Annotated in this window: 105 protein-coding genes and 2 pseudogenes (2 of these 107 cut by a window edge); 40 read left to right on the top strand and 67 right to left on the bottom strand. The window is 60.2% G+C overall.

The annotated features are described in order from the left end of the window. The 5 genes in view from ACR0K1_RS02260 to ACR0K1_RS02240 are tightly spaced (at most 37 nt apart) and all read right to left on the bottom strand, a layout consistent with a single transcriptional unit that may run on beyond the window. Positions 1–592, bottom strand: partial view of a sugar kinase gene (locus ACR0K1_RS02260; protein WP_480848550.1) — the 5' portion only. Its footprint begins 350 nt before the window's first position; the window shows 592 of its 942 coding nt (coding positions 1–592); the start codon lies at positions 590–592; the stop codon falls past the left edge of the window. A gap of 37 nt (positions 593–629) precedes the next feature. Continuing rightward, positions 630–1,802 (bottom strand): mannonate dehydratase, encoded by a 1,173-nt coding sequence (gene uxuA, locus ACR0K1_RS02255; RefSeq protein ID WP_480848548.1) that lies wholly within the window; start codon positions 1,800–1,802, stop codon positions 630–632. A gap of 8 nt (positions 1,803–1,810) precedes the next feature. Then, positions 1,811–2,545: an FCD domain-containing protein gene (locus ACR0K1_RS02250; RefSeq protein WP_480848546.1), complete on the bottom strand. Its 735-nt coding sequence runs from the start codon at positions 2,543–2,545 to the stop codon at positions 1,811–1,813. Further along, positions 2,542–4,362, bottom strand: coding sequence for a glycoside hydrolase family 2 protein (locus ACR0K1_RS02245; protein ID WP_480848544.1), 1,821 nt, complete (start codon positions 4,360–4,362; stop codon positions 2,542–2,544). The genes ACR0K1_RS02250 and ACR0K1_RS02245 overlap by 4 nt, the downstream gene beginning before the upstream one ends. 17 nt (positions 4,363–4,379) lie before the next feature. After that, positions 4,380–5,360: a TRAP transporter substrate-binding protein gene (locus ACR0K1_RS02240; RefSeq protein ID WP_480611250.1), complete on the bottom strand. Its 981-nt coding sequence runs from the start codon at positions 5,358–5,360 to the stop codon at positions 4,380–4,382. Between the two features lie 217 nt (positions 5,361–5,577). Here ACR0K1_RS02240 and ACR0K1_RS02235 point away from each other — a divergent pair, with 217 nt between their 5' ends. From ACR0K1_RS02235 to uxaC, 5 genes are read left to right on the top strand one after another with little or no spacing between them, the layout of a single operon-like run. Next, positions 5,578–6,102, top strand: coding sequence for a TRAP transporter small permease (locus tag ACR0K1_RS02235; RefSeq protein WP_480848542.1), 525 nt, complete (start codon positions 5,578–5,580; stop codon positions 6,100–6,102). A 7-nt stretch (positions 6,103–6,109) separates the two neighbouring features. Continuing rightward, positions 6,110–7,411 carry a TRAP transporter large permease gene (locus ACR0K1_RS02230; protein ID WP_480611255.1) on the top strand — a complete coding sequence of 434 codons (1,302 nt, stop codon included), beginning with the start codon at positions 6,110–6,112 and terminating at the stop codon, positions 7,409–7,411. Between the two features lie 9 nt (positions 7,412–7,420). Then, positions 7,421–9,808, top strand: a complete 2,388-nt coding sequence (locus ACR0K1_RS02225; protein WP_480848539.1) for a glycoside hydrolase family 31 protein — start codon at positions 7,421–7,423, stop codon at positions 9,806–9,808. Continuing rightward, positions 9,805–11,265, top strand: a complete 1,461-nt coding sequence (locus ACR0K1_RS02220; RefSeq protein WP_480848537.1) for a mannitol dehydrogenase family protein — start codon at positions 9,805–9,807, stop codon at positions 11,263–11,265. Before ACR0K1_RS02225 ends, ACR0K1_RS02220 begins: the two co-directional genes overlap by 4 nt. Next, a complete protein-coding gene (gene uxaC / locus ACR0K1_RS02215) occupies positions 11,262–12,683 on the top strand; it encodes a glucuronate isomerase (protein ID WP_480848535.1) in 1,422 nt (473 codons plus the stop codon). Before ACR0K1_RS02220 ends, uxaC begins: the two co-directional genes overlap by 4 nt. Before the next feature lie 80 nt (positions 12,684–12,763). Here uxaC and ACR0K1_RS02210 read toward each other — a convergent pair whose 3' ends face one another. The 5 genes from ACR0K1_RS02210 to ACR0K1_RS02190 form a co-directional block, all read right to left on the bottom strand. Further along, the gene (locus tag ACR0K1_RS02210; RefSeq protein WP_480611265.1) at positions 12,764–13,414 is read right to left on the bottom strand and encodes a hypothetical protein; all 651 of its coding nucleotides are present in this window, start codon (positions 13,412–13,414) and stop codon (positions 12,764–12,766) included. Positions 13,415–13,585: 171 nt separating this feature from the next. Continuing rightward, entirely contained in the window at positions 13,586–13,912 is a 327-nt protein-coding gene (locus ACR0K1_RS02205; RefSeq protein WP_480848532.1) for a hypothetical protein, read from the bottom strand. Positions 13,913–14,076: 164 nt separating this feature from the next. Next, positions 14,077–15,039: a TAXI family TRAP transporter solute-binding subunit gene (locus ACR0K1_RS02200; protein ID WP_480611271.1), complete on the bottom strand. Its 963-nt coding sequence runs from the start codon at positions 15,037–15,039 to the stop codon at positions 14,077–14,079. A 66-nt stretch (positions 15,040–15,105) separates the two neighbouring features. Beyond that, positions 15,106–16,131: a D-cysteine desulfhydrase family protein gene (locus ACR0K1_RS02195; RefSeq protein WP_480848528.1), complete on the bottom strand. Its 1,026-nt coding sequence runs from the start codon at positions 16,129–16,131 to the stop codon at positions 15,106–15,108. Between the two features lie 3 nt (positions 16,132–16,134). Continuing rightward, entirely contained in the window at positions 16,135–16,890 is a 756-nt protein-coding gene (locus ACR0K1_RS02190) for a TSUP family transporter (protein WP_480848526.1), read from the bottom strand. A gap of 81 nt (positions 16,891–16,971) precedes the next feature. Between ACR0K1_RS02190 and ACR0K1_RS02185 the strand changes: the two genes are divergently transcribed. Continuing rightward, complete coding sequence (locus ACR0K1_RS02185; RefSeq protein WP_480848524.1) at positions 16,972–17,865, top strand: LysR family transcriptional regulator; 894 nt, start codon at positions 16,972–16,974, stop codon at positions 17,863–17,865. A 147-nt stretch (positions 17,866–18,012) separates the two neighbouring features. Here ACR0K1_RS02185 and ACR0K1_RS02180 read toward each other — a convergent pair whose 3' ends face one another. Genes ACR0K1_RS02180 through ACR0K1_RS02165 form a run of 4 tightly spaced genes read right to left on the bottom strand, consistent with a single transcriptional unit; the run spans position 18,013 to position 21,485 of the window. Continuing rightward, on the bottom strand, positions 18,013–18,501 hold the full coding sequence (locus ACR0K1_RS02180) for a universal stress protein (protein ID WP_480611282.1): 489 nt from the start codon (positions 18,499–18,501) through the stop codon (positions 18,013–18,015). A gap of 24 nt (positions 18,502–18,525) precedes the next feature. Then, complete coding sequence (locus ACR0K1_RS02175) at positions 18,526–19,866, bottom strand: TRAP transporter large permease (RefSeq protein WP_480611285.1); 1,341 nt, start codon at positions 19,864–19,866, stop codon at positions 18,526–18,528. Further along, positions 19,866–20,408 (bottom strand): TRAP transporter small permease, encoded by a 543-nt coding sequence (locus ACR0K1_RS02170; protein WP_480611288.1) that lies wholly within the window; start codon positions 20,406–20,408, stop codon positions 19,866–19,868. The genes ACR0K1_RS02175 and ACR0K1_RS02170 overlap by 1 nt, the downstream gene beginning before the upstream one ends. A 60-nt stretch (positions 20,409–20,468) precedes the next feature. Beyond that, positions 20,469–21,485 (bottom strand): TRAP transporter substrate-binding protein, encoded by a 1,017-nt coding sequence (locus ACR0K1_RS02165; protein WP_480611291.1) that lies wholly within the window; start codon positions 21,483–21,485, stop codon positions 20,469–20,471. Between the two features lie 149 nt (positions 21,486–21,634). Between ACR0K1_RS02165 and ACR0K1_RS02160 the strand changes: the two genes are divergently transcribed. Further along, a complete protein-coding gene (locus ACR0K1_RS02160; RefSeq protein WP_480611294.1) occupies positions 21,635–22,555 on the top strand; it encodes a LysR family transcriptional regulator in 921 nt (306 codons plus the stop codon). 96 nt (positions 22,556–22,651) lie between these two features. Here the strand turns inward: ACR0K1_RS02160 and ACR0K1_RS02155 are convergent, their stop codons facing one another. The 8 genes from ACR0K1_RS02155 to ACR0K1_RS02120 all read right to left on the bottom strand — a co-directional run bounded on the left by ACR0K1_RS02155 (position 22,652) and on the right by ACR0K1_RS02120 (position 29,969). Continuing rightward, on the bottom strand, positions 22,652–23,380 hold the full coding sequence (locus tag ACR0K1_RS02155) for a metallophosphoesterase family protein (protein WP_480848520.1): 729 nt from the start codon (positions 23,378–23,380) through the stop codon (positions 22,652–22,654). A gap of 15 nt (positions 23,381–23,395) precedes the next feature. Then, complete coding sequence (locus ACR0K1_RS02150) at positions 23,396–24,451, bottom strand: aldolase/citrate lyase family protein (protein ID WP_480848518.1); 1,056 nt, start codon at positions 24,449–24,451, stop codon at positions 23,396–23,398. Positions 24,452–24,462: 11 nt separating this feature from the next. Next, positions 24,463–25,263, bottom strand: a complete 801-nt coding sequence (hpaH, locus tag ACR0K1_RS02145; RefSeq protein ID WP_480848516.1) for a 2-oxo-hept-4-ene-1,7-dioate hydratase — start codon at positions 25,261–25,263, stop codon at positions 24,463–24,465. Further along, positions 25,260–26,114, bottom strand: a complete 855-nt coding sequence (locus ACR0K1_RS02140) for a fumarylacetoacetate hydrolase family protein (RefSeq protein WP_480611305.1) — start codon at positions 26,112–26,114, stop codon at positions 25,260–25,262. Before ACR0K1_RS02140 ends, hpaH begins: the two co-directional genes overlap by 4 nt. Positions 26,115–26,236: 122 nt before the next feature. Continuing rightward, positions 26,237–27,079, bottom strand: coding sequence for a 3,4-dihydroxyphenylacetate 2,3-dioxygenase (gene hpaD, locus ACR0K1_RS02135; RefSeq protein ID WP_480611308.1), 843 nt, complete (start codon positions 27,077–27,079; stop codon positions 26,237–26,239). A gap of 44 nt (positions 27,080–27,123) precedes the next feature. Next, on the bottom strand, positions 27,124–27,978 hold the full coding sequence (gene hpaD, locus ACR0K1_RS02130; RefSeq protein WP_480848514.1) for a 3,4-dihydroxyphenylacetate 2,3-dioxygenase: 855 nt from the start codon (positions 27,976–27,978) through the stop codon (positions 27,124–27,126). A gap of 83 nt (positions 27,979–28,061) precedes the next feature. Beyond that, positions 28,062–29,570 carry a 5-carboxymethyl-2-hydroxymuconate semialdehyde dehydrogenase gene (gene hpaE / locus ACR0K1_RS02125; protein WP_480611314.1) on the bottom strand — a complete coding sequence of 503 codons (1,509 nt, stop codon included), beginning with the start codon at positions 29,568–29,570 and terminating at the stop codon, positions 28,062–28,064. A 3-nt stretch (positions 29,571–29,573) separates the two neighbouring features. Next, the gene (locus ACR0K1_RS02120; RefSeq protein WP_480848511.1) at positions 29,574–29,969 is read right to left on the bottom strand and encodes a 5-carboxymethyl-2-hydroxymuconate Delta-isomerase; all 396 of its coding nucleotides are present in this window, start codon (positions 29,967–29,969) and stop codon (positions 29,574–29,576) included. A gap of 106 nt (positions 29,970–30,075) precedes the next feature. Between ACR0K1_RS02120 and hpaR the strand changes: the two genes are divergently transcribed. Beyond that, entirely contained in the window at positions 30,076–30,516 is a 441-nt protein-coding gene (hpaR, locus tag ACR0K1_RS02115) for a homoprotocatechuate degradation operon regulator HpaR (RefSeq protein WP_480611319.1), read from the top strand. Between the two features lie 52 nt (positions 30,517–30,568). Here hpaR and ACR0K1_RS02110 read toward each other — a convergent pair whose 3' ends face one another. The 3 genes from ACR0K1_RS02110 to ACR0K1_RS02100 form a co-directional block, all read right to left on the bottom strand. Further along, a complete protein-coding gene (locus ACR0K1_RS02110; protein WP_480848509.1) occupies positions 30,569–31,009 on the bottom strand; it encodes an N-acetyltransferase family protein in 441 nt (146 codons plus the stop codon). A gap of 87 nt (positions 31,010–31,096) precedes the next feature. Further along, entirely contained in the window at positions 31,097–32,449 is a 1,353-nt protein-coding gene (locus tag ACR0K1_RS02105) for an aminotransferase class III-fold pyridoxal phosphate-dependent enzyme (RefSeq protein WP_480848507.1), read from the bottom strand. Between the two features lie 36 nt (positions 32,450–32,485). Further along, positions 32,486–33,265 (bottom strand): IclR family transcriptional regulator, encoded by a 780-nt coding sequence (locus ACR0K1_RS02100; RefSeq protein ID WP_480611326.1) that lies wholly within the window; start codon positions 33,263–33,265, stop codon positions 32,486–32,488. A 109-nt stretch (positions 33,266–33,374) separates the two neighbouring features. Between ACR0K1_RS02100 and ACR0K1_RS02095 the strand changes: the two genes are divergently transcribed. From ACR0K1_RS02095 to ACR0K1_RS02075, 5 genes are read left to right on the top strand one after another with little or no spacing between them, the layout of a single operon-like run. Next, positions 33,375–34,304 (top strand): tripartite tricarboxylate transporter substrate binding protein, encoded by a 930-nt coding sequence (locus ACR0K1_RS02095; protein ID WP_480611328.1) that lies wholly within the window; start codon positions 33,375–33,377, stop codon positions 34,302–34,304. A gap of 58 nt (positions 34,305–34,362) precedes the next feature. Further along, entirely contained in the window at positions 34,363–34,899 is a 537-nt protein-coding gene (locus ACR0K1_RS02090) for a tripartite tricarboxylate transporter TctB family protein (protein ID WP_480611330.1), read from the top strand. Positions 34,900–34,909: 10 nt separating this feature from the next. After that, positions 34,910–36,442, top strand: a complete 1,533-nt coding sequence (locus ACR0K1_RS02085; RefSeq protein ID WP_480848504.1) for a tripartite tricarboxylate transporter permease — start codon at positions 34,910–34,912, stop codon at positions 36,440–36,442. A 7-nt stretch (positions 36,443–36,449) separates the two neighbouring features. Continuing rightward, a complete protein-coding gene (locus ACR0K1_RS02080; RefSeq protein WP_480848502.1) occupies positions 36,450–37,934 on the top strand; it encodes an aldehyde dehydrogenase family protein in 1,485 nt (494 codons plus the stop codon). A 24-nt stretch (positions 37,935–37,958) separates the two neighbouring features. Continuing rightward, the gene (locus tag ACR0K1_RS02075; RefSeq protein ID WP_480848500.1) at positions 37,959–39,200 is read left to right on the top strand and encodes a Tm-1-like ATP-binding domain-containing protein; all 1,242 of its coding nucleotides are present in this window, start codon (positions 37,959–37,961) and stop codon (positions 39,198–39,200) included. Between the two features lie 495 nt (positions 39,201–39,695). Here the strand turns inward: ACR0K1_RS02075 and ACR0K1_RS02070 are convergent, their stop codons facing one another. From ACR0K1_RS02070 to ACR0K1_RS02050, 5 genes are all read right to left on the bottom strand, one after another. Continuing rightward, the gene (locus ACR0K1_RS02070; protein ID WP_480848498.1) at positions 39,696–40,751 is read right to left on the bottom strand and encodes a 2Fe-2S iron-sulfur cluster-binding protein; all 1,056 of its coding nucleotides are present in this window, start codon (positions 40,749–40,751) and stop codon (positions 39,696–39,698) included. A gap of 237 nt (positions 40,752–40,988) precedes the next feature. Then, entirely contained in the window at positions 40,989–41,474 is a 486-nt protein-coding gene (locus ACR0K1_RS02065; protein WP_480848495.1) for a hypothetical protein, read from the bottom strand. A 92-nt stretch (positions 41,475–41,566) separates the two neighbouring features. Further along, a complete protein-coding gene (locus tag ACR0K1_RS02060; protein WP_480848493.1) occupies positions 41,567–42,733 on the bottom strand; it encodes an aromatic ring-hydroxylating oxygenase subunit alpha in 1,167 nt (388 codons plus the stop codon). An 11-nt stretch (positions 42,734–42,744) separates the two neighbouring features. Next, entirely contained in the window at positions 42,745–43,008 is a 264-nt protein-coding gene (locus tag ACR0K1_RS02055) for a hypothetical protein (protein WP_480848491.1), read from the bottom strand. Beyond that, a complete protein-coding gene (locus ACR0K1_RS02050; RefSeq protein WP_480848489.1) occupies positions 43,005–43,595 on the bottom strand; it encodes a TetR/AcrR family transcriptional regulator in 591 nt (196 codons plus the stop codon). Before ACR0K1_RS02050 ends, ACR0K1_RS02055 begins: the two co-directional genes overlap by 4 nt. A gap of 245 nt (positions 43,596–43,840) precedes the next feature. Between ACR0K1_RS02050 and ACR0K1_RS02045 the strand changes: the two genes are divergently transcribed. The 4 genes and pseudogenes from ACR0K1_RS02045 (at position 43,841) to ACR0K1_RS02030 (ending at position 46,011) form a co-directional block, all read left to right on the top strand. Beyond that, positions 43,841–44,029, top strand: a complete 189-nt coding sequence (locus ACR0K1_RS02045) for a hypothetical protein (protein ID WP_480848487.1) — start codon at positions 43,841–43,843, stop codon at positions 44,027–44,029. Between the two features lie 72 nt (positions 44,030–44,101). Continuing rightward, complete coding sequence (locus tag ACR0K1_RS02040; RefSeq protein ID WP_480848485.1) at positions 44,102–45,292, top strand: acetyl-CoA C-acyltransferase; 1,191 nt, start codon at positions 44,102–44,104, stop codon at positions 45,290–45,292. Continuing rightward, a pseudogene (locus ACR0K1_RS02035) lies at positions 45,289–45,369 on the top strand (electron transfer flavoprotein subunit beta/FixA family protein); the annotation flags it as partial. The gene ACR0K1_RS02040 and the pseudogene ACR0K1_RS02035, both read left to right, overlap by 4 nt. 159 nt (positions 45,370–45,528) lie before the next feature. Then, positions 45,529–46,011: a thioesterase family protein gene (locus ACR0K1_RS02030; RefSeq protein WP_480611355.1), complete on the top strand. Its 483-nt coding sequence runs from the start codon at positions 45,529–45,531 to the stop codon at positions 46,009–46,011. Positions 46,012–46,013: 2 nt separating this feature from the next. On the opposite strand, the gene ACR0K1_RS02025 is transcribed toward ACR0K1_RS02030, so the two are convergent. Next, positions 46,014–46,688 carry a GntR family transcriptional regulator gene (locus ACR0K1_RS02025; protein WP_480848482.1) on the bottom strand — a complete coding sequence of 225 codons (675 nt, stop codon included), beginning with the start codon at positions 46,686–46,688 and terminating at the stop codon, positions 46,014–46,016. A 353-nt stretch (positions 46,689–47,041) separates the two neighbouring features. On the opposite strand from ACR0K1_RS02025, the pseudogene ACR0K1_RS02020 reads away from it, so the two are divergent. Then, a pseudogene (locus ACR0K1_RS02020) lies at positions 47,042–47,371 on the top strand (aldehyde dehydrogenase family protein); the annotation flags it as partial. After that, entirely contained in the window at positions 47,361–47,573 is a 213-nt protein-coding gene (locus ACR0K1_RS02015; RefSeq protein ID WP_480848480.1) for an aldehyde dehydrogenase family protein, read from the top strand. The pseudogene ACR0K1_RS02020 and the gene ACR0K1_RS02015, both read left to right, overlap by 11 nt. A gap of 77 nt (positions 47,574–47,650) precedes the next feature. Here ACR0K1_RS02015 and ACR0K1_RS02010 read toward each other — a convergent pair whose 3' ends face one another. Both ACR0K1_RS02010 and ACR0K1_RS02005 read right to left on the bottom strand, forming a co-directional pair. Further along, a complete protein-coding gene (locus tag ACR0K1_RS02010; protein WP_480848478.1) occupies positions 47,651–50,119 on the bottom strand; it encodes a GcvT family protein in 2,469 nt (822 codons plus the stop codon). A gap of 116 nt (positions 50,120–50,235) precedes the next feature. Further along, positions 50,236–51,756, bottom strand: coding sequence for a trimethylamine methyltransferase family protein (locus ACR0K1_RS02005; protein ID WP_480848476.1), 1,521 nt, complete (start codon positions 51,754–51,756; stop codon positions 50,236–50,238). 90 nt (positions 51,757–51,846) lie between these two features. Here ACR0K1_RS02005 and ACR0K1_RS02000 point away from each other — a divergent pair, with 90 nt between their 5' ends. Next, the gene (locus ACR0K1_RS02000; protein ID WP_480848474.1) at positions 51,847–52,761 is read left to right on the top strand and encodes a LysR substrate-binding domain-containing protein; all 915 of its coding nucleotides are present in this window, start codon (positions 51,847–51,849) and stop codon (positions 52,759–52,761) included. An 87-nt stretch (positions 52,762–52,848) separates the two neighbouring features. Here ACR0K1_RS02000 and ACR0K1_RS01995 read toward each other — a convergent pair whose 3' ends face one another. From ACR0K1_RS01995 to ACR0K1_RS01940, 12 genes are all read right to left on the bottom strand, one after another. After that, positions 52,849–53,544, bottom strand: coding sequence for an RraA family protein (locus ACR0K1_RS01995; RefSeq protein WP_480848472.1), 696 nt, complete (start codon positions 53,542–53,544; stop codon positions 52,849–52,851). After that, positions 53,537–54,241 carry an alpha/beta fold hydrolase gene (locus tag ACR0K1_RS01990; RefSeq protein ID WP_480848470.1) on the bottom strand — a complete coding sequence of 235 codons (705 nt, stop codon included), beginning with the start codon at positions 54,239–54,241 and terminating at the stop codon, positions 53,537–53,539. The genes ACR0K1_RS01995 and ACR0K1_RS01990 overlap by 8 nt, the downstream gene beginning before the upstream one ends. Next, complete coding sequence (locus ACR0K1_RS01985; RefSeq protein ID WP_480848467.1) at positions 54,242–55,372, bottom strand: cobalamin-independent methionine synthase II family protein; 1,131 nt, start codon at positions 55,370–55,372, stop codon at positions 54,242–54,244. Positions 55,373–55,434: 62 nt separating this feature from the next. Next, positions 55,435–56,397 (bottom strand): cupin domain-containing protein, encoded by a 963-nt coding sequence (locus tag ACR0K1_RS01980; RefSeq protein ID WP_480848465.1) that lies wholly within the window; start codon positions 56,395–56,397, stop codon positions 55,435–55,437. 150 nt (positions 56,398–56,547) lie between these two features. Then, positions 56,548–57,519, bottom strand: a complete 972-nt coding sequence (locus ACR0K1_RS01975; RefSeq protein WP_480848463.1) for a nuclear transport factor 2 family protein — start codon at positions 57,517–57,519, stop codon at positions 56,548–56,550. Next, positions 57,516–58,544: a LacI family DNA-binding transcriptional regulator gene (locus ACR0K1_RS01970; RefSeq protein ID WP_480611375.1), complete on the bottom strand. Its 1,029-nt coding sequence runs from the start codon at positions 58,542–58,544 to the stop codon at positions 57,516–57,518. Before ACR0K1_RS01970 ends, ACR0K1_RS01975 begins: the two co-directional genes overlap by 4 nt. Beyond that, positions 58,529–59,293, bottom strand: a complete 765-nt coding sequence (locus ACR0K1_RS01965) for an SDR family NAD(P)-dependent oxidoreductase (RefSeq protein ID WP_480611377.1) — start codon at positions 59,291–59,293, stop codon at positions 58,529–58,531. The genes ACR0K1_RS01970 and ACR0K1_RS01965 overlap by 16 nt, the downstream gene beginning before the upstream one ends. Then, positions 59,293–60,348 (bottom strand): ester cyclase, encoded by a 1,056-nt coding sequence (locus ACR0K1_RS01960; RefSeq protein ID WP_480611379.1) that lies wholly within the window; start codon positions 60,346–60,348, stop codon positions 59,293–59,295. Before ACR0K1_RS01960 ends, ACR0K1_RS01965 begins: the two co-directional genes overlap by 1 nt. Before the next feature lie 48 nt (positions 60,349–60,396). After that, on the bottom strand, positions 60,397–61,728 hold the full coding sequence (gene hisD, locus ACR0K1_RS01955) for a histidinol dehydrogenase (RefSeq protein WP_480611381.1): 1,332 nt from the start codon (positions 61,726–61,728) through the stop codon (positions 60,397–60,399). A 43-nt stretch (positions 61,729–61,771) separates the two neighbouring features. Beyond that, on the bottom strand, positions 61,772–62,680 hold the full coding sequence (locus tag ACR0K1_RS01950) for an ester cyclase (RefSeq protein WP_480611383.1): 909 nt from the start codon (positions 62,678–62,680) through the stop codon (positions 61,772–61,774). Continuing rightward, positions 62,680–63,216: an ester cyclase gene (locus ACR0K1_RS01945; protein WP_480611385.1), complete on the bottom strand. Its 537-nt coding sequence runs from the start codon at positions 63,214–63,216 to the stop codon at positions 62,680–62,682. The genes ACR0K1_RS01950 and ACR0K1_RS01945 overlap by 1 nt, the downstream gene beginning before the upstream one ends. Positions 63,217–63,286: 70 nt before the next feature. After that, positions 63,287–64,333: an ABC transporter ATP-binding protein gene (locus ACR0K1_RS01940; protein WP_480611387.1), complete on the bottom strand. Its 1,047-nt coding sequence runs from the start codon at positions 64,331–64,333 to the stop codon at positions 63,287–63,289. Positions 64,334–64,620: 287 nt separating this feature from the next. Here ACR0K1_RS01940 and ACR0K1_RS01935 point away from each other — a divergent pair, with 287 nt between their 5' ends. The 4 genes from ACR0K1_RS01935 to ACR0K1_RS01920 all read left to right on the top strand — a co-directional run bounded on the left by ACR0K1_RS01935 (position 64,621) and on the right by ACR0K1_RS01920 (position 68,920). Then, positions 64,621–65,850, top strand: coding sequence for an ABC transporter substrate-binding protein (locus tag ACR0K1_RS01935; RefSeq protein ID WP_480611389.1), 1,230 nt, complete (start codon positions 64,621–64,623; stop codon positions 65,848–65,850). An 80-nt stretch (positions 65,851–65,930) separates the two neighbouring features. Next, positions 65,931–66,962: a carbohydrate ABC transporter permease gene (locus ACR0K1_RS01930; RefSeq protein WP_480611391.1), complete on the top strand. Its 1,032-nt coding sequence runs from the start codon at positions 65,931–65,933 to the stop codon at positions 66,960–66,962. 2 nt (positions 66,963–66,964) lie between these two features. Next, positions 66,965–67,849, top strand: coding sequence for a carbohydrate ABC transporter permease (locus ACR0K1_RS01925; RefSeq protein WP_480611393.1), 885 nt, complete (start codon positions 66,965–66,967; stop codon positions 67,847–67,849). A 78-nt stretch (positions 67,850–67,927) separates the two neighbouring features. Further along, entirely contained in the window at positions 67,928–68,920 is a 993-nt protein-coding gene (locus ACR0K1_RS01920; protein ID WP_480848459.1) for a nuclear transport factor 2 family protein, read from the top strand. Positions 68,921–68,970: 50 nt separating this feature from the next. Here the strand turns inward: ACR0K1_RS01920 and ACR0K1_RS01915 are convergent, their stop codons facing one another. Continuing rightward, a complete protein-coding gene (locus ACR0K1_RS01915; protein WP_480848457.1) occupies positions 68,971–70,155 on the bottom strand; it encodes a nuclear transport factor 2 family protein in 1,185 nt (394 codons plus the stop codon). Between the two features lie 344 nt (positions 70,156–70,499). On the opposite strand from ACR0K1_RS01915, the gene ACR0K1_RS01910 reads away from it, so the two are divergent. Together ACR0K1_RS01910 and ACR0K1_RS01905 are read left to right on the top strand one after the other, a co-directional pair. Further along, positions 70,500–70,775 carry a hypothetical protein gene (locus ACR0K1_RS01910; RefSeq protein WP_480611399.1) on the top strand — a complete coding sequence of 92 codons (276 nt, stop codon included), beginning with the start codon at positions 70,500–70,502 and terminating at the stop codon, positions 70,773–70,775. Continuing rightward, positions 70,775–71,113, top strand: a complete 339-nt coding sequence (locus tag ACR0K1_RS01905; RefSeq protein WP_480611401.1) for a type II toxin-antitoxin system RelE/ParE family toxin — start codon at positions 70,775–70,777, stop codon at positions 71,111–71,113. Before ACR0K1_RS01910 ends, ACR0K1_RS01905 begins: the two co-directional genes overlap by 1 nt. On the opposite strand, the gene ACR0K1_RS01900 is transcribed toward ACR0K1_RS01905, so the two are convergent. Continuing rightward, a complete protein-coding gene (locus ACR0K1_RS01900) occupies positions 71,110–72,057 on the bottom strand; it encodes a LysR family transcriptional regulator (protein WP_480611403.1) in 948 nt (315 codons plus the stop codon). The genes ACR0K1_RS01905 and ACR0K1_RS01900 overlap by 4 nt on opposite strands. Before the next feature lie 95 nt (positions 72,058–72,152). Between ACR0K1_RS01900 and ACR0K1_RS01895 the strand changes: the two genes are divergently transcribed. Then, positions 72,153–73,805 (top strand): ABC transporter substrate-binding protein, encoded by a 1,653-nt coding sequence (locus ACR0K1_RS01895; protein ID WP_480611405.1) that lies wholly within the window; start codon positions 72,153–72,155, stop codon positions 73,803–73,805. 70 nt (positions 73,806–73,875) lie between these two features. Here ACR0K1_RS01895 and ACR0K1_RS01890 read toward each other — a convergent pair whose 3' ends face one another. The 3 genes from ACR0K1_RS01890 to ACR0K1_RS01880 form a co-directional block, all read right to left on the bottom strand. Beyond that, positions 73,876–75,447: a trimethylamine methyltransferase family protein gene (locus ACR0K1_RS01890; protein ID WP_480848453.1), complete on the bottom strand. Its 1,572-nt coding sequence runs from the start codon at positions 75,445–75,447 to the stop codon at positions 73,876–73,878. Beyond that, positions 75,444–77,507: an oxidoreductase gene (locus tag ACR0K1_RS01885; protein WP_480848451.1), complete on the bottom strand. Its 2,064-nt coding sequence runs from the start codon at positions 77,505–77,507 to the stop codon at positions 75,444–75,446. Before ACR0K1_RS01885 ends, ACR0K1_RS01890 begins: the two co-directional genes overlap by 4 nt. A gap of 180 nt (positions 77,508–77,687) precedes the next feature. Next, positions 77,688–79,505, bottom strand: coding sequence for a BCCT family transporter (locus tag ACR0K1_RS01880; protein WP_480848449.1), 1,818 nt, complete (start codon positions 79,503–79,505; stop codon positions 77,688–77,690). A gap of 182 nt (positions 79,506–79,687) precedes the next feature. On the opposite strand from ACR0K1_RS01880, the gene ACR0K1_RS01875 reads away from it, so the two are divergent. The 5 genes from ACR0K1_RS01875 to ACR0K1_RS01855 all read left to right on the top strand — a co-directional run bounded on the left by ACR0K1_RS01875 (position 79,688) and on the right by ACR0K1_RS01855 (position 86,045). Further along, positions 79,688–80,101 (top strand): VOC family protein, encoded by a 414-nt coding sequence (locus ACR0K1_RS01875; RefSeq protein ID WP_480848447.1) that lies wholly within the window; start codon positions 79,688–79,690, stop codon positions 80,099–80,101. Between the two features lie 35 nt (positions 80,102–80,136). Beyond that, on the top strand, positions 80,137–80,604 hold the full coding sequence (locus ACR0K1_RS01870; protein WP_480848445.1) for a cysteine hydrolase family protein: 468 nt from the start codon (positions 80,137–80,139) through the stop codon (positions 80,602–80,604). Positions 80,605–80,952: 348 nt separating this feature from the next. After that, positions 80,953–81,462, top strand: coding sequence for a peptidoglycan-binding domain-containing protein (locus ACR0K1_RS01865; RefSeq protein WP_480848443.1), 510 nt, complete (start codon positions 80,953–80,955; stop codon positions 81,460–81,462). After that, a complete protein-coding gene (locus tag ACR0K1_RS01860) occupies positions 81,453–81,740 on the top strand; it encodes a hypothetical protein (RefSeq protein WP_480848441.1) in 288 nt (95 codons plus the stop codon). The genes ACR0K1_RS01865 and ACR0K1_RS01860 overlap by 10 nt, the downstream gene beginning before the upstream one ends. 27 nt (positions 81,741–81,767) lie before the next feature. Further along, the gene (locus ACR0K1_RS01855) at positions 81,768–86,045 is read left to right on the top strand and encodes an Ig-like domain-containing protein (protein WP_480848439.1); all 4,278 of its coding nucleotides are present in this window, start codon (positions 81,768–81,770) and stop codon (positions 86,043–86,045) included. Positions 86,046–86,158: 113 nt separating this feature from the next. Here the strand turns inward: ACR0K1_RS01855 and ACR0K1_RS01850 are convergent, their stop codons facing one another. The 5 genes from ACR0K1_RS01850 to ACR0K1_RS01830 form a co-directional block, all read right to left on the bottom strand. Beyond that, entirely contained in the window at positions 86,159–86,902 is a 744-nt protein-coding gene (locus ACR0K1_RS01850; RefSeq protein WP_480848437.1) for an outer membrane protein, read from the bottom strand. Positions 86,903–86,975: 73 nt separating this feature from the next. After that, complete coding sequence (locus ACR0K1_RS01845) at positions 86,976–88,211, bottom strand: DUF3179 domain-containing (seleno)protein (protein WP_480611422.1); 1,236 nt, start codon at positions 88,209–88,211, stop codon at positions 86,976–86,978. 46 nt (positions 88,212–88,257) lie between these two features. Continuing rightward, positions 88,258–89,925: a sulfatase-like hydrolase/transferase gene (locus ACR0K1_RS01840; protein WP_480611424.1), complete on the bottom strand. Its 1,668-nt coding sequence runs from the start codon at positions 89,923–89,925 to the stop codon at positions 88,258–88,260. Between the two features lie 82 nt (positions 89,926–90,007). Then, the gene (locus ACR0K1_RS01835) at positions 90,008–91,645 is read right to left on the bottom strand and encodes a sulfatase-like hydrolase/transferase (RefSeq protein ID WP_480848434.1); all 1,638 of its coding nucleotides are present in this window, start codon (positions 91,643–91,645) and stop codon (positions 90,008–90,010) included. Then, the gene (locus tag ACR0K1_RS01830) at positions 91,635–91,925 is read right to left on the bottom strand and encodes a hypothetical protein (RefSeq protein ID WP_480848432.1); all 291 of its coding nucleotides are present in this window, start codon (positions 91,923–91,925) and stop codon (positions 91,635–91,637) included. Before ACR0K1_RS01830 ends, ACR0K1_RS01835 begins: the two co-directional genes overlap by 11 nt. A 121-nt stretch (positions 91,926–92,046) precedes the next feature. Between ACR0K1_RS01830 and ACR0K1_RS01825 the strand changes: the two genes are divergently transcribed. Further along, a complete protein-coding gene (locus ACR0K1_RS01825) occupies positions 92,047–93,363 on the top strand; it encodes a tetratricopeptide repeat protein (protein ID WP_480848430.1) in 1,317 nt (438 codons plus the stop codon). 4 nt (positions 93,364–93,367) lie between these two features. Here ACR0K1_RS01825 and ACR0K1_RS01820 read toward each other — a convergent pair whose 3' ends face one another. Next, the gene (locus tag ACR0K1_RS01820; RefSeq protein WP_480611432.1) at positions 93,368–94,255 is read right to left on the bottom strand and encodes a LysR family transcriptional regulator; all 888 of its coding nucleotides are present in this window, start codon (positions 94,253–94,255) and stop codon (positions 93,368–93,370) included. Positions 94,256–94,372: 117 nt separating this feature from the next. Here ACR0K1_RS01820 and ACR0K1_RS01815 point away from each other — a divergent pair, with 117 nt between their 5' ends. The 3 genes from ACR0K1_RS01815 to ACR0K1_RS01805 all read left to right on the top strand — a co-directional run bounded on the left by ACR0K1_RS01815 (position 94,373) and on the right by ACR0K1_RS01805 (position 97,626). Next, a complete protein-coding gene (locus ACR0K1_RS01815) occupies positions 94,373–94,996 on the top strand; it encodes a glutathione S-transferase family protein (protein ID WP_480611434.1) in 624 nt (207 codons plus the stop codon). An 80-nt stretch (positions 94,997–95,076) separates the two neighbouring features. Beyond that, entirely contained in the window at positions 95,077–97,134 is a 2,058-nt protein-coding gene (locus ACR0K1_RS01810) for a 2Fe-2S iron-sulfur cluster-binding protein (protein ID WP_480848427.1), read from the top strand. A gap of 24 nt (positions 97,135–97,158) precedes the next feature. Further along, the gene (locus ACR0K1_RS01805; protein ID WP_480848425.1) at positions 97,159–97,626 is read left to right on the top strand and encodes a nuclear transport factor 2 family protein; all 468 of its coding nucleotides are present in this window, start codon (positions 97,159–97,161) and stop codon (positions 97,624–97,626) included. 41 nt (positions 97,627–97,667) lie between these two features. On the opposite strand, the gene ACR0K1_RS01800 is transcribed toward ACR0K1_RS01805, so the two are convergent. From ACR0K1_RS01800 to ACR0K1_RS01775, 6 genes are all read right to left on the bottom strand, one after another. Continuing rightward, positions 97,668–98,123: a hypothetical protein gene (locus tag ACR0K1_RS01800; protein WP_480611440.1), complete on the bottom strand. Its 456-nt coding sequence runs from the start codon at positions 98,121–98,123 to the stop codon at positions 97,668–97,670. Positions 98,124–98,229: 106 nt separating this feature from the next. Then, complete coding sequence (locus tag ACR0K1_RS01795) at positions 98,230–99,174, bottom strand: hypothetical protein (protein WP_480848423.1); 945 nt, start codon at positions 99,172–99,174, stop codon at positions 98,230–98,232. Between the two features lie 87 nt (positions 99,175–99,261). After that, on the bottom strand, positions 99,262–99,900 hold the full coding sequence (locus ACR0K1_RS01790) for a nucleoside/nucleotide kinase family protein (RefSeq protein ID WP_480848421.1): 639 nt from the start codon (positions 99,898–99,900) through the stop codon (positions 99,262–99,264). After that, positions 99,897–100,673 (bottom strand): ATP-binding cassette domain-containing protein, encoded by a 777-nt coding sequence (locus ACR0K1_RS01785; RefSeq protein WP_480848419.1) that lies wholly within the window; start codon positions 100,671–100,673, stop codon positions 99,897–99,899. The genes ACR0K1_RS01790 and ACR0K1_RS01785 overlap by 4 nt, the downstream gene beginning before the upstream one ends. Then, complete coding sequence (locus ACR0K1_RS01780) at positions 100,673–101,746, bottom strand: ABC transporter permease (protein WP_480848417.1); 1,074 nt, start codon at positions 101,744–101,746, stop codon at positions 100,673–100,675. The genes ACR0K1_RS01785 and ACR0K1_RS01780 overlap by 1 nt, the downstream gene beginning before the upstream one ends. A 112-nt stretch (positions 101,747–101,858) precedes the next feature. Next, positions 101,859–102,878 carry a substrate-binding domain-containing protein gene (locus tag ACR0K1_RS01775; protein WP_480848415.1) on the bottom strand — a complete coding sequence of 340 codons (1,020 nt, stop codon included), beginning with the start codon at positions 102,876–102,878 and terminating at the stop codon, positions 101,859–101,861. Between the two features lie 257 nt (positions 102,879–103,135). Between ACR0K1_RS01775 and ACR0K1_RS01770 the strand changes: the two genes are divergently transcribed. The 4 genes from ACR0K1_RS01770 to ACR0K1_RS01755 all read left to right on the top strand — a co-directional run bounded on the left by ACR0K1_RS01770 (position 103,136) and on the right by ACR0K1_RS01755 (position 109,332). Continuing rightward, positions 103,136–104,257 carry an ROK family transcriptional regulator gene (locus ACR0K1_RS01770; protein ID WP_480848587.1) on the top strand — a complete coding sequence of 374 codons (1,122 nt, stop codon included), beginning with the start codon at positions 103,136–103,138 and terminating at the stop codon, positions 104,255–104,257. 99 nt (positions 104,258–104,356) lie between these two features. Then, a complete protein-coding gene (locus ACR0K1_RS01765) occupies positions 104,357–106,534 on the top strand; it encodes a Tex family protein (RefSeq protein WP_480848413.1) in 2,178 nt (725 codons plus the stop codon). A 201-nt stretch (positions 106,535–106,735) separates the two neighbouring features. Then, complete coding sequence (locus tag ACR0K1_RS01760; RefSeq protein ID WP_480848411.1) at positions 106,736–108,133, top strand: bifunctional enoyl-CoA hydratase/phosphate acetyltransferase; 1,398 nt, start codon at positions 106,736–106,738, stop codon at positions 108,131–108,133. Then, positions 108,130–109,332, top strand: coding sequence for an acetate/propionate family kinase (locus tag ACR0K1_RS01755; protein ID WP_480848409.1), 1,203 nt, complete (start codon positions 108,130–108,132; stop codon positions 109,330–109,332). Before ACR0K1_RS01760 ends, ACR0K1_RS01755 begins: the two co-directional genes overlap by 4 nt. A 33-nt stretch (positions 109,333–109,365) precedes the next feature. On the opposite strand, the gene ACR0K1_RS01750 is transcribed toward ACR0K1_RS01755, so the two are convergent. From ACR0K1_RS01750 to ACR0K1_RS01730, 5 genes are all read right to left on the bottom strand, one after another. Next, positions 109,366–110,142, bottom strand: coding sequence for a citryl-CoA lyase (locus ACR0K1_RS01750; protein ID WP_480848407.1), 777 nt, complete (start codon positions 110,140–110,142; stop codon positions 109,366–109,368). Beyond that, positions 110,139–111,329: a CaiB/BaiF CoA transferase family protein gene (locus ACR0K1_RS01745; protein WP_480848405.1), complete on the bottom strand. Its 1,191-nt coding sequence runs from the start codon at positions 111,327–111,329 to the stop codon at positions 110,139–110,141. Before ACR0K1_RS01745 ends, ACR0K1_RS01750 begins: the two co-directional genes overlap by 4 nt. Then, positions 111,319–112,830 (bottom strand): tripartite tricarboxylate transporter permease, encoded by a 1,512-nt coding sequence (locus ACR0K1_RS01740; RefSeq protein WP_480848403.1) that lies wholly within the window; start codon positions 112,828–112,830, stop codon positions 111,319–111,321. Before ACR0K1_RS01740 ends, ACR0K1_RS01745 begins: the two co-directional genes overlap by 11 nt. A gap of 1 nt (position 112,831) precedes the next feature. After that, a complete protein-coding gene (locus tag ACR0K1_RS01735) occupies positions 112,832–113,314 on the bottom strand; it encodes a tripartite tricarboxylate transporter TctB family protein (RefSeq protein WP_480848401.1) in 483 nt (160 codons plus the stop codon). 67 nt (positions 113,315–113,381) lie between these two features. After that, positions 113,382–113,918, bottom strand: the 3' portion of a protein-coding gene (locus ACR0K1_RS01730) for a Bug family tripartite tricarboxylate transporter substrate binding protein (RefSeq protein ID WP_480611456.1). The gene runs 447 nt beyond the window's last position; the window shows 537 of its 984 coding nt (coding positions 448–984); its start codon lies beyond the right edge, outside the window; the stop codon is at positions 113,382–113,384.

The raw sequence follows: 113,918 nt of genomic DNA, 5'->3' as shown, positions 1-113,918 counted from the left end.
CCGCACGTGCCCACATCGCATCATTGATCTGGCGGGCGGTTTCGGCGGAGTCCCACAGGCGGGGGCGATGGTTGCTGTCATAGGCAAATGTGCCGCCATCTTCTCGGAAGACATCCAGCCAATCCATGATCTTGTGCCGGATGTTCTGCGGCAGGATCGCCATCGAGATGCCCGACAGATAGAGCAGATCAAACCGACTCAGGCTGTTCAACTCGACCCGGCACGGGTTTTGGAACTGGCTGCGCGCCGCGGAGGCTGAGCGCCAATAATGGAAGCCGCGCTCGCCCCGATCATCGGTCGCGATTGCATAGAGGCCAGGCATCTGACCTTCGCGCCGTTCGACAAGCCGAGTGTCCAAGCCGTGCGTCTGCATCGCGCTGACGATGCGATCCGAATAAGGATCGGTCCCCAACGCCGTTACGTATGAGAGGCCCACGCCGCTGCCCCGCAGGCTGCGCGCCAAGTAAACGGCGGTGTTGTAGGTATCGCCCGCCACGCCCAGGGTCGCGGTGTTTGCCGGCCCTGCAATCAGCTCGATCATCACCTCGCCTAGACAGGCGATGGAACGGATTGAGCGCTTGGGCTGGGGCATTCAGTGATCCTTGAAAGCAGAGGCGGCAGGGCACCGGCTAGGGGCGGGTCGAGACCTCTCGGGCCAGGGCAGTGGCGGCACCGCGCAGTTCCGCCAGGCCGCGCAACCGTCCGATGGCAGGGTAACCGGGTGTCGATGCCTGATCCTGATCATGCAGGATACGGTGGCCGTGATCCGGGCGCATCGGGATCTGAACGCCCGTTTCCGCCTCGAGCGCAAGCAACGCCCGGATGACCGCAATAAGATCGGTGTCGCCCGCCAGATGACTGTCTTCGTGGAAATTGCGCGGATCGGTTTCGCGTTTCACGGTGCGCAGATGGGCAAAGTGAATCCGCCCTGCGAAGCTGTCGATCATAGCCAGCAGATCATTGTCGGCGCGCACGCCAAGCGAGCCGGCGCAGAGGGTGAATCCGTTCGCAGGCGACGCGTTGCGCGCCACGATCCAGGCCAGATCGTCCTTGTCCGAGACGATGCGCGGCAGTCCGAACAGATCGCGGGGCGGGTCGTCGGGGTGGATTGAAAGCCGGGCGCCGACCTGTTCGGCCACCGGCAGGACGATTTCCAGAAAGGCCCCCAGCTGAGCGCGCAGATCGGTGTGATCCATGCCGTCATAGGCCGCGATCCGGGCGCGCAACGTGTCGAGCGTATAGCTTTCCTCGGACCCCGGCAGCCCGGCGACGATGGTTTTGGTCAAACGGTCGCGCTGGCCCGCGTCGGAGTGTGCAAGCCAGCGCTCGGCCAGGTTCAGATCCTCGGGCGAGTAGTCCCGGTTCGCGTTCTTGCGCTTCAGGATGAACAGGTCGAACGCGGCATAGGCGGCGTAATCGAAACGCAGGGCCAGTGCGCCGTCGGGCATGGGATAGTTCAGCTCGGTCCGGGTCCAGTCGAGCACCGGCATGAAGTTGTAACAGATGTTGCGGATGCCCTGACGGGCGAGGCGGCGCAGGTTTTCAGCCCAGATTTGCGCATAGCGCTCCCACCCGGGCGCACCGGATTTGATGTCTTCGTGAACGGGGATGCTTTCCACCACCACCCAGTCGAGACCGGCATTCCGGATCATGTCGCGCCGTTCGGCTATTGCGGGCTCGGGCCATTCCGCGCCATTGGGAATATCGTGCAGCGCCGTTACCACGCCCGTCGCCCCCGCCTGCCTGACATAGCTCAGGGGGATGGGGTCTGACGGTCCGAACCAGCGCCAGCTTTCCAGCATGCGTCCCCCTAGCCTGACAGCGCGTTTGAGTAGAGGTAGCCGTCGAAATCCGGGTCACCGACATCTGACAGATCCAACAGCGTCAGCCGGACATTTTCCAGATGTTGCCACATGGCATGACGCGCGCCGTCGGCATTGCGGTGACGCAGCGCCTCGAGAATGGCGGCGTGATCGTCAAGCCATTTGGTCCGGTAGCTGAGGTCGAATATCCGGTCATGCAATTGCGCCCACATCGGGCTGGCCTGCCGTTTGCGCCACAGATCGTCGATCTGGTCGACCAGAACCGCGTTCTGCGTCGCTTCGGCGATCTGCAAGTGGAACTGCCAGTCGGCGCTGTAGTCGTCTTCGGCGCTTTCGATCGACCGGCGCTCAAGCTCGAGCGTTTCGCGCAGCCGCAGGATATCCGCCTTGGTCACGGTGGTGGCGGCAAAGGCCGCGACGCTGCTTTCGAGCAATTGCCGCGCCTGCAACAGTTCGAACGGTCCGAAATCGGCCTGTGCGGTTGCGCCGTCGCGCGGTGCGCGCTCCATAACATAGCTGCCAGAGCCTTTGCGCACGTCCAGATAGCCCTCGATTTCCAGCACGATGAAGGCTTCGCGGACCAGTGACCGGCTGATGCCCATCTCGGCCGAGATCTGGCGTTCGGTGGGGAATTTGTCACCGGGCATATAGCCTTCGCGCGCGATCCGGTCGACCAGTTGCGCCGCGACCTGCTGATAGGGGCGTTTGCCGGTGTCGGTCATGCGGTCACCTTTGTCTTCCGGGCATCCGCCTGCATGATCTGGTGATAGTAGTCCGCCAGAATGTGAAAGGCCTGTTTCTTTGTCGTCTTGTCCGAGGCGATCAGGCCTTTGTGGTTATAGCCGTTCTGGAACTTGTTCTGCCGCCGCTCGACCCGGAAATCATAAAGAATCCAGGGCGACATGCCCTTGATGTAATCAAGCGCGCGCAGCGTTTCGATCTGGCGGCGGTATACTTCAGCCATATACTCCTCGCTGAACAGGCCGGTTTTCGGCCCCTTTGAGCCGATCACGCCATCTGCACCGGTTTCCGTGATCACCACCGGCTTGGCGGGGGCAGAGTTGGCGCCGATCCGGGCGAGGTCTTCGAAATCCTCTTCATACCAGCCATAATATTCGTTCAGGCCGATTACGTCGATATGGTCGGCCAGTCTGTCCTCGATCCGATTGCGGCTGTGATTGACCAGACAGGCGGCCGAGGTCAGTCGCGTGGGGTCCAGCGCCCGGGCGGTTTCGGCGAGCCGCCGCATGAAGTCGAGCCGGGCGTCAGTGTCGGGGTTTTCGTTGCCCACCGACCAGATGATGACCGAGGCGCGGTTGCGGTCGCGCAGGATCAGCTCTCGCAGCTGGTTTTCCGCGTCGCGATAGGTGGCCGGGTTGGCGAAATCGATGGCCCAGTAGACCGGAATTTCTTCCCACAGCAGGAACCCGAGCTCATCCGCCAGTTCGGCAGCACGTTCGTGGTGAGGGTAATGCGCGAGACGCAGAAAGTTGCAGCCCAGCTCGCGCGCATGGGCGAAGCGGCGCCGTAGGTCGGCTTCGGAGGTGACCTTGCCGAGCGTCGCGTCATCTTCGTGCACCGCGATTCCACGCAGGAAAACCGGGGTGCCATTCAGCAGGATGTCGGTGCCACGCCGTTCGATCTGGCGAAAGCCGATGCGGTCGGTGATGCGATCCGCGCCAAGGGTGACCGTCACATCATAGAGTTTCGGCGACTCGGGCGACCAGAGGTCCGGGCGCGCCTGAATCACGGCGCTGCCCTTGCCGCCCGTCAATGCAACCTCGTGTGTGATATTCAGCTCCGGGATCTCGATCACGGCGGGGCCGGTGTCCGGCCCATCGACCTCGAGTCCGGCCCGCAGGCTGTCATAATTGCCATCGGGCACCAAATGCAGTGCGAACCGGCGGATCACCGTGCGGGGGGTCTCGAACAGGGCCACCTCGCGATAGAGCCCGCCATAGTTGAACCAGTCGGTGTTGCGCATGGGCACACGGTCGCGGGTGCGGGTGTTGTTGACGCAGGCCATCAGCCAGTTACGGCCTGCGCGCAGATATTCGGTCAGTTCAACACAAAACGGCGTCGATGCGCCGTAGTGATTGCCCAGGAACTGCCCGTTCAGGAACAGTTTGCAGTCATACCCCGCCGCGCCGATCCGCAGGAAATAGCGCGTGTCGGGGTCAATATCCGGCATGTCCAGCGGGCGGGTATACCAGGCGCTGCCTTCGAAAAAATACCATTTCTCTTTCAGCATTGCCCAGTTCGATGGCACCGGAACGGTTTCGCCGTCATAGGGGTCATAATCCCAGGGTTCGGTGCGGTCTTCGGGGGCTGCGGGCTGCATGTCGAACCATTTCTGCCGCAGCCCCGTATCCAGCAAGTCGACGCAGAAATTCCAGTCGCCATCCAGAGATCGCGATGCCCGCCCGCCCGTGAACAACAGCGTATCGGCGTTCAGGTTCTGCCTGTTGAAGGGGAGGTCATACTCCTCATCATGCAGGGCCTGCAGCGCGTTTTCCGCCATGTCTGAGCGTTCGAGCATCGGATCGGGCTCCAGACTTAGTTGGCCTTGGACTTGATCCGGTCGATCAGATCGGCCACGACGGGCGATTTCGAGGCGGCCTCTTCATGCATCGGCAGGACCGCTTCGATGAACGGGCCTTTTTCGACCTCAATGAACTTGACGCCAAGCTCGCTCTTGGCCTGTTCGATTGCGGCGTCGCTCATCTCGTTCCACTGATCGCGATGGAAAATCATCGATTCCTTGGCCGCCGTGCGCAGCGCCTCTTGCTGTTCGGGGGTCAGGTCATTCCAGCTTTGGGTCGAAATCATTACCACCGAAGGGATCATGGTGTGGCCGTCGTTTGAATAAACCTTCGACACTTCGCCATGCCGCGCGCTGGTCAGGGCCATCGGGTTGTTCTCGGCCCCGTCGACGACACCTTGCTGAAGGGCGCTGTAAAGCTCGCCCCAGGCGATCGGGGTCGGATTGCCGCCCAGCAGTTCCACCATGCGGATGGCCGACGGGCTGGGCTGTACCCGGATCTTCATGCCCTTCAGGTCTTGGGGCGAATTGATTTCCTTGTTCGCATAGAAAGACCGCGCGCCTTCGACGTAATAGGTCAGGCCGATGAAACCCTTGTCTTCCGAGGCGGCTAGAATGTCGTCGCCGATATCACTGCTGAGTACGTCGAAATAGTGGTCGTCGCTGGTGAAGATATAAGGCAGGTTCAGCGCGCCATAGGATTCCTCGAACGCTTCCAGCTCGCTCGCGTTCGAACGCGCCATGTCGAGCGAACCGTTCTGCATCAGCTCCATCGACTCGCGCTGGGTGCCAAGCTGGGCATTGGCGAAGATGCGAATCTTTAGATCGCCATCGGTCAACTCTTCGACCCGGTCGGCCATGAATTCCATGGACTTGTGCAGCGGGTGATCTTCGGGGTTGTTGTGGTTCAGACGCAGGGTCTTTGCGCTCACGGCAGACGAAAGCGCCAGAACACTTACCGCCGCCGCAGCGGCCAGCACAGTGAATTTCGACATTGATACCTCCCATATGCGCGGGCGCATGGCCAGGGGCCAAAAGGTGCGACTGTGGGCCCGCCCGCAGACCCGCAACTTCGGATGTGATGGACCAATTCCGCGAATAAATCAACCAATTTTCCGATATTGGTTGACCAATTTGAGAAATTCGGGCATCAGCGGAGGCACCGGGCCAGTCTGAGCCAAAGGCCGGGGCCGGAACAAGGGAGGAGCGAAGATGAAGCAGGTGACCGCCCTGGTCGATGCCGTCTTGCGCGTGATCATCATCGCCGCGTTCGCCGTGCTGGTGGCCTGCGTGATCTGGCAGGTGTTTTCACGCTATGTGCTTGGCACGCCCAGCACTGTGACGGATGAGATGGCCCGGTTCCTTTTCATCTGGGTGGCGCTTCTGGGCGGGGCCTACACGTTGGGGCAGCGGCGGCATCTGGCCATCGACCTGCTACCCAACATCACCCACGGGCAGGTGCGGTTCATGGTCAATGCGGCGATCATTCTGGCGGTGGCGCTGTTTGCCACCGTGGTGATGATCTATGGCGGGGTCAGCTTGGTCTCGCGCACGCTGGAAACCGGTCAGGTCTCGCCGGCGCTGCGGTTGCCGATGGGTGCGGTCTATGTGGCCATTCCGGTCGCGGGGCTCGGCATCCTGTTCTACACCATCGGGTTCCTGCTGGACCTGATCCGCAAGGGGCAGGGACCGAATGAGCGCGACGGGCCGGTCACGCCCGGCGGTCCGCTGAGCTGAGGCGCGCATGGATATCCAGTCGGTCGCCACCCTGTTCGGAACCTTTGCGCTGCTGATGGTGCTGGGCGTTCCCATCGCCTTTTCCATCGGCCTGGCCGCGCTGGCCACTTTTCTGCTGTTCATGTCCTTCGACCAGTCGGTCTATATTGTGGCGCAGCAGGTCGCCTCGGGTCTGGACAGTTTCACCCTGCTGGCAATCCCGTTTTTCATTCTGGCGGGCAACATCATGAACCGGGGCGGGATCGCCCTGCGGCTGATCGAGTTCGCCAAGGTTCTGGGCGGACGGCTGCCCGGCGCGCTGGCCCATTGCAACGTCATAGCCAACATGATGTTCGGTTCGATCTCGGGCTCTGCCGTGGCCTCGGCGGCGGCGGTGGGCGGTGTCATGTCGCCGCTGCAACGGAAAGAGGGCTACGATCCGGCCTATTCGACGGCGGTCAATGTCGCCTCGTGCCCGACGGGCCTGCTGATCCCGCCCAGTTCCACATTCATCGTCTATTCGCTGATCACCAATGGCACCTCGGTCGCGGCGCTGTTTGTGGCGGGCTATATCCCCGGCATTCTGATGGGTGTCTGCCTGATGCTGGTGGCGGGCATCATCGCAAAGCGGCGCGGCTATCCCGTGGGCGAGCGGCCGTCGTTGGGCGAAGTAACCGAGAAGGCGCTGAATGCGATGTTGCCGCTGGGTCTGATCTTCATCGTGATGGGGGGCATTGTCGGTGGCGTGTTTACCGCGACCGAAGCCTCGGCGGTGGCGGTGGTCTACACGCTGTTTCTGGCGCTGATCTGGTATCGTGAGATTTCGCTGCGCGATCTGCCGGGGATCATTCTGGAAAGCGCGGTGACAACGTCGATCGTATTGCTGATGATCGGCTGCTCGATTGCGATGTCCAAGGCGATGGCCTTTGCCGATATTCCCTATTCGATCTCGGATGCATTGCTGGGACTGTCCGAGAACCCGCTGGTGCTGTTGCTGATCATCAACATCGCGCTGCTAGTGGTGGGGACCTTCATGGATATGACACCGGCCCTGCTGATCTTCACCCCGATCTTTCTGCCGGTGGTCAGCGATCTGGGCATGGACCCGGTGCATTTCGGCGTGGTGATGACGTTCAACCTGTGCATCGGCATCTGCACGCCACCGGTGGGGTCGGCGCTGTTTGTGGGCTGTTCGGTGGGCGATGTGAGGATCGGGCAGGTGATCAAGCCGATGCTGCCGTTCTATGCGGTGCTCGTCGGGTTGCTGCTGGTTGTCACCTATGTGCCGTCGCTGAGCCTGTTCCTGCCCAGGCTGTTGCTGGGATATTGAGGCGGCGCGATGAAAACCCTGCGGGACTGGCGGATCGAAGAACAGGGGCCCGGCGGGTTCACGCTGAAGGTCGAGGACCGGCACCTTTTGCGCGTCGAAGTGCTGGACCACGATTTGGTGCGGGTCCGGCTGCTGAAAGACGGTGTCTGGCGGCTGGACCGCAGCTGGAGTGTCGCGCCGGACGGAGACGTCCCATGGGAAGGCCGTGCCCGCGACGATCTGAGCGGGTTTGCCTGCCCTAGGGTCCTGGTCGATGGTGCGCTGCTGGAAACTGACCATCTGCGCCTGACAGTCTTGTCGCCTCTGGCCTTGCGGTGGGAATGCCGCGCAGAACCGGATGCGCCGTGGCAGCCTCTGGCCGAAGACCGCACCACCGGGGCCTATATGCTGGGCCGGCGGGACAATCGGGTGTCTCATTTCATGCACCGGTTTCCGGGCGAGCGCTATTTCGGGCTTGGCGAAAAGGCGGGGCCGCTGGACCGTGGCGGTCAACGCTATGAGATGCGCAATCTCGATGCGATGGGATATGATGCGCGCCGTACCGATCCGCTTTACAAACACATCCCCTTCACCCTGACCGAGCGGCCCGGGGTAGGCGCGTTGGGGGTGTTTTATGACAACCTGTCGACCTGCTGGTTCGATCTGGGCAACGAGCTTGACAACTATCACGCCCCTTTTCGAAGCTGGCGCGCCGAGGATGGGGATCTGGACCTTTACATCAGCTGGGCCCCGGATCTGCGGGGTGTGATCAAACGTCAGGCCTGGCTGACCGGCGGCACCGCCCTCATGCCGCGCTGGGGATTGGGCTATTCGGCGTCTTCGATGGCCTATACGGATGCACCGGATGCGCAGGACCAGATGCGGGGGTTTCTGGCCTGTCTGCGGACCGAGGATATCCCCTGCGACAGCTTTCAGATGTCTTCCGGCTACACCTCGATCGACGGCAAGCGCTATGTGTTCAACTGGAACACCGGCAAGTTCCCAGACATGCCGGGGCTGGCGGCGGAATTTGCCGCCCAAGGCGTCGAACTGATCGCCAATATCAAGCCGGTGATGCTGAACGATCATCCCAAATACGCGCAGGCCGCCGAGCAGGGCCTGTTCCTGCCCGACAGCGAAACCGGACGACCCGAGGTCTCGGCCTTTTGGGAAGGGCAGGGGAGTCATCTGGATTTCACCAACCCGGACACCCTGCGCTGGTGGCAGAACAACGTGACTACGGCGCTGTTGCATCAGGGCATCCACAGCACCTGGAACGACAACAACGAATACGAGGTCTGGGACGACGCCACCCCAGCCAACGGGTTCGGCGCGCCCATCGAAATCGGCCGGATCCGGCCCTTGATGAGCGTGCTGATGACCCGCGCCTCGCACGAGGCGCAACTGGCCCACGCCCCGGACAAACGCCCCTATCTGATTTCGCGCTGCGCCGCTCCGGGCACCCAGCGCTATGCGCAGACCTGGACCGGCGACAACCGCACCAACTGGGACACGCTGCGCTGGAACATCCCGATGGGTCTGGGGCTGAGCCTGTCGGGGTTCTACAATATCGGCCACGATGTCGGCGGGTTTGCCGGGCCCCGGCCCGAGCCGGAACTGTTCCTGCGCTGGGTGCAGAACGGTATTTTCCACCCCCGCTTCACCATTCATTCGTGGAACGATGACCACACCGCCAACGAGCCATGGATGTATCCCGCGATGACGCCGCTGGTCCGCGAGGCCATCCGCCTGCGTTATCGCCTGCTGCCCTATCTCTATACCCAGCTTTATCGCGCGGCGAGCGAACATGAGCCGATCCTGCGCCCGCTGTTTCTGGATTTCCCCGACGATCCCGCTTGCCGCGATGCGCAGTTCGAGTTTCTGCTGGGCCCCGATCTGCTGGTCGCTTCGGTGATCGAACCGGGTGCCGCGACCCGGCAGGTTTATCTGCCCGACTGGCCCGGCGGCTGGTGGCATTTCGAAAGTGGCATCTGGTATGCCGGGTGTCAGACGCTGGACCTGCCGGTGACGCTGGAGAGCATTCCCGTTTTCATTCGGGGCGGGGCGGTTCTGCCGCTGTCCGAGGACACGGCCCGCGCGGCGCCGGACCGGGAAGGCGCGCGTGTTTTGCTGGCCTGTCCGGCGAACGGCGCGGGTGGCATGACAACCTCGTGGATCTATGATGACGATGGCGCGGCGCGGGATGCGCTGGCGGGCAATCACTGCCTTGCCAAAGTCACCCTGACAAATGGCGATAGTCCGCCCGCGCTGGACTGGAGCCTGAGCGGCCACCACCTGCCCGGTTTTCGAGAGGTTGAAATCAGAACCATGGATGCAAAACCGCTGCTGGTCCGGGGGCAGGAAAGCGCCTCGGGGCAGATGCATGCCTACGGATTGGCGTCGGGGGCAGGCAGATGACCGCGCAGCAGCCGTTGGTGCAGGCCACATATGACCGCGCGGCCCTGAAGACCCGTATGTTGCATATCGGTTTCGGAGCTTTCGCGCGGGCGCATCCGATCCTTTATACCGAGCTGGCAAATGAAGCCTGCGGCGGCGACTGGGGCATTGCAGTGGCGCGGCTGAACTCTGGTGCGGAGCTGCTGTCCGAGCTGGATAGGGCACGGCATCTCTATACCGTTGCGGAAACTTACGATGCGGGGCTGACGGCGCGGCGTGTTGCCTGTGTCACCCAAACGATGCATCCGCTGCGCGACAGCCCTGATGCCATTCCCGATCTGATGGCGTCGCCGGACCTTTGCATCGTTTCCCTGACCATCACCGAAAAAGGCTATTGCCTGGCTGGCGAGGCGTTTGACCCGGACCACCCCCTGATACAGCAAGACCTGGCCGCGCCTGCACTGCCGCGGACCGCCATCGGCACACTTGTCGAAGGCCTGCACCGGCGCCACAACGCGGGGCAGGGCGGGCTGACGGTGCTGAGTTGCGACAACCTGCCGTCCAACGGGACCATGTGCAAAAACGCGGTGCTGGGCCTGGCGCATGCGCGTGATCCGGTGCTGGCGGACTGGGTTGCGCGGACCTGCCGGTTCCCGTCGACGATGGTGGACCGGATCGTGCCCGCCTTGGACGACGCGGCCCGCGCGACGCTGCGCGGTGTTCTGGGCCATGACGATCCCAACGGCATCCTGTGCGAACCGTTCCGGCAATGGGTGATCGAGGACGATTTCGCCTGCGGCCGCCCCGACTGGTCAGCGGTAGGGGCCGAGATGGTTTCGGATGTCGCGCCTTACGAGGACATGAAACTGCGCATGCTCAATGGGGCGCATTCGTTCCTCGCCTATCTCGGGGCGTTGCACGGGCATGCAACCATCGCCGATTGCATGGCGGATGAGGTGTTCCGCGAGGCCGCATACCGGCTGATGCTGAGCGAACAGGCCCCGACGCTGTCGATGCCGGACACGGTCGATCTGGCGGGTTATGCCGCGCAGCTGATCACGCGGTTCGGCAATTCGAGATTGCATCACAGAACCACGCAGATTGCCATGGATGGCAGCCAGAAACTGCCGCAACGGCTACTGTCGCCCTGTGCCGTCAATCTGGATCAGGGCCGGGGCTGGCCATTGACCGCTTTGGCGATTGCCGGCTGGATGCGCTACATCCGGGGTACGGATGAGGTGGGCAGGCCGGTGCCGGTTCAGGATCCGCTGGCCGGAGATTTCGAACGGCTGGCTGCAGCACAGGATGGCGCGGCCTATGTCGGCGCTCTGCTGGATCTGGATCAGATCTTCGATCCCGCGCTGGCTGCGCGCCCCGGTTTCCGTGCGGGCGTTCTGGCGGCCCATGACCGGATCGCGACCCTTGGCGCGCGCGGTGCGCTGATGGAAAACCTTGCACAGGGGGCGGGCACAGCATGACCGGATTTCTTGGCGATAACTTCCTGCTCGACACGCCACAGGCCGAGCGTCTGTATCATGAAACGGCGGCAGCGCTGCCGATCGTCGACTACCATAACCATCTTGATCCACACGCCATTCTCGAGGATCGCAATTGGGCGTCGCTGGGCGAGATCTGGCTTGAGGGCGACCACTACAAATGGCGCGCCATGCGCTGGAACGGGATTAGCGAAGACCGCATCACCGGCGCGGCGGGGTATCATGACAAGTTCCTGGCCTTCGCGGAAACGATGCCGCATTGCCTGGGCAATCCGCTGTATCACTGGAGCCATCTTGAGCTGCGCTGCTATTTCGGCTGGGCTGGTGTGTTCGGACCCGACACCGCCGACGAAGTCTGGCGGGCCGCCAATGAAAAGCTGGCCGAACCAAGCCATTCCGCACGGGGCCTGCTGCGGCAGATGAATGTGCGCTTTGTGGGCACCACGGATGATCCCTGCGACGATCTTTCTGCGCATCGGGCTTTGGCGAAAGAGGCTGATCCGGGTTTTACCGTTGCCCCCAGTTTCCGCCCGGACGCGGCTTTCAAAATCGCCAACGCGGGATTTGCGGTCTATATCGACCGGCTGTCAGAGGTCTCGGGCGTCGACATATCCGGCTTCGACACGCTGATTGAGGCGCTTGTCCGAAGATTGGACCATTTCGTCGCCAACGGCTGTCTGGCCAGCGATCACGGGTTGGACAGGCTGGTGCCGTTTGCCTCGCGCCCGGTCGCTGATCTGGACCGTGTGCTGGATGGCGCGCGCCGCGGAGACCCCGTAGGCACGCAGGACACCGCCGATTTTCAGGGCGCGGTGCTGACCCGCCTGGGCGCGGCCTATGCCAGGCGCGATCTGGTCATGCAGCTCCACATCGGGGCGCTGCGCAACAGTAACTTGCGGCTCTACAATCGGCTTGGGCCGGATATCGGGTGCGACTCGGTTTCGGATGCGCCCATCGCGGGGCCGCTGAACGCTCTGCTGGATGCCATCGAACAAACCGGCGGGCTGCCGAGGACGATCCTTTATGGTCTCGACCCCAGCCGAAACGAGGTTATCGCCACCACTGCAGGAAATTTTCAGGATGGCAGCGTGCCAGGAAAGATACAGGCGGGCACGGCCTGGTGGTTCAACGACCAGCTTGACGGGATGGAGCGGCAGATGACGCAGCTTGCCCAGATGGGGCTGCTCTCGCACTTTCTGGGCATGCTGACGGATTCCCGTTCGTTTCTCTCCTTTCCACGTCACGAGTATTTCCGGCGGCTGCTCTGTCAGATGATCGGGCGCTGGATGGTGGATGGGCATATGCCGGATGATCTTCAGATTGCAGGCGACCTTGTCCGCCGGGTCGGTCACGACAACGCGGCGAACTGGTTTTTGAAGCCTAAATTTCGGCACCAATAGCCCTTGAGAAGCGCGGCTGTTCCGTTGCGAAGTTTCTAAGGATCCAAAATTAAACCCACCCGTACAGCGAACGCGTCTTTTTAGGCCTCTTTCAGCCTCTGCATCGACCAGCGGACAACCCCGCCAACCCAGATGAACCCAAGCAAACCGCCAAGGTAGACATTCATTGTACTGCCCGGTGCAATGAACCCGGAATGCCCGAAAACCGTGATGGTTTCGATGGCCTGTTCGACACCGAATACGATGCTGAGCCAGGTCAGCCAGGGGGGAATAATCCTGTGCTCGCCAAATCCCAGCATGGCAATAGCGCCGGCCATGGCGGTGGTTGAGGCGTTCACGACCGGCCCCCAGAAGGCGGCGATGGCAAAGATCACCTGCGCTGCCCCGGCGGACAGGCCGCTGGGATCATAAGCCAGGCCTGCCCAAATCCAGGCCTGAACCTGCGCCGTCAGGGCGAACCCAAAGACCCCCGCAAAAAACACATAGCGATGGGGAGCTGGAAGAAGGGCCGAGACCTGGCCGGCGAAAATCATCAGGCCCAGTGATACGAAAGTCGAAGCCCAGGCATAGGTCCGGGCCTGACCGCCATTTTCGGAGAACCAGGAAAGAACCTCTGCCCCGGTGGATTCAATTGTCGGGACTGTGCCGCCAAGGGCAACAAAGCTGAACACGTAAAATGCACAGGTCAGAAGAATGTTTATGAGCAAGAAATGTCCGGCAGTCATGCGCATCGGTCGTCCTCTCATCTGTTAATTGGATATCGGCAGGGTATTGGCTGGCATGTCAAAAATACGAAATCGAAATTGGTACCTCTCATTTAGCCGGATCGACGACAACCGGATAAAGGGCTTGTGGAAAGCTCCGGTTTTCCGGAGCTTTCGCTGTTATGTTTGCAACTATGCCTAGTCGGCGAAGGTGTATTCACCGAGATCACACAGGTTCAGCGCATAATCTTCGGATTCGGACCCATCGGCAAAGACGCCACGGATATCGTAGACACAGGTGGTCAGCCCGTCTGCGATATCCACGCCAATTTCATATCCGGGGGCGAGGTAGCCACCGGCCAAAAGATTATCTTCCCAATCGTTGGATGATGCCGGGGAGATGTTGAATTCTACCAAGTCCTCACTGCTGTCGTTGTAAAGCAGGAATTCCAAATCCTCCGCCTGAGCCGGTGAGTGAACGGCCAACGCCGCCAGGGCCAGTGCTGCGGAGATTAGTGGTTTCATCATGGTGATCCTTCTGTTTGATCGGTAAGTTGTTTGCGGGCCACGTTTGCGCGTGAGTGGTGATGTGGGAGCGGTGCGATCACCGGATGTATCGCAGCCGCGCCCACTTGGGTGTCACTGAAGCCCCGGCCCGTGATGGGCAAAAATTGCCGACAATTCCACCGCTATTTCACCAGTCCTTTTTCCTGATAATATTTCAGCGCGCCCGGATGGATTGGCGCTGAAAGACCCGCCGTAACCATCTCTTCTTTGGTCAGGTTGGCGAAGGCCGGGTGGAAGGTTCGGAAATCGTCGAAATTCTCGAAGATGGATGACACCAAGGCATAGACCGCCTCGTCAGATACAATTGCCGATGTGACAAGCGTGGCACCAACCCCGAAGGTTTCGACGTCGCTATCGGTGCCGCGATACATGCCGCCGGGAATTGTGGCCGAGCGGTAATAGGCGTTGTTGTCGATCAGACCCGTCACGGCCTCGCCGGTCACGGGCACCAGCTTGGTGTCGCAGGTGGTGGCCGCTTCGGTCAGATTGCCCGAGGGATGACCGGCGGTGATAATGAACGCGTCGATCTGGTTGTCGCACAATGCGCTGGATTGTTCCGCCGATTTCAGTTCGGCCGCAAGGGCGAAGGTGTCTTTGGTCCAGCCCTTGGCGTCCATAAGCACCTCCATGGTGCCGCGCTGGCCCGAGCCGGGATTGCCGATATTGACCCGCTTGCCCGCCAGATCGTCAAAATGCGCGATCCCCGAGTCTGCGCGCACCATCACGTTGAATGGTTCCGCGTGCACGGAAAACACCGCGCGCAGGTCTTCGAATGGCCCGGCTTCTTCGAATTTCGATGTGCCATTGAGGGCGTGGAACTGCCAGTCGGATTGGGCGACGCCAAATTCCAACTCACCCTCGCGGATGGTATTGATGTTATAGACCGAACCGCCGGTGGATTCGACCGTGCAGCGTACACCGGTTTCCTTGCGGTTCTTGTTCATCAGGCGGCAGATTGATCCGCCGGTGGGGTAGTAAACGCCCGTCACACCGCCTGTGCCGATTGTCACGAACTCTTCCGCCTGCGCTGCCACCGCTCCTAGCGACAGTGCGAGGGTTGTTGCCAAAATCCTGTTCTTTCTCATCTTTTCCTCCTTATGTTGATGTATTTCTTTGATTTGTTTTGGATGGTGTCAGAACACCGGATAAATTCAGATCGATCCAAACTTTTCCTGGTATCCGAACAGCGCCGGCAACCCTCCGGTATGGAGCAGGACGACCTTTTGGCCCTTGCGGATCACGCCCTCGTCCAGCAGTCCGATCAGACCGGCAAAGGTCTTGGCGGAATAAACCGGGTCCAGAAAGATGCCTTCGGTACGCGCCATCAGGGTCAGGGCGTCACGAGTGCTGTCCCCGACCTGCCCATATCCGGGTGCGAGCGCGCCATCCCAGACGTTGATGCCGTTCAGGACGATCGCCGGGTCGAAATCCATCAGGGCGGCCAGTTTGCTCAGGACTTTTTCCATGCGCGCGCGCTGCTGATCCTGATCGCGGCGCACACAGATGCCATAGACGGGCGCTTGCGCCCCGGACAGCCGCAGCCCTGTCAGAAACCCGCCATGGGTCGAGCCGCTGCCCGAAGGCACGACCGCGGCATCAAAATCGCCGATCTGCGCGCCCAGTTCCGCGCCGCCCTGCACATAGCCCAATGCCCCCAATGGCGGGTGGTCGATCCCGAGGTGGATCACATAGGGCCGGTGGCCTTTGGCAATCAGCTGATCCGCCCGTTCATGCAGGGCATTGTCCGCGCCGACCTCATCTTCACCCACTGGAAACCGCATATGTTCCGCGCCTAGTAATTTGGCCAGCAGAACATTGCCCGATCGGTAATATTGCTGTCCCATCCCAGGCACCCGTTCTTCCAGTTGCAGAACGGATTTCATCCCCAGACGGGCGGCGGCAGCGGCTGCCGTTCGCACAAAGTTCGACTGTACGGCCCCGGTTATCAGAACGGTGTCGGCCCGCTGTTGCAGCGCTTCGCCAAAATAGAACTCCAGCTGGCGGGTCTTGTTGCCGCCAAAGCTGAGACCGGTCAGGTCGTCGCGCTTCAGCCAGAGGTCTATGCCAAGGCGGTCCGACAGGCGATCCAGCCTTTCGACCGGAGTGACCTCGGTCATCAGACGCGCGCGGGGAAACTGGGACAGTTTCAGGTCGATATTCGTGTTCGCAGTTATCATGTGTCATCCAACCAGATAGGCACGGCGGAACAGGGCCGCGCAGGCGAGGATCGAGATCAACCGAATGGCGTGGGTAATGGCCTGCTGTGGCAGCAGCGGGCCGATCACGCGGCCAAGCAGACTGCCCGCAATCGTGGCCGCGACAAAGGGCCAAAGCCACGGAGCTCCGGCAAAGGTTGCCCAGTCTGACAGGCAGTGCAACGCAAAGGCGGCCCCATATGCGATCAGCGCCACGGGCTGCACCAGCCGACGCGCTTCGTGCGGTTTGCGATCCGAGGCCAGAAAACCCAGAATCATCAAAGGTCCGGGGGTCGCGGCCCAAACGGTGGCAAGGCCGGACAGGCCCGAGATGGCCTGAAATCCCCGCGGGCCAACCCTGTTTTCCTGCGGCAGCAACGAGGTGGCAATGCCGACAAGTAAAAGAACACCCGTCAGGACCAACACCATGCGTTCCGACAGATAGGGGTAAATCAACAGACCCAGGGCTATGCCCGCAAGGCAGCCGATCACCGCATTCCGGATCAGTGCCTTGTTCTTTGTCCACACAAGCCTGTCCGACGCGACAAGCGACACGAGCGTGTTCAACATCAGCAATACCGGAACAGCCGTGGCCGTGCCCAGCAACACCATCATCACCGGCGCTGCGACGATGCTGAACCCGATCCCGACCCCAACCTGAATCGCGGCGCCTGTTACAATGGCAAGCAACAAGATCAGCAGGTCAGCGGGCACGGTTCGATCCATTGTTTCGAAGTTCATGCACCAAACGGTAACGCCCGCCGATCTTAATCAAAAATCATCTTATTGTATTTGTTGATACGTAGATGTTATCAAGTCGGCATGCGTATTACGGCCCGACAGATTGAGCTTTTCCAGATGGCCTATCGGCACCGGTCCACGCGAAAGGCGGCGGAAGCGCTGTATATCTCTCAGCCCGCTATAAGCCGTGTCGTCGCTGAGCTTGAGGCAGAAATGGGCGTGCCCCTGTTCGACCGGTCGGGGCGCAAGTTCGAACCGACCTCTGCGGCACATAGTTTGCAGCAGGCGGTTCAAAAACACTATCAGGGTCTGGGACGTATCCGTGAGGCCGCAATCCAGATCGCCTCGGGCACCGGAGGGCATTTGCGTGTGGCAACGGTCCCGGCGGTGGCCGAAACCCGCGTTGCGGTGGCGGCCGGCAGGCTCATGGCGGAGCTTTCGGCCCTGAGGGTGGATGTCGATGTTCTGGACGAAAAGGCCGGGATGGCCGCGTTACGCGAAGGCCGGGTGGATTGCGCAATTGTCTCGTCGGACCCCGGCGACCCAAATCTGGCCTGCACCCGTCTGGCCGACCTGCAACCCGTGGCGATTGTTCCCCGCGATGATCCGCTGGCCGGGGCGCGCAGAGTCTCGGCTGCCGATCTTGCGCAGGTCCCTCAGATCATGCTGGCATCCCGCAGCCCGTTCCGCCGTGCCGTCGAGATCATGTTCGACAGTTGCGAGGTTTCATTTCAGGTTAGAGCCGAGGTTCAGACACAATCCGCCCTGGTCCGCATGGTCGCGCAGGGGGCAGGTCGTGCAATCGTCGACAAAGATATTCTGGGCATGTCGAAGGGTGATGATGTCTGTGCCGTGCCTTTGACATCAGAGCTCAGCTGGCCGGTCCGGATGATCACCTTTTCCGCGTCGCATGACATTCCGGGTTTGCAAAGATTTACGACTGCGCTGAAAGCGCATCAGGCGCAGACCGGTTGATTTCGGGAATATGGCTTGCGACGTTGTCTAACGGGCGAGCAATTTAGCGACCTCTTTTGGCGGGCCGTCCTCGGTTTTGGTATCGCCTGACCGACGTAAGTACCACCGGGGCCGCAAGTCAAACTGCGGCCCCAATGTAGCGGGTTTCTAGTTCTGGTTTGGCACCACAAGCGTCGGGATGGTTGATCTGCGCAGGACCCGCTTCACCACCGTACCCACAAATGTATGCGAGGTTCCATGTTCGTGCGAACCCATGACGATGAGATCGCAGTTCAGGTCTTTGGCACGCTTCAAAACCGCTTCCGCCGGATGTCCGTCGACAAGCTCGACCGAAGATACAGAGGAATACGTCTCCTGGTCCTCGGGTTTGAGCGACTTCAGGAAGGCCTGTTGATTCAGCTTGAGCATTTTCTTCACTGCATCATGCCGCTCTTTGATCGCGTGCTGGCGCGATTTGTCATCCTGAATGAATATGTTCAGGGTGACGATCGCATCCTGCGACAAAGGCTCGGTGACATGTAACACATGTATTTTTGCTTCATGTGCAATTGCGAGGCCGAGCGCGTGTCGTAGCGCATTGTCTGCATTTTCGGACAGATCCGTTGCGACCAGGATATTATCGATATTTGGTAGCATTGTCTTTTTCCTCAGAGTCGCGGATCAATAACCAAAGAACCTTGGAAGCCAAAGCGCGATTTCAGGCACAAAGGCGATTATGAAGATCGCCACTGTGTTGATGAAAGCGAACGGCAAGGCTGCCACCGAAATACGCTCGATCGAGATGTTCGAGATACCCGACGCGATAAACAGGTTCTCACCCAACGGCGGTGTCTGAAACCCGATTCCTAGCGTACACACCATGACAACACCGAAGTGAACCGGATCAATCCCCATGCTGTAGGCCACCGGCAACATCACCGGAACAAGGATCAGGATCGTCGCCAGCGTTTCCATGAACATCCCGACAAACAGCAGGAACAGGATGACCAGCGTCCAGATGATATAGATATTGTCAGTGATCGACAGCATACCATCCGCGATGACGGCGGGGATCTGGTTCTCCACCAGCAACCGGCCAAAAACCGTCGCCGTGAACATGATGAGCAGAACCCGCCCGGTCAGCCATGTTGTGGTCTCAAGCGAGGTGAACAGCTTTTCCCAGGACAGTTCACGATAGATGAACGCGCCCACGACCAATGTGTAGAAGATGGCCACGATCGCCGCTTCGGTGGGTGTGAAGAAACCCGAGTAGATGCCACCCAGAATAACCAGCGGTGCCATGAGGGCCCAGAAACCACGGTACAGTTCGCACCAGATCTGACGCGCCGACCAGCCTTCGGTCGTGCCGCTGTAGCCACGCTTTTTGGCCAGGAAATAGTTCATCAGCAACAGGCTGCCGGCGATCAGGAATGCCGGGAGGAAGCCCGCGATGAACAGTTTCGGAATCGACACGGTTTGGAAGGTGCCGTGTTCAGCGACCGCCTCCGGTGGGGGCGGCATACCCAGCGCCGCGATGCCGAAGATAATCAGCGGAATCGATGGCGGGATCACGATCCCCAACCCGCCCGATGAGGCGGTGATGGCCGAGGCGTAATCGCGGCTGTAGTTTCTTTTGATCATTGCCGGGATCATCAACATGCCCACGGCTGCTGTGGTCGCGGGGCCCGAGCCCGAGATCGCACCAAAGAACAGGCAGGCAAAGACCGCCGCTGCGGACATCCCGCCGGTGAACGGACCAGCAAAGCTTTCGGCCACGTTGATCAACCTGCGCGACAGCCCTGAGGCTTCCATCAGCGCACCGGCCAGAATGAATGCGGGCAGTGCCATCAGGGGGAAAGACCCCACGGATGTAAACGCGATCTGCACGAATTTGATCGGGTTTTCATCCAACACGAGGAACGTGATCATCGTAGACACGCCCAGGGCAACCGTGATCGGCGCGCCGATGAACAGCAGCAGGAGGAAACCGCCAAACAGGATATAGATAATCTCGGTGCCCATTACTTGTTCCCTTCTTCGCCGAGCTCTGCACGGACCTCTTCAAGGTCAACCTTGTCGGGATCACGTAATTCTTCGTTCAGAACGATCTTTTTGTAATTCACCTGAATGATGCGGAAGGTCATCAGGGCGAAGGCAATGGGAAGAACGATGTAAACCCAGCTGAGGTGGAACCCGAGCGTCTGGGAGGACTGGAATCGGTTCATCCTGTTGAAGATGAAGTCCAGCGCAAGATAGACGAAGTATAGGTTGAAGCCGACCCAGAATATGTCGGCGAACGCCTCGATATACTTAATCGCGCCATCCGGCAGGAATTTGAACTGGAATGTCACCCGGTTGTGGGCCCCCATCTTGGCCGCATAGCTCGCGCCGAAAAACACGAACCAAACGAACATGTAGACGGACAGCTCTTCTACCCATGAGAATGAGAAATTGAATACTGTTCGAACAACAACCTGTAGAAACAACAGACAAACAAATGTCGCCAGCAGAAACCGGCAAAGATAGCTTTCTATGTTGTTGAGGATCCCCAAAAAGGTTTTCATGTGCCCCTCCCTAGAAGTGGGAGAGCGCCTTGTCGGCGCTCTCTTAGTCTTTTTCTAATATTATTGAGAGACGGGCTCGCGGCCGATAGCGGCGAGCACGGCGTTGAGTTTTTCAACCCCGCCGATGCTTTCATAGAACTTAGGCCAGACTGCAGTGGTGGCCAGTTCGATGAACTCTGCTTCGTCGTTTTCGGGAACATGGATTTCCATGCCCTTTTCAACCAGCAGCGCTTTGATTTCGGCTTCTTTGTCGCGCAGAAACTGTGCGGATGCCAGTGTTGCGGCCTTACCAGCTTCCAGAACGGTTGCCTGATCCTCGGCGGACAGGTCCTGGAAGACCTGCTCGGAAATGATCAGGGGTTCGATTGAGAAGATGTATCGAATTTCGGTAACGTAGTCCTGTACTTCGTAGAACTTCATTGCGTTAATGGTGGTGTAAGGATTGTCCTGACCGTCAACAACTTTGGTCTGCAGACCGGCAAATGTTTCCGACCATGCCATCGGTGTCGGGCTGATACCCCACGCCTTGTAGGTGTCGATCATGATCTCGTTTTTGGGAACGCGAATAACCAGACCTTCCAGGTCAGCCACCGATTTCACCGGTTTTTTCGAGTTGGTCAGAACCCGGAACCCGGTATACGTCCACGCGATGATGCGAACACCGGCGTCGTTGATGGTGTTTTCGGTCAACTCCTGGCCAATCGGACCCTGTGTCAGAGTCTCTGCATCTTCCAGGCTGAGGATCACGTAAGGCAGCGTGAATACGCCAACGGTCGGTGAGAACGGCGTGACGTTGTTGATTGCCAGAAGCGACATGTCCAGCGTGCCGATTGCGGCATCGTTCACAGTGTCCTGTTCCGAGCCAAGTTGCCCGTTCAGGAACAGCGTCGCGGTGTGCTTGCCACCGGACAATTCTTCCAGCTTTTCTTTGAACGCAAGCCCGGTTGCTTCCTGGCTGGAGCCACCGCTGTCACCGACTGCAATTTTAAAGTTCTTTGCGCTTGCGGGCGCTGCCAGCGCGAGCGCGCCAATTGATGCAACGGCTGCAAGCGTCCTGATGTTATTGAGCAGAGTCATGAAACCTCCTCCTGCACATTGGTTCTTTGAAAGTGTTCCAACATGAACAAGCGCCCATTAGATCCACTTCGCACGAACACTAAATTGATCGGCGTGTGTAGCTAAGGTAAAGTAGTTGACGTAAACGTGCAGAAAAGCACACATGAATCATGCCGAAGAAAAAAGCGATTACCAGCATATCTGATGTCGACCTGAGACTGCTTCAGGTCTTTCGCACAGTCGTCTCATGTGGGGGATTTACTGCTGCTGAGTTTGAGTTGAACATCAGCCGCTCCACAATCAGCAAACATATTGCCGATCTAGAAACGCGTTTGGGGTCAAAGCTCTGCCATCGCGGCGCTGCCGGTTTTTCGCTGACTTCGGATGGCCAGTATGTGCTAGAATCTTCAACCGAATTGTTTCTGGCAATTGAAAAATTCCAGAATGGGTTCGGAGATGTCCGATCCGAACTGACTGGCAAATTGCGCATAGCGTTGCATGATCATTCCTCTTCCAACGAGGAGTCCAGCCTTGATGAGACGATCAAAAGGTTCATCGACGAGGCTCCAGGCGTTACGCTAGATATTTCTATGGAACCACCAAACATTATTGAAGAAGGCGTGATAAACGGGCGTTTCAACCTAGGCATCGTACCATTGCACCGGCAGTCTCCGATGTTGTCCTATACCAATCTTTATGTGGAAAAGATGCGCTTGTTCTGCGGCCGAGACCACGAATTGTTCCCGTCTGCGTCGGACGACATACCGCTTAGCGAACTGCGGAAATACAACTACGCCGGATTAAGTTTCAACTCGCCCAACATGGCGGTTCATCAGAAGCTCATGCTCAGAAAGTCCGCGTTTGTTCAAAATGAAGAGGCGTTGATTTTATTGATTCTTTCAGGCCGGTATCTGGGATTTGTGCCGACGCATAAAGCCCGGGCGTTGGTCAGAGACGGATATCTCAGACAGATCAATTGCCCGGAGACAGAGTTTTCTTCGACAATGGCCGCAATTGTCCGGAAAAGCGCATCCAAGGGGCGTCGCTTAAACCTGTTTCTGAACATTTTGCGAAAGGCTCATGGAAGTTAACAGCGACCCTCTGATGTCTCGCAAGCGAGCTTCTTCCGAAATCAGGGGCCAGCATAACGGCAATCACCTAAAGCGGAAATGTCGGCGTAGCAGGGGTCAGGGCGTCAGAGGTCTGCGCCCGTCCTTCTCCAGAATCCAGCAGTATGTGCCCTTGAACACGGCCGCGGTCAGTGCGTGGCCGTAACCAGCGCCGGTGTCGATGTTGATGCGGTTGCCGTGATGCTCCGGCGCCGAGACATGGGTGTGGCCGTGAACCACCAGCCAGCGGTGTTGGGTCTTGTCGTCCAGAAACTCGTTGCGAATCCAGATCATGTCGTCGGGGTCCTGCTGTTCCAGCGGCACGCCGGGCTGGATGCCCGCATGCACGAACAGCAGATCGCCCTCCTGATGATAGGGCTTTAGCCCCTGCAGAAAGTCGATATGGGCCTGCGGCACCGCCGCCTTGGCGCGGGCGTGGACCAGAAAGGTGCGGTCGCCCTCGGCCACGTCGATGCCATAGGATTTCAGCGTTTCGACCCCGCCGATGCGCGGGTGCAGCCAGTGATACCCCAGCAGCAGCCGCGCGTCGTTGCGGGGGTAATCCTCCAGAAACATCGCGCACATCTGGTCGTGATTGCCGCGCAGGAAGATCCAGTTCCGACCCTCGGCCTGCCCCTGTATCAGCAGGTCCAGAACCGCGGGGCTGTCCGCGCCGCGATCCGTATAGTCGCCGATAAAGACAACCTTGGCGTCCGGGCCGCCATCCCGTTCGATCCGCGCCAGCGCGTCCTGCAGCATGGCCAGCTGCCCGTGGATATCGCCGATGGCATAAATAGGGTCTGACATGGAGGTCTTTCCGGTTTACTCGGCCCAGTCGATCTTGAACTCTTCGCGAAAGGCGAAGCGAACCAGATGCGCCTCGATCACCTGCTGCCAGCGGGCCAGATCGCCGCGCGGGCCGGTTTCTGCGGTGATCTTCAGACTGTCTGCGCTGGCGGTCATCTGCACCCGGTCGCCGTCGGGAAAGGCCACGTTGCCCTGATCGGCATCGAATGAGACCTCGGCCTTGTGCGACCAGTGCTTGCAGAGCTGTTGCAGGTACTTGCTGGCAGCCTCGGTCCGGGCGGTGCCCGAAACGCTTTGATCCGGCAACAGCGACAGCGACTTGTCCGCCGCCGCGCGCATGGTCTTGGCAAACAGCACCACGTCGATATCGGTGGCCAGAAAGGTGACGCCCAGATCCAGGCATTTGCGCTGCAACGCCGGGTCCATGGTCAGGATGCCGGCCGCCTTGCCTGCGGCCACGATGCGGGTCAGCGCGTCCAGAACGGTGGCCTCGACCTCGGGGTGGGCGGCATTGCCGATATGGCCCATATCGGCGGCCAGATCGGAGGGGCCGATAAAGACGCCATCCACATCGGTCGCCAGAATGTCATCCAGCGCCTCGATCCCGGCGCGGTTTTCCACCTGCAGCAGCAGGCAGATCTGATCGTCCGCGGTTTTCAGATAATCGGGGATCGCCGCAAAGCGCGAGGCCCGCGTCAGCGCCGAGCCGACACCGCGTGCCCCGTGCGGCGGGTATTGCACCGCGCGCACCAAATCGCGCGCCTGATCGCCGCTTTCGACCATCGGCACCAGAATGTTCTGAACGCCCGCATCCAGATATTGCTTGATCATCCATGCCTCGCCAATCGGCAGGCGCGCGACCGGATGACTGCCCGAGCCTTCGATCACTCGCACCTGATCCAGAATCGAGCGCAGATCGTTCGGCGCATGCTCGCCATCCACCAGCAGCCAGTCGAAGCGCGAGGTAGAGGCAATCTCGGCGGCATAGGCGTTGGCCATGCCGACCCAGCACCCGATCTGAGGCTGACCGGCTGCCAGTGCGGCCTTGAACGCGTTATGAGGGGCAGGCATCAGACGCTCCTTCAGGCAAAGTTGATGTCGACCGACCCGAACGGGCCGAAATCGGCGTGGATTTCCGTGCCCGGGGGGCATTCGACGGGGCGGATGAAGCTGCCGGACAGGATCACCTGACCGGGTTCGATGCTCTGGCCGTATTGCGCCATACGGCGGGCCAGCCAGACCACGCTTTCGACCGGGTCGTTCAGCACGCCCGCGCCCAAACCGGTTTCCTCGATCTCGCCGTTGCGGAAGGTCAGCGCGCCGACCCAGCGCGGATCGAACGCATCGACCGCGTGGCGCTGCGGCCCCATCACGATGCCCGCATTGGCGGCATTGTCGCTGATCGTGTCGAACACGGTGCGCGCCTTGCCGGTGTCCGGGTCCACCCGCTGAATCCGCGTGTCGAGGATTTCGATCGAGGGGGTCACGTAATCGGTGGCCGCGATGATGTCGTCGCGGGTGACGTTTTCGCCGCCCACGGCGGATTTCATGACAAAGGCGATCTCGGCCTCGATCCGGGGCTGGATGAAGCGGCCCGCAGGCACGGTGCCGCCGTGATCGAAGGCCATGTCATCGAACAGGATGCCGCTGTCGGGAATGTCGATGTTCAGCGCATATTGCATCGCCTTCGAGGTCAGCCCGATCTTCCAGCCGATCACCTTGCGGCCCTCGGCCAGTTTCTGGCGATAGATGGCGTTCTGTACCTCATAGGCGTCGTCCATGCCCATTTCGGGATGGCGCAGGGTCAGCAGGCCGATCTGGCCGCGCGAGGCTTCGGCCTGCAGCAGATCGGCAGCAGCGCGGGCGTGATCTTCGGGGGTCATACCTGCTCGTCCTCGATACCATTGCTCAGGGTGCCGATGCCCTCGACTGTGACTTCGACCACGTCGCCCGGTGCAAGATATTTGGGCGGATCGAACCGTGCGCCCGCTCCGGTGGGGGTGCCGGTCACGATCATGTCGCCGGGCTGCAGGGTCATGAAGGTCGAGATATATTCGATCTCGCGCCGGATCGGGAACATCATGCGGTTCAGCGTGTCGTCCTGACGCACTTCGCCGTTCACGGTGGTGACGATCCGGGCGTCATCCAGCTGTGCCGCATCGGTAAAGGGCACCAGCCACGGGCCGATGGCGCCGGTGTTGTCCCAGTTCTTGCCCTGGGTTACGTTGAATTTGGCGTGACGGACCCAGTCGCGGATGGTGCCTTCGTTGCAGAGCGTCAGCGCCGCAATGTGGTCATAGGCGTCTTCCTGGCTGATCCGGCGGCCTTCCTTGCCGATCACGATCACCACCTCGCCTTCATAATCCAGCGTATGGTTTTCCGGCGGGCGGACCAAATTGCGGCCATGCCCGGTAAAGCCGGTTGCGAAGCGGGGGAACAGCGACATGTATTTCGGCTGCGCGCTGCCATCCTTGTATTCGGCGTTGCGGTCGGGGAAGTTCACGCCGACACACAGGATGCGGCGGGCATCCGGCATCACCATTTCAAACTCATATTCGGTATGGGTGACGGGCTTGCCTTGGGCGGCGGCGGACAGTTGATCGAACTTTCCTGCGGCGATCACCTCAAACAGGCTGGAGTGATCGGGAAAGGCGTCATCCAGGGCAATCGCACCGTCATCGGTGATTGCCCCAAAGAGGGTTTCGCCATCGGCGGTGTAGGTTGCAAAGCGCATCAGGTCTCCTTGGCGGCGTCGGTGCCACCCACGCATTGGTTGTTCTATTCTAGGTGGCGCGAGCCTTCGCGGCCCGGCCCCGGACATCTTGACCCCGCCAGAGGGCGCATCATTGGCCGGGATCAGACCGAAAAGCTGATATTGGCCTGACCCGTTCCGGAGCTTCCGAAATACGGGGTGTAGATATCGATTTCACCCTTGTAGCTGCCCCAGCCGAGCGCACCAAACAGCAGGGCGGTGTCGTTCATGGCGCATTCACCGGCGCATTTCTTGGCGTAGTCGGGCAGAAGTTCAAGGAATTCTTCAAACCGACCCTGTTCCCATAGTTCCAGCACGCGCATGTCCATCTGGCGGTTGAACTCGCCATTGACCGAGTTCAGCCCGTCCTGCGACCGTTCGTTGGGCGAAAAATCATGGCTGAATGAGCCCGAGGCCAAGATCGAGACATTGCGGTCCGACCGGCGGATGGCTTCGGCGATGGCCTCGCCCCAGACGCGGTTTTCGGCAATGGACGAGAATTGGTTCACCGCCACCGGCAGCACTCGCGCGTTGATGCCTTCGTTGATGAAAAACATCGGCAGCAGCGTGCCGTATTCCATGCCCATGTCGGGGTGGGAATGGCCCAGGGCGCGTTCGCCACGTTCGCGCAAAACGTCAAGGATGGTTTCGCCCAGCTCATGATCGCCGCGATAGTCGAACTCCATATCCGCCAGCATGTGCGGCAGCTCGTGGCTGATGAACCGGCCCTTGTGGTGTTCTTTCGTGTTCAGGTGAAAGCCCTGATTGGTGATCCAGTGCGTGTCAAAGATGATGAATGTATCGACGCCCCGGTCGATCGCGTCCTGCCGCAGGCGCGCATAGCCGTCAATGGCAGGTTGCCGGATGCCTTTGTATTTCGGCATTGTGTGGGACATCCAAATACTTGGCACATGCGTGATTTTCGCGGCCTGAACAATCTTTCCCATAATCCTCTCCACTCCAAATTAGCGATGCGCGCCGGTCAGACCGTTCAGGTGACCGGGAAGATAACATTCGTTTGCCCGGTTCCCGATGACGGGAAATACTCGGTGACGACCTCGCATTTCGCGTCGTACGAGTCCCAACCCAGCGCGCCATACAGCATTGCTGTGTCATGCATCGACCCTTCGCCACAGCAGAAATTCGCGTATTCGCCAAGCATTTTCAGGAATGTCGCGTGATCTCCGGCCTGCCACATGTCCAGAACGTGACGGTCAACCTGGCGATTGAATTCCGAACTGATGGTGAATGTACCATTATTTGCGGCATAATCCTTGTTTGGCCAGATATTATGGCTGAGCGAACCTGACGCCACCAGCAGCACTTTTTTGTCGCTGGCCTCGACCGCCTCGCGGATCGCCTCGCCGACCAGGCGGCCTTCGTCATGGCTGTGGACCGTGCACCAGGCGGCAATCGAGACCACCTTGAAATCGGCCTCGCGGCTCATGAAACGCATCGGCACAAGGGTTCCGTATTCCAGTTCCAGACTGTCCACCTGATGGCTGAGCGTATGCACGCCTTTCTTTTCGGCAATCTCGGCGATCGCATCGCCAAGGGCAGCGTCGCCGTCATATTCATAGGGCAGATCCTTGATGAATTGCGGGAATTCATTCGAGGTGAACATGCCTTCGAAATGATGGTTGGCGTTGATGTGAAAGCCAGCATTGACGACCCAATGCGTGTCGCAGATCACTACCGTATCCGCGCCCAGTTCCTTTGCGCGCCGCGCGATTTCCCGGTGCCCGTCAATCGCGTTTTGACGGGCGCCTTTGACGGGGCCTTCCTGCTCGGACATGAGCATGGTCGGCACATGGGTCATTTTGGCAGCGAGAACGATTTCTCCCATTGTCTCCTCCTGGAGGTTGAGGTGAGCGCGCGTTTCCAGGTTCGGTTGTGCCGGCCCCGTGCCAGGGCCGGCGATGCAGAGGGTTACTTGCCCAGTTGCATGATCTTGTGCTTACCGGTGGCAAAGCCGATATGCTTTTGCTCCATGTAGAACTCGAAGGACCAGTCGCCGCCGTCGCGGCCGATGCCGGATGCCTTGACGCCACCGAAGGGTGTCGGCAGGTGGCGAACGTTTTCCGAGTTCACCCAGATCATCCCGGCTTCGAGCTTGTCGGTAAAGCGCAGGGCGCGGGTCAGGTCGTTGGTCCAGACATAGCCGGTCAAGCCGTAAGGCGTGTCATTCGCGATTTCCAGCGCCTCTTCCTCGGTCGAGAAGGGGATGGCGGTCAGAACCGGGCCAAAGATTTCTTCACGGGCGATGCGCATCTGGTTGTTGGCATTCGTGAATAGGGTCGGGCGGACGAAATAGCCCTCGTCGCCAACTTTCACGCCACCGGCGGCCACGGTCGCGCCGTCCTCTTTGGCGATATCGAAATAGCTGGTAACCTTGTTGTAATGTTCTTCGGTGACCAGCGGGCCGATCTCGGTCGCGGGGTCCAGCGGGTGGCCGACCTTGATGTTGTTCACACGCTCGATCAGTCTGGCTTCGAACTCGTCCTTGATCGTGTCCTGGATCAGCAGGCGCGAGGATGAGGTGCAGCGTTCGCCGTTGACCGAATAGATCATGAAGATGACCGCATCCAGCGCGCGATCCAGATCGGCATCTTCAAAGACGGTGACCGGGTTCTTGCCGCCCAGTTCCAGATGCATCCGCTTGAGCGTATCGGCACCCTGTTTGGTGATGATGGCGCCAGTTCGGCTTTCGCCGACAAAGGCGATGGCCTTGATCAGGGGGTGTTCTGTCAGCGCTTTGCCCGCGTCGGGGCCAAAGCCGTTGACGGTGTTCAGCACGCCCTTGGGCAGACCGGCCTCTTCCGCGATCTCGACCAGCAGGCGGGCCGAGAGGGGGCTGTCTTCGGCCGGTTTGTGAACCACGGTGCAGCCTGCGGCCAGCGCCGGGGCAATCTTCCAGGTCGACAGCATGAACGGCGTGTTCCAGGGGGTGATCACGCCCACCGGGCCGATCGGAACACGGGTGGTGACGTTCATCAGTGTCGGCGATTTCAGGTGCTGGCCGTCGCGGGCCTGGACCACCTGATCGGCAAAAAAGCGGAAGTTCTCGGCCCCGCGCAGCGCCGCTTTGGACATGAAGCGCATGGTCTGGCCGGTGTCCCAGCATTCGCACAGCGCGATTTCATCCGCGCGGGCTTCGATGGCGTCGGCCACGTTCAGCAGGATGCGGCGACGCTCGGTCGCGGGCTTGTCGCGCCATTCGAGATAGGCGGAGTGGGCTGCCTTGGCGGCGGCGTCAACGTCGTCGGCGGTGCCGTGCGCCACGTCGCAGATCACCGATTTGTCGACCGGCGAGGTGGACTGGAAAACACCCGCGCCGCCGTCGCGGTCTTCGCCCGCGATGCGGTTCTTGATGCCGGTTTCTTTGAAACGGGCCAGAAATCCAGTCAGTTTTTCTATATTTGTGTCCAGAGCGCTCATGCGTCAGGCCTCCTGCGTGGTCGCCAAGTGATCCCGGATATTTCCAGTCTTGGGCGAAAGGTCCGGGTCGATATCGCGCATCTCAAGTGAGAGCGCGATAGAATGGTGTGAGAAGGCCGGGGCCAGATACGCCTTGACCGCATCAAAGATGCGCGCGGTGGCGTCCTTTTTGACACCGTCGGGCCGCCCGCCGCGCAGGCGGATCGAGATGTCGATGAACCCATGCTCGGTGTCACCATCGGCGATGGCATAATAATCGACCCGCGTGGCCCGGACACGGATGCCCGGCATGGGAAAGGTGTCGATCCCCGCCGCCGTTGCTCGGATGCATTCGCACAAGCCACCCATGTCGACCGTGTCTTCCAGATTACCGGAGTACTCGACGTGAAAATGTGGCATGTTTCCTCCTTTTGGTAGTTAACATGTTTATCATTATGTTGGATACCGGTCAATAGCTTGCTTTGTTAACCTTTGCAATTCTTACAGCGACGTTCTATGAGGCAGCATGAGCATAAAAACCTATAAACAAGCCACATCCCGTTCTCTTCCGATTGCGTTGTTGCGCGCGCGTGAGACGGTGATGGCGCCGATCCGCGATATGTTGCAGGACATCAATCTGACCGAACAGAAGTGGCGCATCCTGCGCGTTTTGGATGAGCTGGGCGAAGTTGAACAAACCACCATCGCCAAGGAAGCTTGCCTGTTGTTGCCCAGCCTGACACGCATCTTGCGAACAATGCATGCCGAGGGCCAGATCACCCGCCGGCCGGACAACCGGGACAGGCGCCGGACCATGGTGAAGATTACCGACGATGGGCGATGCATTCTGGCCAACAACCTTGCAACATCGCAAGCAATCGTCGACAGCATCGAGGCACAGATGGGCCGTGAAAAACTGGATAACCTACTGGAATTGCTGGAAGAACTGCAGGGCGTTCGGGTCTGACACTTCCCCTAGCCGCGCATCTGCGCGGCGGAACCTGGGTGGCGGGTAACGCTTATGGCGCGGAGGCCAGAAGACTCAGTCTGGGGCCGACCCGCTCGAACTCTTCCCGCAGAAAGAACTGCAGGCTGCGCGCCCAGTCCGGCTGGGGTGGAGCGTCAACCTCAAGCCGTGGCCAATCTCGCGTTCTCGCAAGGTGTTTTGCGGCTTCGACCAGATGACGGGCAACGCCGCCTGAGCTATATTCGCGCCGCACAAACAACTCGGAAATCTCACCGAACCTGCCGCCCGCATAGATCGCGGCGCATTCGTTCAGCAGGATGACGCCAGCCGGGATGTCGTCGACCACCGCCAGACAACCGAACACGCTGTCCAGACGCAGAACCCGATCCGCAATGGTTGCCATTTCAGCCCTGTCCGGGCCCTGACCGGAGGCCAGTTCGTTCAGCAGCAGGAACACCAACCCGGCGACGGATTCGGCGTCGGCAGGCGTCACGGGCGATATCTGAACGGGATGCAAAGCGTGGGCTCAAAGGGGTGCCGGTGGAATGGCCGCGCTGGATCTGCGCGGCCGGAGAGGGGCTTAGAGGCTGGCCAGACCGGTATCCAGCGCCGACAGGATCTTGGCCACATCGTCCGATGTGATGACCAGCGGCGGCGACAGGATGATGTTGTTGCCCGACACGCGGACCATAACGCCATCCTCATAAGCGGTCTTCTGGACCTGCAGCGGCAGGTGCTTGGCAATCGGCGCCTTGGTGGTGCGGTCCGAGACCAGTTCCAGCGCACACATCAGGCCTTCGCCCCCGCGCACATCCCCGATCACGTTGTGTTTTTCGGCCAGTTTTTTCAGACCGGCAAACAGCTCATCCCCGCGTGCGGCGGCGTTTTCACAGACGTTCAGGCGTTTGATTTCCGACAAAGCAGCCAGTGCTGCCGCAGCCCCGACGGGGTGGCCGGAATAGGTATAGCCCTGATCGACCGAAGCCTTGCCAGTGGTGTCGCTTTCGAACACTTCGGCCACCGCGCCTGAGATCATGGCCGCGCCAAACGGGAAGTAGCCGTTGGTGATGGCCTTGGCCGTGGTCATGATGTCGGGCTGCACGCCCCAATGGCGCGATCCGCTTTCGCTGCCGGTGCGGCCAAAGGCGGTGATGATCTCGTCCGAGATCAGCAGCACGCCATGTTTCGAGCAGACCTCGCGCACCATCGGCATGAAGGATTTATGCGGCGGGATCACGCCGCCTGCGCCCAGAACCGGCTCCATGATAAAGGCTGCCACGGTGTTGGCGCCCTGGAAGGCAATCTCGGCTTCCAACGCCTTGACGCAGAGCTGCGCCAGACGCTCGGGGTCGGTTTCGTCAAACGGGTTGCGATAGGTCCAGGGGGCGGGGATGTGGAAACAGCCCGGCAGCATCGGCTCGTACGCCGCACGGAATTTCTGGTTGCCGTTGACCGAGGCGGCGGCGAAATGGGTGCCGTGATAGCCCTGTTTCAGGCTGATGAACTTGGTACGGCCCGCCTCGCCACGCACTTTGTGATACTGGCGCGCCATTTTCAGCGCGATTTCTACCGAGTCCGAACCGCCCGAAGTATAAAACGCGCGGGTCAGCCCGTCGGGGGCAAAGAACTCGGCCAACTCATAGGACAGCTCGATCGCCTTGTCGTTGCTGGTGCCGCGGAAGGTCGAATAATAGGGTAGGGCGTTCAGCTGGTCGGTGATCGCCTGTTTCACCGAGTCGCAGGAATAGCCTAGGTTCACGTTCCACAAACCACCCACGGCATCGATGGCTTTGTGACCGTCGATATCGACGATGCTGACCCCTTCGCCACCGGTCAGGATGGTGGGCGGGTTCTTCTGGCTGTCGGCGGGATGCGCCATCGGATGCCAGAAGTGGCGGGCATTGTTTTCTTTCAGAAAGTTGGAGTCTTTCATATCGCGTGTCTCCGCAGTTTGTTTCCACCCATTCGGTTAGGGCAAGAACTCGGTTGGAAAGCTCTCGGGTGTCTGGCCGCCGAAATTTGCGGTAAGGTTCCGCGAGAGTGTGTGCAGTACTTTTAGAATCAGAGGTAACCGCGCGGCGGTGGCGCGAATCTCGGGCACAGCGACGGAAATGGTCCCGACGGCGAATTGATCGATGCCGAAGATGGGTGCGGCAAAGCCGGAAACGCCATCTTCATAGCTGCCATTGCTGTTGGCCCAACCGGCCTGCTTAATCTGTGCGACACGGGCGCGAATCATTTCCGGGTCGGTGAGCGTGGTTTTTGTAAAACGTTTTTGGGTTTCATCGTCCAGTCGTTTCAAGAGAAAATCTGGACCGAAGCTCAGCATACACAGGCCAGAAGCAGTGGCATTTACCGGAATGATTTCGCTTGGATCGAGGCTTACGCGCACGCTATGCTTTGTTGTTTCGACAACCAGCGCCGTCTGAAGGACGTTTTTTTCCAGCAAAGTCATGTGCAAGCTTTCGCCGACTTCCTGCATCGCGGCGCGCATGTGTATGCGGGCACTTTCCAGCCCGGGCATTGCGATCTCACGCAGCGCAGCCAGCCGTAACGCAGCGGGTCCGATCATGTAGGATTTGGACATCTGATCCTGTTCTATCAGGCCAAATTCCTCCAGAGCGCGCAGATGCCTTAGGGCGGTAGCCTTGTTGGTGCCGGAAAGCCGCGCGAACTGACTCAGTCCGATCTCTGGTCGTGAGTTGGAAAAGTATTCCAGCATTTTCAGAGCGTTGAGCGCGGTTCCCATTGTTATGCCCTCCTCCGGTGCACCATATACTTGACAGATAGAATTTAACAAAGCAAGATAAATATCGCTAACACGGTTCATTTAATGAACCAAACACTGGGAGGTGTAAATGAAGAAGTTTCTTGCGGCCGCTTTGGTGGCAGCCTCTGCGACAGCAGCACTGGCCGAATATCCCGAAAAGCCTGTTTCCTTTGTGGTTCCATGGCCTCCGGGTGATCTGGAGGATGTTCTAACCCGCATGATCGCCGATGAGTTCCAGGCGATGTACGGCGTTCCAGCCGCCGTCGTGAACAAACCCGGCGGTGGCGGTGGTCCGTTCCCTGGCGCGGTGGAAGTCGCGACTGCCCCGGCAGATGGATACACAATCGGCTCATTTGTCATCGGTGTTCCTGTAATCGGTCCGGAAATCGGGATTCCCGAACTCAACCCAAATCCCTTTGATCCAATTGGCATCTTTCTGACCTATCCGTTTGTGATAGCAGCCAGCAAAGACGCGCCGTTCTCGAACTGGGACGAACTTGTCGAGCATGGCAAAGAAAACGATGTGGCCCTTGGACATTTCGGTTCTGTTTTGCCACCCACTCAAGTGACCTTTGCGGCGGCCGTCAGCAGCGGATTCGATTTTGCCAGTGAAGCCGCTTTTGATGCGCTGGATTGCAACACGCTGGCCTCGGGTGACGTGGATGTGATCAACACGACGCTGCAGCTCGTGCTGCCGTGTCTCGATCAGGTGAATGTTCTGGCCAGCATCGGGGGCGACCGAATTTCGCTGGTTCCGGAAACACCCACTGTCGTCGAACTAAATCCGGACCTGCCATTGGCCCTTTGGAATGGACTGTTCGTCCATAAAGACACACCCGCCGATGCGCGCGAGAAAATATCTGCTGCTGCGCAAAAGGCGCTTCAGTCAGATAAGGCGAAAGAGCTGGCAGCGGAAACCGGAGCGCTGATCTATTGGCAAGATCCGGATGCATCCAATGCGCAGATAGAACAGGACAAAGCTTCTTTCGCAAAAATTGAAGAAATCCTGGGTGAGTAAGCGCCATACAGGGGCGCGGGAACCACTTTCCGCGCCTTATTCATGGGAGGAGGCCACGATGATTGCCAAGACACTTCAGGACATGTTCAAAAGATACCGCCGACCGGGCGATGTCGTTTTTGCCGTTTTGTTTCTGGCTTTTGCGGTGTTCCTCCTGTCCCAGCTTGGTGAGCAGACCAAAGTCGTCAAACGCACCAAATGGTTTGCGCAGCCGGGTCTGTGGCCGACGATTGCGGTTTGGTGTATGGTTGTATTCGGTTTTCTGCATTGGCTCAGTTCGGCCATGTCCGACCGGATCAGTGGCCGCTGGGCCGAGGTCGGGTTCTGGGTCCGGTCATTTGAGTATGTTGCCTATTTCCTGATCTACGTCCTACTGGTGCCGCAGCTTGGCTATTTGTCTTCCACGATGCTGTTCGCGGTCTTCCTGACCCTGCGCGCCGGCTTCCGAGGATCGGGCGCCGTCGGTGTTGCTGCCCTGTTCGGTTTTGTCGTCACCATCGTTTTCCGCGCCTTCCTGCAGGTGAAAATCCCTGCCGGGGCTGTCTACGAATACCTTCCTGATTCCGTACGCGCCTTTGCGCTGACCTATCTGTAAGGGGGCCACCATGGAAACGCTTCTGTCCGGTGTTTCGATCCTGTTGCAATGGCAGGTGATCGTCGCCCTGCTGATCGGTTCGATCGGTGGTGTCATCATTGGCGCGCTGCCCGGCGTTGGCGCGGCTGTCGCCATCGCCATCCTGTTGCCCGCCACCTTTGCGTTCGAGCCCATAGTGGGCCTGACCTTGCTGTTGGGCATCTATGGCTCGTCGATGTATGGCGGCGCCATCCCGGCCATTCTGATCAACACGCCCGGCACCGCGGTCAACGCGCTGACCACCTATGACGGCTACCCGATGACGAAACGCGGGCAGGGGCATCGCGCGCTGGCGCTGGCCTATTCGGCTTCGTTCTTTGGCGGTGTCTTCGCGATCATCTGCCTGATGGTGCTGTCGCCGGTGCTGGCCCTTGTTGCTCCACATTTCGGTAGCCGCGAGATTTTCCTGGCAGCCCTGCTGGGCATCGTTCTGGTCGTACTGGCGCATCGGGGGCAGATCTTTGCCGCCGGGATGCTGGCCGCTTTCGGTATCTTACTGAACACGATCGGGCTTGAGCCGGTCAAATACACCAAGCGCTTCACCTTTGACCAAAGCTGGCTGTCCTCGGGTGTTGACCTGATCGTGGTCGTCCTGGGCCTCTTTGCGATCAGCCAGTCCTTCCTGCTGCTTCTGGAAAAGAACCACGCCCCGGGCGATACCCATGTCAGCGGCAACATGTTTGCCGGCCTCAAGGAATTGCTGGGCATCAAACGCATCGCCACGGTGTCCTCGAGCATCGGCGTTTTCATGGGCATGGTGCCGGGCACGGGCGAATTCACCTCGCAGTTCCTGTCCTACACCTATGCCCAGAAGACTTCGAAAGAGCCCGAGAAATTCGGCGACGGCTCGCCCGAGGGTCTGGTGGCGTCCGAAGCAGCGAATAACGCCGTGCCCGGCGCGGCGATGATCCCGCTGCTGGCATTGGGTATTCCAGGCGAGGCGCTGACGGCGATGATGCTGTCGGTGTTCTATGTCCACAACGTGATCCCCGGCCCGCAACTGTTCGAAAACCAGATGGATTTCGTCATGGCGCTCTATATGGCGCTGATCCTGCTGAACGTGATCGTTCTGGTGTTCCTGCTGTTCTCGACCAACCTGCTGCTCAAGATCATCCAGATCCCGACCCGGTTCCTTGGCGTGATGATCCTGATCCTGGCCTTTGTGGGGGTCTATTCCCTGCGCAACTCGATCACCGACTGCGCTATTGCCGTAGGGTTCGGGGTGTTCGGCCTGATCCTCAAACGGTTGGACCTGCCGATTGTGCCGATCATCCTGGGCATGGTTCTGGGCGGCATCATGGAGACCAAGCTGCGCAGCGCCATGGCGCGCGTGAAAACGCCGCTGGATTTCATCGACCGACCGATTGCGGCTATCCTGTTTGGCCTGATCGTGCTGATCCTGATCCTGCATTGCCGCACGCTGTTTTTCGAGTTCAAGAACAAACTCAAACCGGAACCCAGCATGCCTGCGGTGGATTCCGACCATCCAAATCAGCAAGGATAAGGGACCCATGGATCAACTGGCCATCGACGCTTTGCGCAACCAACCCGTATCTGCCCGCGCCCATCTGATCGACGGGCGATGGGAGGCATCGGCCGATGGCGCGCAACTGGATGTCATCTCGCCCATCGATGGTGGGGTGCTGACCCGGATCGCCGCCGGAACGCCCGAGGATATGGAGCGCGCCATCGCCGCCGCCCGCGCGGCATTCGAGGACGGGCGCTGGTCGCGTCAGGCCCCGGCAGCGCGCAAGAAGGTTCTGATCAAGCTGGCCGAACTGATCGAAAAACATGCGCTGGAACTGGCGGTTCTGGGTGTGCGCGACAACGGCACCGAGATCAACATGGCCATGAAGGCCGAGCCGATGTCGGCGGCAGGAACCTTCCGCTATTACGGCGAGGCGATTGACAAGGTCTATGGCCAGATCGCGCCCACGGCGGAAAACGTTCTGGGCCTTGTGCATCACGCGCCGGTCGGCGTGGTGGGGGCCATTGTGCCGTGGAACATGCCGATGATGATCGGGGCGTGGAAAATCGCGCCCGCGCTGGCGGCGGGGAACTCGGTGGTTCTGAAACCGGCGGAATCGGCCTCACTATCGCTGCTGCGGCTGGCCGAGCTGGCGCTGGAGGCCGGTGTACCCGACGGCGTGCTGAACGTCGTGACCGGCAAGGGCAGCGTGGTGGGTGAGGCGCTGGCGCTGTCGATGGATGTGGACATCATGGTGTTCACCGGGTCGGGCGCGACGGGGCGGCGGCTTTTGGAATATTCCGCGCGGTCGAACCTGAAACGCTGCTATCTGGAACTGGGCGGCAAGTCGCCCAACATCGTGTTCAACGACGCCCCCGATCTGGCACAGTCGGCCAAGGTCTCGGCGGGTGGTATCTTCCGCAATTCGGGCCAGATCTGCATCGCCGGTTCGCGCCTGCTGGTGCAAGAGGATATCCACGAGGATTTCGTGGCCGAGATCGTGAAACAGGCCGAAGCGTACTGCGTCGGCAATCCGCTGGACCTGACCAGCCAGATCGGCGCGGTGCATTCGCTGCCCGAGCTGGAAAGCAATTTGGATTTCGTCACCAAGGCCGAGGCCGAAGGCGCCGAGCGGCGCACCGGCGGCGACCGCGTCCTGTCTGAGACCGGTGGCTATTACATGGCCCCCACCGTGATGAATGACGTCAAACCCACCGACAACCTGTTCCGCCACGAGGTGTTCGGCCCGGTTCTGGCCGTCACCCCGTTTAAGGACGAGGAAGAGGCCCTGCGTCTGGCCAATGACAGCGTCTATGGTCTGGCCGCGGCGGTGTGGACCGCGAACCTCAGCCGCGCGCACCGGATGGTGGCGGGCCTTCGCGCCGGGGTGGTGCATGTCAACACCTATGGCGGGGCGGATGGCACCGTGCCTTTGGGCGGGGTCAAGCAATCGGGCAACGGGCACGACAAGTCGCTGCATGCGATGGAGAAATATTTCGATCTGAAAACAGCGTGGATTCAGCTGTAAAAGGATCACGAGGGAGGAGACACAGTGGGCGACAAGAGAATTCTGCTGATCGGCACCTATGACACCAAAGACCCCGAGATGCGCTATATCGAAGAGTGCATCATCGCGCAGGGGGGCAAGGTGCTGACCATGGATGTCTCGGTTCTGGGCGATCCCGCCCGGCCCACCGACATCTCGAAACATGACGTGGCCGCTGCGGGCGGCATGACCATCGACGAGGTGATCGCCCAGGGGGATGAAAACAAGGCGTTCCGCGTGATGTCGCGCGGGGCGGCCTCGGTCGTGGCGCAGGCCTATGCCGAGGGCCGGTTCGACGCGCTGCTGGCCACCGGCGGCACCATGGGCACCGATCTGGCGCTGGACTGCGCGCAGGCGTTGCCGTTGGGGGTGCCGAAATACATCGTCTCGACGGTCAGCTTTTCACCGCTGATCCCGCCGCACCGTCTGGCCCCGGACATTCAGATGATCCTGTGGGCCGGGGGGCTTTATGGCATGAACTCGGTCTGCCGCTCATCGCTGAGCCAGGCGGCCGGTGCGGTTCTGGGCGCGGCGCGCGCGGTCGATGCGCCCCGGCGCGACCGGCCGATGATCGGGATGACCTCGCTGGGCTCGTCCTGCCTGCGTTATATGAAAACGCTGAAACCGGCGCTGGAAGAGCGCGGCTATGAGGTGGCGGTGTTCCATTCGACCGGCATGGGCGGCATGGCGTTCGAGAAACTGGCGGGCGAGGGCGCGTTCTGCTGCGTGATGGATTTCTGCATGCAGGAGTTTGCAAATATGCTGGCCGGTTCGCTGGTGTCGTCCGGGCAGGACCGGCTGACCAATGCCGGGCGCGCGGGCGTGCCCCAACTGGTCGCGCCGGGGGCGCTGGACCTGCTGGATTTCGCGGGCTGGCAGGACGTACCCGCGCAATACATCGACCGCCCCTTCCACGAACACAATCGCCTGATCAAAAGTGCGGTGTTCAACGCCGAAGAACGCCGGGCGGCCATTGGCGAAATGGCGAGCCGGCTGAAAACGGCAACCGGGCCGGTGCACTTCTTCCTGCCCACCGGGGGCATCGAGGAATGGGACCGCGAAGGGCAAGAGGCGCATGACCCGGAAGGTCTGGCCGCAACGGTTGACGCCGCGCACGAGATCATACCGACCGTTTCTCCGATGACCGTGGTCGACGCCCATATCAACGACGCCGAATTCAGCGAGGCCGTGCTGAAGGTTTTCGACGATTGGGTGGCAGAGAGGGTCGTTACAGGTGGTTCAGGCTGAGTGCCGTCATCCCCCGGCCCGGCACCTGCCGCAGTGTCTGAAACGGGCGCGCCCAGCTCCTCCTGAATGCGTTCACGCGTGTTGAGAAGGAAGGCGAGTGTGCGTTCGGTCTGACGGATTTTGGTCTCGATCACGTTCATTGCGATTCCGGGCGTGTAGGTGCCATCGAACGCGTCGCACATGGATCTGAGTTCACCCACTGACAGACCCGCTTCGCGTGCCTGAACAAAAAAATCCTGTTCAAGCAACAGATGTTCCGGATAGTCGCGATAGGTGTTTTTCTTGTCTTGCCCGGGAAGCGACTTGATCAGGCCAGCCCGTTCAAAAAAATCGAATCGCATCGCGGGTAAACCCGGTACTGTTTGAAAGTTCGCCGGTTCTTGGTCATACGGATTGTATTGCTCATGGTGTGTCCATGAAGTTGTTGCTCCCTAAATTGTTCCCATTCCAGCCCCAGCCGGCAAATAGGACAGAAAATCGCACTCGCGCAGCCGGTTAAGGAAACGCAACTTTCAGTTCATCGGTCCGGGCCACGCTCTGACAGGTCAGAATCTCTCCGTTCGCGGCCTGCTGATCATCCAGCGCCATTTGCGCCCGCATGTGCACGCTCCCTTCCTTCAACCGCGCACGGCAGCTACCGCAAACGCCTGACTGGCAACTGTAATCCGGGTGCAGCCCGGCAGCGAGGGTAGCTTCGAGCACGGTCTGACCGGCGGCGATGTCGACGGAATGGGTTTTGCCATCCAGCGTGACCGAGGCCGTAGCCGCGATACCTTCGACGCTGTTGTCCTGCTCGACCGCGCCGCCGAAGCTTTCATAGTGAATACGGTCCGAAGGCACGTCCATGCCCTGCAAGGCAGTCCGCACGGCCATGTTCATCCCGCCGGGGCCGCAGATCCAATAGTGCACATCCTGCGCAACCGGCGGGGTTTCCGCGATCGCTGCGGCAATCGCTTCGGCATCCACGCGCCCGGATCGCCAGGGGGAAAACCAGCTCCACATCGAGGGCGAAGACAACACATGCCGTACCGTGAACCGATCCGAATGTGCGGCGACCAGCGCGCCCAGTTCATCCTTGAAGATGATGCTGTACGCGCTTTTGTTGCCATAGACCAAATGCGCCACGGAATGCGGCTCGTGTGCCAGCACCGTATTGATCATCGAGAACAGCGGCGTGATGCCACTGCCGCCGCCCAGAAAATAATGCGTGCGCCGCTTAAACGCGCCCGGCTGCAATACGAAATGGCCGGACGGGGGGTTGGCCTCGACCCGGTCACCGGGTTTCAGATCGTCAGCGATATGGTTCGAGATCACACCGTCCCGGACCCGCTTCACCGTTATCCGCATCGGCGCGTCCGGCGGGTTGGAAATGGTGTAACAGCGGCGGTGTTCATGCCCGTCGATAATAAACCGCAGGGGCAGATGCTGTCCGGCCTGCCACTGGAACTGGTTCTCGTGACCGGAGGGTTTGTCAAATGTGACCGTCGTGGCGGCGCCGTCGATTTCCCGGCGCAGGTCGGCAACGGTCAGACTGGAGAATTCATGCGTCATATCAGTTTCCCAAGATCACCAAAGGCAGCACAATCCACAAGCCCGCGAATTCTGCCAGAATGGCACCCCAGATCCAGGCTGGGGGCACGTAGTCGGTCGTCCACGTGACCGCGTCGTCGCTGCAGAACCACGCAAGCAACCATGCGTCCCACAGACCCCAGCCGGCACCGGAGATGACAAGTCAGGCAAAGCTGCCCAGAAAACAGGTTTGTCGGTAAAAACAGAAACATGGTGTACTCATCGATAGTCGATTTCGGTGGTCAGCGACCGAATGACCGGGCGGTTTAGCTGGGTCACGATTTCGAACGTGTCGGTTTGTTTCATGCTGCCGCTGAAATTGTCCCAGACATAGTCGACGCGGGTGATGGCGATGACAGTCGTCGCCTCCTCACCCGGTTTCACAGTGATCTCGGGCTTGGATCTTGCGGTTTCGGTGTAGCCTTTGATGGCCTCGCGCACCTGCGGGTCCTCGGTCCAGTCCGGCAGGTTTGCCCAATCGGCCGCGCGGTAGCTGAAATCCCAGTCCGGCTGGCCCAGACCGATGCGGACCTTGATTTTATGTTCGGCTTCCGGATGCCAACTTTTCCATGTGGATGCCATATCCTCGACCGAGGCGGCCGCCAGAACGCGATTGGCCAGGTCTTCGGGGTTTTCAGATGGGGCGGCGATGGCCAGGGTGGCGGCCAGTACGATGCCGATGGCTGTTGCGGCGATGGGCTTCATAAGAATTCTCCGATATGTTGAAACGCAGCGTGGCAGGTCTGGCGGCATGGCAGGGGCAGGGGCCGCGTTATCCGCCTGACGCGCAACGCGGCTTAGGTGTCTGCGGCTTTCTGCAAGTCCATAAAGTTCAGAACCGCCTTTTGGTGGTTGGTGATCGGGCTTTCGCCTTTGGCGGCGGGACCGATTTCCAGATACGGGCTGTCCAGCGATTTCTGCTGCTGTTCGCAGGCATAGATATCCTCTTTGGTGAAATCGCCCGATGCCATGGGATCGTTTTCGTCAGTGGCATCGTAGCCTTCGTATTTCGCACCGCCGAAGGTCTTCCAGAAGCCCCAGCTGTTCCACTGCTGTTTCTGGAATTCCAATTCCGAGACATTGGCAAGTTTGGTGCGATTTTCGATCCGCGTCAGGTTCGGGGCCAGCGGGGTGATGACGAACAGGTTCCAGCTGTCTTCGCTGGCGCCCAGCCCGATGCCGGGGAACAGCATGGGCACCCAGGCGCCGGCATGCGGTTCGGGGATGACGCGGGGGCTGGGAAGGTTCTTTTCCAGGTTTTTGGCGTAGTCCGGTGATGGGGGCTCCCAGAAATGGTAGTGCGGTCCCTTCCAGCCATACTCTGCCTTGCCGTGATCATACATGTGCAGCGTGTTGGAGTGCAAATGGCTCAGGTGATAGACGTCGATGTAGTTTTCGACGACGATCTTCCAGTTCGCCTTAATCTCGTAGGAATTGCGCGCATCCGCGTATTCCACCAGTTCCTCGGGCTTGTGCGGGCCCAGATGCGGGTCGACCTCGCCAAACCAGGCTGCAAGCGACGGCGCATCCAGTTCGGGATGGACAAACAGCATGCCGCGCCAGATATCGACGCTGGCCGGTTTCAGACCCAGACAGATCTTGTCGACGCCATTGGGGTATTCGTTGGCTTCATCGGGCACCGAAATCAGGTTGCCCTCAAGGTCATAGGTCCAGTCGTGATATGGGCAGGTCAGCGCCTTTTGGGTCTTGCCGACCGCGCGGATCAGCTGGGTGCCGCGATGGCGGCAGATATTGTGAAAAGCGCGCAGGCGCCGGTCGCGGCCCATGACGATGAACAGATTGTTCAGCCCGGCCTGAACCGAGATATAGTGCCCCGGTTCGGGCACATCCTCGGCCAGCCCTGCAAAGCGCCAGGTGCGCGAGAATATCAGTTTCTGTTCGCGATCAAACCAGTCTTGCGATGTATAGGCCTCGACCGGCAGGTTATGGTACATTCGAGTCATGCTTTGTCTCCTCAGACAAGCCAGGTTGCGAATTGGGGGAAAATGCTGACGGCGATCATGCTGACGCCGAACAACGCCCAGAGAAGGGCCACCAGCCAGAACAGGATCGGGTCCTCGGCTCGTTCGATTTCAGCCACCAGAAATACGCGTCCGGATTGCATTGATGGTACGATCCACCACAGAAACACCATGCCCCAGATCCAGTACAGTCCCAGGAGCGAGGCCATGTGCAGTACAGGAAAGGCAATGTAGTTGATGGTGCGGGCCCGGGTCATTCGGTGGTCTCCAAAGAGCTGACCAGCAGGGTGGCCGAAAGTTTCAGTTCGGCGTGCCAGCTTGCAGGCGGCGAAAGTTGCGATATCGCATCAAGCCCCTGAAACGACGCCGAAATGCCCTGGGCAACGGCGGGGGCCCGGTTCGGGTCGGCCCGGGGTGACAGACGTTGCAGCGTGGCCTTGAATACGCCGACAAATCGCGACAGGCTGGACAGCAGGTTTGCTGTCAGGCCGGGGTAGTCGCTGGCCGACGCGGACAGAGCCTGCCAGGCCAGCATCAGTCGCGAGTCGATCTGCTGATCCTTGTCGAACAGGATATCGATAAGCTCGCCCGTCGTTTCCGTGTTTGACATGACAAGCTCAAGCTGCGCGGTCAGGGCGTCGAAGGACCCGGCCACATGACCGTTCAGGGCGGTTATCATCTGGTCGCGATTGCCCAGATAGTGCCGCAGCAAAGGCCGTTTGACCCCTGCTTCGGCAGCAATCCGTTCCTTCGTCGCGCCCTCTGATCCGTAGCGGGCAACGCAGGTCATGTAGGCACCCAGAATCTCTTGGGTGTGTTGTCTTTTGAGGCTCGGGCGCGACATCACGTTTCCATTGTTGTCAATAATGACAAATAACCAGTTTGCGTATATTGTCAATAATGAAAAACAACTTTTTTGCCGATTACCCGATTGATGGTTGCATCAGAAAAAACAGGGCGAAACAGCCATTTACGTTGTGGCGCGCCTGTTGAAGCGTTATGAATTATAATGGCTTGATCACCGCCACGGGGATGGGTTTTGACCCCGGTATTCAGGCGACAAGCAGGAACACAGCACAGGAGCCGGTTATGATTGACGACCCCGTTCTTGCCTCAAAGGACGTGATGCTGCGCCACGTCAGTGCATTGAACTCACGAGACCTCGCCGCGATCGCCGAAACGCTTCGATTTCCGCACTTCCGACTGTCGGGCGAGAACGTGAAAACCTGGAAAACGCCAGACAGCTATCTCAGTGATTTTCATGCGAGCGTAGTCTGACCAGCGTCGCGCCGAACCAGTCGCGCCGGGACCCGGCTCTGCACGGCCGCCAAAAGGGGATACAGAGCAAAGATGCTGAACGCCTATGTCTATGACGGCATCCGCAGCCCGTTCGGGCGTCACGGCGGAGCGCTGGCATCGGTCCGCCCGGACGATCTGGCGGCGCAGGTGATTGAGGCCCTGATGGCGCGCAGTCCGTTCGACGCCGAAAACATTGAGGACGTGGTACTGGGCAATGTCTGCCAGTCCGGCGAAGACAGCCGCAACGTGGCCCGCTACGCGGCGTTGCTGGCGGGGCTTCCGGTCTCGGTCGCAGGCCAGACCGTGAACCGCCTGTGCGGTTCGAGCATGGCGGCGGCACTGGACGCGGCGCGGTCCGTGACGGTGGGTGAAGCGCCTTTGTACATCGCAGGCGGGGTGGAAAGCATGACCCGCGCGCCCTTTATCGTCGGCAAATCGGAAATCCCGTTTGCGCGCAATGCGCAGATCTTCGACAGTGCCATCGGGGCGCGCTTCCCCAACCCGCGCATTGCCGAGACACATGGCGAGTTTCCGATGCCGCAAACCGCCGACGCTCTGGCCCGGGACTATGAGATCACGCGCGAGGCTTCGGATCAGTTCGCATTTGCCTCGCAACAGCGCTACGAGGCCGCGCGCGCGCGGGGTTTCTTTGACGCCGAAATTACGCCGATCACCTTCGCGGGGCGCAAGGGGGCATCCCATACGGTCACGGCAGATGAACATCCCCGTCCAGATGTCCGGCTGGACAAGATGGCGGCATTGCGGACCCTTTTCCCCGAAGGTGTCACCACTGCCGCAAACGCGTCGGGGGTGAATGACGGGGCGGCGATGCTGATGATCGGCACCGGAACGGATCGGGCTGCCCCTCGTGCCCGGATCGTGTCCGGCGCAGTTGCAGGCGTGCCGCCCCGCATTATGGGAATAGGCCCCGCCTATGCAGTGCCCAAGGCGCTGGAACGTGCCGGGTTGTCGATGGCGGATATGGACCTGATTGAAATCAACGAGGCCTTTGCCGCGCAGGTGCTGGCCTGCTGCAAACATCTGGAGCTTGACCCCAATGACAGCCGGATCAACCCCAATGGGGGTGCCATCGCCCTGGGCCATCCGCTGGGCGCATCCGGCGCACGGATCATATTGACGGCCCTGCGCCATCTTGAGAAAACCAACGGGCGGTATGCCTGCCTGTCGATGTGTATCGGTGTCGGGCAAGGGATCGCCATGATCATGGAGCGTGTGAAATGAATGGAATCGCGCCCGTTAAACGCGTCATTGGTTACAAGGGGAAGGTCCGTGTTAAGGCAGACGGCAGTGGAGTTGATTTCGGAACACAGGGCCGGGCAGTTGCAAATCAAACAGGATGTCCTGGACGGCCCGTCAAACGCGTCCGCCGCATTGATCCGGATGCTCAAAGGTTAGAACTTCGGTAAGTAACTGGTGCGGGTACGATCGCCGCGCCAGCCGAACAAGGGGAACTCAAAATGCGCGGCAAGACGGTCGCAATGGCCCGCGAGGTTTCAAAAGATTGGATCGACTATAACGGACATATGGGCGATTGGGCGTATATCTATGCCTTTGGCGAAGCGATCGACAAGGATATGGAGAGCTTTGGGCTGGATCACCCGTATCGCGAACGGACTGGGTGCACCATGTATACGATGTCATCCCTGATCCAATACCGGCGTGAGATAAAGCTGGGCGATCCGATCACGATCACCAGCTACTTCGCTGATCTGGACCGCAAGCGTGTGCATTTCGGGCTCGAGATGTTCGACGCGCAGGACCAGCTTGTCGCAATGTACGAGGCACTGGTGATGCATGTCCGGCAAACCCCCGACAGCGTTACCGCCGCTGATTTCCCCGAGGACATGTTTTCCGAACTCGAGGCGCGCTTTGCTCGCGACCAGACCCTGCCCAAACCGGCACTGCTGGGTGCCGGGGTCGGCATCCGGCGCAAGGACTGAACCTATTCGGGCGCGGCTTCGGCACAAAAGCTGTCGACGGTGACGGCCAAATACTCGGCAATCAGCCGTGCCGCCTCGGCACCGTCGTTTTTGCGGCAGGCGGCCAGTATGTCCCGATGGCTGTCCAGCGTATCCTTCATCCCGCCGTGCGGCAGGGCAAAGACTGCGCGGGTATAGCGTTCGGCGGTGTAGCGCAGGGTCATCAGCTTTTCATGCAACCGGACCCGCCCCGAGACGGAATAGATGATCTCGTGAAACCTGCGGTCACAGGCGATGAAGGCAAGGATATCGTTTGCAGAGATCGCCGCCTCCATCTCGGTCAGGCAGCGGGCCAGTTCATTGCACTGGACCGGCGTCATGTTTTCGGCCCCCAGCCGGTGGGCCAACTGTTCGAGCCCGACACGGGCCAGGTAAATCTCTTCGTATTCCTCGGCAGACAGCTCGGTCACGCGCGCGCCGCGATAGGCGTCGCGTTGCAGCAGCCCCTCGGCGGCAAGCTGCTCGAACGCCTCGCGCACCGGGGTCATGCTGACCCCCATGCCTTCGCTGACGTCCTTGAGGTTCAGTTTCTGCCCGGGTCCCAGATCGCCTGATGCAATCTGTTCGCGCAGCCGATTGGTGACTTCCAGCTTGGCGGTGGTGCGTTTGATCTGTCCTGATTTCATGGTGCCTGTCATTTTTCGTCCGGGGCGTCGCCAGTCAACGGGTCTCATGGCATGTGTCAATTGACGGGGATAAAAGGGTTTTTTTGTCACGGAGATGCATTGGAGTGGGTTTCGGATCACTCTATGGTTATAAAATATAATATCAAAAACCAAGATGGAACAACACATTAGGATGCATCTCAGCCAAGCACTGTCCAACTATCCGAATTCCGGACTTTTTATTGGAGGCCAAACCGTTGCAGCGACCGATACCAACGTCTTGAAGCTTTGAATCCGGCAAAAGGGCCAAGCCTTGGGGCCTTTCTGATCGCCACGCGGGCCGATCTGGATACCGCGCTAAAGAGTGCGGAACAGGCTTCGCGTCCTGGAGCGCACCGCCCCCCGACAAGCGCAGCCATTTTCAGTCGAAAACCGCCGATCTGCCGGCCGCGCTGGTGACGCTGGATTTTGGCAAGCCATTGCGCGAATCCCTGGCCGAGGCGGAACTGTTGGTCGAGATGTTCCGCTGGGCGGCCGGCGAGGCGCAGCGCCTGTACGGGCTACAGATCCCCTCGCGGCAGCGCAATAGCTGGCATCTGACCTATCTCGAACCCGTCAGGCCTGTGGCCGCGTTTTCATCCTGGAACCTTACCGCTGAACACTCCGGCACGCAAACTGTCGGGCACGCTGGCCGCCGGGTGCAGCGTGAACCTTAGATCCGCCGAGGAAACGCCCTCGGGCCCGGTCGAAACGGCCCGCATTCTGGTCGAAGCTGATGTGCCGCCTGAGGCGTTTTCAATTGTGTTTGGCGATCCGCAGTTGAATTCCGATACGCTGCTGCAATCGCCCGTCATTCAGGCCGTGTCGTTCACCGGCTCTACCGGGATCGAGCGTCAATTGTCGGCGCGGAGTAAATGAAGCCGTATGTGCCGGCCTGGCATGACCGCTTTGCCAACCCGCTGTTCAATGGGCACGACCCATTCGGCTTTCCTTTCTCAGGAGCGCATGTTTGCGCCGTTGGCGTCGTAAGCGGGGGAACCCAGCACTTCCGCGTCGTAGAACTCGCCCAGGATTTCCACCTGCAGCTTGGTTCCCGGTGCCGCGCTGTGCGAGGCGACATAGCCCATCGCCATCGACTTGCCGACGCGGTGGCCATAGCCACCGGACGAGACGTAGCCGACTGCTTGGCCGTCTTTCAAGATCGCCTCGTCGTTCGTAACATCGATGCCGTCCACGTCGATGGTCATGGTGACGAGCTTGCGGGTAACACCGTCTGCCTTGAACTTCTCGGTCGCTTCCTTTCCGACAAAGTCGTTCTTCCAGTTGATGAAGGCATCCATGCCGGATTCGACCGCGTTGAAATCGGGGCGGAAATCGGTGGTCCAGACGCCCCAACCCTTTTCCAGTCGCAGCGACAGCAGGGCACGTGCACCATACCAGCGATAACCCAGATCGGCACCGGCCTCTTCAATCGCCTCGGCCAGACGCAGCAGGTATATCGGCTTGCAGTAGACCTCAAAGCCCAGCTCGCCCGAGAACGAGATGCGGTTCAGGATCACCGGCACGCCGCCCACGAAGGTCTGGCGCAGATCGCGGAATTTCAACGCATCGGCGCTGACATCGTCGCGGGTAATGCGGGCTAGCAGCTCGCGCGATTTGGGGCCCGACAGGGCGATCCCGTGCCAGTCGTCCGAGACGTTGGCATAGCTCACATCCGCAGGCAGGTCCTTTTCGAACCAGCGGCTGTGGGCGTCCTGCATCGCGCCCGAACCGAACAGCATGAAGTGATCATCTGCCAGACAGGCTACCGTCAGGTCGCCATACAGGCGACCCTTTTCGGTCAGCATCGGGGTCAGCGCCAGACGTCCCGGTTCCGGGATGTGGCCGGCCAGAGTGCGGTTCAGATAGTCCCTTGCACCGGTGCCCTTGAATGCGTGCTTGGCAAAGTTGGCGATCTCGATGCCGCCCACGGCCTCTTGCACGGCTTTCACCTCGCGCGCGACATAGTCGTGGCTGCGGTTGCGCTCGAAGGTCGGGGTTTCATTTGCGTCTTCGGCATTGTTGGCAAACCACAACGCGTTTTCCAGACCAAAGCCCTGACCCATCACGGCCCCCTTGGCGATCAGACGATCATAAAGCGCGGTGGTCTTCTGCATCCGGCCCCTTGGCAGGGTTTCGTTCGGGAAAGTCATGACAAAGCGGCGCTCGTAGTTTTCCGAGGATTTGATGGTGCCCCAGTCCGGTGTCGCGAACTCGCCGAACCGTGCCACGTCCATCGCCCAGACATCGATCGAAGGCTCGCCGTCGATCATCCACTCGGCCATGGTCAGACCGACGCCGCCGCCCTGACAGAAACCCGCCATGACGCCCACGGCGACCCAATAGTTCTTCATGCCCGGAACCGGACCGATCATCGGATTGCCATCGGGACCGAATGTGAACGGGCCGTTGATAGTGTCCTTGATGCCGGACTCGCCAATGGCGGGTATGCGCTCGAACGACATTTCCAGACGATCGGCGATGCGGTCCAGATCGGGCTGCAGCAGCTCGTGGCCGAAATCCCAGGGCGTGCCGTTCACTTTCCACGGGGTCGATTTTGGCTCATATGTGCCCAGCAGCATGCCGTGGCGTTCCTGACGGAAATAGATGTTGGCCTCATAATCGATGCCCGCGGGCAGACGACCGGCTTCGCCCATGCTCTCCATGCGGTCCCTGATCAGCGGGATCGTATCGGTGATCAGATAGTGGTGCTCCATCGGTTGCACCGGAAGGTGGATGCCCGACATCTGGCCCACTTCGCGCGCCCACAGGCCACCGCAGTTCACCACCTGCTCGGCGTTGATGACGCCTTTGGAGGTGGTCAGGTCCCAGCTGCCGTCGGGGCGCTGGCTCATCGCGGTCACGCCGCAATGGGTAAAATATTGCGCGCCGTGGTGGCGGGCGGATTTGGCGAATGCATAGGTCGCGCCCGAGGGGTCCACATCGCCGTCCTGCTCATCCCAGAGCGCCGCGTGATAGTGTTTGGAGTCGATCAGCGGGTGACGCTCGGCCAGTTCCTGCGGGCTGATGAATTCCTGATGCAGACCCATATAGCGCGCCTTCGAACGTTCGCGCTTGAGGTAGTCGTACCACTCCTTGGTCGAGGCCGCGTAGAAACCGCCGGTGATGTGCATGCTCACGGAATGGCCCGAGGTCTCCTCGATCTCCTTATACAGATCAATGGTATAGCTCTGCAGGCGCGAGATATTGGGGTCCGAGCTGATCGTGTGGATCTGACCCGCCGCGTGCCAGCTTGAGCCGGAGGTCAATTCGTCACGCTCCAGCAGCACGACGTCTTTCCAGCCGAACTTGGCCAGGTGGAACAGGATCGAACAGCCCACAACACCGCCGCCGATGACGACGACCTTGGCGTGGGAGGGAGGCTTTTTGCCACCTGTGCTTTCTTCTTTTTGAATCTCGGGCATGAGAGGGTCCTGTGTCTTTTGTGGGGTTAGGGGAAGGGGGCTGTCTGCCCCCACTTGAGCCTGCGGCTCAATTCACCCCCCGATGATATTTACTGCCAGATGAAGCGATCCCGGTTTTAGTACCAGGCGTCCGGGATTTCTTCTTTGCGTTTGGTGACGTAAGCGGCCAGTTCTTCCTTCTTGGCCTCGTCCATCGCGGGGGGCTGATATTCGTTCAGCATCTGATTCCAGCGCTCATAGGCGCGGCGGCGCATGTCCTTGGAGCCGCCTTCCTCCCAGCTTTCGACATTCTCGCTGTCGCTGAGCTTCGGCTCATAGAAAGCAGTCTGATAGTTGCGCACGGTGTGACCACAGCCCAGGAAATGGCCCCCTGCCTCGACCTCGTCATAGGCATCGCGGGCAAAGGCGTCTTCGCTGGTGCCCAGACCCTGGCTGAGCACCTTCTGGTACGAGCCCAGACGGTCCGCATCCATGATCAGCTTCTCGAAACCAGTGCACAGGCCGCCTTCAAGCCAGCCCGCTGAGTGCAGAACGAAGTTGGCCCCCGCCAGCATGGTCGAATGCATCGAGTCCGCAGATTCATAAGCCGCCTGCGCGTCTTCGATCTTGGACGCGGTCAGCGAGCCGCCGCAGCGCAGCGGCAGACCGGCGCGGCGCGCCAGTTGGCCGATGGCGTAATTCGAGATCACAGGCTCGGGCATCCCAAATGTCGGCGCGCCGGACTTCAGCGACATGGATGACAGGAAATTGCCCAGAACAAACGGCGCGCCGGGGCGCAGCAGTTGCACATAGGCGCAGACCATCATCGCCTCGGCCATGGCTTGCGCGACGCTGGCGGCGGTGCTGACCGGACCCATCGCGCCCGACAGGATGAACGGCACAACAATCATGCCCTGGCCACGCGTCGAATAGACCCGCGCGGCTTCGGTGACCACCCGGTCCACAAGCAGCGGAGAGTTCGTGTTCACATTGCCCATGATGACGCAGTTGTCTGCCATGACATCCGCGCCAAAGACGATCTCGGCCATGTCGACACTGTCCTGCGCACGGCTCATCTCGGTGATCGCGCCCAGATGCGGTTTGTCGCTGAGGGTCATATGGGCGAACATCATGTCCAGATGCCGCTTGCTGACCGGAACGTCGCAGGGCTCACAGGTCACGAAGCCGCCGTGATGTAGGTTGGGGTGCATGTAGGTCAGTTTGACCAGTTTCCGGAACGACTCGATGTCGCCATACCGGCGCCCGCCTTCCAGATCGCGCACGAAAGGCGCGCCATAGACCGGGGCAAAGACCTGATTGCCGTCACCGATGACCACCGAACGGTCGGGATTGCGGGCGACCTGCCTGAAGCTTTTGGGTGCCTTGGCGCACAGGCTGCGAATCCACTGGGCGTCTGCGCGCACGATGTCGCCTTCGATCCGCGCGCCTTCGCGGCGCCACAGGTCCAGCGCTTTGGGGTCGTCGCGAAAGGCTAGGCCCACATCTTCAAAAATCCAGTCAACCTGAGCTTCAAGGCGGGAGAGATCCTCTTCATTCAGGGGGTCAAAGAACGCCAGACGGCGCTGGATATAGGGGGATGCCGGGACCGAACCGGCCCCGGAAGCACGGGAACGGGATTGACGTGCGCGCCGAGCCATAATGAGCACTCCATTTTTTTGCGGCATACTATCTGCAAGGGAAACGCCTGTGACGCTTGAAAATTTGAATGAATTGCATAAACACAGTTTATGCAAGAACTTTGGAAACAGCTTGGGTCGCCCCGCAATCTTGTCGTCTTCGAGGCGGCCGCGCGGTTGCAATCCTTCACGCGCGCCGCGCAGGAGCTGAACGTGCAGCAACCTGCGGTCAGCGTATCCATTCGACGTCTTGAAGAAGGGCTGGGCACGCCCTTGTTCACCCGCAGCCACCGTAAGGTCATCCTGACCGGTGCCGGAGAGCGTCTTCTGGCGGATGTCTCGCGCGCGTTCGAGCAGTTGGCCTTGTCGGTTGAATCCATCCAGCAAACAAAACGGGCCGGCTATGTCACACTCAGCGCGTCAACCGCTTTCAACAATTACTGGATCATGCCGCGCCTTGCCGATTTGCAGAGCCAGCATCCAAAGATCGACCTGCGCCTGCAATCCAGCGACCGGGAACCCGATATTGACGCCGAAAACATAAGTCTGGCGGTGCGTCAGGGGGATGGAAACTGGGCCGGGTGCGAAAGTGCCCTGATCGCCGAAGAAGTGATTTATCCCGTCGCCTCGCCACGTGTTATGGCGGCGGCGGTGGATTTGCGCAGTTTGCCGAACATGTTGAACCAGCGGCTGATTCATCTTGAAGAGCCGATCCGTCAACGACCCAGCTGGAGCGACTGGTTCGCGCATTTCTCAATCAGGAACGCTGTCCCCAATACGGGTCTGCGTCTGAACGACTACGCCCTTGTGCTGCAGGCCGCCATGGCGGGTGAGGGCTTTGCCTTTGGCTGGAAACACCTGACCGACGGTTTGATAGATCAGGGTCTTCTTGCCGGCAGACCCAACTGGCAATGGGCGACCGGCAAGGGGTTCTACTTGGTCTGGTCCAAAAAGACGCCACTCTCGGACGATGCGATAAAAGTACGAGATTGGGTTTTGCACACCGCGAGCAGTGCGGGAAACTAGTGCCGGATCGGACCTGCGTTGGACCTTGAGATTTCCGCGCTGTGTTTCCAATCGCTCCGGGAACCGGTTCACCGGAATTTTTGACCATCAGGTGCGGGCTTTTTCGAAGGCGGTCCAGGCGGCTTCGAAGGCGGCGAAGTCGAAGCCCTTGGCGCGGGCGGGCTCCAGCACCAGCTTTTCGGTCTCAAGCAGCTTGCGGATCGCATTGGCCAGTTTGGGAATGTCACCTGCCGGGATGACCAAAGCGCCGTGCCGGTCGGCGTGGATCAGATCGCTGTCTTCAACCTGCATGCCAAACACGGTGACAGGCGTTCCGATCTCGCGCACATGGACAAAGGCGTGGCTGGGGCCGACGGATCCGGCGATGACCGGGAACCCCTCGGGCAGGTCGCCAAGATCGCGCATCACGCCGTTGGTTAGCGCTCCGGACAGGCCAAAGCCCTTGTGGACGGTCGTGTTGATCTCACCCCAATAGGCGCCGATAGCATTCTCGCCGTCGACATCTTCGACCACCGCGATACCGGGGCGGGGGCCTTTGGACATGTGGCGGTAATAGTCCATGCGGCGGGCCTTGATCACATCCGCCGGTTCTGTCGGCGATTCGACCGCAGCGATCTTTGCAGTTCTGGCATAGCCGACGATGGCCCCGACATCCGGGTCGCTGCACAGCACCGTTCCGCGCGTGAACCGGTCAAAGCCGCGCCCGCCCTGAGCGACTTCGATGGCGTTGCAGACGGTGGGCGTGTCGACCGATTTCAACAGGGTCAGCAGGTCTTCATTCATTGTCAATTTCCTTGAGCCAGTGGCGCAGCGCCTGAGTGGTTTCTACGGGCTTTTCAAGGGTTGGCAGATGCCCGGCCCCGTCGATGATCACAAGTTCCGAGCGGGGCAACAGATCATGCATCAGCTCGTGCCGAGATATCGGGCACAGCTTGTCCTCGCGCCCGCACAAGGCCAGCGCCGGATTGCCGAACCGGCGCAGGTTGTCGGTCTGATCCGGCCTGTCGCGCAGGGCAATGGATTGCTGGCAAAACACCTCGGGGCCCAGGCTCAGCGCCATGTCCATGCACAGGTCCAGGATCTCGGCCCGATTTTCCGTGTCGCCAAGGTAGTTGGGCTTCATCTCGTCGCGCATCACGCTGTCCAGTTCTCCGCGGCTTGCGCGTTCCATCTGAGGGGCACGGCGGGCCTGTAAGTCGGGCAGTTCCGCCAGCGGGTTCGTGTCGAGCAGGGCCAGTCCAGCCACACGGTCGGGGGCTTGCCGGGCAATCTCCATCGCAACGATCCCGCCCATCGAGAGCCCGCCCAAAGCGAACCGTTCCGGCGCGCTGGCCAGAATCTGTGCCGCCAACCCGCCCATGGTCTCTCTGCCCGACAGCTTTGGCACCGAGACGGATCGTTCCGCTGAAAATGCCTCGATCTGAGGTGCAAACAGTCTGGCATCGCACATCATCCCCGGCAGCAATATCAGGGGGGTCATCTAACCCTCCGACACGGATGCGGCCCCGTCAGACAGCGCCGCGAGCTTGGCATAGGCAATCGAGGGGTCCACAGCCCCGAACCCGGCGAAAGTGCCAAAACCGCAATCGCTGCCTGCGATCACGCGTTCGTTGCCAACGATGTCGGTAAAGCGCGCGATGCGCTGTGCCACCAGATCGGGGTGTTCGACGAAATTGGTGGTCGTGTCGACGACGCCGGGTACCAGAACCTTGTCGTCGGGGATATCCGATTTGCGGTCGCGGAAGACGGTCCATTCATGCCCGTGGCGGGGGTTCGATGTTTCGAACAGCACATAGCGCGATTTGGTGGCCATCAGCGTGTCGAACATCTTGGCCATGGGGATGTCGCATAGATGTGGGCCTTCGTAATTGCCCCAGCAGATATGCACCCGCACCCGGTCCTGCGGCACATCCGACAATGCGTGGTTCAAAGCGTCCACATGCATCTGAGCGACCTTGATGAATTCCTCATCCGACAGGTCGGTGAACAGCATGTGGCGCGACAGGGCGAGGTCGGGGCAGTCCAGTTGCACGTCCAGACCGGCGGCCACGATGGTTTCGTATTCTTCCTTCATCGCGTCGGCCAGTGCGGCCAGATACGCCTCGCGCGATGTGTAGTAATCGTTTTGCAGGAACAGAGAGATCACGCCGGGGCTGGCGGCGTTCATGAAGCCGCGCGCGACCCCGTGTTCCTTCATTGCCGCCTTCAGGTTGGCGATGTCCTTTTGCAACTCGTCCTGCCCTTTGGACCGGACCTCACCCGTGCACATGGGGCGCGCGTATTGCGGCGTGCCGCCCGCATCTGCCAGACGTTGCAGAAAGCTGGGGAACATCTTCAGATCGGCAGGCGCATTGCGGGGGCTGTCGCCGGAAAACCCGGTGTAGCGATCCTTGACATAGGTCGCATAGCTGATCTTCGAGGTCTCGCCATCCGAGACGATGTCGATGCCAGCGTTTTTTTGCTGTCTGACGGTTTCCGAAACCGCTGCGGTCATGCAGGCATCGAAAGCAGCCTCGTCAAAGAGTTCCTTGCGCTCGCGGGCAAAGATGAAGTCCACCACCTCTTGCGTGCGGGGCAGGCTGCCCACATGGGTCGTTTGAACTCGGGTCATCCTTGTCTCCTTGGTCTTTTTCTGACGGCGGCCGGGGTCTGCCCCGGCCATCGCCGGTTTGATCAATCGCCGGTCCAGGTCGCGCCCGCAGGGTCGTCCGTGGCGGTGATCCGATAGAGGCCGGCCTGACCGGTCATCGATGGTGCCACGCTGTAGTGTTCGCCGGGCAGAACCAATGCGGTGTCGCCGATGGACAGGGTGACCACCACGTCGTTGATGGCGATGCGCCAATAGCCGCTGGCCGGCATCAGAACCACGGGTTTGGCCGCTTGGATTGGGGCATCCACGCTGGAGCCGCGCGTAAGGAAATCGACCTCGAACCCCGGTTTGTCCCTGATCATGCCGTTTTCGCCGATCACCACAGCGGGCTTGTTGGCGGCCAGCGCCATCAGGTCCCAATATCGGGCGACATATTTGCCGACCACATCCTCGACCGGAACTTCGGGATAGGCTTTCAGCTCGTCTTCGGTCAACAGGGGCATGGGTTGCACGTTGTGGGGCAGTTCCTCGCCCTTCTTGCTGTCGTAGAGCACGCCGTTGTTGCCCAGCATCAAACCATGGGCCCGCGCATCCTCGATCACTTGCGGTGCCCATGTGACACCGCCGCCCGCATCGTCGCCGCCGAGGATCGACATGATCATGCCGTAGTCCTGACCGACATTTTCAAAGCCACGGAAGATGCCGGTGGGAATGTTGAAGATGTCGCCTTCCTCGGCGATGAACTCACCTGCGGTGCCATACCGGCCCCAGAAGAACCGCCAGCGGCCCTTGGCGACAAAAAACACCTCGGCTGTGGTGTGGCTGTGCAAAGAGTTGCGGCATTTCGGCGGTTGCCCCGCCGCGCCGATGTTGAAGCCGATCTTGTCGGTGATGTGGACATGCTGATCGGGGCTTTCCGACACGCCGCCGCCGATGATGGTAAAGTTCTCCTTCTGGTCGGAACCAGGCGTGTGGGCATCGATAAAGGCGGTTTTGCAGGGCCGAAGCTCGCCATAGCGAACGATGCGGTCTTGGATGGTGCTCATGTTACGGTCTCCTTTGGGGTTTGGGGGATTGGTTTAAACCCCGGCCCCGGGAGGGCGGTTGTTCAGCCGCCGTGCCCGCAGGCTGGCGCGATGCGCGTGAAAGCGCCGCGCCGCCTGACTGGCATCCAGATATGAAACCCGTTGCGTCATTCAGACGTCCCCGGTTTGCAGCAGAATCTGTTTCCAGATCGCCACCTCGTCATACAAGCTGAATTCACGGCGCAGCCCCCACGGGCCGAACTCGGCATGGGACATTCCCATCACGTGCACCTTGGCCCCGGTCGGTCTTCCGAAGGCACCCCATCCGTCATGGGTCCCATCCAGCGACCAACGGACCGAGGCGCGCGGGGACATCATGTCGCCGTCATTGCCTACCTGATGGTGGATCTTGAGGTCCGCGCTCGGGAACGAGGACCGCAAACCGATCCAGAATTTACTGACCTCTTCGCGCCCGATCGCCTGTTTCGAACCGGCATATTCACCAATGACCGCGCGATCATAGTCCGCCAGAATATGGTTGAAATCCTTGTTCATGATCCGCGTCAGCGTGTCGGCGTAACGCGCACCCCATTCATTGTCGTTGCCGGTGCCGTGATAGCCGCCATCAACATCGATCTCGGGGGTGAAGGGGCGCGCTGCCTTGTCCGGGCCACCTTCCGAGGCGATCAGATCGCGGGTGAAATCCTCGGGCTCATGGCCCAGTTGGCGGACCAGCCCGCCATAGTCGCGGACCAGCCATTCGTCATAGATCGTCTCGCCCCTGGCGGCACAATCGGCGATCACGCGGACCACCCATTTCTTGCCGCTGGCCTTGCCGAACTGCCCGTCCTGCAGATGCGTCGCCGTGGTCAGCAAGCGGTGAGATGACAGGTGGCCATGCGCATCCGAATAGGACCAGATCACATCCTCGCCAAAAAGCTGACGGTCGGGGAATTCATGGCAGGTAGCCATGGTTGCGGCGATCACGCCCTGATTGCCATGGCTGACCCCCATCGGCGTACGCACCGGAATCTGCGGCGCATAATAACGGTTGAGCGTCTCGGTGCCGCGATCCTCCCAGATCTCTTTGGTGATCCCGAGGATATAATCGGGAAAGTCTTTCCACTTTTCGGCGTAAGTCATGGAGTGAAGCCTTTTGGTTTTCGCGCCGACCCCCGCATTTTCAAGGGGCCGGGGATGAGAATACTTTCCGAGGCCGCGCCATCCTCGATGCGGGACAAGAGGACATCGACGGTGGCGGCGACCATCTTGTTGATCGGCTGTCTGATGGTCGTCAGGTCATAGACAGGCCAGGCGGCAATTGGCACATCGTCATACCCCACGATGCTGACATCGTCGGGAACGGACAGGCCCAGTTCGAACCTGAGCGTGTCCATCACGGCAAAGGCCATGTGATCGTTGCCGACAAAGATCGCATCGGGCCGGTCCGAGGAACTGCACAGCGCGCGCGCAATGGCCGATGCGGTTTCCTGATTGTACATCCCGTCTTCGATGGCGACGGGTTCCAGCCCGTGATCCTTCAGACCATCGACAAACCCGCTCATCCGGTCCAGACCTGTCGAAGACCCCTGCCAGCCCGAGATATGGGCGATTTTCCTGTGGCCGCTTCTGGCAAGGAAATGGGCAACCGTGCGACCGCCCTGAACGTTGTCCGATGTCACCCGCGCCAGATTGCCGGTTTCCTGGCCCCGGTTGAACATGACCACCGGTATGCCCGCATCTTCGCACCGTTTGGCAATATCGCCCGACATCGCGACCGAGGCGGTGATGATCCCGTCCACTTGAAACGACATCAACTCTTCGACGATCTGGTCGACCCCATCGTCGTCCTTCGCCATGAACAGGAGAATATGATAGCCGCGCTCTTTCAAAGCCCGGTCCAGATACTCCAGCGCCATCGGGTAGAACTGGTTTTCCAGATAGGCCACGACCAAGCCGATGATCCGGCTTCTGCCGGTGATCATTGCCCGGGCCAGAGTGTTGGGGCGATAGCCCAGATCTTCCGCTGCTTTCCTGACCTTCTTGCGCGTCGCGGCCGAGGCCGATGCGCCCGGCGTGAACACCCGGCTGACCGCCGACTGGCTGACCCCGGCAAGGCGGGCAACGTCGAAGGATGTGACTTTTTCCGCCATCAGTCTGCCGTCCATCCGCCATCGACCAGCAGCGATGTGCCGGTGACAAGGCTTGCCGCGTCCGAGGCCAGAAAGACCGCAGCTCCCGTGATGTCTTCCAACTCGCCCACGCGGCCCAGCTTGATTTTATCTTCGATCCAGGCGCGCCGTTCGGGGATCGCCAGCGTCTGTTCGGCCAGGGGCGTGCGGATGAAAGTTGGCGCAAGCGCGTTCACCCGGATGCCATGCGGCCCCCATTCGATCGCCATCGACTTGGTAAAGCCTTCGACTGCGTGTTTCGTGCCGCAATAGACGGCCCGGTCGATGCCGCCAACCTGACCCATCTGGCTGGTAATGTTGATCAGGCTGCCGGGCTTTTCGGCCGCAATCAAACCGCGCGCCACGGCGCGGGTCAGGAAATAGGCGCCTTTGAAGTTCAGATCGCTGACCGCGTCGAAATCGGTCTCGGTGGTGTCCAGTGCCGGGCTGTGACGGGCCAGACCCGCCGAGTTGATCAGAATGTCGAACGGGCCGGCGGCATCGACCGCAGCCTCGGTTGCGGCGATATCGGCCACGTCCAGCACAAGCTGCGTGGCTGTCCAACCCTGCTCCGCAAAGGCGCCCACCACCTCGGCCAGCTTGTCTGCCCGTCGCGCCGCCACGGTCACCTGCGCCCCATGGCTGGCCAGAGCGGTGGCACAGGCCAGCCCGATGCCAGAGGACGCGCCGGTCACAAGCGCGCGTTTGCCGCTTAAGCTGAACGAGGGGGCAGGGGGCAGCTTCATCAGGGATCTCCTACGGGGAAAGGCACACGGCCCGGAACGCGGGCCTTGTTGAATTCCCTCAGCCGGGCAAAAACGTCAACGCCAAGCTGCCGGTATGCATCCAGAAGATCAACCAGAACCCAGTTTTCGCGGATCTTGCCATCCTCGAGCCGCCAGAAATCAAGACTGAGCATGGTGATCCGCTTGCCCGAGGGCGCGATGCCCATCCAGCCGTCATCGGTGACCGTCTGGATCATGTTGGGCCATCCGGTGACAGCGGCATAATCGCCATCGCCGAAGAAATGATAGGTGATCTCATCCACATACTGCCCGCGATCCGGCATGCCGCTCAGAAACGGAATCTGGTGCCAGTTGCGAAAACCCGCGATCCCGCGCCCGGTGCCGATCCCCGAGGGGCCGTACCAGTTCATGCGCGGATGCCAGAACCGCTCCATCTCCATCACCTCGGGGCCACCTTCGGACGGGTGCTTTTTCAGATGGTCCAGCATGTCGACGATGTGCTGACAACTCGCCCGTCCCCTAGCCGCATCATAGGGCCCCGGCACAAAACCGTCCTGCGTCGCCGGACCCGGCACATGCCATTCGCGGCCAAGGCTGGGGGCCATCGGCCAGGCATTGGCCTGCATCATCACTTCGGGGATGTCCCACAGCGCCTGCATCTCGACCACTTTGCCGTTTTCGAACCGAAAGAACTCATGGAACCGCATGGTCACCTGATGCCCGGTTGGCGGGATATCCAACCACGGCCCGCAGAAAGTGCCGGTGTAATACCCGCCGCAGCCCACCCAATCTGCGCCCTGTCCGTCCGGCCCGGCCATGACGATGTAGTCGCGGCGTTCCAGATCGGGCCACGCGGACAGCAGACCCCTATATGCCGTTTCGAAAAAAGCATCGCCGCCGACGCTGTCCCCAAAGGGATGGCACAGCCGGAACAGCGCATCGGGGATGCTGACCTCAGCCAGCGCCTTACGCACGTCCCCCTCGTCGAAATCATACATTGCCGCGCGCAGCGGCGAAATCGCGGCCTTGTTCCGGGTATGCGTATCAGTCTTCATCTTTTTCCAAATACTCTGGGGGAGGCTGAAAGCCGGGGGCAAAGCCCCCTATTCGGCAGCGTCCCGATAAGGTGCGGGGGCACCATAGGGGACGTTAATGCCGCCATACCGACGCACACGAACGTTGCACTGCTCGGCATGGCCCACAAAACCTTCCAGCAGGCACAGGCGCGAGCCATATTCGCCGATCAGCGTCGCGGCCTCATCGGTCAAAACCTTCTGATAGCTGTGCGTTTTCAGGTATTTGCCAACCCAAAGCCCGCCGGTATACCGCCCCGCCTTTTTCGTTGGCAGCGTGTGGTTGGTGCCGATCACCTTGTCCCCGTTCGAAACATTGGTGCGCGGCCCCAGGAACAGCGCGCCGTAGCAGGTCATGTTCTCAAGGAACCAGTCATCGCGGTCGGTCATGACCTGCACATGCTCGGATGCGATGTCATCGGCCACCTGCAGCATCTCGTCATAGGTGTCGCAGACGATCACCTCGCCATATTCGTCCCAGGATACTTTCGCGGTGCCCGCTGTCGGCAGGATGCCCAGCAGACGGTCGACCTCGGACAGGGTTTCCTCGGCCAGTTTGTGCGAGTTGGTCAGCAATACGCAGGGGCTGTTGTAACCATGCTCGGCCTGACCCAGCAGATCGGTGGCGCACAGCTCGGCATCGGCGGCGGTTTCATCGGCGATCACCATCGTCTCGGTGGGACCGGCGAACAGGTCGATGCCGACACGGCCAAAGAGCTGACGCTTGGCCTCGGCCACAAAGGCGTTGCCGGGGCCGACCAGCATATGCACGGGGTCGATGGTCTCGGTCCCCAGTGCCATTGCGCCGATGGCTTGAATGCCGCCCATCACATAGATCTCATGCGCACCGCCCAGATGCATGGCCGCGATCACAGCCGGGTTGGGCTTACCCTGAAACGGAGGGGTACAGGCGATGATCCGCGGCACACCGGCGACCGAGGCCGTGGCCACGGACATATGCGCCGACGCGACCATCGGGAACTTGCCGCCCGGCACATAGCACCCGACGGACTGCACGGGGATGTTCTTGTGGCCCAGAATCACGCCGGGCAGGGTTTCAACCTCGATATCCAGCATCGAGTCCCGCTGCGCCTGCGCAAAGTTACGGACCTGGGCCTGAGCGAACTTGATGTCCGCCAGTTCGCGCTCGGTCAGCTGGCTCATCAGATCGTCGATCTCGGCCTGCGACAGGCGGAATGAGGCGGGCGAGTAACTGTCGAACTTCTCGCTCAGCTCGCGCACGGCGGCATCGCCGCGGGTTTCGATATCTTTCAGCGTGGCTTCCACCACGGCGCGGGTCTTGGCGTCGTCCTCAGCCCGGTCCGCGTCAGATTTACCGCGTTTCAGATATTGGATCGACATGTTCGTCTCCTAACGATCGGAAGTTGGTTGCGTTGCCAAGTGATCATTCCCAGCCTTTCCCTTGAAAGACGTCGCCACCCAGTTGCTTCACAACATTTGCAAAATCGACGCGCACGATGTTCTCGGCTATTTTCGAGCCTTCGATGCGCCAGAAATCGATATATGGAATACGGATGGGCTGCCCCTTGGCGGGTATGCCCATGAAGTCCTGTTCCAGCGTCGCGTGACAGGCGCCAAAGCAGGCAGCCCAGTCGCCGTCCTGCATGAAATGTTCGGTCCTGAAGTCATGGTTGCCGAAGTATTGGCGGAAGGGCAGATACCAGCCGTTCTCGAATTCGGTCAGACCGTGTTTCAAGCCACAGCCATAATTCGCATCCCAGACGAAGTCGGGGTGGAAATAGTCTGAAACATCCACTTCGATGCGCTGCAGCGCGGCCTCCATCGCCTGGACGACGTCCAGCGGCCTGGCGGTCGCGCCCTGGCCCGCCTGACCGCGCCACAGGCGCTCCACGGGCGGATCAAGCCGGTCCCAGCCGTGCCCGTCAAACACATCCCAGCCGAGCTGCGCGGCAACGCTCGCCAGATCGACATCCACCTTGTTGTAGGCAATGCGACCGTCCCGGACCTGCCAGAAATCCACATAAGGGATGCTCAGCGGACGGTCCGTCGTCGCAAGACCCATGAAATCGCCGGAATGGGTGGCGTGACAGGTGCCGATACAGGCTGCCCAGTCGCCATCTTCAAGCCATAACTGTGTGTCAAAGCGACGATCCCCGAATGCCGCGCGGAAGGGTTTCTGCCAACCGGTCCGGAACTCTTGCAGTCCGGATTTGCGGCCACATCCGGCATTGCCATCCCACACAAAATCCTCGTGAAACCAGCGCGACATGTCGGTTTCGGATCGCCCGAGTGCATTTTCCATGTCTTTCACCAAGTCCAGAACGGCGGCCATTACACGCCTCCGCCGGGCATTGGCGGTGTCGCCTCGCCCCGGTCGTAGGTTTCCCAGCCTTTGCCGCCGAACACATCGTGGCCCAGCTGCGCCAGCACATGCGGGAAATCGACCATCACCCAATTGTCCACGATCTTGCCGTCGACAACTTTCCAGAAGTCCATGTATCGGATATCGACGCGCTTGCCAGTCGGGGCGATGCCCATGAATTCGCCCGAATGCGTTGCCTCCTGCCGACCAAAGGCTGCGGCCCATTCGCCCATGTAAAGGCGGGCTTCATCAACGCAGACCTTGTCGGAAAACGCCGCCTGAAACGGGCGTTGCCAGTTGTCCTGAAACTCTTGCAGCCCGGTCTTGGTGCCGCATCCGGTGTTGCCCATCCAACGGAAACCTTCCGAGAAGAACTCACCGATATCGCTGATGCGGTGATCGTTCAGGCCATCGACCATGCCTTCGATGACGGCCTGTGTCTCGGCGGTCTTGCTCAGATCCGTGTCGCGGCTGAGAACCGCTTGTTCAGGACGAGACCCTTTCATGGCAATCCTTTCTTCATGCCTTCGGTAAATGCATATTTCGATCGCAAGGGCGACTTGCGATGCGCTGACGTCAGTCCAGCCGTTCGCCGGTTTTGGCGTCAAACAGGTGGCAGACGGACGAGGGGATATCGACCGCCACCCGCGTCCCGATCTCGGCCCGGTACTCTTTGCCCGCGCGGACCGAGGCAATGGTGCCGCCCAGTTTCAGAGTAACGATCGTTGCGTCGCCAAGCAGTTCAAGCGAATAGAGCGGGGCCGCAGAAGAGCCCTCTGGGCTGATGCTCGCGTCCTCGGCGCGGAACCCGAGGGTCACGGCGCCCTGATGCGAGGTCTGAAGGCCTTCGATTCGAACGTTTTCGCCGGTGAACACGCCGCCGGACACTTCGCCCTCCAGCAGGTTCATCGCGGGGCTTCCGATGAAGCTGGCAACAAAGGTATTCGCTGGCGTGTCATAGATATCTGTCGGTGTCCCGACCTGCTGCACCACGCCCTTGCTCATCACGACGACCCGGTCGGCCAGTGTCATCGCCTCGATCTGGTCATGGGTCACGTAGATCGTCGTGACCTGCAATTCATGGCTGAGGTTCTTGATCTGATGGCGCGTCGAAACCCGCAGCTTGGCATCGAGGTTTGACAGGGGCTCATCCATCAGGAACACATTGGGCTCGCGCACGATGGCGCGCGCCAGAGCGACGCGCTGACGCTGACCCCCTGACAATTCCGCGGGACGGCGGTGCATGAATTCGGTCAGCTCAACCATTTCAGCCGCACGTCTGACACGCTCGTCATGGGTTGCAGGATCGGTTTTGCGCACCTTCAGGGGGAAGCGGATATTCTCGTAGACATCCAGATTCGGATAGAGCGCATAGCTTTGAAACACCATCGCGACATCGCGATCCTTGGGGTCCAGATCATTCACGACCTGGCCGTCAATTGTGATCTCACCTTCGCTGATATCCTCCAGCCCGGCGATCATCCGCATCGTCGTCGTCTTGCCGCAGCCGGAGGGGCCGAGCAGAACCAGAAACTCTTTATCCGCGATCGTCAGATCAAAGTTGTGCACGCCCACAAAGGACCCCCACCGCTTTGAAATGTTCTTGAGCTGAATCTCCGCCATGGATACCCCACAGTTTGCATGCGTTCGCAAAAAACATGCAAAAGATTCGGCTGAATAGCAAGCGGAAGTTGTGGGGTTCATGTGATTCACGCCCGTGAAATAGGCCGTATTAAGCCATGAACTGCGTAATATTAAGAAAAATCAACACCAATAAGGATTAGCTTGTCATGTGGAGATAAATTGGCATAATGATGAATGCGAATGCATAAATGGCGAAGCGACGCCGAAAAAACAAAGGACTTAGCAGGTTGGCACCTGCTCAGTTACCAACCGGAGGATCCCTAACGATGAATCTAGTTAAAAACTTCGCTGCCGGTGCGGTTGCGGCTCTGATGGCCACTGCCGCCTATGCCGAGTGCGAGATTGCCAGCGGCAACGTCAACGTGCTGGCCAATGACTTCCCGGCACTCAAGGCGATCACGTCCACGGCGGCTGAATGCACTGGCGGCGTGACGGTTGCAGCCAACCACAACAAGGATTTCCGCAACATCACCGTTCAGGCGCTGACGGCGAACCCGGCTGAATATACCTCGGTCATTGTTGCGAACTCTTCGATCGTGCCGCTGCTGAACGAAGGTCTGATCCGCCCGCTGGATGATCTGGTCGCCAAACACGGTCAGGCGCTTGGCAAGAACCAGCTGATCACCATCGACGGCAAGATCATGGCCATCGCCTTCATGGCAAACGCGCAGCACCTGTTCGTGCGTCAGGACATTCTGGATCAGGTCGGCAAGCCCGTGCCTGCGACCTGGGAAGAGGTGGTCGAAACCGGCAAGGCGATCAAGGATGCCGGTCTCATGGATCATCCCTTTGCGTTCCTCAGCATGTCTGACTGGAACCTGGGCGAAGAGTTCGTGAACATGTATCTGGGCCACGGGGGCGAGTTCTTCAAACCCGGCACGGCGGAACCGGCGATCAACAACGAAACGGGTGTTGCGACGCTGAACATGATGAAAGACCTGGTGTCGCTGTCGAACCCGGACTTCCTGACCTACAACACCGCGACCGTGGTGCCGATCTGGAAATCGGGCGATCTGGCGATTGCGCAGCTTTGGGGCTCGAGCGGTGGTGAACTGCTGGGCGGTGAAGGCGCGGCGGAAGGTGTTGCGGAAAACACCGTTCTGGCCGGTGCGCCGACCGTTGCGGGTGGCGACACCCCTTCCTCCACCCTTTGGTGGGACGGTTTCACCATCTCCAAGAACATCTCGGACGAAGATGCCGAGGCGACCTTTATTGCCATGATGAATGGCATTTCGCCACAGATGGTCGAATCGAACAACGACGCGGCGGTCTGGCTGATGGATTCGTACAAGCCGGGCCCGGCGGCGGTTGGCGTGGCTGAAACCGCAACAGGCGGGGCCGAGCCATACCCGATGCTGCCCTATATGGGCCTGCTGCATCAGGCGTTTTTCGAAGAACTGCCGGACTTCCTGCAGGGCAACGAAAGCGCTGAGCAGACGCTGGCGGATATCGAAGCGGCATATATCGCAGCGGCAAAAGAAGCCGGTTACCTCTGAGGATTGCCTCTGAAGAACACCCGGGGCGGTCAGGTCCGCCCCGGGTCACCCAATCGCGAAGCTGACGCAGGTGTTGGTCTATGAAACATCGCACGTTCTTCTGGTTCATACTGCCATCGCTGGCCGCAATGATCCTGTTTATTGCGCTGCCTACCGTGTCGGTTGCTATCCAGTCTTTGTTTGTCGAACACGAACAGATCATGGTCGAGGTGGAAAATTGCGGACCGTTCAAATGCGAAACGGTTTTGCAGGTTGATACTGAGGCCACGGCAGCCCTGCAGGAAGAAGCCCCCTTAGGCCGGTTCAACGGTCTGCGCACGTATACGAACCGCAAACACCTTGCCTTTGAACAAGTGGGCGTGGCCTGGGCGGAAACGGACTCCTTTGGCGCGTTCTTCTCAGAGCTGTTGAACCTGCCGTTCTACAAAGCACTCATCTTTACGCTGACCTACACGTTTGTTGTCACACCCCTGGTGGTCTTGTTCGGGCTGGGTGTAGCGCTTGCGGTCAACAGGGTCCCCAGCTTGTTGAAGGGACCGACTATTTTCGTATCTCTGCTGCCCATGATCGTGACGCCGCTGGTGGGGGCGCTGATCATTTTCTGGATGGTGGATGCCGACGGTATCATCGGCGCGACGCTGCAGTGGATGTTCAGTGACCCGAACCTTTCGCTAAAGGCCTCGGCACCGCTGACATGGATCATGTTGATCGTCTACGGAATCTGGAGTTCGACCCCGTTCAGCTTCATTGTCTTTTACGCCGGGTTGCAGACCGTCCCGAAGGAAACGCTTGAGGCCGCGAAAATTGATGGCGCCACCCGCTGGCAGGCCATCCGCTTTGTGGTTGTGCCGTACATGATGCCTCTGGTCGTGTTCATCACGTTGATGCAGTTGATGGACAACTTCCGGATGCTTGAACCCATTCTGGCGTTCCAGGCTTCGGCCAAAGCGACCTCATTGTCGTACATCATCTACAACGACTTGCGCGGCGGCGACATTCCGCAATTCGGATCTGCCGGTGCCTCATCGATCATGACGATCATAGGCGTCGCTATCCTTCTGACACCCGTGCTGATCCGCACATGGCGCGACTTTAACCGGAAAAGGGCCTGATCATGACAACATCCGTCGCAGACAGACGCTCCAAAGGTTTGATCTGGTTCACCACAAGCTTTGTGGTCTTGTGGATATTCATTGCCGCCGGCCCGTTCATCTGGACACTTTGGGGGTCGTTCAAAGTTCAGCCTGACTTCTTTTCCAAGACAGACTGGACCAACGCGATCTATGGCGTGATGACCAAGGCCGAAACCGGCAGCGCCTTTACCAGTGCGGGTTACCAGGGGGCCTGGGTCGAACAGGAGTTCTGGCGCAACAGCATCAACACCGCGATAGTCGTGTTCTTCACCGTGGTAATTTCGCTGACACTTGGAACGCTCGGTGGCTATGCGTTGGCCCGGTCCGGCTATCGCTATGCATTCTGGCTGCTGATGCTGGCGCTTGTCTTCCGGGCAATGCCGCACATGACTTTGGTTTCGGGCTATCTGCTGCCATTTTTTGAGTGGAACATCTGGGGCAGGCTCAGTACCACCATCATCGTTCTGGTGGCGATCAACCAGCCGTTTACCCTGTGGATGCTGCATTCGTTCTTTCTGAACATCCCCAAGGACATGGATGAAAGCGCCATGGTCGACGGCTGTACCCGGTTTCAGGCGTTTCGCCATGTCATCATCCCGGTGATGTGGCCGGGGGTGATCACCACGGGGCTGTTCAGCTTCCTTCTGGCCTATAATGATTTCGCTATCGGTGCGGTTTTGCTGAGTTCGGAAAACCAGACGATGGTCCCAAAAATCAACAGCTTCCTTGGCACAGTGCGCGAAACCGGAGACGTGATGTTCGCTGTTGCAGCGGCGGTCAGTGCGTTGGTTCCACTGTTCTTCCTGATCCTGTTCTTCCAGCGCCAGATCGTCAGCGGCCTGACCGCTGGTGCCGTAAAGGGCTGATCTCAGCCAATCGGAATCCGGCCTTACGGGCCGGATTCTTTTCTGCCTTCCCGAATGACACTATCCAGCGTGCGCCCCATGTCCGATCTTCAATCCGCCAAATCGCTTGTTCGCGATTACTACTCAGCCATCGACGCAAATCCGGTGGAAGCCCTCAAGAAATATTGCGCGCCAGACGCGCTGTGGCGGGGATACCATCCGTTCAACGAAATTCACGATCCGGTTGAAGTCGCGAACCGGTTCTGGGTGCCGCTGAAAACCTCGGTGACGCGCATGCAGCGACGGCTCGACCTGTTCATGGCGGGCGAAAACGGGCTGGACGATGGCGGTACCTGGGTGGCTTCGATGGGGCATCTGATGGGCCTGTTCGATCACCCCTGGCTGGACATTCCCCCGACGAACAAGATTGTCATGCTGCGCTACGCCGAGTTCATGCGCGTGGAGGGTGACAAGATCACCGACACAGCGATGTTCTTCGATATTCCCCATCTGATGATGCAGGCGGGGCTTAACCCGTTCCCGCCGCAAACCGGCGCGCAGCTGGTTCAGCCGGGGCCGATGACCCATGATGGCGTGATGTTCGACCCGCAGGACCCGACCGAAGGGCAAAAGACCCTGGACGCTATCGAATTCATGATCAACGACATCCGCGACTGGAAGGGCCGCGAAGAGCAGGGGCTGATGACCGAACTGCCGCGCAGCTGGAACGACGACATGATCTGGTGGGGTCCAACGGGGATCGGTGCGACCTATACCATCGAGCGATACGCCAAACAGCATGCCGGACCGTTCCGCGAGGGGTTTGGTGACCGCATCTTCAACGGACACATCGCACGGATTGCCGAGGGCAGTTTCGGCGGCTTTTTCGGCTGGCCCAACCTGACCCTCACACCCACAGGCGGTTTCATGGGCATGCCGGCCACCGGCAAACCGGCCGACATGCGCGTGATCGACATGTATCGCCGTTCGGGTGACAAGCTGACCGAGAACTGGATTTTCATCGACCTGCTGCATTTCTGGAAACAACAGGGTTTGGACGTTCTGGCGCGCCTGCCCCATATGCGGGGATAGGCGCAAAAACGCACCCCAAATGGGGTGCGGCTTGCCCTCTGGTGGAATCGTCAGTCGCCCAGAATCTGCATCAGAATGCCGAACTCGTTGAACACGGTCCATTCCTTCAGGACTTTGTTGGCCTTGATCTGCCACTGGGTGATGCCCCAGACATGCGCCTCTTTCCCGGTGGGCTCGCCATAGGCGCCATTGCCGCGATGCGCGCCAACGCCACCCCAGCGAACCGAGACCAGATAGCCGTCTTCGGCATTGCCCATCCAATAGATATCATCGACCGAGATCCGGATATTCGGGAACATCGCGATCATCGACATGATATGGGACCGTAATTGCCCGACACCGCGATAGACCCGGCTGGTCGAGCCCTCAAAGACGACATCCGGTGCGTAAACCCGGTCCATGGCGCTAAAGTCGCGGCGGTTCCAGATGCTTTCGAACGCCGCATGCACGAATTCGCGCACGTTCCCGTCGACCACATCGGGGATTGAGGGCCGCTTGGGAAAACCCTGACCGTCCATGCGATTGGGATCGCTTGCCGCATAGTTCGGCGCAAACGGCCCATGGGCGCGTTGCGAGGCGATGCGTCGTGCGGTTTCGCCGACATCCAGCCCCATCTGCTGGATCAGCGCGGCGGTGTCATAGGCGACATGCTCGTCGTAAATCTCGTTGTCGCGGGCAACGCAATTGGCGATGCACAGCAGGCGCAGGGGGCGGTTTGTCGGGGGGGCGAACCGCGAATACCCGGTATTGGTGCCCAGGATCATCGTCCGGTGCGAGGTGTGAAAGCTGACATCGTCGTTGCCGGCCCAGATCACTTCATCCGCGACCAGCCGAACATCCGGGATCGCATTGTTGGTGTGAACGGTATCCGCAACGATCTTGTCGCGACCATATTGCAAGCCGATATCGTCCCACACCCGGCAATCATGGCTGTAGGTGTCATAGATATATCCGATATCCTTCTCCTCCCAGATCTGGTGGGTGATCCGGACGATGTAATCGACGATGTTCCTGAAACGCGGCTCGAACCCGCGCATGGACTGGGTGACCGCGTGATCGGGCTCTTTGTCCAGGAACTCGCGCGTGCCGCCGCGGCGGTAGTTTTCAAGCGAAACCGAAAAGTCCGAGGGCATATGTTCGTCCCCCAGCGGGCGGAACCGGATATGCGTGTTCTTGGACTGCGTGCCCACAGGGTTTGCCACGGGCTTTACGGGAACCTCTGTTTCTTTTGCCATTGTGAACCTCGAATCGGTAGATCGAATACGTATGCTAAATTATCAGAATATTGAGTTATTTTATACAGGTATAGAGTGCGCCAGTAACCAATGTAATTTTGATTTTTTGGATTTAGGGGATTAGTATGCATGCGTTTTCAATGATGGAACTGCGAAATGCCAGTGAAGTGCAGAGCGCCGAACAACTGGTTCGGGATTTCCATGCTGAGCTTGATGCGGCAACAGAACCTCCGCGCGGACCACCATGGCACTCTGGTTATCCCGGACATCAAGGGACGAACCGGGCGATATTGCCCAGTGCCGGTTCGGCTGGTATTCTATTGGAGCACCATCGGAGAATTGCCATGACTGTTCAAAAGCAATCCGTCAGTTTCACCGAAGCGGCCTATGCCTTTGCCAAGGAACTGGTCGAGGCGGGTGAATACCCCAATGTCAGCGCGGCGGTATCCGGTGAGTTGACCAAGGCGAAGACGGCACGCGAGCGGGAGAATTCGCTGCTGGAGGCAGAGCTTGAGCGCCGCCTGTCGCTGCCGACCGGGAAATGGGAGCCGGTCGGGGATGTTTCCGACATCTCGGCCGGGGCACGGGCCTATCTGACCTCGCTCAATTCAGGAACCTGATGCGTCTGGTTCGCCACCCGTTTGTCGAACGGGATCTGATCGGGATCGCTGATCATATTGTCGATGTGACCGACGGCGATATCGCTGCCGCACAACGCCGACTGGACGAGGTGGATGCGCTGGTGCGATCGATCCTGGCGAACCCGCAGTCGGGGATGCGGCTGCAGGGGCGGCTTTCGGGGTGGCTGGTCCGTGATGGCGGTGTGGGCAATCGCCTGACCATCGTGTTCCGCCCCGAACCCGAGACGGACACGCTCTATATCGCCCTGATCGCATTCGGCGGGCGCAACTGGACCGATATTGCCGCGAAGCGACGGACCGTTCCTGTTTCAGGTTAGGACGCCATCGTCCGGTTGCCATCTGCAAAGCGGACTTGTCGTGATATCCAGTCAAACACCTTTCGGGGCCCCTGGCCCAGATTGGTCTGCCCCCAGGACATCACATACCCGGCGTCGCTGACTACGACGTCCTCGGTCACTTGAACCAGCGCCCCGGATTGAATCAGGCCATCGACCAGCCCCAGCCAGCCAAGGGCCACGCCGTCTCCGGCGATCGCAGATTGCGTGACCATGTCGTAATTGTTGAAACTGACATAGTTCTTTTTGCGCTCGCCGCTGATGCTCAGCTTCTCGAACCAGCCCTGCCAGGTCTGCCATTCTGCCGAGGGCGGCTTAGACAGGCTCAGAAGCTGGACGTTCAATAAATCGGCAGAAGATTGGATTGGCCCCGTTGTGGCTAATAGCTGAGGGCTGGCGACGGCGGCCACTTTTTCCTCGATCAGCAGGACATCGCCGGGCTTCATCCGGTCATAATGGGCGACATGGATTTGAATGTCGCAATCGTCGGCCCCTGCAACGGGCGGGGTCGGGGATGCGAGTATCTGGATCTCGATCTCATCCCCGATCTCTTCGCGCAGGACCGACAGGCGCGGCAGCAGCCAGAAGGTGGAAAACGCGAAGTCCGCCGATATGCGCACCCTCGGTTTTGACTTTCTATTCAACAAGGAACCGACGGCGAGGCCCATCTGGACCATGGCTGGCCGGACCTCGTTCAACAGCCGCACTCCTTCGATTGTCAGCGACACGCCCCGGTGTTCGCGGGTGAACAGCGTGACCCCAAGTTCGGTTTCCAGCGCCTTGATCCGCTGCGAGATCGAGGACTGCGTAAGCCCGAGCGCCTCAGCCGCGCTGGTGAAATTCTCGTGGCGCGCGACCTCGTCAAAGGCGTGCAGTGCGACCAGGTTCCGGCTTAGGCTGCGATTAATTTTGCTAATGTCATCCATAAAAATTCAACTACTGCAAATTTAATCGAATCTGTATCAAAACTTAGGCAAACGGGTACAATAAGCCCGCAAGGCCAGATTTTGGGGAGATATGAATGACGAGTCTGAGCAATTCGCAGCAGGTCCATCCTGCGGTTCACATGCATGTGGAAGAAGTTGAGAGCGGTAAGTTAAGCCGCCGGGAGTTTCTGACCCGTGCAACGGCGCTGGGTGTTTCGGCATCCGCTGCCTATTCGATGATCGGTCTGGCGCAGCCTGCGCGGGCCGCCGGAAATATCCAGCCGGGCGGGACGATCCGCATCCAGCAGGTCGTGCGCGCGCAGCTTGACCCGCCGCTTTACAACTGGCCACAGCTTGGCAACGTGGTGCGCGGTTTTCTGGAATACCTGGTCCAGTACAACGCGGACGGAACGTTCGAGCCGCGCTTGCTGGAAAGCTGGGAGGTCAATGACGACGCCACCCAATACACGCTGCGCATTCGTCCCGGTGTGAACTGGAACGACGGGCGCGGCACGCTGACGGCGCAGGACGTTGCCTATAATTTCGGGCGCTGGTGCGATGGCACCTGGGAAGGCAACTCGATGGCTGCGCGCATGGGTTCGCTGCAGAATGAGGCCGGGGATGGCCCGGCAGAAGGTTCTTTGGAAGTTGTCGACGATCTGACGCTGAGGCTGAACCTGACGCGGCCCGATATCACGATCATTCCGGCGGTCACCGAATATCCGGCTGCGATTGTGCCGGATGGCTGGTCGGGCGATCCGGCCAATGATCCTGTTGGCACCGGCCCTTATAAGCTGGTCGAATATGCGGTCGGCGAAAAGGTCGTGCTGGAAAAGAACACCGATCACGAATGGTGGGGCGAAGGCGCCTATCTGGACCGGATCGAGTTCATCGACTACGGCACCGACGGCGCGGCCCACCTGGCGGCGGCAGAGGCGGAAGAGATCGACATGACCTATGAAACGGTCGGCGAATTTGTCGAAATTTTCGAAGGTATTGGCTGGAACCAGAGCGAATCCGTCTCGGCCAATACGCTGGTGCTGCGCACCAACCGTGATGCCGAGGTGGATGGCGTTGCGCCTTATGCCGACGCAAAGGTCCGCCGGGCGCTGGCGATGGCCTGCGACAACAATGTGTTGCTGGAATTGGGCTATGCCAACCGCGGCACGATTGCGGAAAACCACCACGTTTGCCCGATCCACCCGGAATACGCCGATATCGGCGCGCCGGAACTGGATCCTGAAGGCGCGCGCGCGCTATTGGAAGAGGCGGGCATGCTGGATTTCGAGCATGAGATCATCTCGATCGACGACGACTGGCGCCGGAACACGACTGACGCTTTGGCGGCGCAGCTTCGCGACGCAGGGATCAAGGTGCGCCGGACCGTACTGCCGGGCAACACGTTCTGGAATGACTGGAACAAATACCCGTTCAGCTCGACCGACTGGGGGCACCGCCCGCTGGGCGTTCAGGTGCTGACGCTGGCCTACAAGAAAGGCGTGGCCTGGAACGAAACTGGTCTGGCCAGCGATGAGTTCGATGCGATGCTGGATGCGGCCTCGGCCATCGCCGATGCGGATACGCGGCGCGGGCATATGGAGAAGATCGAGACCTTCCTGCGCGAAGACGGCACGGTCATCCAGCCCTATTGGCGGTCGCTGTACCGGCACTCGCGCCCGGGGATCGTTGGCGCGGACAGCCATCCGATCAACGAGATCCATGTGCACAAGCTGGGTCTGGAAGGCTAAGCACCCGATTGAAATCGAAGACGGCGCGCCCCCGGGGCGCGCCGTTTTTGCGTTGTTCCTGGGGGGTCGGTCAGCCCCGGATATTCTGCATGTCCTCTTTGCTGAGAACGATTGGAAACTCCGCGCGCACCTGAGCATCGGCAGCGCCGAAATGGTTCGGGAAATGGCTGCCCAGAATGGCATTTGCCCTTTCATGCGCCCGTTCCAGCAGATCGAGCTTGCCCTCATTTTCCCACGTGTCGGTACGGGCGCGGTCCATCAGCTGGGGATAGACGAATTCGGAATTCATAAAGCCCAGCGTGTGCGGGTTGCCCAGAAAATGGCCGGGGTCGATGGCGCAGTTGTGGATGACATCCACCGCCAGCGTCTCATCCGTGACCTCGATGCCGCGCAAGGACCGCAGGATCATCCCGCCGGCCTCATTGTCGATGACCATGCTTTCGAAGCTGCAGCCCATCAGGCTGCCCAGCATGCCGCCAAACTCGCATACCCGGTTGGCCCCGGCGTGGGCGGCCAGCGAGAAGGTCAGAGCCTTTTCCAGCCCGTATTGCGCATCGGGCAGCTTGGCGTCGGTCATTCCAGCGCCGACTGAGGTCGGCAGGCCGTAGAACTGCCCCATCTGCACGGCAGCGGCCCCGATCAGGGCTTGTTCGCCACTGCCGCCCGTGAAGGACCCGCTGCGCAGATCGGTGATGAAGGGCCATGCGGAAAAGCTGACCGGGCAGCCCGGTTTGATCAGGTTGGCGATGGCGATGCAGGCCAGCGTTTCCGCCACCGCCTGCACCAGCGTTCCGGCCAGCGTTGCAGGCGCGGTTGCGCCCGCCTGCGGCGGCACGGCCAGATCGACGGTCAGGCCCAGCTTTGCGGTGTCGACCAGGATCTCCATATTCTCGCGCCCGATGCGCAGGGGCGAGACAATGGGACAGCCGCCAAACACGACCGACGGCTTTTTCAGAAACGACCCTTCGCCACCCGAAGCCAGATCGAACATGCGGATGGCAGGCGGGATATGCCTGCGGTCGCGAAACGCCATGCAGGCCGGTTTCTGGCTGGCCGACAGCATGGCGTAGACCATGTTCATGTCATGGGTGAAATCGTCGGGCACATCGGTGGCCAAAACGGTTGCGCCCAGCATGTGGATATTGTCCAGCCGGTCCACCAGCCGGGTGAAATCGTAGATGTCACGCAGCTCCGAGGGGCGGTAGGACTTTGTTTTGGCGTCAAAAGTCGTGACCGCCGTGCCCGAATTGGCGAAATAGACGCTTTGCGCGGTGCAGTGCATATCGTCCTTGCCCGCGCGGTCGCCCCGCGCGTGGACATAGTATTCACGCGCGGCACCGGCCAGCAGGTCCTCGGTTAGCGCGCGGGGAAAGCACAGGCGGTTGTGCGCGTTCAGCACCGCGCCCCTCGGCAAAACCAGATCCAGCAGTTCGGGGAAGTGATCGGCAAGGCCGGTCTGGTCCAGCACGGTCAGGGCGGCGTTGTGGATGGCCTCCATATCCGTTTGCGACAGCGGGCGATAGCGGCCACCGGCGATGCCGCCATGCACGGCCTCGTTGCCGGTCGTGGCCTGCTGCAGCGCAATGCGCGCCGCGCGGCCGCCACCGCGGCGACGGGATGTGTTTACGATGGCGTCGGTCATGTCGTCTCCTCCCGCAGATCGGTGATTTGCCGGCGGAACCAGTCCTGCTCCGCTTCCTGTTTCGGGCGCTCGAAATCGCGCGCGGCGCGGTGCCCGTCGAAGACCGCATCGGCGATCAGGCCGGGTGAGGCGGCGTCGCCGATCAACCCCAGCGTTTTTAACCCTTTGCCCTGCAACGCGTCATAGAGCGACGTGTTGCGCTGCCGTTCCGTGACCAGAACGACCGAGGCGCAATCGATCTGACTGTGCCGCCCGGAATAGGTGCAGGCCATGGTCGCATGATCCGGCGCGACGCTATGCAGCACCTGATTGCAGCGGATCTCCACGCCCAGTTCGATCAGCCGCGCCTGAATGCGGTGCTGTTCCAGCGTGTAGGCGGAAAAGGCCGATACCGTGCTGTCCGGGGTCACGAAGGTTACATCACAGCCCATTTGCGCCAGCTTTTCGGCAATCACTCCAGCCAGATAGATGTGGTCGTCATCATAGACCAGCACCGAGCCTTCGGGCTCGGACCCGGCCATGATCTCGTCAGGTGTGTAGATAAAGGCGGCCGGGTCGATCAAGGGCGGGGTACGGCGGGTGTTGCGTCCGATCCCGTCCGCCTGCCAGCGTGCGCCCGTGGCCAGAAACACGTGGTCGATGCCCAGTTCCAGCACCTGATCGGCGTCCAGCGTACTGTCGGTGAACATCTGCACATTGGCGCGCTGGCGCAGGTCGTTCAGACGGTAATCCGCGACCCGGCCCCAGGCGGTCAGCCCCGGCAGGTGGCTTTCGCGCAGGACCCGCCCGCCAAAATCCATTTCGCCTTCAGTTAAGGTCACGTCATACCCGCGCCGGGCCAGTTGCATGGCACACTCCAGACCGGCGGGGCCGCTGCCGACGACCAGTGTTTGCTGTGCCTGCCCACGAGACGCAATGCGCTCGGGGTGCCAGCCGCGCCGCCATTCTTCGCCAATCGTGGGGTTCTGGGTACAGCGGATCGGAATGCCCAGCCCGTCGGAGGCGGCGCAGATGTTGCAGCCGATGCATTCGCGGATTTCGTCAATCCGCCCCTCTTCGATCTTGCGCGGGATGAACGGGTCGGCGATCGAAGGGCGCGCGGCCCCGATCAGATCGACCACCCCCTTGCGCAACATCGACAGCATCAGATCGGGCGAGGTCAGACGCCCGACGCCCACCACCGGCTTGTTCGTAACCTGTTTGACATAGGCCAGATAGTCGTTCTGATACCCGTCCTGCGGCTGAAACCGCGTGGTGGCCGAATCGTTCGACCAGTCCGAGACATTCACGTCCCAGATATCCGGCAGGTCGGCCAGCAATTCGACCACGGCGCGGCCTTCCTCGGCGGCCTGCATGCCGTCGGGGCCGAGCATTTCGTCAATTCCAAAGCGAAAAGCCACGGCGCAGGTGTCGCCCACGGCCTCGCGGGTGTCTTCCAGCAACTCGCGGGTCAGGCGCACGCGGTTTTCCAGTGAACCGCCATATTCATCCATGCGGGTGTTCAGATGCGGCAGCAGGAAATGCTGGGCCAGAGTCATCCCGTGGCCCGCATAGACATAGATGATGTCGAACCCGGCCTCTTTCGCGCGCAGCGCGGCGTCGCGATGCCATTGCCGCAGGGCGCGGATATCTGCCTTGTCCATCGCGCGGCCCTGTTTCGGCTGTGCCGCAGTGGTCGCCATCTCGGACGGGGCCAGCACCGGGGCGCGGGACAAAAGGTTGGTCGCGTGACTGCCGTTGTGGACCAGTTGCACTGCTGCCAGCGCGCCGTGTTCATGCACTGCATTGGTCATCAAGCACAGGGCCGGGATGTCGCGGGCATCCCACAGACGACCCTCGGCAAAGGGGGCCAGGTCCGAGGTCGGGTGAATCTCGGTTTCCTGCGTGGACACCACGCCCCAGCCGCCTTCGGCCTTCATGCCGCGCAGGGCGGCTTCGGCGCGGGGGCGGACATGGCCAAGGCCGGTGCAATGAGGGACCTGATAGAAACGGTTCTTCGCAGTGACGGGACCAAGGTGGATGGGCTGGAACAGCGGTGCATAAACCTGTGCGTCGGACATGGCGCGGCCCTTCCTTAAGTTGATCCGTTGCGGTTCCTTTGAGTTTGGTCTTGTCGGCGAATTGACTGTCAGGCGGGTTTGGGATGGGGTCGCCATCGGACAGTCCAATGACATCTATCCGCCCGACATGAAGCCCACCCCGGCGGAAAGATTAAGAAAACGGCCCCAAGCCTTAATGTTTCATTCAGGGTGCGACGGGGTGTCTTCGTATTGGGACCGCCGCAGATCGTTGATCATCGCCTTAGCCAGCGACACGCACATCAGCAGCAACACCAGGCTGAAGGGCAGGGCGCCGATGATCATCGAGTTGGTCAGCGCCTCGAGCCCGCCGCCGCCCGCGATCAAAAGCGTCCCGATCACCAGTGTCAGCAGGCCGCCCCACAGGATGCGATGCGTGACGCTGGTATCTTCGGTGCCGCCGGACATGATCGTGTTCATCACCAGAATGCCCGAGTCCGCCGAGGTGACAAGGAATGTCATGGTCAGAACCACGCACATGAAGCTGATGATGGTCAGCAGATGGCCCGAGATCATCTGTTCCAGCGTCACAAACAGCGTCGCTGTGGTCGAGGCCGCAAGGATCGCCCCGTTGGCATCTCCGTTCAGTTCAAGGTCGATGGCCGAGCCGCCCAGAATGGTCATCCATGCGAAACAGACCAGCGACGGGGCGACCACCGCGCCGAAAATGAACTCGCGCACCGTGCGCCCGCGCGAGATGCGGGCCAGGAACAGGCCGACAAACGGGGAAAACGCGATCCACCACGCCCAATAGAAGGTGGTCCAGCCCGATTGCCAGTCGAACAACCGCCCCGGCGTTCCGGCATCGTAGGCGGCGGTTTTCGTGGCGTCTGACAGCGCGGCAGCTTCCCCGCTCAGGGCGGCAAGGAAACTGTCCCTGGTGCCCCAGGCATCGGTTGCGCCGGGGAACAGCTCGGCCACGAAAGGGGCGGCTTCGGGGGGCAGGGCCGATGCGAATTCGGCCTGTGTCATCGGGGTATGGGCCTGCAGGCTGAGCGGGATGAAGTTAATGATGTAATCCAGCAGGGCCTGCCCATAGGTCGTCATGGCAAAGGCAAAGGAGCCGAACAGGATAAACACGGTCAGCAGGATCAGCGACAGCACCAGATTGAGGTTCGACAGGTATTTGACCCCACGCCCGACGCCTGAAACGGCGGACAGGGTCGACATCAGCATCACCAGCGCCAGGGCCGAAATCAGGCCAGCGGTGGATGGTTTCATCGCGCTGTCTGCAGCCTCCATCAGCCAGTGCCCGCCGGTGATCAGAAAGGCCCCGTCGACAAGCTGCGATACCCCGTAGCCGATGGTCACGGCGACGCCCAGTATCGTTGCCACAACGCCCAGAATATCGATCACATGCCCCGCAATGCCGTTGGAATATTTGCCCAGCAAGGGCGTCAGGGCGGACCGGATCGTCAGCGGCATGCCGCGGGTGTAAGCGTAGTAAGCCAGGCTGAGCCCCGTCACCACGTAGATGGCCCAGGCGTGAAACCCGGTGTGCAGAAAGGTATAGCGGTAAGCGCCCTGGATTGCGTCCTCGCTTTTTGAGGCAACCTCGCCCGAGACGGTCAGGGGATTGGTCTCCCACAATCCCAGCGGCTCGGCGGTGGCGTAAACCATCAGACCGACGCCCAGCCCTGCGCCGAACATCATGGAAAACCATGAGAAATTGGAAAACTCGGGCCGTTCATCCTCGGCCCCCAGCCGCATCCGCCCGGTGGCGGGAATGACGGCGACGAGGAACAGAAAAAACGCAAACACCACGACGGAGATGTCGTAAAAGACGTTGAACTCGGCCAGCAGGCCGGATTTCCAGGACCGCAGCGTGTCGTTGGCCGAAAGCGGCCAGACCAGCGCCCACAGAACCAGAAGTGAGACCGTGATTTTACTGACCAGAGCGATCGGCAGGCTGTAGCCTTTGTAAAACCCGGTCGACTGCCTTTCGATTTTCAGGTCTGTAAATGGCTCTTCCAGCGACATATTTCTTCCGGCCCAGCTCGGTTCCTGCGTCTTTTGCCCCAACGCCGAGCATCCGGGAAACGCCGCGCAACTGCAACCGTTTTCAGCGTGGCTTGCGTTCACTTGGCCACCGTTCCGGCTTGTCAGACGGACCGGTTCCGGGGTTTGCTAGAGCCAGGCGCAAACAGAAAAGACGGCGGGTCATGAAACTGGAATTCCACCATATCAACTATGTGTCTGATGACGTCGAGCGGCTGCATGACTTCTATACGAATGTTCTGGGGCTGCGGGATATTCCGATTGAGAATTTTCCGAGGCCCGAGGCGACAGACGCAACCGGCTACAGCGGCAAAATCCGTTTTGCCACTGACGGGGCGATGCAGATGCATCTGGCCGAGAAGAACCTGGATGTGGCCTTTAAACACGGTGAGGCCATCAACCCGGTAGAACGCGGCCATATCGCTTTTCGGACCGACGACATCGAGGCCTTCAAGACGCTGCTGGACGACAAGGGCGTGCGCTATTCGGACTACGGAACCGCCTTTGCGAAAGAGTGGCACCAGATCTTCTTTCACGACCCCGAAGGAAATATCATTGAAGTTCATCAGGCCGTCTGACCCTGCAGCCGGTTCGCCAAAATAAAGGGAGAGACATGAAACAGGCCGTGCTGGTCGTGGACGTTCAGCCCAGTTTCGACCCGCCGCACTGGCTGGTGGAACGCTGTCAGGCGCTGGCCTCGGGCATGCCGTCGGTTGCGACCGTCCACCGGTACGATGAGCAGAAGGTGCCGTTTTATCGCCAGATCGGATGGACACCGCGCTCGGTCGATGACGGGCTGGTCGGGACGGATCAAGTTTTCTTCAAATTCGGGTACAGGCCACCCGAGGATGTGATCTCGGTTCTTCAAAGCTGGGGCGTGGATCGCGTTCTTGTCTGCGGCATTCAGGCCGAGTGTTGCGTGCTGGCTGCGGGCTTTGCTCTGTTCGATGCCGGGTTGCAGCCGACCATCGTGGCGGATGCGGTTGTCGGGTCCTCGCTGGATCGCAGTGGCAAGCTGGGTGTGGACCTGTGGCGGCATCACTTCGGGCAGGTGGTTGAGAAACACTCTGACCTGTTCTGACGGCGGTATGACCTTTGGGTTCGGACGACCGTTTTGCATTCGGTTCGTGGCAGCAACCGTTTGAGTGCTTTTTTTGACGATATCATTCGTTGGACGATACGCCGCTGACCCGATGGAGAGCACGGTTTTCCGGCGCAATCACCGAAGCTGCGCATGGCCGAAAAAGACAATGAGATCGTTCCAGAGGCGCACTTTCCTGGCCCAAATTTATGATGAAGTTTCAATGCGAAAGGCTAAATTTTCGCGGTCCAGAAAAATTTTATAACAAAAATGTATGTTAAAGTGGTAATAAAGTTAACAGCTGAATAAGTGGCTTTTGAAAAATTATTGACGAGTGGTTAAGGTTAAATGTCGACCAAAATTCAGATATTTCTTTACTCTGTTGTCACGATGAGTTTGCTGGCCTGTGCCCCTCCGGGATATGAAAAAGCCGCTTTCACATCCGTTAACTGGCCATCCTCCGACCAGCCAATGTCAATCGAGCAACGTGCCGAAATCGAAGGACGGCTGCGCGCTCTGGACTATTTGAATGAGCCCGCCGACGGGTTGATCACCTCGAGCACGCGCGCTGCCATACGTGCATTCCAAAGCGATATCGGAGCCCCGGCAAACGGCTATGTAAGCGCCCAGTTGCTGGACGCGCTCAGAACCAACACCGCGTTTTTGTCGAACGAACAGCTGAATCTCAGCGTACAGACCCCTGCGCCGGCACCCACGTCACGATCCGTTGCTCCTGCGGTAGCGGCCTCTTCAGCGGCTTCCGGCACCACAACGGATGATCGTGGTGGTGAAGGCGGTGCCAGTGGTGGCGGTTCGGGCGGCGGCGCAGGAGGCGGGGGTGGCGGCGCTTGGAACTGATCGCTGCAATCAGAGATAAATCTGCGCATTCAACATGCGTATCTGTCTTGTCTAGTTTGGCGGATAGCGTTGCTTTGAGCGAAAGCGACGAAAGACTTCGAACCCTTATGAGAGGGCGCGTCGCTGAGTTAACGACGGACAGCCAAGCCGGTCCGACCGCTCCTGACATATTTGTATTTCAATTTAACCGCCATTTGCCAGACACCGCCGAAGAGCGGGTGCTGACGTTGGCCAAAACACACTGGGAAACAAGAATATTTGCCGCCGATCTTTGTTGATCGGGCGGGGCGTAGGGGGACAGAGTGATGAATATTGTGCGGAAGTTACGCGCTGTCGCGATTGCTTTTTTGTTTACGATTCCAACTTTTTCGCATGCATTTGGCACATACGAAGCTGTGCACAATAGCGTGTATTCAACAAGTGTGTCGTGCATTTTTTGTCATGAACAATCATCACCTAGTTCAGGACAACCCCCGGTAAACGCACAGATTTATGGCGTAGATGTACGTAACAGAATACGTGCGGTGGGATCGTCTGATATGAACGCAGTCATCAGGTACCTAAACGATATTTATGCGCCTAGTCTCTCTATGGTTGACGATCAAAGCGTGCCTGCTAGCGGGCCCTATAATTTGCAAGTGAACCCTTCAGATTCTAGTTCTTCTAGCGGTGTTGCCAGCAGTGTGACCATCCCCTTGGTTTTTGATGGTGGAAAATCAAATAGCGGTCGTGCTTCGGCCCCCCGCACCAAAGAAACTTTGACTGGCCTTACGATCTCAAGTGCGAGTGGGTTGGCAGCGTCCGCTGCGCGAAATGGTAACTCGGCTGACTTGTCTATAAGCTTGTCGAGTGGATTTATTCGCGATCGGAGCGCAAACCGATCTAAGTCCTACCTGATACAGTTCGTGCCCGTAAACGGCAGTGGTTTCAAACCCGTGACGTCAGAAATGTTAAACCGCAACAAGGTGAACGTTCGTTTCCAAAACGTCCCACCTATAGGCCAAGCCGACACACTCAACGCAGGCAGCCCAAACGTGGATTCGACTTCCAACCAGTGGGTGCTAAACGTTCTAGTAAATGACGATGATCCAGATTCTAAAATACCGACGGGGAACACCGTTTCTCCGCCGCCCAAACTCGGTTGCGTTGGATTTGCCAGCGGTTCTGCGGCTCTTGGTACAATTCAAGCGAACGGTGCCGGAAACCGCATACTTTACACGTTGCCTTCGCCACTTCCCGCAGGCCCTACGGCCGTCACTTTTGAATACTGCCCGATTGACGGAGAAAACCTTCAAGGTGGAACGATCACCTCGTCAATCTTGGTGCCGGGGCTCAGCAGCGCCGATGCGCCGACGGCTGTAGATGATAGATTTCCTGGCACGGGCACGGCAGGTCCGATTGAAGACACTCCATTCTCGGCCTCAGTGGCCTTAAACGATTCTGTCCCACCGGGCGGCGGAACCCCGATGTTCAGCGTTCTGACATCGGACACGCAGAATAAGGGTTCAGTCACGATGGCCCCCGACGGTCGGTTCACTTATACATCCGCTCTCAACTACAATGGTGATGACAGTTTCGTCTACCAAGTGACAAACAGCGCGGGGACAGCCCAAGGTATGGTCAATTTGACCGTCACACCTGTCAATGATCGACCAACTGCAAATGTCGTTGCGCCGATTCAGGTCAATGACACAGTTGATCGCCTGGATATCGACTTCTTGGACTCTAGGTATGTGCTTGATGTCGATGGTGATCCACTCACCGTTACTGCGTCTTCATTGGCACCCATTGTAGAAAACTTCCGAGTGCCGAGCGAGATCATATACGATCCAAAAACAATAGCCGTTATCAGCAACAACGTTCTGACCATAAAGCCGTCAGAACTAAAAGAAATGGATATTGGTGACTTTGCCGAGATAACGGTCAACTACTCGGTTAGCGATGGTGTGTTAACCGAGGCGCAATCCCTAACTATCCGAATAAACGGCGTCGATAACTCTATCGGGCGAACACCCGGGTTGTATGCCAACAGTATCAGCCAGCGGTACAACAACCATTTCAAACCAGCTTCGCAACAAACTGGAGGCGCTTGTCTGACATGCCACTTGCCCGGTCGAGTAGGTGTCGATGTCGTATTCAAAAAAGACTGTGCACCGACAAATCCGGTGTTTAACGCCTACGGTTTGGCGCTTTGTCTTGACCGCACGGTCCAGCAAGGTGCGCTCACAAATCTTCCACAGCGTATGGCAAATGCAGAGGATGTTTTTGCGCCCGAACTGAACACCCCAGCAGAAGCTTTGCAGATCAGTGAATCGGCGGGTGTCGGTGATCCTGTTGGTGCGCCTCTGACTGTTAAAGATGCGGGTAAGACCGTTGGAGGTAAAGACACTCAAATCGTAACCTACCTGTTTAGCCGCGGCAAAAACTCACCGCCCACCCAGATCGATACAAGCGGGAACTTCCAAATTTCCTCGAGCGGGCAGATCTCAGTCGCCCAAGGCGCCGCATTGACGCCGGGGCGATATGATGTCGCCGTCCTACCGGTCAACGATGCAGGCCAACTGAACGGCAGCGGGAGTATTTTGCGGGGCTTGCCGGGTTTCTTCCCGGCTGAGAACCCTCCCGTCATCACGATTTTTGTGGGTGCAGCGCCCGTCGAACCGCAACCGGACGTAACGTCCACCATCGCCAATCTATCGATCTCGATAGACGTTTTGGCAAATGACAAAGGCGGATCGGCTAAGTCGCTGGCAATACCCACTGCCGCAACAAATGGCACAGTGACGGTTAACGGAGATTTGACTCTGACATACACGCCGAACCCTGGGTTCGTAGGGACGGATACGTTCACCTACACGGCAACAAACTCTGCCGCGACGACAAATCCCACGTTGGTGACAGTCACTGTTCTGCCTGAAGGCAGCGTCGCGGCGAGAGACGACAGTGCCGTATCGCTATCAGGTATTTCTCTGACCATATCCGTTTTGAAGAATGACCTGGGCGCAGTGACGTCCGGTAATGGGCTAACATCCATCACTCTGCTTTCGGCACCAGATGCGTCCACTGTCGGAACGATATCGGTTGTTGGTCAAACGCTCGTCTTCACTGCGCTGGATAGCTTTGTTGGAACCACAACGGCCGTTTACCGCGCTCAGAATCCCTCGGGTGACCCATCCTCGGCAACAGTGACGATTGAAGTCCTCAATGCTGGCAGCTTCACCATTTCTTCCGCTGTACGCGATCCGGAACTGCGTCGCGTTGCGCGGAGTTTCGAGCAAAGCTGTGTGGGTGCGACGAACAAGGAATTCCTGGATACCTGTGTCAACCTGACCGCTGCGGCGCTGAACGGAGAGGATCTTGAAAACGCCATGCGTGCGCTTCGAAATGAAGAGCATTTTGCGACTGTTGACGTCGCTCAGACAATGGCGCGGGATCTGGGGCGCGGGATCACCAACCGCATTCGTAACCTAAGAAACGGCGGTGTCCGCGGGTTCGACATCAGCGGCGTCAACGTTTCGATGTCAGGTGAGAACATACCCACGCAGCTTTTCAGTGATATCATTCGCGGCACGCTCGGGCTGTCGCGGGATGACAAATTGGGACATTCACCGTGGGGTTTCTTCGTATCCGGTGACTTCTCGTTCAGTGAAAGGGACGGCACATCCAATTCGGATAGCTTTGACAGTCGGGCGGCCAACATTCTGGTCGGGCTGGACTACAGACCAAGCGAGTCCAGAGCCATCGGTGCGGCGATCGGGTATACAGACGCGGACACCGATTTCTCTGATGGTGGCGGTCTGGACAGCAAGGCATTTCAGGCGTCCGTTTACGGCTACGCTGACAGTTGGATCGCGCCGGGTATCGATTTTGATGGCTATGTGACGGTCGGCACCGTGTCCTACGAAAGTGACCGGCGCATCCGGTTCCAGGCCAATGGCGTTTCGGTTGATGAAAGTGCGCAGGCCGATTTCGACGGCACTTATATCAATATCGTGCCGACGTTTTCCTATGTTCAAAGCCTCGGCAAATATGGCGATGCGCTCGAAGAGGTCACATCGGGCGCCGAACTGAGGTGGAGGATCGGGCTTGATTACCTGCGTCTGAAAACCGACGCCTACACCGAAACCGGTGGCGGAGGTCTGGCTTTGAACACGGAATCCGAGACCTACGATTCACTGCAACTTGTTTTGGGCGTGACAGCGAGCAGACCGATTTACCTGTCTCAGCAGGTTCGGGCTGAGGTCAGAGGAGGGCTGACCGCACGTGGAGAGCTTCTGGACGACACCCGATATGTCACGTCCAGTTTTACCAATGCCGGAGTGGGCGCACCCGGTTTCACTATATCCGAGGATGGCACGAACGGGATCGGCGGAACGGTCGATCTGGGGCTGTCCGTGGATTTGTATCTTGGGCAACTGGACTTTGACTATGCCTACGATTTTGCCAGCGACGGGTTCAGTTCGCACGCGCTGTCAATCGGGTATCAGAAAAGCTTCAGTGACCGAAGCGACGTGAGCCTTGGGGTGCAACAGAACTTTACGGATTCGTTCGATCTGCAAGGCCAGTACAACTTGAGGTTCTAGCGATTTGGTGGCTTTGCTGGACACTCCGCTTGAACCGGGCGAACGGGGTGTCTGGCTGGTGACTGCACCCGTTGGTGCTGTGTTAAGTCAATCGCATCCGGTCCACTGCTCTCCTAGAACCGGTAGGTGGCCCCGATAACCGGGCCTGACTGATCGAATTTGAAGTCGTTGCCGTCTATTTCGTGATCGAATGAGATATAGCGATAGCCGCCCCGGATCAGCCACCGCTCGTTGATCGCGTAGTCCGCGGTCAGCAACACCTGCCAGGTTTCGCTGTCACCGCTGAAGCCGCCGTAATCCACGAAGCCGGTGCCGGACCATCTGTCAGACAAAACGACCCGCGCCCTAAGGCCGATCACCGGATCGGTCCAGCTTTCATCCACGGAAACCGACCGGCCGGGTGCTGTCCCGGGCAGAACGTCAAAATCCGTCTCGGTTCTGAACCAGCGGAACCCGGCGGCCACGTCCACATTGGTTGTCGGCGTCTGATACACCCGGTAGCCGAGATACCCGCTGAAGAATTGGGTGGTCAGGGACGTTCTGATCCCGGAACTCGCCGGGCCGGGCGTGTCGTTGCTGAACGAAAGGTCCGTGTAATTGTAATCGGCCAACAGGGACCAGCGCCCGTTGGAGGCCGAAAACGCGCCCATGAAGGCCAGATCAAGGTTCTCCAGTGCGTCGGAGAAGCTGAGCGTGCCGTCCAACGTGCCCATCGGGGTGGCCAGCGAGACATCAGTTTCCGGCGTGAACAGGTAGATAGTCGCCTCGTAAGACCAATCGGACTGCTGGGCCAGGGCCGTGCTGGCGGCCATTGAGAGAAGCGCCGCTGCGATGCTTCCTTTTGTTGTCCAAGCCATTCTGTCCCTCCCGCTCGTTATCTGGTCGTCTCTGTCTTGGCCGCAAACGCAAATTGTCTTTGAAGTTTATCCTTCACGCTGCGGCCTCCGTGGCACCGGCGCTGATGCGGTTGATGTCGGTGTTGGGAAAAAACTCGGCCCAGACATGCCAGAACACGCCCGCGCGCAGGGTTTCGACGCGCTGAAGCTGCCCCTGATCCGAGTGCCCCCAGAAATCGCAGCGGGTGACTGGCTGGCCGCTGTCATTGTACCAGACGCCAAGGCTTTCATATTTTGGGTCCAGGCTGACAACCACATCGCGCCCGCCGACATTGGCATTCACGACCCAGTCGTTTTCGACAATGAAATCATCCGTCCAGCAGGCGGCATCTTGGCCGATGGTGATGCCCCAGACATAGGTTTTGTTCGGCAGGCGATCATCGGACCGGTCCATATTGTCCATCACCGGGGCGTCTTCCTGATGCTGGCGGCCGATGCCCCAGCCAAATGTGATCTCGGTTATCATGTCCAGCAGGCGCAGCAGGGGGTTTGACGAGGGTTTGTTCAGAAACACCTCGCCATCGGGATAGGCCTTGCGGAACCCCCGGAAGGTCATCCGAAAAGTGGGCCAGGGTGTCATCTGCGCTTCGGGGCGCAGCGGGCAGGCGGGGCCGTCGGTATCGGGCGCGCGGTCCGCCTCGCGGAAGCCATAGATGTGCTGGATCGGCTCGCCGGTTTCGTTGTCGCGCAGGATCAGGTTGTTGCCGTGCTGGGCCAGAACTTCCAGGTTCAGGCGCTTGCCTTCGATCCTTGGGGAATAGCCCTGGCCCAGATTGGCCATCGCGCAATAGGTCATGACAACGTCTTCGCCGCCCAAGCCATCCGCATCCCCGGCCAGATGCGGGCGCATGATCTGGGCATCCGGGTGGGCGCGGGCATGGCCGTTGTTTTCCATCACGATGACCGGCGCGGTGGGGCCGACATATTTCTGCGCTTCGTCTAACGGGAAAAACTGCGCGTCATTAAGCTGGTTCCGAAGGCCCAGATGCACCCAGACGTAAGGGAACCCGTACAGAAATAGAACCAGAATGGCCGCCGTCAGCCACAGCCAGAACGGCCCGCCGCCCAACAGAAAATGCGCCAGCGTGGCCACTGCAAAAGCGCCAAGGCCAACCCCGATCAGGCGGTATTCGTTGCGGATGAACCGCACCATATTCTCGCGCTTCACCTTCAGCAGCATTTGCGAGACATCGCCCAGATCGCGGAAATAGACGAACCCGATGCCCAGCGAAACGATCAGTCCCAGTGCGAAGAATATGCTTCCAACCATGCTGTGATCCTCGAATTCGGTGGTGTCCTGCGCGCAGCGCCTTGGGTTATTGCTGCGGTGCACCCCGTTTGGTCATGAACGCCTCGACCGCTTGCTGCGTCTCGGGGCGGATGTTTTCGATCCCTTCATAAGGCATGCCATAGGCGGGTGGAGTATCCGGGTACTTCTCTTTCCGCGCTTTGTGGCGGCCCAGAATGCGTACGAATTCCTGCCCGCCCCAGGATCCGACTTCGGTTGAAACCGAATATTCTTCGCGGGTGTCGCGATAAAGATCGAAGAATTTTGCCAATATTGCGCTTTCGCCCGGCCCCGGCAGTTTCAGCTTGAGCTGATCTTTAACGATCGCCTCGGGTTTGGCGACCGAGTAGATGATCACGTGATCGCGCCGCGCCTTGGATTCATCCGCAAACAGCAGTGCCGCCGACTGGTCCACGCCATCGACCAGACGATCCCTTGGGATGAACCCATCCGCCCCGGCAAAGCGCGAGAGCGTGGTGTACAGGTCCGAGACGTGAATGATACTGTTCAGCAGCCCGTCGGCCTCGATCATGCCGGGCCAGCGGATGAAGGCATCGACCCGCACGCCGCCCTCGGTCGTGTCGCCTTTGCCGCCTGCGTAAATCAACGGGGTAAACCCGGATTGCGGCGCGTATTTGGTGAAATGCCCGTTGTCGCCCATCACGACAACGATGGTGTTGTCGCTGAGGCCAAGTTCATTCATGCGCGCAAACAAATCGCCCAGCCACTGATCCAATAGCTGCATCTTGTCCACATAAAGCCCGCCATTGGCACTTTCCGGCCCGTCCCGCCCGGCGCGGGTGTTGTCCAGCGGGATCATTGGCCAGTATTGCAGGAAGAAAGGTTCGTTACCGGCTGCAAGGCGCTCCAGTTCCTCAAGCGTTTTGTCCTGAAAGGCCTGGTTCATCTCGTCATATTTGGCGGCATTCCAGCGCTCGCCGGATTCCATGCGGATTTCGCGGATCGGGCCGCCGGTCTCGCCTTCGATCACCGTCATCATTGCCGAGGCATCCGGCCTGAACCAACCGTCCAAAGTGTATTTGTCGTCGTAATCCCGGATCGCGACCGAGACCTGCTCCCTGATCGCATCGTCGTTGAAGATCGTCAGTTGCCCCTGCTGGTGGATGGCGTGCTGCGCGTAATCAAAGCCCTGATTCATCGCCCAGCTTTCGGCGATATCCCCCATGTGCCACTTGCCGACATGGCTGGTGGCATAGCCTGCCTGTTTCAGAACCTCGGCCAGCGTGACCTCGGCATCGGGCAGGCCGAAGCCCGCGATGTCGACGGTGGTGTCACCCATCCCCATCCGCACGGGCAGGCGGCCGGTCATTTGCGCCACCCGCGTCGGCGTGCACGAGGGTTCGGTATACATCCGAACCATACGCAGCGCCTGATCCGAGAAATCGTTGATGTTGGGCGTCTGGTAGCCCCGGACCGCATTGAGCTCGGGTATGCCCATATCGCCAAAGCCCATATCGTCGATCAGAACGCTGACGATGTTGGGCGGATTGCCGTCATTGCCATCGCGAAAGGCGGCTAGTGCGGCGTCAACGTCTGCGTCGTCCTGCGCCCATTGCTCGGCGTGTTGCGCCTGCAGAATGTAGAACTCTGCATCGTGTTGGATCGGGTTGTCCTGTGCGTATGCATCAGGCACCGCGATGCCCGCACACAAAACCAAATGCCATGGTCGTTTCATACCGTATCCCCCAGGTCTGAAATTTCGTGCATCATTCGAATTATAACATCATTATATTCAAACAATTAGTGAAATTCCCATTTTATTGCCAACTCATGAAAGTATCCCGTGCCAACTGGGATTCCGGGCGCAGATTTTCGATGCCTTCATAGGGCACGCCCTTGCCGATCTCAGTGTGCGGGTACTTGGCGATCATCTTTTGATGGCGCTTGATCATGTCCTGAAAGGACGCCCCGGCCCAGAGCGAGTAGCCGACCAGAGGATGTTTCTCGCGCGGGTCGCGATAGATGTTATAGGTCGGGGCCGCAGCGCCGGGTTGTCCGGGCGCGGGCAGGTGCATCTTGAATTCTTGCTTGACGACCGACCGCAACACCGGGCCTTCGTAGACATAGACATAATCGCGCCGCCCGTTGCCTTCGCCGTTCAGCAACAGGGCTGTCTGGTCGACGCCGTCAATGACCCGATCGCGCGGGATGTGATCCGTTGCCCCGGCGATCCGCGCCAGGGTGGTGTAGATATCGGACACGTGGAAGATGTCGCCTGCGGCGCTGTCGGGTTCGATCACGCCGGGCCAGCGGATGAAGGCATCGGTGCGCACGCCGCCCTCCAGATGCTGGGTCTTGCCGCCGCGATAGATCAGCTGGTTCAGGCCCGATGTGCCTTCGTAGTGATACATCAACCCGTTATCGGCCATCAGGACCACGATTGTAATGTCCGCCTGACCGGTATCCTCGAGCTTGGCCAGAAGGTCGCCGATCCATCCGTCCAGCAATTGCAGCTTGTCGGCGTGGAACCCGCCATTGCCCGAGATCGCCTGATCCGGATAGACGAAGTTCAGCGGATAAAGCGGCCAGTATTGCAGAAAGAACGGGGCCTCTTCCGCGGCAACCCGTTCCAGCTGCTCCAGCGCCTGCCGCTGATAACGCGCGTTCATGTCTTCGTATTTGGCCTGTGTCCAGACCTCTCCGGCGGCCATGTCCACCTCGCGCGCTTGCCCTCCGGCCTCGGCCTCGACACCTGTTACAAGGCCGTAGGGCTTGAAGCGCTCGTCCATCAGAAACTGATCGCTTTGGCCTTCGGGCACATAGCCCAGCATGGTGTTCGAGCGCATCGCCTCGGGGGTCATGAGGCTCAGCTGAACTTGTTGGTGCAGCGGAAAGGCGGCCCAGTCGAAGCCCTGATTGTGGGGGTAGGCTTCCTCGATATCGCCCTGATGCCACTTGCCGACATGGACGGTGTTGTAGCCCACCTGTTTCAGGATTTCGGGCAATGTCACTTCGCTGGCGGGCAGGCCCTCGCCCACCAGAGCGACTTTGACCTCTTCCACACCGGCCCGGATCGGGTGCCGCCCGGTCAGCATGGCGGTGCGGGTCGGGGTGCAGGACGGCTCGGTATACATCCGCATCAGCGACAGGCCTTCGGTGGCCAGTTGGTTGATGCTGGGCGTTTCGATGCCCATGACATAATTCATCTTGCGGCTGCCCATCTGACCGAAGCTGACGTCATCAATCAGAATGTAGAGGATGTTGGGCGGCTTTCCGTCATTGGCCGCGCGGATGTCAGCCAGCCTGGCTTCGATTTCAATGTCTTGTGCGTCCCAGGCCTCGCCGTACTGCGCGCGCAGGAACTCAAACTCTCCGTCATGAATGATCGGGTTGTCCTGAGCATATGCGGACCCGGTTCCGATCATCAGCATTGGCAAAATATGTCTAAGTCTCATGGTAACCCCCCCAAATCGTCGGCCCATTAATCCCCAAGTCAGCGCGGTGCGCCTGCAGCCGGGCATCAATACTGCCGCGCAAATCCGTAAGGCTTTCTGCCAGATCCGCCAGATACCGCATCTGTGGCACCGTCTGCGGTTTTGGCGGTGGTGCCAGTTCGGCAAATACCGCCTTGTAGTCCTGACACATCCGTTCGAACTCGCTGTCCCTGGCCCGCAAGTGCCGCAAAAGCGGAACCGCCCCCGGAAACTGTGACTCAAAGAATTCGTCATCGGTCATGGCCTGCGCTTTTTGCAGTTTTGCCCGCCAAGCCTGCATCCATCAGAATATGTGTTGAACGTTTATCGCCGCATGCTACCGTAGCATCAGGGTGCCAAGTCCTTCATGTGAATGGATAGTTTTGACGGCCACGACACATACCCACGCACAGCCCGCCGCGCAGGTCTTCTCATCGGATCAGATTCGCGCAGCGCTGGAAAAGGTCCTGAACTCGGATGAGTTCAAGGGCTCGGCCCGGATGCGCGCGTTTCTGACCTATGTCGTGACCGAGGCGCTTGCGGGGCGGTCTGACGAGATACGCGCCAAGACCATCGCGATGGATGTGTATGGCTATGATGCGGATGACATTTCGAAACGCGAAGGCGTTATCCGCGTGGATGCGGGCCGGGTCCGGCGGAAACTGGATGCCTATTACGACGGGAAGGGTGCCGCCGAGGATTTGGTGATCTCACTGCCTGTGGGCAGCTACGCGCCGGAGTTTTTGCCAAAGGGCGGTCACACCAAGACCACAATGAATAAGTGGATGGTCGTCGCCGCAGGTCTGGCGCTTGTTGTTGTCGGGGCAATCGGTGGGGTTCTGATCGGTCGCACTGTACCGCCCGAAGACCCCGAAAGCGGGATAACAGCCATCTTCGATGTGTCCCCCGCGCGGGTCGAGGCGATGAACCTTGCCGATGCCGGGCGGGACCTGATCTTTCCCGTCACCGATCTGGCACGGCTTCAGCCCGCCTTGCTGATGTTCCAGACGGCGGTCGAGCGGGACCCGCTTTATTTCGGTGGTCATGCCGGTGTTGCACAGGTCGAAACCATGCTCGCCATTCTGCAATCGGGATTGCCCGTGTCAGCCGAGTTGATGCAGTCGGCGGACCGGAACAGCGCGTACGCGCTGGAACTGGCACCGGACGCGCCGTGGTCGCTTGCTGCGCGCGCCTGGTTCGAGTTCGGGGTGGACAACCATGACAGCGCGGTGTCTTTGTCCCGGCGCGCGGTCGATCTGGCGCCTGACGACCCGCATATTGCCGAATTCGACGCGCTGATCTCGCTGTACACATCGAATTTCGAGCGGGTTCTGGCCCAATCCGAGCATTATGGGAAACTGGCCCGGGGCAGTGGCCGGCTGGTGTTCGACAACGCGGTAGGGGCGGCCCGGTTCCACACCGGGGATGACCCGGCCGCGATCCGAACATTCGAAAAGACGATTTCCGATGGTGGCCCGTTTGGCCCGATCTCGGCCGCTTACCTGATGGCGGCGCATTGGCGAAACGGCGAACAGGCCGAGGCGCGCCGCCTTGCGCGGGTCTACATGGACACCTGGCCGGACTTTCCAATCGCGGCGGTGAAGTCCCGCGTGTTTGCCGATCCGCAGCCGGTACAGGAACTGATTGAGGCAATGAAAGCTGCGGGATGGTCCGGTCCCGGAGAAGGGGATGAGGGGTGAGCCGCTATTTGTGCCTCAGCTCAGCCACCAGATGATCAATCAGCGCCCGTATCCGCGCGGTCAGGTGGCGGTTCGGCGGATAGGCCGCGTAGAGCCCCACCACATTGGCCTCTTGCGCCTGAAACAGCAGCTGCAGGCTACCTGCGTCCAGAAACGGTTGCGCGGTGTAAAGCGGCACGCGGCCCACGCCCAGACCATCGGCGGCCATATTGGCCACGGCGCGGGGCGAGTTGGCGCGGAAATTTCCTGCCACTGTGATGGTGTATGTGCCGTCCGGCCCCCTGAATCCCCACTGATCCACATTGTTGCCGGTGGCTTGCAGCAGGCAGTTGTGCCCGGTCAAATCCGCTGGGGTTTCGGGTGTACTGAACCGGGCCAGATACTCAGGTGAGGCACAGTAGACGATCCGCATATCCGTCAGTTTGCGGGCCACTAGGGTCGAATCCTTCAGAGCGCCGAAGCGGATCGCCAGATCGAACCCTTCATCCACCAACGAGACATGGTGGTCCGACAAATGCAGTTCGACCGAGACCTTTGGATGCGCCTCCTGAAAGGGTTTCAGCAGATGCACCAGTTGGGCCGAGCCATAGCCCGTGGGGGCGGTGATCCGAATGCGGCCCGCCAGATCGGCCTGCTTTTGCTGCACCAGCCCCTCCAACTCGTCGAACTGTTCCAGCAGGGGCAGGCAGCGTTCGAAATAGGATTTGCCAGTATCGGTCAGGGTGACGCTGCGCGTGGTGCGATGGAAGAGCTGCGCGTTCAGCCGTTCCTCTAGCTGACCGACATATTTGCTGGCAAGCTTGGTGCTGATCCCAACCTGCCGCGCCCCTTCGGTGAACGAGGCATGGGCGGCCACGGCGGCAAAGGTGCGCATTCCGGTGATCGTGTCCATTATCTACACATTGTTCATAGTCATTGAATGAAATGGTATATTATCGCCGGTATCTGGGCAAGCTAAGTTGGGATCCAGTGAAAGACCGACCTCCACACTTGCAAAGGGAACCAACAGATGTCCAACGCCATCCGCATTCACAGTTTTCCGCTGTCCGGCCACGCGCACCGCGCTGTCCTGTTCGCCAACCTGGCCGGGATCGACCATCAGGTGATCAATGTCGATCTGACCGGCGGCGCGCATAAACAGGACGATTTTCTGGCCCTGAACCCGGCCGGGCAGGTGCCCGTTCTGGAAGACGGCGACGTGGTCGTGTCCGACAGCAACGCGATCCTCGTCTATCTGGCCCGGAAATACGCGCCGGCCTATCTGCCAAGCGATCCTGTGCTCGAGGCCGAGGTTCAGAAATTCCTGACCCTCGCCGCCGGAGAGATCACCTTTGGCCCCGCCGCCGCCCGGCTGATCAATGTGTTCAACGCGCCGCTGGACAAGGCGTTTACGCATACGACGGCGGCCAAAGTGCTGGGCAAGCTCGAGGCGCATCTGAACGGGCGCGACTGGCTTGTGGGGGACGCGCCGACCATCGCCGATGTCGCAATCTACAGCTACACGGCCCACGCGCCCGAAGGCGACGTGTCGCTTGAGCCCTATCCGAATGTCCGCCGCCTGCTGGCCAATATCGAAGCGTTGGACGGCTTTGTTCCGATGCCCAAAACCGCAGCCGGCCTGAATGCCGCCTGACACCATCGAAGAGATCGTTAAACACTGACCAGCCGCAAGGTCGCGGCTGGCACATTCCCTTTTGCCGCAAGAGGCCCGCCATGAACGCGCCGATACCGAAAGACATCTCAGTATTTCACAAGGGTGAACAGGCGATGCAAAGCCGGGTCGGTAAGCGCTTGGATATGGAAAAGCTGGGCCGCGCGGTCATTCGCCCCTTCATGCCCGACCAGCACCGCGCGTTTTTCGAGCAAATTCCGTTCATCGTTCTGGGCAGCGTGGATGAGGAGGGCTGGCCGTGGGCCTCGATGTTGCCGGGCAAGCCGGGTTTCATAGGCGCGCCGACCGACAGGCGGTTGACCGTGAATGCAATTCCCGCTGCGGACGATCCGCTTGGGGCCGCGCTCAAAGCCGGGGCCCCGATTGGTGCGCTGGGGATCGAACTGCCCACGCGACGGCGCAATCGGGTGAACGCGATTGTGGGCGAAGTGACAGAGACGGGGTTTGCGCTGGATGTCGTGCAGTCTTTTGGCAATTGCCCGCAATACATTCAGACCCACGATATTCGGTTTATCCGTGACCCTCACGCGCGGCAGCCCGCGCGGACCGAGCGGTTGGCGCAATTGGACAAGGCCGCGCAAAAAGCCATTGCCACCGCCAATTCGTTTTATGTTGCAAGCCACGCCCATACACCCGCGCAAGCCTTTGCCAGCGGGGTCGATGTCTCGCATCGCGGCGGGCGCTCGGGTTTTGTCAAAGTGGACGGCAACAGCCTGCTGGTCCCGGATTTTGCCGGAAACAACTTCTTCAACACGCTGGGAAATTTCCTTCTGACCCCCCGCGCCGGGCTATTGTTTCCCGACTACCAGACCGGTGATCTGCTGATGCTGACAGGAACGGTCGAGGTGCTGGATGAAAACCACCCCGATTTTGCCGCGTTTCACGGCGCGGATCGGGGATGGCGGTTCGAACTGGACCACGGGTTGCGCCTGATCGACGCTTTGCCGTTTCGCGGCGAGTTGCAGGATTATTCGCCCAACAGCCTGATGGCCGATGATTGGCAAAGTTCCGAGGCGCGCGTGCAGGCTGAAAAGCGGCAATCCGCGTGGCGGTCGGTTCGTGTTGCTGCAATTCAGGATGAAAGCGAGACCATCCGGTCTTTCACCTTCGAGCCCACGGACGATCTGCCGCTGCCATCCTTCGAACCGGGCCAGTTCCTGACCATCCGGGTGCAGCCCGACGGCCACCCGCCTTTGACCCGGACCTATACCGTTTCCTCGGCTCCGGGCGATGACGGATATCGCATCTCGGTCAAGCGTGAGCCCGAAGGTGTTGTTTCGAACCATGTGCATGAAAGGCTTGCGGTTGGGGGCCGCATTGAGGTCAAAGCGCCGAAGGGGCGGTTTGTTCTCGACGCAAGTTCCGCGCGGCCTGCCGTCCTGATCGCCGGTGGTGTCGGGATCACCCCGATGATCTCGATGGTGCGCCATGTGCTGAACGATCCGCAGAACCTGCGACCGCTGACGGTGTTCTACGCCGCGCAAACAACCGGCCAGCGTGCCTTTCACGGCGAGCTGAACCGGGCGGAGGAGCTTAGTGAGGGCCGCATCCGTTATCTTTCTGTCATTGGACAGCCAGAAGCGGGCGACCGACAAGGCGTGGATTTCTATGAAAAAGGGCGTATCAGCCCGGAATTGATCCGTCAGACGCTGGCCTTGGATGATTACGATTTCTACCTCTGCGGTCCGCCCGGGTTCATGCAAGCGGTCTATGACATGTTGCTGGGGCTTGGGGTGCGGGACGCCCGGATTTTCGCCGAAAGCTTTGGCCCGGCCGCGCTGAAGCGGCGCTTGGAGAGCGAGACACAGAAATTCGTGCCCGAGCCCGAGGCGCAATCGGCGACGGTAACATTCGCGGCCTCCGGCAAGGTCGCGCAATGGAAAGCAGGCGGCGCCACGCTGTTGGAAGTGGCCGAGGCACAGGGCCTGAACCCGCCGTTTTCCTGCCGGGGCGGGTCCTGTGGCAGCTGTCTGACGCGCCGGATCGCGGGAAAGGTTGCGTATCGGACACAACCTACAGCGGACCATTCCAAGGATGACGTTCTGCTGTGCTGCGCCGTTCCCGCCGAAGGGACCGATGATTTGAAACTCGACCTCTGAGACCCTTCAAAAAGGAACATCGACATGGAAACCCGTCCCCCGCTGTCGCCCTTCACCCGTGAGACTGCAATCGAAAAGGTGCGGCTGGCCGAGGATGGCTGGAACAGCCGTGATGCGGCCAAAGTGGCCAGAGCCTATACGCTGGACACCAAATGGCGCAACCGCGTGCATTTCGTGACCAACCGGCAGGAGGCCGAGGCCTTTCTGACCGGCAAGTGGATCCGCGAGAATGAATACCGGCTGATCAAGGAACTCTGGGCGTTCACCGAGAACCGGATTGCGGTGCGCTATGCTTATGAATGGCGCGATGACAGCGGCAACTGGTTCCGGTCCTACGGCAACGAGAACTGGGAATTTGCCCCCGACGGCCTGATGCAGAACCGCCATGCCAGCATCAACGATCTGCCCATTCGGGAAGAGGACCGCCTGTTTCGCTGGCCGCAGGGGCGACGCCCGGATGATCATCCGGGCCTGTCGGATCTGGGTCTGTAACTGGGGCGGGGAACGGCGCGCGCCGTTCCCACTTTAGCCGATCAAACACCGTCAGCGCGTTCCAGCACGGTGCTATAGGCGATCCCGCTGCGCAGGCTGCGGAAATCGGCGTAGATCTTGCCGTCCTCGATCCTGGCGTCGATCAACCCGTTCACCTGACGCTCGGGGTCGGTCCGGGTCTCAATCATGGCGATGGTGCCGGACCCGTCTTGGCTAAACGTGCCGGTCACCTGCGCTTCGCCCCAGTGATCCGAGCTGGCGCGGCTCCATTTGCTGGTGCCCCAGAACACGTTGTCCTGCTGTTGCTTGATCTCAAGCACCCATTCGGATTCATTGAATCGCGGGGCGCCGTCGCTGTGTTCGTTGGGCAGGCCGACCACGGTGTGGCTGCCGCTCCAGACGCCGGTCAGGTCGGGCGTTGTGTCGGCAAAGGCGTTGGTCGAAAGGGCAAGGGTGCTGGCCAGGGCGGCGGCACCGAACAATTTGGCTCTGGTCATGATTTCCTCCGTTTCCTTTCCATAGATGTTGGAAGCGGAGCAGGGGATTGCCATTGCCGGGGCTGATAATAAAGGAAAGTTCATCTGCGCTTCACGGCCAGCCTGTTCAGTCGGAAGGCAGCGGCGGCAGGGCGGGGATCATCTCGTCCAGAATGGCTCCGGCCTCGTAGCCCAGCAGATCGACCTCCATCCGCGCGGGGTCGCCAAAGGCCCATTGACCGACAAGCCGCTGCATGCGGACATAGCCCGCGTGTTTCGCCAGCGCGTCCGTCCCGTGTGCGTTTTCGGCAAACAGCACCTGTCCGGCGGCGACTTTTTCGGGCATCACGCGTTCCAGATACAGCCGGACCACGTTGACGTTCTTCACGCTCGATCCGCCGTGGTGCAGAATATACATCTTGTCCCAATCGTCCTTGCCCATGGCCGCCCGCGCGTCCGAGACCGCCTTGTGCAGCGCCGTCAGCTCGGCCTGCGCGGTCTGGCGCATGTTTTCGGCCCAGATCGGACGCATATCGTTGATGGCTTTGGTGACCGCCTCGCGCGTGATCTGGTCCTTGGACAGGGCGTCGCTGACGAAGCTGCGGGCGGTGTCCAGCATCTGTTGCTGGCTGGTCAGCAACTCCGGGGACAGACCGAGGCCGTCGAGCGCAGGAAGCAGCGTGTCGATCTGGGTCGAAATCTCGGAAAATTCCTTTTTCCAGCGGTCTTTATCCGCCGCATCCTCGGGCCAGGGCGTGACCGCGCCGATAATTCCCAGCAGGACGTGCGACGTGGCTTTCAGGTTCTGATAGAGCGGCGCGTTTCTGGTATAGCTGGCCTCACCTTCTTCCGAGATCACTGTGACGTCGCGCGCAATGACCATGACAGGCCGCGTCGCTTCGGTCAGTTGGTCCTGACCGCGATGGAAGATCGACAGCATAGCCTTGTCGAAGGTCTCAATTGCCGCCGCCGCGTCGGTTTGATCAGCCGAGGCCGGGACCGCAGAAATGAAAACTGTCAGGCCAAGTGCGGCTGCCAAATCGACACCGCGCCGGATTATTGAGGTTTGCATATCCCATCCCCCTGAACTTTGTTCACCGGGGCATCATACCGCGTTCGGGGCTTTGGCGCGAATGCTGGGTGTTCAGGGGGCCGCGCCCTATCCAAGCACCACATCGCCGGGTAACGAGTGCGACACGACGCGTCTGGCGTTGGGGATGTCATTGGCTAGCGCCCGGTCCTTGGCGGCGTCGGGCGTCAGGCCGTGCGACAGCCATCTGTCTGTCAGCCGGGTTTCGAGGGTCTGCAGATCGACATCCAGAAACACCCGGACTGACCAAAGGCTTTGCAGGTCCGCCCAAGGGGGTTCATCCAGCAGCAGGTAGTTGCCTTCGACCAGAGCGATCCGCTGCTTTTGGGTGACGATGGACCGGGCCGCGATGGCTTTGTCCAAATCCCGGTCAAATTCGGGCACGGCAACCTCGCCTTCGGTCTGCAGGCGGATCAGAAGCGCGTGGAAGCCTGCGACGTCGAAGGTTTCCGGCGCACCCTTGCGGTGAAGCATATCGCGCACCTTCAGGATGGCGTTGTCATAGTGAAACCCGTCCATCGACAGCAGGCCCGTCGGATACCCGCGCCGGTTCAGATCTGCCTGTGCCAGCGCCGCGACGGTCGACTTGCCTGCACCCGGAGGGCCAGCCACCGCAACCAGATGCCGATTGGCTTGAGGCTGCAACGCGGTGGCAGCATCAGCGATCCGCTCTGCCATTACCTCGGGCGAGGGGCTGTCTTGAGTCACGCCGCCCGATCCTCGGCCGGCGGTTCTTTCGCGCCGGTCATGAAGGCCACGGCATCGGACATGGTGTAGTCCTTGGGATCGATCACGCAGAGCCGTTTGCCCAGACGATGCACGTGGATGCGGTCGGCGACCTCGAACACATGGGGCATGTTGTGGCTGATCAGGATGATCGGGATGCCCCGCGATTTCACGTCAAGGATTAGTTCCAGCACCCGGCGGCTTTCCTTGACCCCCAGCGCGGCGGTGGGTTCGTCCAGAATGATGACCTTGGACCCGAAAGCTGCTGCACGCGCCACGGCGACGCCCTGCCGCTGACCCCCCGAAAGCGTCTCGACCGCCTGATTGATGTTCTGGATCGTCATCAACCCAAGCTCGCTGAGCTTGTCGCGGGCGAATTTCTCCATCGCCGGACGGTCGAGCATGCGCAGCCATGACCCCAGCGGGCCCTTGCGGCGAATTTCGCGCCCCATGAACATGTTGTCGGCAATGGAAAGGGCAGGGGACATCGCAAGCGTTTGATAGACGGTTTCGATCCCCGCCTCGCGCGCGTCGATGGGTGAGTGGAAATTCACCTTGTGCCCGTCAAGCCAGACATCGCCTTCGTCCGGTGTCACCGCACCCGACACCGCTTTGATCAGGGTGGATTTGCCAGCGCCGTTGTCGCCGATCACCGCCAGGATCTCACCGGGCATCAGGTCAAAGTCGCACTGGTCCAGTGCCGTGACCTTGCCGTAGCGTTTCACAAGGTTTCGTCCTTTGAGAATGGGTTCCATCAGGCGGCCACCTTTCTGATCCACTGGTCCACGGCAACGGCGGCGATGATCAGGATGCCGATCAGCAGGAACGTCCACTGCGCATCCGCGCCCAACAGGCGCAGGCCCAGAGTGAACACGCCGACAATCAGGGCCCCGAACAGCGACCCGAGGATCGAACCCCGGCCCCCGAACAGGGAAATGCCGCCGATCACAACCGCCGTGATGCTTTCGATATTCGCCAGTTGCCCGGATGTGGGCGAGACCGAGCCGATCCGGCCAATCAGCGCCCAGCCTGCAAACGCGCAGATCAGGCCCGACAGCATATAGACCGACATCAGCGTACGGTGCACGTTGACGCCGGACAGTTCCGCTGCCTCGGGATCGTCCCCGACTGCATAGACATGCCTGCCCCACGCGGTATGGCGCAGCGCGTAGGCAAGGCCCAGGATCAGCGCAATCATGAAGACGACGCCAACCGTAAAGACCGCGCCGCCCACGTTGAACTTCGCACCGAACAGTTGAAGGATCGGCGCATTGTCCTCGATATCCTGCGAACGGATCGTTTCATTCTGGGAATAGAGGAAGTTCGCCGCCAGAACGATTTGCCACATGCCGAGCGTGACGATGAAAGGCGGCAGTTTGATACGGCTGACAAGGAACCCGTTGATGGCTCCGATGATCGTTCCAACCGCCAGCCCGCACAGGATCGCAACCGTGGGCGGCAAGCCGTAGCGGAAGGTGAACTGCCCCATCACGACCGAGGACATCACCATGATTGCCCCGACACTCAGGTCAATGCCCGCCGTCAGGATCACCAGGCTTTGCGCCGCGGCGACGATGCCGACGATCTGCACCTGTTGCAGGATCAGGGTCAGCGCGAAGGGCGAGAAGAACTTGGCCCCCAGCAGAACGCCAAATATGATGATTGCGGCCACAAGGACGATCAGCGGCACAAGCGAGGGGTTGATGTGCAGAAAATGCTGAATCGTCCCGACGAAGCCCCGATGGTGATCGTCAAATTCGGCGACCTGTTCCGGGCTGCCCTGTGCGGCGGCCTCGAAGTCGTCGGATTTCCCGGATGTGTCGGACATAGAGAATCCCCCATGCGTCAAGCGCCCGTCTTTGGATCACTTTAGCAAGAATTTGGGTGAGCAGGCAGTTTGGGTCAGGAGGCCGCCGTCGGCAGCCTCCCGCAGGTTCAGCTTAACCCCAGCAGAGGTCCATGCCTTCCTTGACCGAGATCGACTCGACGCCATCGGCGGTCTTGTCGGTCACAAGGGCAACACCGGTGTCGTAGAAGTCTTTGCCCGGGGTATTTTCAGGCTTCACGCCTTCATCCGCCCATTTCTTCACGGCTTCCACGCCCAGCGAGGCCATCAGCAGCGGATATTGCTGCGAGGTTGCGCCGATCACACCGTCCGCGACGTTCTGAACGCCGGGGCAGCCGCCATCGACCGACACGATCAGCACGTCATTCTCGCGTCCGATAGCCTTGAGCGCCTCATACGCGCCAGCAGCGGCGGGTTCGTTGATCGTGTGGATCACATTGATCGTCGGATCCTTGGCCAGAAGGTTTTCCATCGCACGGCGACCGCCTTCCTCGTTACCGGAAGTCACATCACTGCCAACCAGGCGAGGATCATCCTCATCCCCGATCACATTTGGGTCGGCCAGATCAACGCCGAACCCCTGCAGGAAGCCTTGATTGCGCAGCACGTCCACTGACGGCTGGCTGACAAGCAGGTCCAGAGTCGCAATCCTCGCGTCGGCTGCGGCATCCCCGAGCGTCGCCTTTGCCCATTGACCGACCAGAAGACCGGCGCGGAAATTGTCGGTGGCAAATGTGGCATCTGCCGATTCAATGGGTTCAAGCGGGGTGTCCAGTGCGATCACAAGAAGCCCCGCATCCCGTGCCTGTTCAACGGCGGGAACAATCGACGATGTATCCGAAGCGGTAATCAGAATGCCCTTGGCCCCGTCCAGAATGCAGGTCTCGATCGCTTGTACCTGAGTCTCGTGGTCGCCATCGACCTTGCCCGCAAAGGCTTTCAGGGTCATGCCCAGCTCTTCCGCCTTGGCGGTCGCGCCTTCTTTCATTTTGACAAAGAACGGGTTGGTGTCCGTTTTGGTGATCAGGCAGACGGTTTCGCCCGCTGCCATCGCGCCACCGGTTCCGGCGGCCAGAGCCAGCGCTGCTGCGCCCGCGAGGTTCGCAAGTTTCATCTGTAGTTCTCCCATTTTCTCCCATGCCCGTGCGGGCATATGGGTGATCGGGCGGAAATCGACCCGACCCCACAGGAAAATCATCACAAGATTCGAAATATGAGTCAATAAATAAATCACTCTGAATTATTATTGACAGAGAATGGCGATTTTTCCATTCTTTGGGGCAGGGAGGGGCAATATTGTCTGCCGATTTTACACAGGACAACACCCCGTCAGAACCGGTTGCGGGGGTGCGGGGCACCAACCAAAGCGGCATGCGCGCGCGCAACGAACGCCTTGTCCTGTCCCTTGTGCGCAGACATCAGGCGCTGGCGAAATCCGAGATCGCGCGGATGACGGGCCTGTCGGCTCAGACGGTTTCGGTCATCATGCGGCAGCTTGAAAAAGATGGTCTGTTGCTGCGCGGTGAGCCGATCCGGGGAAAGGTTGGCCAGCCTTCGGTGCCCATGCGGTTGAACCCCGAAGGCGCGCTGTTCTTTGGGTTGAAAATCGGACGACGCAGCGCCGAACTGGTGCTGACGGATTTTCTGGGAAACGTCCGTCAGCGCGCAGGTCGCACCTATGACTATCCGACCCCGGATGCGACGCTGGATTTTGCAAACGAATATCTGGGGCAGATGATGTCCGGCCTGTCGCCCGCGGCGCAGACGCGCGTGGCCGGGCTGGGGATCGCGATGCCGTTCTATCTTTGGAACTGGGCGCAAACCCTGCAGGTCCCGCAGGAGAAGATGGACCCCTGGCGGGAGACCGACATCAAAGCCGTCCTGGCGCAGACCTGCGACATCCCGATTTTCTTGCAAAATGATGCAACCGCCGCCTGCGGGGCCGAACTGGTCTTTGGGCCTCAGGAAGGTCCCCGGGATTTTCTGTACTTTTACATGGGGTATTTCATCGGCGGCGGCGTGGTCCTGAACGGCTCGATCTTTTCGGGCCGTGGAAATGCCGGGGCGCTTGGGCCCTTGCTGGTTCCGACCGAAGCAGGGCAGGTGCAGCCGCTGATCGATGTCGCAAGCCTTTATACTCTGGAACGGTCCGTTGCCGTGCGCGGTCAGGGCACCTCGATCTGGGAGACGACCGAGCATTGGGATGTGCCGGAACCGCTTTTGAACGACTGGCTTGGGCAGGCGGCCTATGGGCTGGCCCATGCGATTGCGTCGTCCTGCAGTGTCATCGACTTCGAATGTGTGAAAATTGACGGCTGGCTGCCGCTGCCGGTCAAGGCGCGGCTGATCGAAGCGGTCAAAGCGCGGCTGTCGCAGTTGAACCTGACCGGTCTTGAACGGCCGATGATTTTCGCCGGGACGGTCGGCCCCGATGCGCGCTCCTTGGGCGCGGCCAGCCTGCCCCTGTCCGAGCGCTATCTGGTTGAGGCGTGACCTTACGAATGGAAAATTCGGCGGGCGGGTTCGCGCCCTCTTCCCCTCACTGAAACGGCTGGCTAAGAAACCCCTCCAGCCCAGTGTCAGGAGAACCCCTTGGACCGCATCGCCCGCACCATCGCCACCGAAATCAATGCGCGCCCCGAACAGGTCAGCGCGGCGGTCAATCTGCTGGATGACGGGGCCACCGTGCCCTTTGTCGCGCGCTACCGCAAAGAGGTTACGGGCGGGCTGGACGACACGCAGCTGCGCACCCTGTCCGAGCGGCTGGTCTACTTGCGAGAGCTCGAGGCGCGGCGCGAAGTGATTCGGAAATCCATCAGGGAACAGGGCAAGCTGACCGACGATCTGGTCAAATCCATCGCGCAGGCGGACACCAAGGCGCAGCTTGAGGATATCTATCTGCCCTACAAGCCCAAGCGCCGCACTAAGGCGATGATCGCGCGCGAAAACGGGCTGGAGCCGCTGGCAGACGCCATTCTCGGCGACCGCAACGCCGATCCCGAAGGCTTGGCGGCAGGCTATGTGTCTGATGCGGTTCCGACGGTGAAAGATGCCCTGAACGGGGCGCGGGACATTCTGACCGAACGTCTGACCGAAAACGCCGCCCTTCTGGGCGAGTTGCGCCAATTCATGCAGCGCGAAGCGGTGCTGAGCGCGCGGGTGATCGAGGGGAAAGAGAAGGAAGGCGCCAAGTTCAGCGATTACTTCGACCATTCCGAATTGTGGTCCGGTGTCCCGTCTCACCGGGTGCTGGCCATGCTGCGCGCATCGAAAGAGGGGATTGTGACGCTGGACATCGCGCCGGAACCGGATTTCGGCGCGGCGCGGGCCGAAAACATCGTGGCGGCCCATCTGCAGACGCGCGGCAGCGGGCCGGGGGATACATGGCTGCGCAAAGTGGCGGGCTGGACCTGGCGCGTGAAGCTGTCGCTGTCGATGATGGTCGAGTTGATGGCCGACCTGCGCAGCCGGGCGCAGGATGAGGCGATTCAGGTCTTCTCGCGCAACCTCAAGGACCTTTTGTTTGCGGCCCCGGCGGGCGCGCGGGCCACGCTGGGTCTGGACCCGGGTATCCGGACCGGGGTGAAGGCGGCTGTGGTCGATGCGACCGGCAAGCTGGTCGCGACGGATACGCTCTATCCGTTTCAGCCCAAAAACGACCTTCGCGGCGCGCAGGCGGCGATCCTGAACCTGATCTCGGCCCATGGCATCGAACTGATCGCCATCGGCAACGGTACCGCCAGCCGGGAAACCGAACGGATGGTCGCGGACACGCTGGGCCTGCTGCCCAAATCGGTCAAAGCGCCGACCAAGGTTGTGGTGTCCGAGGCGGGGGCCTCGGTGTACTCGGCTTCGGAACTGGCGGCGCGGGAATTTCCCGATCTTGACGTTTCGCTGCGCGGTGCGGTGTCGATTGCGCGCCGCCTGCAGGACCCGCTGGCGGAACTGGTCAAGATCGAGCCGAAATCCATCGGTGTCGGGCAGTATCAGCATGACGTGGATCAGCACCGCCTGTCGCAATCGCTGGACTCGGCGATTGAAGACGTGGTGAATGCCGTGGGCGTCGATCTGAACACCGCCTCGGCCCCGCTGCTGTCGCATGTATCGGGGCTTGGGCCGTCGCAGGCCGAGGCCATTGTTGCCCATCGCGATCTGAACGGGCCGTTCAGTTCCCGCAGCGATCTGCTGAACGTCGCACGGCTTGGTCCGCGTGCGTTCGAGCAATGCGCGGGCTTTCTGCGCATCCGCGACGGGGCCGAGCCGCTGGATGCCTCCTCGGTCCACCCCGAGGCCTATGACGTAGCGCGCCGCGTCGTTGCGGCCTGCGGGCGCGATATCCGGCAGATCATGGGCCATGACGGAGCGCTGAAGCGGCTGCGGGCCGAGCAGTTTGTCGATGACCGCTTCGGCCTGCCTACGGTGCGCGATATCTTTGCCGAGCTTGAAAAGCCCGGTCGCGATCCCCGGCCCAGCTTTGTAACAGCTTCATTCACCGACGGGGTCGAGGACATCACCGATCTGAAGCCGGGCATGAAACTGGAAGGCACGGTCACAAACGTTGCGGCCTTTGGCGCGTTTGTGGATATCGGCGTGCATCAGGACGGGCTGGTCCATGTCAGCCAACTGGCGGACCGCTTTATCAAAGACCCGCACGAGGTTGTCCGGACCGGGCAGGTTGTCAAGGTGCGGGTGGTCGAGGTGGATGTGCCCCGCAAACGGATTGGCCTGACCATGCGCAAGAACGGAGGGGCAAACCGCCGCAAACCCTGACGGATGCCGTTCGCCATAGCACCCTGTCATACCAGTGTTAAACCAATGCTGCATAGCAGCATTGACGCCGCAACGTTGGAACTTGACGTTCTACAGTGATACTTGCCGTCGGCATAACAGATCGCCATTAAGCAGCGGCACCTACGCGTCGCGGTATGACTAAAAAAGCGGGCAGGTTTCCGAAGCCGGGTAGACGAAGACATGCAATACAAGAACAAACCCTATGACCGCCTGGAAATCGGCGATACCGCCGAATTGCTGCGCAGTTGCTCGGTCGATGATTTCTATGTGTTTGCCAACAACTCCGGCAACCACAATCCGCTTCATCTGGCGACCGAAGATGGCGATGGCGACAATATCCCCGAGGCGGTCGCGCCCGCCATGTTTGTCGGCGCGCTGATTTCTGCCGTGCTGGGCAACATCCTGCCGGGGGCGGGCACGCTGTACAAATCCCAGAACCTTGAGTTTTACGCGCGCGCCTATGCGGGGGATGAGCTGCTGTCGAAAGTGACGGTCCTTGAAAAGCGACCGAACCGAGAGGTTCTGTTCGACACCAGCGTTTCGCGTGTCTCGGACGGGGCTGTCATTGTCAGCGGCCAGGCGGTTGTGATCGCACCGGAAAAGGAAATGGTTTTTGCCGAACTGGACCTGCCCGGTCTGGTCGTCAAGCGGCACCGCCATTTCGACGCCTTGCTTGAAAAGGCCCATGCGATGCCCGCGATGCCCACTGCGGTTGTCGCCCCGGAAGAGCCGAACTCGCTGGGCGGGGCGTTGCTGGCTGCACGCGAGACGATCATTCAGCCGATCCTGATCGGGGATCCGGACAAAATCACCTCGGCCGCAGACCAGATTGGCGCGTCGCTGGACGGGATTGAGGTCGTACCGGTAAGTGATCACTTCACGGCGGCGAATACGGCGGTGGATCTTGTCGCCGAAGGCCGCGCCAAGGCGTTGATGAAGGGACATCTGCACACGGACGAGCTGCTCAAGGCAGCGCTGAGGCGCGATAACGGGCTGCGGACCGGGCGGCGGTTCACTCATGTGTTCGTGATGGACGTTCCGGGCCACCCCCGACCCTTGCTGGTGACGGATGCCGCGATCAATATCGAACCGGATCTGGAAACCAAGATCGACATCACCCAGAACGCGATTGATCTGGCGCTGTCGCTGGGGATCGAAGAACCAAGGGCCGGGGTGCTGTCGGCGATCGAGACGGTGAACCCGGCAATCCGGTCCTCGGTCGATGCGGCTTTGCTGTCCAAAATGGCCGAGCGTGGTCAGATCAAAGGCGGGCTGGTGGATGGCCCCCTGGCGATGGACAACGCCGTCAGCCTGGCGGCTGCGCGCACCAAGGGGATCGTGTCGCCGGTCGCCGGTCAGACCGATATTCTGGTGGTGCCAAATCTGGACGCGGGCAACATGATGGCCAAGCAGTTGACGTTTATTGCAAATGCGGAAGGGGCCGGCGTGGTGATGGGCGCGAAGGTGCCAATCATCCTGACCAGCCGGGCGGATGATGACAAGGCGCGGCTTTCCTCCTGCGCGGTCGCCGCGCTGCACGCGGCGCGTCTGTCGGCAATGGCAGGAGGGATCAGATGACCCATGTCGTCACTTTGAATGCGGGATCGTCCTCGCTGAAATTCGGTCTGTTCGAGCTGGGCGAGCCTGACCCGGTTGAGGTCTGCGCCGGGGTCGTTGAACGGATTGGTGAGTCCGGGTCGACGCTTCACGCCACAACGGCGGACGGCAAGGCGGTTGCCAATGACGCCGCCGGAGACATACCGGACCACGCCGCCGCGCTGGACTGCGTGCTGGGCTTGCTGGATCGCGTCTTTCCCCACTGTAAGGTCGGTGCCGTGGGTCACCGCGTTGTTCACGGCGGACCGGATACCACAACCCCCTTGCCGCTGACCGCAACATCAATCGAGGCGCTGGACAAGCTGTCGCCGTTTGCGCCGCTGCATCAGCCCAATAACCTTGCAGGTGTTCGGGCGGCCATGCAGCGGTTTCCGAACGCAGCTCAGATCGCCTGTTTCGACACCGCGTTTCACCGCAACCACCCGTGGGAAAACGACGTTTTCGCCTTGCCCCGCGAGTATTACGACAAAGGTGTGCGGCGCTACGGGTTTCACGGGCTCAGCTACGAATACATCTCGGGCCATCTGGCGGAAACCGCCCCGTTCCTGCACGCGGGCCGGGTCGTTGTCGCGCATCTGGGCAATGGCGCGTCGATGTGTGCCATGATCGGTGGCCGGTCAGTGGGTTCGACCATGGGGTTTTCCGCGCTCGACGGTTTGCCGATGGGCACCCGTTGCGGGCAGCTTGATCCGGGCGTTCTGCTGTATCTGATGGATCAGGAGGGGATGAGCGCCGACGAAATCTCGGACCTGCTGTTCAGGAAATCCGGGCTGTTGGGTTTGTCGGGCCTGTCGAATGACATGCGCACGCTGGAACAGGCCGACACGAAAGAGGCCCGGCAGGCGATCAGCTACTTCACCTTCCGGCTTCGGCGGGAACTGGGGGCCATGACCGCCGTTTTGGGGGGGATAGACGCGCTGGTGTTTACCGGCGGTATTGGCGAGAACTCTCGTCTTGTCCGCGAACGGGTCTGCGCGGGAATGGGGTGGTTGGGTCTTGAGATCGACCCGAACGCCAATGCGGATAACGAACGGATCATCTCGACAAACCTGTCCCGCGTTGCCGTCATGGTGGTGCCCACCAATGAAGAACTGGTCATCGCCCGCGCCGCTGCCGATCTGATCGCTGTCCGGGCCCCCGAGTTTCGCAAGAAGGCGTAGGGAAACATCTGCCGTCGGACCGACGAGGATGCGCTATTGGTCGTCCCCACCGGTATAAGTCCAGCGATAGTGCGGCGGTGTCGGCCCCTTGTTGCGCCCGCCTTGCTGCATCTGCTCCCAGCCATGGGCGAGGATGCCGACCGAGCGGGACAGGCAGAACAACCCGCGCGCGAGGGGCGGCGCGAAGCCCAGTTCGGCGTAAATGACCGCCGTGGCCCCATCGATATTCATCGGAACGGGTTTGCCCTTGCGACGGGCCAGTTCAGCCTCAACGTCCAGCGCGATCTGGCGGTATCGACCGCCACAAGCCCCTTTGGCAACTGCATCCCCCACCAACTCCATCAGGCGCGGTGCTCGGGGGTCGGTGGGCGTGTGGAACCGATGGCCGAAGCCGGGCAGGATTTTCCCCTGCGCGGCGATCCATTCGTCCAGCGCGTTCGGCAGCCCCTCGGGGTGGTCTTCCACGAAGTGATACAGGCAAACCGCCTGTTCGCCCGCGCCGCCGTGGATGTCGCCCAGCATGTTCACCGCGCTAGCCATCGCGTTGTTCAGCGGCAGCCCGCAGGTTACGGCCATGCGGGCCGTCGCAATGGACGGAGCCTGCGGCCCGTGATCCACAGCGGCAACCAGTGCCGCCTCGAACAAAAGCGCTTGCGCGGGTGACGGGCGGTCGCCGCGCACCATCAGCCAGATCATCTCGGCAAAGCTGAGATTGCCGATCAGGTCCTGAATTGGGTGCCCGCGCAATTCGATCCGGCCGGGTTCCATGTCTATGATCGCGGTTTTCCACCAGTCGGACACATCGCTCATATCACGCCCTCCCGGCGCAGCGCATCGATCTCGGTATCGGTCAATCCAACCTCGGACCAGATGGTATGATTGTCCGCCCCGAGTTCCGGCGGTGCGGTTGCAGGCATCCGGCGTGTGCCATCCATGACTACCGGGCTGCCCGCCAGTTGCATATCCTCGCCCCGAACGCCGCCGAGTGTTCCGATCAGCCCCCGGTCTGCCAGTTGCGGATCAGACAGGGCCTCGGGCACGGTCAGAACCGGCCCGGTCGGCACACCCAGTGCGTTCAGGTCTCGAACCCAGTCGCGTGCCGGACGGGTGCGCAGTGTTTTTTCCAACTCGTCCCGCAGCGCGAGGCGGTTCCGCTTCCGGTCCTCGCGTGTTTCATAATCCGGGTGGTCCATCAGATCCTCGCGCCCAAGATGCCGGGCGAGGGCCTGCCACTGCTCGTCCCGATTGGCGGCGATGTTGATGGGGCTGTCGGCGGTGGCGAAAGTGCCGGACGGGGCCGAGGTAGTGTTTTCGTTGCCATGCGCGCCGGGGGTCACGCCACCGACCAGATAGTTCGAGACCACCCAACCCATGGTCGAGATCACGGCCTCGGACATGGCCACATCCAGAAACGCCCCGCGCGGATTTGCGTTCAACGCGGCGGCCACGGCAAAAGCGGCGGTCATCCCGCCGACCGTATCCGCCAGGGGATAGCCGACCCGGTAGGGGGCTGTGTCCGCTGCGCCGGTGATCGACATGACACCGCTGATGCCCTGCACGATTTGATCATAGGCCGGATCGTCCCGGCGCGGGCCGTCCTGCCCGAAACCACTGATGGCGCAGTAGATCAGGCGCGGGTTTTCGCTGCGCAGCACCTCATATCCCAGACCAAGACGGTCCATGACGCCCGGGCGGAAGTTTTCGACCAGCACATCCGCAGTCCGGGCCAGCCGTTTTAGAAGGTCCTTGCCCTGAACGGATTTCATATCCAGCGTGATCGATTTCTTATCCGCGTTCTGCGCGAGAAAGCTGATCCCCATCCCCGCCCTGTTTCGATCGGGATCTGCACCCAGAACGCGGGCAAGGTCGCCGCCGACAGGGCGTTCGACCTTGATCACCTCGGCCCCCATCAGGGCAAGCTGATAGCAACAATAGGGTCCGGCCAGAACGTTGGTCAGGTCCAGAACCCGTATGCCTGCCAGCGGCTCAGTCGCCATCCGCGACCCCTGCCGCCCGCGCCCGTGCGCGCCGCGCGCGATAGCTGGGCAGCAGCACCAGAAGGGCGGCGATCACCAGCAGGCCCAGCGTCATCGGGCGTTCCCAGATGAACGCGATGCCATCATAAAGCTGCATGGAGCGGGCGAAGTTGTCCTCCATCATGCCGCCTAGGATGAAGCCGATCAGCAGCGGTGCCAGCGGGTAGTCGGCGAATTTCAGCGCCGTGGCGCAGATGCCGAACGCGACCAGTATCAGCAACTCGGTGGCATTGTTCTGGCCGATATAGGCCCCCATCAGAGTGAAGAATAAAATGAATGGGATCAGATAGTTGCGCGGAACGGCCAGAACTTTGGCGATATAGGGGATCAGCGGCAGGTTCAGGATCAACAGGACCAGATTGCCGATGAACATCGACATGATCACGGCCCAGAATATCTGCGGGTCGTCGATCATCAGCCGCGGCCCCGGCGTGACGTTCAGCGCGATCAGCGCGCCCAGAAGGATGGCGGTTGTGCCGGACCCGGGAATGCCCAGCGTCAGCAGCGGCACGAACGAGCCGGTGCAGGCGGCGTTATTCGCCGTCTCAGGCGCGGCAAGGCCTTTGATCGAGCCTTTGCCAAATTCTTCCTGCTCCTCTTTTGGGGCGATGTTGCGTTCGACCGCATAGCCCAGGAAGCTGGCGATTGTGGCGCCCGCACCGGGCAGGACGCCTATGAAAAAGCCTTGTACGGACTGGCGGCCCACGACTGGGGCGATGGCCTTGGCCTCGTCCTTGGTGATGCGCAGGTCTTTGATTTCGCCATCATCGCCTTTCAGATCCTTGGGTTTCAGGACCAGAAACAGCGCCTCGGGCAGGGCGAACATCGCCATGGCGAGGGTGATGAAGCCAAAGCCCGATTGCAGATCCATGATGCCCATGGTGAAGCGGGGAAGGTTGAACAAAGCGCCTTCGCCGACAGTTGCCATGATCAGCCCGAGGACGGTCATGATCATCGCCTTGGCCACCTGACCGGACCCGGCAAAGGCGGCGATGGCCGACAGGCCGACGACCATCAGAGCAAAATACTCGGCGGAATGAAACAAAAGCGCGACCGAGGACAGGGCGGGCGCGAAGACCATCAGCAGCACAGCCCCCAGCGTGCCACCCGCGAAACTGGCGATGGCCGCGATGGTCAGCGCCTTGCCGGCCTTGCCTTGTCGCGCCATCGGATAGCCATCAAAGCTTGAAGCCACCGTGCCCGCGACCCCCGGCGCGTTGAGCAGGATGGAAGAGGTCGAGCCGCCGAAGATCGCGCCATAATACACCCCAGCCAAAAGAATCAGCGCGGCCGAGGGATCGCCCATGGAAATCGCGACCGGGATCATGATGGCGATGATCGACATCGGGCCGAGCCCCGGCAACATGCCGATGAATGTGCCGATCAGACAGCCGGCCACGACCATCAGCAGGTTCTGGATTGAGAATGCCGTTTGCAGGCCGATCAGAAGTCCTTCGAGCATGTCAGCCTCCGAAAATGCCCGGCAGAGGGCGCATGTAGATGCCAAGAACTTCCTGAACCAGATACCAGACGAACCCTGTTGCAATCAGGGCGACAGGCAGCATGATATGCCATTTGCGCTCGCCCAGAATAAACGAGCCGAGGATCAGGAAGGCCGAGGTTGAGATCAGGAACCCGACGGGGCGCAGGCACAGCGCGTAGACCACCATCAGCGCCAGCAGCATCAGCGCCTGACCCAGATGGTACTCCCCAAGCCGCCGGTAATCGATGTCCGCCTCTTTTGGTTCCGATTTCTCGAACCCCAGCAGGATGATGGCGCAGGCGATGATGCCCAGAACCGACAGTACTTTGGGAAAGGTGCTTGGCCAGATGGGGTTGCGCTGCATGAAAGGGGGCAGGCTGCCATCCATCGTGAACCAGGCTGCGTAGCCATAAGTCAGGCAAACTCCCAGCAAGACAAGCGCGATCCAGCGATCCAACGCCATGGTATCCCCTCCCTTATGTGTTATATAAGTGTGGCAGAGCGGCGGACCGCTCTGCCGTGGGTGGTGCTTACAGGAAGCCCAGCTTCTTCATCAGATCGCTGATTTGCTGTTCCTGCTGCTCGAGGAAGGTTGAGAAATCGTCGCCCGAGTTGTGGATGTTCACCCAACCGTTGCGTGCGCGAACCTCTTCCCATTCGGGGGTGTCGTACATCTTGGCGATGGCATCCTGATAGGCGGCCAGCTTGTCTTCGGGCAGGCCGGGTGCCGCAAAGAACCCGCGCCAGTTGACGAAGGTGGTATCGATGCCCTGTTCCTTCATGGTCTGCGCATCGGGGGCTGCATCCACACGCTCATCCGAGGTTACGCCGATGATCTTGACTTCGCCCGCGTTGGCCAGATCGACCGCTTCCGAGAAACCGGTGGACAGGGCTGCGATCTCACCCGACAGCAGGGCTGCCATGGCCTTGCCGCCTGCGTCATAGGGGATGTACTTGACGCCAAGCGCGTCCTTGCCAGCCGCTTCCATCACCATGGCCGCAACCAGATGGTCCATGCCGCCCGGCACTGAACCGCCACCGATCGCCGTGGCGCCCGGATCGGCATC

This window comes from Ruegeria sp. F5 (assembly GCF_056533845.1).
This window is presented reverse-complemented; position numbering and strand designations above follow the sequence as displayed.

Coding starts and splice junctions, on each gene's coding strand:
- uxuA (WP_480848548.1), bottom strand. CDS start 1,802: ATGCTGGAAAGCTGGCGCTGGTTCGGACCGTCAGACCCCATCCCCCTG.
- ACR0K1_RS02250 (WP_480848546.1), bottom strand. CDS start 2,545: ATGACCGACACCGGCAAACGCCCCTATCAGCAGGTCGCGGCGCAACTG.
- ACR0K1_RS02245 (WP_480848544.1), bottom strand. CDS start 4,362: ATGCTCGAACGCTCAGACATGGCGGAAAACGCGCTGCAGGCCCTGCAT.
- ACR0K1_RS02240 (WP_480611250.1), bottom strand. CDS start 5,360: ATGTCGAAATTCACTGTGCTGGCCGCTGCGGCGGCGGTAAGTGTTCTG.
- ACR0K1_RS02235 (WP_480848542.1), top strand. CDS start 5,578: ATGAAGCAGGTGACCGCCCTGGTCGATGCCGTCTTGCGCGTGATCATC.
- ACR0K1_RS02230 (WP_480611255.1), top strand. CDS start 6,110: ATGGATATCCAGTCGGTCGCCACCCTGTTCGGAACCTTTGCGCTGCTG.
- ACR0K1_RS02225 (WP_480848539.1), top strand. CDS start 7,421: ATGAAAACCCTGCGGGACTGGCGGATCGAAGAACAGGGGCCCGGCGGG.
- ACR0K1_RS02220 (WP_480848537.1), top strand. CDS start 9,805: ATGACCGCGCAGCAGCCGTTGGTGCAGGCCACATATGACCGCGCGGCC.
- uxaC (WP_480848535.1), top strand. CDS start 11,262: ATGACCGGATTTCTTGGCGATAACTTCCTGCTCGACACGCCACAGGCC.
- ACR0K1_RS02210 (WP_480611265.1), bottom strand. CDS start 13,414: ATGCGCATGACTGCCGGACATTTCTTGCTCATAAACATTCTTCTGACC.
- ACR0K1_RS02205 (WP_480848532.1), bottom strand. CDS start 13,912: ATGAAACCACTAATCTCCGCAGCACTGGCCCTGGCGGCGTTGGCCGTT.
- ACR0K1_RS02200 (WP_480611271.1), bottom strand. CDS start 15,039: ATGAGAAAGAACAGGATTTTGGCAACAACCCTCGCACTGTCGCTAGGA.
- ACR0K1_RS02195 (WP_480848528.1), bottom strand. CDS start 16,131: ATGATAACTGCGAACACGAATATCGACCTGAAACTGTCCCAGTTTCCC.
- ACR0K1_RS02190 (WP_480848526.1), bottom strand. CDS start 16,890: ATGAACTTCGAAACAATGGATCGAACCGTGCCCGCTGACCTGCTGATC.
- ACR0K1_RS02185 (WP_480848524.1), top strand. CDS start 16,972: ATGCGTATTACGGCCCGACAGATTGAGCTTTTCCAGATGGCCTATCGG.
- ACR0K1_RS02180 (WP_480611282.1), bottom strand. CDS start 18,501: ATGCTACCAAATATCGATAATATCCTGGTCGCAACGGATCTGTCCGAA.
- ACR0K1_RS02175 (WP_480611285.1), bottom strand. CDS start 19,866: ATGGGCACCGAGATTATCTATATCCTGTTTGGCGGTTTCCTCCTGCTG.
- ACR0K1_RS02170 (WP_480611288.1), bottom strand. CDS start 20,408: ATGAAAACCTTTTTGGGGATCCTCAACAACATAGAAAGCTATCTTTGC.
- ACR0K1_RS02165 (WP_480611291.1), bottom strand. CDS start 21,485: ATGACTCTGCTCAATAACATCAGGACGCTTGCAGCCGTTGCATCAATT.
- ACR0K1_RS02160 (WP_480611294.1), top strand. CDS start 21,635: ATGCCGAAGAAAAAAGCGATTACCAGCATATCTGATGTCGACCTGAGA.
- ACR0K1_RS02155 (WP_480848520.1), bottom strand. CDS start 23,380: ATGTCAGACCCTATTTATGCCATCGGCGATATCCACGGGCAGCTGGCC.
- ACR0K1_RS02150 (WP_480848518.1), bottom strand. CDS start 24,451: ATGCCTGCCCCTCATAACGCGTTCAAGGCCGCACTGGCAGCCGGTCAG.
- hpaH (WP_480848516.1), bottom strand. CDS start 25,263: ATGACCCCCGAAGATCACGCCCGCGCTGCTGCCGATCTGCTGCAGGCC.
- ACR0K1_RS02140 (WP_480611305.1), bottom strand. CDS start 26,114: ATGCGCTTTGCAACCTACACCGCCGATGGCGAAACCCTCTTTGGGGCA.
- hpaD (WP_480611308.1), bottom strand. CDS start 27,079: ATGGGAAAGATTGTTCAGGCCGCGAAAATCACGCATGTGCCAAGTATT.
- hpaD (WP_480848514.1), bottom strand. CDS start 27,978: ATGGGAGAAATCGTTCTCGCTGCCAAAATGACCCATGTGCCGACCATG.
- hpaE (WP_480611314.1), bottom strand. CDS start 29,570: ATGAGCGCTCTGGACACAAATATAGAAAAACTGACTGGATTTCTGGCC.
- ACR0K1_RS02120 (WP_480848511.1), bottom strand. CDS start 29,969: ATGCCACATTTTCACGTCGAGTACTCCGGTAATCTGGAAGACACGGTC.
- hpaR (WP_480611319.1), top strand. CDS start 30,076: ATGAGCATAAAAACCTATAAACAAGCCACATCCCGTTCTCTTCCGATT.
- ACR0K1_RS02105 (WP_480848507.1), bottom strand. CDS start 32,449: ATGAAAGACTCCAACTTTCTGAAAGAAAACAATGCCCGCCACTTCTGG.
- ACR0K1_RS02100 (WP_480611326.1), bottom strand. CDS start 33,265: ATGGGAACCGCGCTCAACGCTCTGAAAATGCTGGAATACTTTTCCAAC.
- ACR0K1_RS02095 (WP_480611328.1), top strand. CDS start 33,375: ATGAAGAAGTTTCTTGCGGCCGCTTTGGTGGCAGCCTCTGCGACAGCA.
- ACR0K1_RS02090 (WP_480611330.1), top strand. CDS start 34,363: ATGATTGCCAAGACACTTCAGGACATGTTCAAAAGATACCGCCGACCG.
- ACR0K1_RS02085 (WP_480848504.1), top strand. CDS start 34,910: ATGGAAACGCTTCTGTCCGGTGTTTCGATCCTGTTGCAATGGCAGGTG.
- ACR0K1_RS02080 (WP_480848502.1), top strand. CDS start 36,450: ATGGATCAACTGGCCATCGACGCTTTGCGCAACCAACCCGTATCTGCC.
- ACR0K1_RS02070 (WP_480848498.1), bottom strand. CDS start 40,751: ATGACGCATGAATTCTCCAGTCTGACCGTTGCCGACCTGCGCCGGGAA.
- ACR0K1_RS02065 (WP_480848495.1), bottom strand. CDS start 41,474: ATGAAGCCCATCGCCGCAACAGCCATCGGCATCGTACTGGCCGCCACC.
- ACR0K1_RS02060 (WP_480848493.1), bottom strand. CDS start 42,733: ATGACTCGAATGTACCATAACCTGCCGGTCGAGGCCTATACATCGCAA.
- ACR0K1_RS02055 (WP_480848491.1), bottom strand. CDS start 43,008: ATGACCCGGGCCCGCACCATCAACTACATTGCCTTTCCTGTACTGCAC.
- ACR0K1_RS02050 (WP_480848489.1), bottom strand. CDS start 43,595: ATGTCGCGCCCGAGCCTCAAAAGACAACACACCCAAGAGATTCTGGGT.
- ACR0K1_RS02045 (WP_480848487.1), top strand. CDS start 43,841: ATGATTGACGACCCCGTTCTTGCCTCAAAGGACGTGATGCTGCGCCAC.
- ACR0K1_RS02040 (WP_480848485.1), top strand. CDS start 44,102: ATGCTGAACGCCTATGTCTATGACGGCATCCGCAGCCCGTTCGGGCGT.
- ACR0K1_RS02030 (WP_480611355.1), top strand. CDS start 45,529: ATGCGCGGCAAGACGGTCGCAATGGCCCGCGAGGTTTCAAAAGATTGG.
- ACR0K1_RS02025 (WP_480848482.1), bottom strand. CDS start 46,688: ATGACAGGCACCATGAAATCAGGACAGATCAAACGCACCACCGCCAAG.
- ACR0K1_RS02010 (WP_480848478.1), bottom strand. CDS start 50,119: ATGCCCGAGATTCAAAAAGAAGAAAGCACAGGTGGCAAAAAGCCTCCC.
- ACR0K1_RS02005 (WP_480848476.1), bottom strand. CDS start 51,756: ATGGCTCGGCGCGCACGTCAATCCCGTTCCCGTGCTTCCGGGGCCGGT.
- ACR0K1_RS02000 (WP_480848474.1), top strand. CDS start 51,847: ATGCAAGAACTTTGGAAACAGCTTGGGTCGCCCCGCAATCTTGTCGTC.
- ACR0K1_RS01995 (WP_480848472.1), bottom strand. CDS start 53,544: ATGAATGAAGACCTGCTGACCCTGTTGAAATCGGTCGACACGCCCACC.
- ACR0K1_RS01990 (WP_480848470.1), bottom strand. CDS start 54,241: ATGACCCCCCTGATATTGCTGCCGGGGATGATGTGCGATGCCAGACTG.
- ACR0K1_RS01985 (WP_480848467.1), bottom strand. CDS start 55,372: ATGACCCGAGTTCAAACGACCCATGTGGGCAGCCTGCCCCGCACGCAA.
- ACR0K1_RS01980 (WP_480848465.1), bottom strand. CDS start 56,397: ATGAGCACCATCCAAGACCGCATCGTTCGCTATGGCGAGCTTCGGCCC.
- ACR0K1_RS01975 (WP_480848463.1), bottom strand. CDS start 57,519: ATGACTTACGCCGAAAAGTGGAAAGACTTTCCCGATTATATCCTCGGG.
- ACR0K1_RS01970 (WP_480611375.1), bottom strand. CDS start 58,544: ATGGACGGCAGACTGATGGCGGAAAAAGTCACATCCTTCGACGTTGCC.
- ACR0K1_RS01965 (WP_480611377.1), bottom strand. CDS start 59,293: ATGAAGCTGCCCCCTGCCCCCTCGTTCAGCTTAAGCGGCAAACGCGCG.
- ACR0K1_RS01960 (WP_480611379.1), bottom strand. CDS start 60,348: ATGAAGACTGATACGCATACCCGGAACAAGGCCGCGATTTCGCCGCTG.
- hisD (WP_480611381.1), bottom strand. CDS start 61,728: ATGTCGATCCAATATCTGAAACGCGGTAAATCTGACGCGGACCGGGCT.
- ACR0K1_RS01950 (WP_480611383.1), bottom strand. CDS start 62,680: ATGGCCGCCGTTCTGGACTTGGTGAAAGACATGGAAAATGCACTCGGG.
- ACR0K1_RS01945 (WP_480611385.1), bottom strand. CDS start 63,216: ATGAAAGGGTCTCGTCCTGAACAAGCGGTTCTCAGCCGCGACACGGAT.
- ACR0K1_RS01940 (WP_480611387.1), bottom strand. CDS start 64,333: ATGGCGGAGATTCAGCTCAAGAACATTTCAAAGCGGTGGGGGTCCTTT.
- ACR0K1_RS01935 (WP_480611389.1), top strand. CDS start 64,621: ATGAATCTAGTTAAAAACTTCGCTGCCGGTGCGGTTGCGGCTCTGATG.
- ACR0K1_RS01930 (WP_480611391.1), top strand. CDS start 65,931: ATGAAACATCGCACGTTCTTCTGGTTCATACTGCCATCGCTGGCCGCA.
- ACR0K1_RS01925 (WP_480611393.1), top strand. CDS start 66,965: ATGACAACATCCGTCGCAGACAGACGCTCCAAAGGTTTGATCTGGTTC.
- ACR0K1_RS01920 (WP_480848459.1), top strand. CDS start 67,928: ATGTCCGATCTTCAATCCGCCAAATCGCTTGTTCGCGATTACTACTCA.
- ACR0K1_RS01915 (WP_480848457.1), bottom strand. CDS start 70,155: ATGGCAAAAGAAACAGAGGTTCCCGTAAAGCCCGTGGCAAACCCTGTG.
- ACR0K1_RS01910 (WP_480611399.1), top strand. CDS start 70,500: ATGACTGTTCAAAAGCAATCCGTCAGTTTCACCGAAGCGGCCTATGCC.
- ACR0K1_RS01905 (WP_480611401.1), top strand. CDS start 70,775: ATGCGTCTGGTTCGCCACCCGTTTGTCGAACGGGATCTGATCGGGATC.
- ACR0K1_RS01900 (WP_480611403.1), bottom strand. CDS start 72,057: ATGGATGACATTAGCAAAATTAATCGCAGCCTAAGCCGGAACCTGGTC.
- ACR0K1_RS01895 (WP_480611405.1), top strand. CDS start 72,153: ATGACGAGTCTGAGCAATTCGCAGCAGGTCCATCCTGCGGTTCACATG.
- ACR0K1_RS01890 (WP_480848453.1), bottom strand. CDS start 75,447: ATGACCGACGCCATCGTAAACACATCCCGTCGCCGCGGTGGCGGCCGC.
- ACR0K1_RS01885 (WP_480848451.1), bottom strand. CDS start 77,507: ATGTCCGACGCACAGGTTTATGCACCGCTGTTCCAGCCCATCCACCTT.
- ACR0K1_RS01880 (WP_480848449.1), bottom strand. CDS start 79,505: ATGTCGCTGGAAGAGCCATTTACAGACCTGAAAATCGAAAGGCAGTCG.
- ACR0K1_RS01875 (WP_480848447.1), top strand. CDS start 79,688: ATGAAACTGGAATTCCACCATATCAACTATGTGTCTGATGACGTCGAG.
- ACR0K1_RS01870 (WP_480848445.1), top strand. CDS start 80,137: ATGAAACAGGCCGTGCTGGTCGTGGACGTTCAGCCCAGTTTCGACCCG.
- ACR0K1_RS01865 (WP_480848443.1), top strand. CDS start 80,953: ATGTCGACCAAAATTCAGATATTTCTTTACTCTGTTGTCACGATGAGT.
- ACR0K1_RS01855 (WP_480848439.1), top strand. CDS start 81,768: ATGAATATTGTGCGGAAGTTACGCGCTGTCGCGATTGCTTTTTTGTTT.
- ACR0K1_RS01850 (WP_480848437.1), bottom strand. CDS start 86,902: ATGGCTTGGACAACAAAAGGAAGCATCGCAGCGGCGCTTCTCTCAATG.
- ACR0K1_RS01845 (WP_480611422.1), bottom strand. CDS start 88,211: ATGGTTGGAAGCATATTCTTCGCACTGGGACTGATCGTTTCGCTGGGC.
- ACR0K1_RS01840 (WP_480611424.1), bottom strand. CDS start 89,925: ATGAAACGACCATGGCATTTGGTTTTGTGTGCGGGCATCGCGGTGCCT.
- ACR0K1_RS01835 (WP_480848434.1), bottom strand. CDS start 91,645: ATGAGACTTAGACATATTTTGCCAATGCTGATGATCGGAACCGGGTCC.
- ACR0K1_RS01830 (WP_480848432.1), bottom strand. CDS start 91,925: ATGACCGATGACGAATTCTTTGAGTCACAGTTTCCGGGGGCGGTTCCG.
- ACR0K1_RS01820 (WP_480611432.1), bottom strand. CDS start 94,255: ATGGACACGATCACCGGAATGCGCACCTTTGCCGCCGTGGCCGCCCAT.
- ACR0K1_RS01815 (WP_480611434.1), top strand. CDS start 94,373: ATGTCCAACGCCATCCGCATTCACAGTTTTCCGCTGTCCGGCCACGCG.
- ACR0K1_RS01810 (WP_480848427.1), top strand. CDS start 95,077: ATGAACGCGCCGATACCGAAAGACATCTCAGTATTTCACAAGGGTGAA.
- ACR0K1_RS01805 (WP_480848425.1), top strand. CDS start 97,159: ATGGAAACCCGTCCCCCGCTGTCGCCCTTCACCCGTGAGACTGCAATC.
- ACR0K1_RS01800 (WP_480611440.1), bottom strand. CDS start 98,123: ATGACCAGAGCCAAATTGTTCGGTGCCGCCGCCCTGGCCAGCACCCTT.
- ACR0K1_RS01795 (WP_480848423.1), bottom strand. CDS start 99,174: ATGCAAACCTCAATAATCCGGCGCGGTGTCGATTTGGCAGCCGCACTT.
- ACR0K1_RS01785 (WP_480848419.1), bottom strand. CDS start 100,673: ATGGAACCCATTCTCAAAGGACGAAACCTTGTGAAACGCTACGGCAAG.
- ACR0K1_RS01780 (WP_480848417.1), bottom strand. CDS start 101,746: ATGTCCGACACATCCGGGAAATCCGACGACTTCGAGGCCGCCGCACAG.
- ACR0K1_RS01775 (WP_480848415.1), bottom strand. CDS start 102,878: ATGAAACTTGCGAACCTCGCGGGCGCAGCAGCGCTGGCTCTGGCCGCC.
- ACR0K1_RS01770 (WP_480848587.1), top strand. CDS start 103,136: ATGCGCGCGCGCAACGAACGCCTTGTCCTGTCCCTTGTGCGCAGACAT.
- ACR0K1_RS01760 (WP_480848411.1), top strand. CDS start 106,736: ATGCAATACAAGAACAAACCCTATGACCGCCTGGAAATCGGCGATACC.
- ACR0K1_RS01755 (WP_480848409.1), top strand. CDS start 108,130: ATGACCCATGTCGTCACTTTGAATGCGGGATCGTCCTCGCTGAAATTC.
- ACR0K1_RS01750 (WP_480848407.1), bottom strand. CDS start 110,142: ATGAGCGATGTGTCCGACTGGTGGAAAACCGCGATCATAGACATGGAA.
- ACR0K1_RS01745 (WP_480848405.1), bottom strand. CDS start 111,329: ATGGCGACTGAGCCGCTGGCAGGCATACGGGTTCTGGACCTGACCAAC.
- ACR0K1_RS01740 (WP_480848403.1), bottom strand. CDS start 112,830: ATGCTCGAAGGACTTCTGATCGGCCTGCAAACGGCATTCTCAATCCAG.
- ACR0K1_RS01735 (WP_480848401.1), bottom strand. CDS start 113,314: ATGGCGTTGGATCGCTGGATCGCGCTTGTCTTGCTGGGAGTTTGCCTG.